Genomic DNA, 81,374 nt, shown 5'->3' with positions numbered 1-81,374 from the left:
ACGGCCCTGGGAAAAGCAGGGCAGTAGAAGATGGAGGAGTGAAACGACGACAGATTCACTGCATCGCTTTCTTCCGAACGTAAGATTTACCGAGCTGCGAAGCAGAGAAGGAAAATCCACAGTGAGGAAGCAAGTAGGGCAACCGAAGAGGTCTTAGAGCTAAGCGACGCAGCCGAACCATATGAGTGCTTCCGAACGTAAGATTTACCGAGCTGCGAAGCAGTGAAGGAAAATCCACAGTGAGGATTGATAGGAAGCCGCTGATTGCTTAAAGGCACACCTGAGGGTGTGTCTTTTTTTGTATATGGCTTCCTATCCTCCCAGGGGACCTGGTAAGCAGGGCAAGTTAAAGGTAATAAGAATTAAACGACGACAGATTCACTGCATCGCTTAGTTCATTATTTTTTAATTATATTATCAATTAATTGATAATATAATTAATGAAGGTCTAATTATAAATTTTAATAATTACTATTTATTACATATTCTATTCATGCATAGAATTATCACTTTTTTATATAGATCCCTATCTAGACTAGTAGATACGTGGTTTATAGCTATCTTTCTGATATTTAATAATATACCAAAATGTACCAAAAATTACTCGTTTTGATTATATTTCATATCACTTTCACTATGTTTTCACGAACTATCTATATACTAGCTATAGTTGATTGAGATCAACTAAGGAAATGGAGGTCTACTACTAATAACTTTTACCTGTCCCTTTTACAAATAATACAAACAACACAAAACAATACAACACATAAAACAACACTTAAATACACAACAATACTCTCCCTGTGTATAAACAAAACAATACATATACAAAACTCTCTAATTATATATACCATCTCCCGTATATATAAAGGTAAAAGTTAGGTAGACATAAGAGCCCTTGAAAGAGGGCTCTTTTCCTTTAATATTTCCTATTATTTATTGATTAATAAGCCTATATTTCTTGACATAGTATGTAATATTTGTTAAACTAATCAAGTATCAAGCAAAGCTTGATGAACATAGGGGTATAGCTCAATTGGTAGAGTAGCGGTCTCCAAAACCGTTGGTTGTGGGTTCAAGTCCTACTGCCCCTGCCAAATTTTGGATGGCGGTCTTCGGACCGCATGTCCATAAAATTACTCAAAAAATATTAAAAAATGCTTGCGTAGCCGCAATCATTATGTTAATATAAGTGAGTACCTTGTACATGACTCAGTAGCTCAGCTGGATAGAGCGTTTGACTACGAATCAAAAGGCCAGGGGTTCGAATCCCTTCTGGGTCACCAAATTAAAGCATCACAGTAATGTGGTGCTTTTTTTTTGCTTTTTATATGTATATAAAGGACCCTACATATTTATGTAGGGTCCTTTTATGAGTTAATAATCTTTATTTAATAAACTAAGTTTTATTATTTCGCATGTGGCTGATCTGATTCAGCTACTACGTTAACGACAATTTCTTGATCTGCAGAAATAAGATTCATAATGATGGGGATTGGCTGTTCGATGGCTTCAGCTATAGCCTTAATTTGTCGCATTGCAACAGGATGAGGTGTTGTTCCATCGCTTTGAAATAATTCTTCCAATTGAGTGATTTCTGCTTGACTTAGATTCGATTTGTTTGCGAATTCTTCGATCGTCATATTATGTTGCTCGCGATAGCTTTTAATGATTTCACCGATATACATACTCGCCTCCACTTGAATTATATTAATACATTTTTATTTTATGTGAAAGTTCGATAAAACTCAAGTTAGATTGAAATGATACTTCATATTATTGATACATAATGGTTTTATATTATAAGATAAACATACAATGATACTGATATATATGGAAATGAAAAGAGGTTTGCTATGAAGACGAATAGAAAACAACTTTTAATTGTTTATATATGTTTAGCATTAGGGGCTTGGAGTGCTAGCGCTGGCATCAGTTTTAGTCAATCAAATAGAGATACGAATCAAACGCGTCGAGATAATACGATAATACAGCATAAGTCTGAAAAAACTGTTGACGATTCTGACCAAGGCAGTCCTGTTATTGCATCGTATTACAAAGATGGCAAAAAAAAGAAGAAAAAGAGTACTGCTGCTGATGAGACTAAGCTTTCAGAGAAACAAAAAGCAACTAAAGAATTGAATGAACATTCTTGGGTAGAAGAAGCGGGAAAACATCCCTTACCGTATGCGGTTGTGGAAGGGAACGCGGTCAGTGAAGAAGAGTTAGCCCACTGGTGGAAGGTTTTTAATGATCCCGTATTGGATCAATTAATTGATTTGACCCTCAAAAATAATCGGCAGTTAGAGGTAGCTCGCTCTCGAGTTAGACAAGGGCGGTTACAGTTGGGTATTGCTGAAGCACAGCGATTACCTTGGCTAGATGCTTCCGGTTCATGGTCGGCTAATAGAGGTCAGGGTGAGTGGGATTCAGACCGAGAAGCGATAAAGAATTTACCTATATCTGATAAGATGACGAGAAATGTAGAAACCGGTAAATTGGGAATTGATGCGCGATGGGAAATTGATATATTCGGAAGACAAAAAGCAAAATCACGTGCTGCATCGAATTCGTTACAAGCATCACAGGCGGATTTATATTCCACCTGGGTATCTTTGAGCGCGGAAACCGCATTACAGTATATGTCGTTAAGAACTTTACAGGAGCAATTGCGCATAACAGAAGATGATGTGAAGCGTCAACAGGAAGCGTTGGAACTGATTAAGATAAATAATCAGTCTGGTATTATTAATGAATTACCTGTGCAACAGGCTACATATGCATTATCTCAGACTCAAGCGGAGATTCCTTCATTAAAGAAAAATATAGCTTCCACAATGGCTGCTCTTTCTATATTGACAGGAACAGTTCCAGGCGAGATTGACGGGTTATTGATGGAAAATACTTCATTACCTACGGTGAATCCACACATATTTATCGGCATACCGGCGGAAGCTTTACGACAACGGCCTGATATTCAGGCGGCGGAACGACGTATTGCGGCGCAACAACAGAAAACCAAGGCTGCAAAGGCTGATCTTAAACCTAGATTTTCACTAAATGGCAGTATAGGCTTGGAGTCGTTTTCATCGGGAGGTCTTATTTCGGCTATCGGTAAAATGATAGGAATAGGACCATCTATCACTATGCCTATTTTCAATGCCGGTGCTATTCGTAAGAATATAAAAGTACAAACGGAAAAGGAACAGGAATACTTGGCACTTTACGAAGAGACTGTTTTGAAAGCTGTAGGAGAGGTCCGAAATGCGGTAACGGATGCATCTCAGGATCATATTAAGTCTGAGGAATTGAAATCTGCTGTAGAATCTGCACAGCAAGCGGAATCTTTGGCGCAAACCAATTTTGACTCCGGTCTTAGCGATTACTTAAGTGTTCTTGATGCACAAAGAAATGTATTGTCTGCAAGGCGGCAATATATCATGAGTCGGGGGCAAGAGTTTGCTGATACCGTTCGTTTATTCAAATCCTTAGGCGGTGGTTGGGAAGCCATGGACATGGATCAGGAGGCAGAGGCGGACTCGCATGCTAAGAAATAGTGTGAGAAACGGGGAATGATTATGAAAGAGAAACTTGATGTCCTTAAAGGGTGGATGGCGAATAATAGAAAAAAGTGCGCAGGTATAATGATTGCCTTTCTAATAATTTTGGGTGGAGTAAGTTATTATGCTTATAATCAATACGAAGCGTACATTGCCTCTCATCATATTGTGTTGCAAGGCAATGTGAATCTGCGTGAAGTTAATGTTGCATTTCGGGGAAGTGACCGGATTGCCAGCCTTTTGGTGGATGAAGGTGCGGTGGTGAGCCAAGGGCAGATTTTAGGGTATTTACATTCTGATGAATTGAATCTTACTGTACAGCAGGCTAAGGCTACCATTGCAGCACAGGACGCTATAGTGGCCAAGTTGCAGGCCGGCAGTAGACCAGAAGAAATCGCTCAAGCATCGGCACGAGTTACATCTGCAGAAGCTGCGTTAGCTCAATCGAAACAGGAAGCAGAGAAGTTACAAAAATCCTATAATGCTTCAAATGGTAAGGCCGTTAGTCGACAGTCTGTAGATGATATACAGGCGAAGGTGAAAGTATCGGAAGCCAAATTAAACGAGGCTCAGCAAGCATACAATTTAGCTGTCGCAGGGCCAAGACAGGAAGATATAGCACAGGCCCAAGCCCAATTGGATGCGATGAAAAGCGAACTGGCCCGTCAGGAGTTCTTGTTGAACCAATCTGTATTAACGTCCCCGATAGACGGTGTTATAACGGCCCGATTATTACAGGTCGGTGATATGGCTTCACCGAATACACCTGTATTTAAATTGGCTGAGAATACTAAGAAATGGGTACGTGTATATGTGAACGAACGGGATTTAGGAAAAATTTATAACGGTATGGATGCGAATGTGACGACGGATACCAATAAGAATGAACCGATTCACGGTACAATCGGATATATATCCTCCGTAGCGGAATTTACACCTAAATCGGTAGAAACGAAGGATGTGCGTACTACACTTGTATATGAAGTGCGGGTATATGTAGATGATCCTGATAATCGTCTCCGTTTAGGAATGCCTGCCACTGTTTCCATTGATATATAGAGGTGTGCGGTGAATGATGTATATGCAATCGAAGCGTCACAATTATATAAAGAATTTCCCCTTGTCGGAGATGATCCTATAATAGCATTGGACCATTTGGATTTTAAAATTCGAAAAGGCTGTTTAACTGCGTTGGTCGGTCCAGATGGTGCGGGAAAAACGACTTTGATTCGTTTGATAGCTGGTTTATTGGATGCCACGGCTGGTTCTTTAGAGGTCCTCGGAATGGATGTGAAAGCACATTCACAGGCAGTTCAAGATAGACTCAGTTATATGCCTCAGAAATTTGGGCTTTATGAGGAATTATCCGTCAGTGAAAACATGAATCTCTATGCAGATTTACACGGTATTCCTTTGCATGTGAGAACGAAGCGGTTTGAAAAATTACTGCATATGACAGGGCTAGCCAAATTTACTAAGCGTCAAGCCGGTAAATTGTCAGGCGGTATGAAGCAAAAGCTTAGCCTAGCTTGTACATTGGTTCGTTCTCCGGAGCTATTACTGCTCGATGAGCCTACCGTAGGGGTCGATCCATTTTCAAGGCGGGAGTTATGGGAGATCTTAGAGTCGCTGGTATGTACAGATGGAATTAGCGTACTTGTTAGCACTGCATACTTAGATGAGGCGGAGCGTTGTAAAGATGTTTTCGTCCTCAATAAGGGGCGCTTTTTAGCAACCGGGACACCGCATGAGTTGACTCAAATATCTGAGGAACGATGCTTTCAGGTAAAGATTCCGAAGTCATTGAGCATGCGAAATGTACAGGCCGCATTGATGGATGACAGGAAATGCGTGGCGGATGCAGTTCCAGAGGCCGGTGCTGTGAGGTACATAAAAACAAAAGAAATGCTTTCGATTCCATGGCTTAATGAGTATGGTATGGAGGAAGAACCAGTTCAGAGCCGTTTGGAAGATACCTTTATGATGTTGTTAAAAGAGGATGAAATTGCCTCAAAACAAGGGGCTAAGCCTTTAGATAGTATCGATATGGATTTAGATGAAAGTGCGATAGAGAAAGAACGAAAGCATTTGTTGGCCCCCAATGAAATGGTTGAGCGTCCAGTAGAAATTTCCGTATCTCATTTGGTGAGGACATTCGGTGATTTTACGGCGGTGGCTAATACATCATTTACGGTGCAGCGCGGAGAAGTATTCGGGTTACTCGGACCAAACGGAGCAGGGAAGACGACGACATTTCGTATGTTGTGTGGATTATTGCCTGTAACGAGCGGGGATTTGCGCGTGGCCGGCATTGATGTCGTTAAATCCCGTACGGCGGCAAGAAGCAATTTCGGATATGTAGCGCAAAAGTTTTCTTTGTACGGTAATCTGTCTGTTATGGAAAACTTGAATTTTTTTGCCGGTGTGTACGGCCTTCACGGACAGAAGAAGCTTGATCGTATAGAAGCCGTTATCAGTGAGTTTCGTCTGAATGACGTGAGAGATATGATAGCCGGTGATTTGCCTGGTGGTTATAAACAGCGCTTGTCCATGGCGGCTGCCTTAATGCATGAGCCTAAAATTCTTTTTTTGGATGAGCCCACAAGTGGTATTGATCCTCTTACACGGCGTAATTTCTGGCGACAGATTACTTCTTTATCAAAGCGAGGAACAACGATTATTATTACGACTCATTTTATGGATGAATCGGAATATTGTGACCGTATTATGATTCAGGATGCAGGGAAACTCGTTGTACTGGGAACACCTGATGAAGTTAGACGGATTGCCGGCGATGAGAATTGTACTATGGATGAAGCGTTTATCTCCGTCATACTAAAAAAACGGGAACAGGAGGATAACGTATGAACGGATTTATAAGACGGTTTTCCTCATTGGTATACAAGGAGACCTTACAAGTATTGCGCGACCCTAGCACTATTTTGTTGGGTGTTGTGCTACCTATACTACTTATCATCCTCATCGGCTCAGGGGTTACTTTGGATGTTAAACACGTGCCGATAGCAGTGGTTATGGAACGGCAAGATTCTATGACCCAGAGTGTGTATGACTCCTTATACGGCTCTGAGTACTTTCAACCTATAGCGGTTCGCGATAGAAAAACGGCGGAATTATTAATGGAAAAACGAAAGGTAGATGCCATATTGGTGATTCCACAGGACTTTTCTGATCAAATTATGCGTGGACAAGGGAAAGTGCAGGGAATTTACTACGGTGTCGATACTTCGGTAGCGATGAGCATAGAAAGTTATGTAAACTCAGCTATTAATTTATGGGCCGTTAAGAATATTCCGTTTATGCTACGTGGTGGATATATAACAATGAACCATCGCATGTGGTTTAATGAAGCAAATACAAGTACCTGGTTTTTGATTCCTGGGCTCATCATGATTATCATGACGATTGTATCCGTCTTTCTTACGGCGGTTGTTATGGCTAGAGAATGGGAACGTGGTACTTTTGAGGCTTTATTCGTTACACCAGTTAAGCCTATTGAAATTATTTTGGCTAAGGTAGTGCCTTATTATGTATTGGCCATGTTGGGGCTGTTGTTTTGCCTCGGTGTTTCGTATTTCTTTTATGAAGTACCTATGCGTGGTTCCTTATGGATCATCTGCATCGTGTCCACATTGTATTTGATTGTTTCCTTAAATATGGGACTACTTATATCTGCGTTTACGAAGAAACAGTTCTTAGCTTGTCAAATGGCGTTACTTACCAGTTTTTTACCGGCGTTGATATTGACGGGGTTTTTATTTGATCCACATTCACAACCTGTGGTGATTCAATATATTTCACGGCTTTTACCTCCTACATATTTTTTAGAATTACTGAAATCATTGTTCCTAGGTGGAAATAACTGGTATTTGATTATTAAAAATAGTGCCGTATTATCGGGTTTTGCTATTTGCTTTACAATATTGACAATTTATATTACGCGGAAGAAGGTGGAATAATGAATTGGCGCCTGTATTGGAATCAAATTGTCTCCATCATATGGAAAGAGCTATTAGCCACCTTTAAAGATCCGAAAACTCGTATAATCTTACTGTTACCGGTTATTATTCAAGGGTTCCTCTTCGGTTACGCCGCAACCTATAATCTCAACAAGGTTCCCTATGTATTGATTGATGAAAGTCATACGCAGACCGCAGCTGCATTAGAATCGACTATTAATTCATCCGGTGTTTTTGAACTGTATCAATCTGCGAACTCTCCGGATATAATCGCACCACTAATAGACTCCAACAAGGTTATTATGGCGGTTATCATACCTCAGGATTTTGAAGAAAACTTAAAGCATAAACAACCTACATCTATTACTGTTATTGTAAATGGAACGAATACAATGACTTCAGGTCTTGTTGCAGCCTATATGGGGCAAATCATTTCTCAATTCAATCAGACTTGGTTAGGTGTTGATCATAAGGGAATCACGATTGAATCTCGTACCTGGTACAATGAAAATCAGCAGTCTTCCTGGACTTTCTTGACAGGTCTCGTTATATTGATCAGTATGACACAAGTTATCATGTTGGGGGGCTTATCTGTGGCGAGAGAACGAGAGCAGGGGACCTTTGATCAATTATTGGTGACGCCCGTATCATCTATGCAAATTTTGATTGCAAAGTCTATACCCCCTATGATAATAGGACTGTTTCAAAGTACTGTATTGTTATTAATAGCCATGTTTTGGTTTAAAGTTCCATTTCGGGGCAACATATTTCTTGTGTATGCCGTGTTGTTTACGTTTATAAGTAGTAGCATTGGATTGGGGTTATCTATTTCGGCTATTGCAAAAAATATGCAGCAAGTTCTCGTATATGTTTTTGTTTTTCTTTTTCCACTAGCATTATTGTCCGGATTAATCACACCTGTACATAACATGCCAAAAATATTGCAATATCTTACATATGGAAATCCTATGCGGTTTTCTGTTGATGCAATGCGCAGGATTTATTTAGAAGGTGCAGGATTGACGGATATTTGGTTTAATTTTATTCCTATGATTATCCTAATCATTATAAGCATGTCTATAGCAGGATGGCTATTTAGAAATCGCGTTGGATAAAGCTAATGATTAGATCGTTAAACTTTTTATATTTTGTTATAACAATACGGCAGACCTATATAGCATTTTTTTATTAATAAATATGCTACTGCCGTATTGACTAAATGAATGTAGACTGTTAGAATAAAAGCATAGAAAATATAATATTTGGGAATAGGTGCTGAAAAGCATAATAGAGAAGCTGGTTAAATGCCAGCACGGTCCCGCCACTGTATGGTCGAGCGAGTCTAAATTAAGTCACTGGGAAACTGGGAAGGCTAGATGAGCGATGACGCCGAGTCAGGAGAACTGCCTATTCAACATTCACCATTTGACCTACGAGAGATAGGGAGGAGAAGTTAATAGCTCCTTTTTACGTACCCGTAAAAAGGATTTTTTAGTTCTATTGAATCTAAATTGTATTATAGTTGATTTAGATTTTAGTTCTATACGACCTAAATGTCGTGCTATGGTCATGGTGGATTACCTTTTTGGTATTACCAGCATGACATATGTTATGACTGTTAATATATTTTATGGTAAATGTAGGGCATGCATTTATTCATCATCATCCTAAAAAAGAGGCTGACCCAGGGTTCTAGTAGTTCGGACTCTGGGTCAGTCTCTTTTTATTTTGCAAATATTAATTATCGGTAAGATCTTTTAGATAGAGGTCTGTAGCGTTAAGCTTTAGATGAAGTGTAAATAGATATAGAATCGTAGAATAATTAAGAGCTTTTAGATTTAGAATTTGCTTTGGGTTTACATAAATAGTAAGGTGTAATTAGATAGTTGTTTTTCTTGGAATCTATTTCTTGGAATCTATTTTTAGATGTATGAATTTTAAGTCATTTATAAAAAAATGATTGACGATGAATTCTATACATGATATTATTATTTCAGTTGAGACGCGGGAGTGGCGGAATTGGCAGACGCACCAGACTTAGGATCTGGCGCCTTACGGCGTGGGGGTTCAAGTCCCTTCTCCCGCACCAACTTTATTGCACCTTTAGAGGTGTATTTTTTTTTGCCCACTTATAATAATTAATATATTTTTGATTATTGTACTATGAGGGCATCATTTCTGTGAAATGAAAGTAAGAGTTAAAACTCTTGGTTTGTCTGATTTCTATCAAGGTAGATTTATAAAGAGCGATAAGTAAAAAGTATATTGTAAATATTCAGAGAGTACACTATCGAAAATGTTTATGGTAAATTTAAAATGCATTATTTGGTTGGGTAAGATTCTATAATTTTAGCAAAGTCGCCAACTTCAGGATTATCAAATGGTAATTGAGTTTCGACAGGTATTGATTCAGTAATTTTTTGACCAGGGAAAGATAAAGTAGTCCAAGATGACTCTTGTGTGATAACTTTAGTATTAATGCTTTTGTCAATTCGATCGCTTTTTACCGTACACATTTTAGGTTGTAGATGAATAACAACACCTGTACCTTTAACGATTTCTAAACGACCTAAATTTTCATTGGTATCTGGGTCAAAAAATTCAGAACCTAATGAATATATAAGAAAGCGCTGATTATCAGTTATACCATCAGTAGAGCCAACATTTAGAACTACTTTATCATTATCGTCAAGAGTTTGAATTACTTTGATTTGTTTAGTTATATTCATAAAAACCTCCCAAAAAGAATATTTATATTCAAGAGATATAGATATATCAAATTAATATAATTACTTTTTTGTTGTAAGTAATAGTTGCTTTGGAAATTAATTTATTTTGGAAATTTAGCATTTTGCATTAAAGATAAAGACCTTTCTGTTAGTGAGGGTCTAATGATTAAATTTTCTTTAGTCAATTTATGAGGGTCTTGATCAAACATATTGTATTTAGCTTGATATAAGCCCTTAGTATTTACAGAATCAATAATACCCCACGCAACTATAGTTTCTGTTTCATTAGAAAGCTCAGCAATAAGAAAATAACTGCCTTGAGATAGTACTGATTGAATATTAACTGTGAATACTAATTTTCCTTTTTCCGAACAATCGTGAATTGTAGCTTTAAAATTAGGATTTTGAATTGGTTTGGTTAATAAATATCTTTCGCGCATAAAACAGTAAAACATAAGTAATGTGATTGCTGACATAATAATAAGGAGATAGCTAGGAATAAATTCCTGAGGCTGAATTAACCAAATAATTCCAGAAAAAATAAATGCTAACAAAGCACTAATTCCAGGTTCATGGTCTTTAAAAAAGTCTTTCAACTAATCACCACCTTTATAAAGTGATTATACTATTAAAAAAATACAATTAAAATAGGAATAGAAAAGAAAAAATAATTAGAGAAATATGATAAGTATACTATGTTTGATTTTTACAATAGTAAAAAAGGAAATAAAGAACTTACAAGAACAAAAAATTTTATAGAAGTACTATTTAAGGAATATATAGCAATAGAGAGTATTATAGTATAAAAGAAAAAAGGATTCACATATTCAAGTTCAAATGGAATCCTTTAAGTATTAATATTTGAATCTAATTTATTTCAAAGTTGCTGATAAAGAAAGAACCGTAATTGGTTCATTTTCATCAACAAGAATAAATGGGAACGTTTGATTATTTTTTAAAAACGTAACATTTCTTAATGTTAATGGTAATTGCTCAAGCTGTTTCATATTAGCAATCGATTTTAAATCTAATTCAGAAAATATAGATAGTAAAAAATCTTGTGAATTTACTATATTTGCTAAGAATATGGTTAATGATGAACCGCTCAAACTAGGATCTATAGCATGTAAAATATCCATTGGGAAGAATGGTTCAAATTTATTAGGCTTACCTAAAAAGGCATCTGGAGGAATAGGAATACATGGTGTATTATCAAAATATGTAAGTGTATTGCATGATACCAATTCATTATTAATTTTGCACAAGAATTTAACATCATAGATTTCGTCAAGGGATAAAGCTTCAACTATAGCCGCTTCAAGTAGTTGTAGTTCTCTTATTGTTTTAGTCATATAATCACCTCCTTTCTAAAATGATTATATCAAAAGTGATTAGCAAATGAAATGAAGATGAAGGTTGTTAGGACATAACTATTTTTCTAGATTTATGTTTACTTGAAAACAATAACAAAGATATTTGAATTTATAGTATAGGAGTGTTAAAAGCTATACTAATATTAGATATTATTTCATATAAATAAGGATTCTGAAATTAAGAGTACACTAGAAAGTAAATCATTGAATGAGTAAAAATGAGAAAAAGCCAGTATAAAACTTTATGCAATAGGTATTGGGTATAAGTAAGATTGTATAAAAGAATAGAAATGTATCTTGTTAAGATATATTATTAAAAGTTTTAGGGCTTATAGCTGTTTATAATAAAAATTGTGGTATATGGTTATTGTAATTATAAAGAATCAAAAGTGTTAATAATAAATTAACTAGAGTGATAAGGTCAATTAATATTTCTGTATTTCGAAAATTGAAATAGATGAATCTTTGATATTTTTAAATATGTTATAATTAATAAGTTACAAGATTTAAATTAATACTATATGGTGCAGTATGGATAATACATTAACAAAACTGCTTTCACAGAACCCATCCTTTGTGGATGGGCTAAACGCATTTCAGCGTAAGGGAAAGTCAGTCATATATGGTCTTAGTGGATCTCAAAAAAGTTTTCTCTTAAGCCAATCTTTTTCTGCAGGTCTTAAAAAGCCTGTAGTCATCGTAGTCCATGATAAGGATCATAAGGAGATGTGGGAGCGAGATTTAGCCTTCTTCTGGCCTAATGTGCCAGTCCAATCATTTCCTATAACAGATCATGTAGACTTTACGACTGTAGCACGTAGTCTTGAAGATCAAGGTGCACAAATGCGAGCATTAGCATTATTAGCATGGCAAGAGCCGGCAGTAGTCATTGCCAATGCTGAAGAGGTTACACAATATGTTGTATCTCCCCATTATTTGAAGGGGCAATCGTTGCATTTTGCTTTGAATGATTCAATTGAACGTGATGTAGCCCTTGAACAGCTCGTAACAATTGGATATGAACGCGTAGACCAGGTGGAACAACGTGGTCATTTTGCCGTGCGTGGAGATATTTTGGATATTTATCCTGTAAATAGTGATCATCCGATTCGCATTGAGTTTTTTGGTGATGAAATCGATACATTGCGTTTCTTCTCTGTTGAGAATCAACGTTCTATTGAACAAATCGAATCCTATACGGTGACGCCTTTCTTTCTTGGTAAAAGTGATGCAGATAGTACTTTACTATCATATGTGAAAGAGGGCACTCTGATTTATGACGAGCCAGGTCGTATTCAAGAGGCGTTAAAGAAATTCTTAAAAGAAGATCCTACACATCGGAAAAATCATTGTGATTGGAATGAACTACAACGCACTGTAGATGCTACGAATCAAGTGGCTTTCACGTTTATGCAACAACGTTCTATTGGTCTCACTGGATTTAACCCTATTGGTATTCAAGGGAAGACGATGACGAGCTTTGAGCGTCAAATTCCCCTATTAACAGATGAAATTAAACAATGGCATCGTTTAAATCATCAAGTGGTACTAGTACTAAATAATCAGCAACGACGAGAAGGTATTGAGCGCGCCCTTGAAGGGGAGAATATTGCATTTATTCATAGTGATACATGGATAGCAAAGTCGAACACCGTCGTTATTTTAAAGGGCTTATTAACAGATGGTTTTGAATTGCCCAATAGCCATCTCGTGGTTGTCGTAGAAGGTAATATTTACGGACAGCAAAAGCGCAAGCTTCGTAATAAGCCTAAAAAGGGCCAAGAAATCAATTATTTTACAGATTTAACGCCTGGTGACTATGTAGTACATAATATGCATGGTATCGGCAAGTATATTGGTCTTAAAACAATTGAGACGGAAGGCATTCACCGCGATTATATTGAGATTGCTTATGCTGGAACGGACAAACTATTCTTACCAGCTAATAATTTAGATCAACTGCAAAAATATATTGGCAACGAAGGTGATGTGCCACGTATTAATAAGATGGGTGGCCGTGACTGGAGCAAGGTTGTTACAAAGGCAAAAAAATCTATTGATGATTTAGCAGATAAACTCGTTGAGATATATGCACAACGAGAAATCACAGAAGGTTTTGCATTCTTGCCAGACCAACCATGGCAGCAAGAGTTTGAAGATGCATTCCCCTATGAGGAAACGAAAGACCAATTACAGGCTACCGCAGAGATTAAAGAATCCATGGAAAGACCTGTTCCTATGGATCGCTTGCTCGCTGGTGATGTAGGCTTTGGTAAAACGGAAGTGGCTATGCGCGCCATTTTTAAGGCTGTTATGAGCGGAAAACAAGTGGCAGTACTTGTACCGACTACGGTTTTAGCACAGCAACATTTCCAAACCTTTTTAAATCGCTTTGCTCCATTTGGGGTAAAAGTAGATGTGCTTAATCGATTCCGAACTACATCAGAGAAAAAACAAATTCTTAAAGGCGTAGAGGATGGATCTATTGATATTCTCATTGGAACTCATTCATTACTTAATAAAAAGGTGGTATTCAAAGACTTAGGAATGCTCGTTGTAGATGAGGAGCAACGTTTTGGGGTAGCACAAAAAGAAAAGTGGAAAGAGTGGGCTAGCAATATCGATGTACTCACTTTGAGTGCTACACCGATTCCGCGGACTTTACATATGTCCCTTGTTGGCGTTCGAGAAATGTCTGTTATCAATACTCCGCCAGAGGAGCGATTGCCTGTTCAAACCTATGTGGTGGAATACGATATGAATCTCATAGCAGATGCTATCAAACGAGAACTTGCAAGAGGTGGACAGGTCTATTTCGTATATAACCGTGTCGCGTCCATTAATCACATGGGAGAACTATTAGAATCCGCATTGCCTGGCTTGCGTTATGCTATTGCTCATGGACAGATGACAGGCCGTCAAATTGAGGAGATTATGACCGATTTCTATGAAGGTCATTATGATGTACTCTTGTCCACGAGTATCATTGAAACTGGCTTAGATATTCCTAATGCCAATACTATCATCATTTATGATGCAGATCGCTTAGGTTTATCTCAACTATACCAAATGCGAGGTCGTGTAGGACGCTCTCGTAGACGTGCTTATGCATACTTCATGTATCGGCCAGATAAAATACTTTCAGAGGCGGCTGAAAAGCGTTTAAAAGCTATTGAAGAGTTCACAGAGCTCGGTGCAGGGTTCAAGTTGGCCATGCGAGATCTAGAAATTCGCGGTGCCGGCAATCTATTAGGTTCACAGCAACATGGCAATATCGCATCCGTGGGCTTTGGTATGTACGTGAGCATGTTAGAAGAGGCGATTGCAAAGGCCCAAAATAAAGAAGTTGAGCGAGATGTATCCATTGATCCAGCTATCGACTTAGAGGTAGATGCGTTTATTGATGATGCGTATATCAAAGATAGCGCTCGTAAGATTTCTGTATACCAACGATTGTTACATATTAAATCTAAAGAGCAACTCGACGATATGACGGATGAGCTCATTGATCGCTTCGGTACACCAACCGATCCAGTAGATCGTTTGTTGCGCATTGCTCAAATTAAAGAGCAAGCGCGCATACTGGGCATTAAAAGTATCGTCCGTAGAGATAAGCAGCTCACCATCCATTGGTATGACGATTCTAAAATGGCCGATTGGGACATGGGGGCTGTACGAGAAGATTTATGGAAAAAAATGAAGTTTATGGACACCAAGCCAGCCACATTATATGTGAATCTTAATGGCATGAAAGGTTCTGTTTTGACCATTACGGAAGCGGTGATAAAGGCTCTTAGCCACAAGTCACCGACTAAGGAGGGCCTATGAATCGATTTTTAAAAGGAGCCATGATTTTAACCTTAGCCGGTATTATCGTGAAGGTCATCGGTGCGTTTAGTAAGGTTCTTATTGCACGGATTTTAGGTGGTGAAGGAATTGGCCTATATATGATGGCCTATCCAATCTATCAAATTATCGTTAGTATTTCTGCTGCAGGTATTCCTGTAGCCATATCTATTATGATTGCAGAGAAACTTGCTAATGATGATATGCGAGGCGTACAACAAGTATTTTCCGTATCTTTAAGGGTACTCGCTATATTAGGGCTGGTATTTAGTTTGGCCTTATATGGTAGTGCGCAATGGCTCGTAGATAATCATATTATCACCGATCCACGTGCCTTAATTGCTATTCAGTTATTATCTCCAGCCATTTTTGTAGTGACCATCCTGAGCTGTTTTAGAGGGTATTTCCAAGGTTTCCAGTATATGGTGCCTACTGGTACGAGTCAAGTATTTGAACAAATCTTTCGCGTGTCTTCTATGGTAGGTTTGGCATACTACTTCATTGATCGTGGACTCCATTTGGCGGCAGGTGGTGCGACCTTTGCTACATTCCCAGGCGTATTGGCAGGGTTACTGGTATTAATTTATTTTTACTACCGACAACGCAATGTTCGAGAGAAGATGCTTTCACAACAGAATCCTAATGCTATTTGTGAAAGTAATGGCACCGTAGTTAAACGCTTGTTTAGCCTTGCTATACCTGTTTCTATGGCGAATATTATGCTTCCTATGGTATCACTCATTGATACATTTATCGTCCCAAAACGATTGATGGATATTGGATACTATCTCAATGAAGCAACCACACAATTTGGCTATTTAACGGGGATGGCAACATCTCTGATTGGGTTGCCAATCATTCTAACTACGTCCTTAGCCGCTAGTCTTGTGCCAGCCGTATCTGAGGCCCATACTCAAGGTGATGTACATCGCATCGTGAAACGAGCGGAAACGGCGATTAAAATTGCTAATATGTTTACGATTCCAGCCTGTATTGGTCTCTGTGTACTAGCTACGCCAATATCGCAATTAATATATGCAACACCCCACGCAGGGCCTGTTATTGCTGTTATTAGCTTGAGTATTGTGTTCCTCGGATGGCAGCAGGTTACTGCAGGTGTTTTGCAAGGGTTAGGAAGGACAGTAATTCCTATGGTGTCGATTTTTATCGGCTTATTAGTGAAGACATTCTTAGATTATGAATTGACAGGCAGTGTTGAGTTGGGCATTAATGGTGCCGCTTGGGCGACGAATTTAAACTTTGCTATTGCAGCGCTTATTAATTATATTTTTGTAAAAAGATATGTAGGTTCGGTACTCAACACATTAGAGTTATTAAAAATAATAGTATCTGCCATGGCCATGGGCGGTGCTACACAAGTCATCTATGTGAGCACTGTTGACTTATTAGGTAATGGTGGCGCTGTGGCTGCAGCAATTGTAGTGGCTATTTTTGTATATGGTTTATCGTTATGGCTTACTAAAGCTGTCGTAAAAGATGATATATACCATTTCCCAATCATAGGCAAGCGCTTACAAGCTCGACGCAATAGGGAGGAAGCAAAGCTATATGAAGAACAATATTGATATTCAACCTTTAGTCGATGTAGTGAAAACTTTGCGTGCACCAAATGGCTGTCCTTGGGATCAAAAGCAAACGCATGAATCTTTACGTCGCTATTTTATAGAGGAAACTTACGAAGTGGTAGATGCCATTGATAATAAAGATATGCCGAATCTTCGTGAAGAGTTAGGTGATGTATTATTGCAAGTTGTCTTTCACAGTCAATTGGCAGAGGAGGCTGGTTATTTTACACTTCAAGACGTAATTAATGATGTCGCTGAAAAAATGATTCGTCGTCATCCTCGTGTTTTTAGCCCAGAAAATAATGAAAAATCATACACTTGGGATGAATTAAAGGCACAAGAAAAGAAAAATATTCAAAATTCTGTATTGGATGGTGTATCGAAAAGTTTACCTGCTTTAATGGCGGCTTATAAGCTCCAAGAAAAGGCTGCAAAGCTAGGATTTGACTGGGATGAGCTTGATCCTGTTTGGGCTAAAGTTTCCGAAGAAATGGGGGAATTTAAGGAGGCTATTGACCAAAATGATAGAGAAAATATGGAAAAAGAAGCAGGAGATGTGCTTTTTTCCTTGATTAATCTATTCAGATGGTATAAAATAAGCGGTGAAAATGCACTAAATCGCACAAACACAAAGTTCCGACAGCGTTTTTTACATGTAGAAGCTTGTGTTAACCAAAGCGATCGCTCATGGGAAGACTTTTCATTAGCTGAGCTCGATGCTTTTTGGGAGGAGGCTAAAGTGCAGGAAAAGTAACCTAGAGGTTTATACACTTCTAAGGTATTGTAATTTTAAGGAGGTTCTGTCATGAACAAAACAGAATTAATCGCAAGTGTTGCACAAAAAACTGAATTAACTAAAAAAGATGCTGAAAAAGCAGTAAAAGCTGTATTTGACACAGTAGCTCAAGAATTGGCAGCTGGTGGCAAAGTACAAGTTATCGGCTTCGGTACTTTCGAAGTTCGTGAACGCGCAGCTCGTGAAGGCCGTAACCCACAAAACGGTAAAACTATCACAATTGCAGCTTCCAAATCCCCTGCATTCAAAGCTGGTAAAGGTTTGAAAGAACAAGTTAACGCTGCAAAAGCTAAAAAACGCAAAAAATAATCCATATTGGATGCGAAAGAGACCTTTCGAGGTCTCTTTTTTTTATCTATTTATGGTATAATGCACAGAGAAAGGGTGCATTATGAATAACGAAACATCAAGGAAGGTTCTCATCGTGTCTGCCTCAATCGGCACTGGACATATGCAAGCCGCAAGAGCCATAGAAGAATATTGGAAAGAAAAAGAGCCACAAGCATCGATTACCCATGTTGATTTTCTTGATACAGAAACTATGTCTGTAGAGCATTTAATTAAGGGTACCTATATCAAGATGATTGACGTATTCCCCATGCTCTATGATATGATTTATCGCGTATCGAAAGGGGAAAAACGAGGTACCATTATGCAAACTGCATTGTCGTACCTACTTAAAAGCCGCATGCTTAAACTAGTACAACAAGAAGAGCCAGATGTAATGGTCTTTACACATCCATTTCCTTGTGGGGCGGCATCGATTTTAAAACGTCAAGGTCATATAGATGTGCCACTAGTGGCTATTATGACAGATTTTAGTAGTCATCAGTTTTGGCTCTATCCACAGATTGATGTTTACTATGTTGCAACAGAATCTATGGTACCTGAAATGGTAGCTTCAGGTATCGATGAATCTCGTATTCATGTATCTGGCATTCCAGTGCGGCGATCTTTTTTTCGTGATGCTATTGAAGAGTATAGCTTAGAGGAACCTGTGAAAGTTCTTGTTATGGGTGGTGGCCTGGGTCTAGGCTCTCTTGAGACGGCTTTAAAACATCTAGATGAAGTAAATGGTATTGGTGAAATTACCGTTGTAGCCGGACAAAATACGTCTCTTTACGAATCGTTAGTTGTCCTTAGTGAATCTATGAAGACGAAGACCACCGTATATGGTTATACTACCAATATTTCTGAGCTCATGAAATCATCGTCTTTGCTCGTTACAAAACCTGGTGCATTGACCTGTATGGAGGCTGTTACAATCGGATTGCCAATGGTATTCTTTAATGCTATCCCAGGGCAGGAAGAGGCAAATGCAGAATTGTTAGAGCAACGGGGATGTGCTCGTTGGGCTCGCGATATTCACAACTTAGAAGATGTGGTAACTGCACTGTTAATTAATTCTCCGCGACTTCAACAAATGTCTGAACGTGCTCGCGAATGGCATGTGGATGGGGCTGCTGATATCGTAAATAGTCTCATTGAAATTTTAGATGCTAGTGCACAAGATGAGCTTGTGAAAGCTCAAGAGGCAATTAGCTAACCAATATAGAAAAAGCGATGACCTAAAGGGCCATCGCTTTTTTCTATTGATACTGTTCAATATGTTCTTTTCGAAGTTTTTGTAATGTAACTAAGAAAGCATCCGTACTTTCTGCACCATCCAATAGATCTTTTAATTGGTAAGAGTCATCAAGGGTAACACTCCATTGGAAGGAGTCGTTATCGTCGTACACATTGAATACGACTGGTGTCTCTAAGTCCTCTGGCATATAGCCGTCATCATCGGACACAGTTGCATACGTGCCATCCTCTAAGAGCTCAGTAAATAATGTGTCATACCCATCAATGTCGATAAGTTCAAAGTTGATACTTTCATAAAAGTCTAAAACCATATCCGTCGCCATGTGGACCTCCTCATGAATATATATGTTACGTTTATTCTACTGAGGGCGCCTGTTACTGTCAATGGTAATGTGTAGTATAATAAATAACAGAATTACAAAATAGGAGCGGAATATGAACGTTATTAGTTTACAGAACATAGAGAAATCATATGGCACAAGGCTACTGTTTAAAGAGGTGAGTATGACTTTTACCACGGAAAAACGATTAGGTCTTGTGGGCATCAACGGAACGGGTAAGTCTACATTTCTAAAAATATTAGCAGGACAAATGGAAGCTGATAAAGGCACCATTGAGCGTAATGGTAAGGCTAGCATTTATTACTTAGCGCAGACACCTGATTTTGATGCGGAAGCTACTTTGCTTGAGGCCGTTCTTGATGGAAATCATCCTCGGTTGCAAATGGTAAAAGTCTTTGAACGTATTAGTCGTGAGTATCGCCAAATGCAAGAGTCTGGTAAAGACGATGCTAAAATATCTCGCAACTATATGAATGCACTGGAGCAAATGGATCAGCAAGACGGGTGGCAAGTAGAGCAAGAGGCGCGCATTATTTTATCTAAATTGGGCTTTCCTGATGTGGAGCAAAAGGTAGCTATGTTATCAGGAGGGCAAAAGCGTCGTCTTGCATTGGGGCAAGCATTGCTATATCCATGTGATCTTTTATTACTAGATGAGCCGACTAACCATTTGGATGAAGATAGTATTGATTGGCTAGAGTCGTATTTGAGTGTACGTCAAGGAGGATTATTAATCAGTACCCATGATAGATATTTCCTCGATTCCGTATGTAATGGTATTTTAGAGCTATCAAATCGTCATATGTATCAATACGATGGCAATTATGAAGAATTTATTGCCTTGAAAGCTGATCGAGAGGCTCGTGAAGCTGCTACGGAAGAAAAACGACGTCAATTTTTAAAGCGGGAAATCGAATGGGTACGTCGTGGTGCTCTGGCAAGAACTACAAAACAAAAGGCTCGTCTTGACCGTTACGAAAAATTAAAGAATATGGAGAAAACCCGTCGTCCGGATCAAATGGATCCTATTGCGCTGAAGACACGTTTAGGAAAAACCATCTTTGATATTGAGCATTTAGAGTTTTATTTTGATGAACGTCCTATGATTAAGGACTTTACCTATCACGTGGTACGCCATGATCGTATCGGTATAGTAGGGCCCAATGGTGTTGGTAAGTCTACCTTTATGAATATCCTTGATGGCACCTACGAAGCGACGAGAGGTACTATTGGTAAAGGTGAGACCGTTCGTATTGCTCATTTTAAACAAGAGCTACCTGAATTTGATGAAGATATGCGCGTTCTCGATTATATTCGTGAGGACCACTCTTATATGGTGCTCGGTGATGGATCTACATTGAGCGCAGGACAAATCCTTGAGCGATTCCTTTTTACCCCAGAATTACATGGTGTACCGATTCGAAAACTCTCTGGCGGGGAACGTCGTCGTTTATACCTCTTAAAATTGTTGATGAGCGCCCCTAACGTATTATTGCTGGACGAACCGACGAATGATCTTGATATTCCAACATTGGAGGTATTAGAGGATTTCCTTGACTCCTTTAGTGGCGTCATCATCACCGTTTGCCATGATCGGTACTTCCTAGACCGCGTAGTGGATAAACTGTTTGTCTTTACAGGCGATGGGCATATTGAAATCGTTCATGGCTCGTATTCTGACTACAAAGATGCTCTTGATGAAAGTAGTGGCAGCAAGCGCCCATTCTATATGCCAAATGATAATATACCGGCTAATTCCAAAGCGGTACGAGCTGTAAAAGGTGGAGAGGCTGATAGCGATGACTCTGTTGATAATCAATCTAATAGGGTAGATACCCTTGGAAATGATAATGTTGTAGCTAGTGATGAAACAGATACTTTCAAAGAAATACCAAAGAAGGGTCTCAATAAAGCAGAAGAAGCGGAGTATGCCAAAATTATGGATGAATTGCCTAAGCTAGAACATTTAGTGAAGGGCCTCGATGTTATGATAAGCCAAGTGGCTACTGATTATGAAAAAATGCAGTCACTGATGGAGGAACGAGAAGAAACACAGACTCAAATAGATGTGCTCACTGAACGGTGGATGGAATTAGAGGAACGCCTATAACTCCTTTTATCATGCTATTTTTTAATATCTGTTATGCAAAGGAATTACGTGTAAGTTTATTGATAAAACTCACAATGTATAGTATAATTTCTACGATTAACGATAACAACGTTACCTAAGTAGGAGGAACTCATGAGTAAGTACCAATTTTTAGACCGTCGCGTGCCAATTGAAGACGGAAATATTGCATTAGTACAAGATTTAACTAAATGTAAAAACTGCTCCTTATGTCGTAAAGCTTGTGCTGTAGACATGGGTGTATTTGATTATTATGATTTAACAACAAATGGGGATCATCCAATTTGTATTCATTGTGGTCAATGTGCATCTATTTGCCCATTCGATTCCATTAATGAACGTTCTGAAATTGATGAAGTAAAAGCAGCTATTGCTGATCCTAATAAAATCGTCATTTTCCAAACTGCGCCTGCCGTACGTGTTGGTTTAGGCGAGGAATTTGGCCTTGAGGCTGGTACATTTGTAGAAGGTAAAATGGTAGCCGCTCTTCGTAAATTGGGTGGTGACTATATTCTTGATACAAACTTTGGTGCGGACATGACTATCATGGAAGAAGCATCTGAGTTATTAGAACGCGTTATTAATAGTGATGCAGTATTGCCTCAATTCACATCTTGTTGTCCTGCTTGGGTTAAGTTTGCGGAAACATTCTATCCAGAATTCTTGCCAAACCTATCTACGGCTAAGAGCCCGATTGCTATGCAAGCGCCTACACAAAAAACTTATTTTGCTGAAAAAATGGGCCTTGATGCAAAACAAATTGTTGCTGTTGCAGTAACACCATGTACAGCTAAGAAGTTTGAGATTCGTCGCGATGAAATGAATTCCTCTGCGGAATACTGGGATACACCAGAAATGCGCGATACAGACTACTGTATTACTACACGGGAACTTGCAAAATGGTTGCGCGCAGAAGAAATCAACTTTGATGATCTTGAAGATTCTGCTTTTGACCCATTGATGGGTGAAGCTTCTGGTGGTGGTATCATTTTCGGTAACACTGGTGGCGTTATGGAAGCGGCTATGCGTGCGGCTTACAAGATGGCGACAGGTGAAGATGCACCTCAAACATTGATTCCATTTGAAGCTATTCGCGGCATGGATGGTGCTCGCGAAGCAGACGTAGTGATTGGGGATAAAACATTACACGTAGCGGCAGTTCATGGTACAGGTAATTTGCGTAAGTTCATCGAACACATGCGTGCAGAAAATATCCATTATGACTTTATCGAAGTAATGGCTTGTCGTGGTGGCTGTATCGGTGGTGGTGGTCAACCACGCGTTAAATTACCGATGGCTGACAAAGCTCGTGAAGCTCGTATTGCTTCCTTGTATACTCGCGATGCAGAAGTAACTGTAAAAGCTGCTTGTGATAATCCAGATATCCAAAAATTGTATGCTGAGTTCTTTGATGGCAAACCTATGAGCCACAAAGCACATCACATGTTACATACTACCTTTGTAAATCGTTCTGAAGATTTAGGCCCTAATGGCGCTTGTACGCCTGCTACATGCCCTACATCCGTACCTAATTTGAAAAAGGCGGCAGAGGCGGCTAAAGCGGCAGCGGAAGCTAATAGCTAAGAGTTGATGGTTATTAGTTAATAAAAAACACAAAGATAGCTAAGAAATATATAGCAGATAGTTGATATGTTAGTCAGCTATCTGCTTTTTTCTACTTTATATAGTGGAAATATGGTTAATAAAAGCTTTCACAGATGTAGATTCTATATATGCCATATACGCATAGGGGTTAAAATATAGAGATTGGTAAATTGGTTTAGGAATTACTTGTAGTATGCTATAATTAAATTGTTATTATAGAAGCAATCAATACTGGTTCGGGAGGATCTTCATGGCTTTTAAATTAAAAGGAAAAGAAGAAAAATTTTTCAGTATTTTGGAAAAGCATGCTGCACTAACTTATGAAAGTGCGGAAATGATGGAACGCGTGTTTAAGGGGGATATCTCTAAGGAAGAGGCATTTCTTGAAATTGATACAAAGGAAAAAGCTGCCGATGAATTAGTAAATGAAACTGTAGAGCGTTTACGCAAAACATTTATCACTCCAATGGATCGTGAGGATATTCAGCTTTTGATTGACCAACTGGATACTACATTGGATAATATCAAAGAAATCATGGATAAAATGGTTATGTATCACGTTGGCAAACCAAGTGATGGTGCTATTCGCATGAGTGAAATTGTTGTTAAATGTGTTAAGCATATCAATAAATCCATTGGTTATATGGGTAGTCTTAAAAAGGATCATGTGAAGGTAGAGGGGCGTGTTCACCAAGTATTGAAACTTGAGTCTGAAGCGGATAATATCTATCATGAAGAAATGGCTAAGCTCTTTACAGAGTGTACAGATCCAATTGAAATTATCAAATGGAAGGAAATCCTTAGCGCTATGGAAGATGTAATTGATGGCTGCGAAGATTTGGTTGGTACATTCCGCCGGGTAGTATTGAAGTATGCTTGATGCCCATTATTTAGTATGGCTAGTTGTATTCTTAGCATTAGCCTTTGACTATATCAATGGCTTTCATGATACGGCGAATGCCATTGCCACATCCGTTTCTACACGAGCTATTGAGCCTAAAAAGGCAATTATGATGACCGCTGCTCTCAATTTTTTGGGTGCAATGGTTAGTACAGGTGTTGCAAAGACTATCGGTGGTGATATAGTAATGTCGCCATCTCTTATCGATAGTGGTATTATTTCTGCAGCCCTTATCGGTGCCATTACATGGAATCTTTTAACTTGGTATTGGGGAATCCCGAGTTCCTCATCCCATGCTTTGATTGGTGGTATCATCGGTGCTGTGGGCTGGTCTGTAGGATTTGATGCGTTGAATGAGGCGGGGATTTTAAAAATCTTTTTGTCTCTTATTTTATCTCCGATTGTAGCCATGATTGGTGGCTATATTGTGATGAAAGTATTGTTGCTTATTTTCGGTAGATTTTCTCCAATTGCTTTAAATGATCGATTTAGATCCATGCAAATTGTATCAGCTATTATGATGGCATTTTCTCATGGCTCTAATGATGCACAAAAAGCGATGGGGATAATCACATTAACCTTACTTAGCGGTGGTTTCATCGATACATTAGATGTACCGATTTGGGTAAAACTTTGTTGTGCTACTGCAATGGCTATGGGGACTGCTGTAGGCGGTTGGAAAATTATCTCTACAATGGGTACCAAGATTTTCAAACTAGAAACTATTAATGGGTTCGCTGCTGATTTAAACTCGGCGATTACTATTTTTACAGCTACATTCTTACATTTGCCTGTAAGTACTACACACGTAGTAAGTGGTTCTTTACTAGGTGTAGGCTCTTCTAAACGCATTAAAGCCGTTAACTGGGGCGTAGCAAGATCTATGGTTATGGCTTGGTTTGTAACGATTCCATTATCTGGCATCGTTGCCGCTATTGCTTATGAAGTAGGTCACTTACTATTTGGCTAATTCATATACTTTTTATTACAGTAAAAAAGACTGCAAACGCAGTCTTTTTTGTTTGTCAAAATATTCTTCCTATATTGTCATATTTATAAATAATTTGCTTTTCTATTTTAAAATTCTATTTATTATATATGTACGTGATAGTTTCTAAATAATCTAAAAATATAGAAATAAACTGATTTGTAAATACTATATTCTATAAAAGAGATTTATCTATATTTGGCAACATTAATGTTACAATTCAAGTTGAATAGGGGAAAATACTTATAAATATGTGTTTTGTTGATTATGCATTTTACTAATAAATGAAGTTTATTACTTGTTTATAGGCTGTTAAGAGGTTGTTTAAAGTGAATGGCTATTGCATACTTATGTATCGGAGGTTATACTATCGGTAGAAGGAGTTTTTCAAGTGAAAAGTGAGGTATGTATATGGCATGGGGTGGATCTAGACGCGGTGCCGGGCGCCCACGTAATCCTATTAAACGTATTGGTAGAACCTTTCGACTTAGTGATGAAGAGTTTCTTTCGCTAAAGCCATTGATCATGGCTATTAAGGCAAATAATGATAAACGATATAGGCAACAATATAGCCGAGAAGTATAAATAATCAGGCATTGTCACAGCATATACAATTTAATACATTTTAAATCTATTTTACAATAATTCATTATTTCTAAATCTTTCAACTACAACACATCTTTACTCTCTAAAACAATATGCTGTGTGCAATACAAGCAGTACGAAAAGGTCCCAATTCATTTGAATTGGGACCTTCTTCGTTATATATAATATACAATACATATTACATATTACTCTATATTTTGTTATATTAAATTAGTCTACTTTGATGCCGTGAATTTCTTCAGCTAAACGTTTTAGAGCATCAACGGTACGTACCCCAGGAGTGATTTCGGAAAGTTTTACACGAATGAAGTGACCTTCTTTAACGGCTGTGATGTCTTGAAGTTGAGGATTAGCCTTGATCTTTTCAATTTTTTGTTGGAAATCATCATCGTTGCGAATAGAATTGCCATAGTCAGCGATAATAATATAGTCAGGATTTTGCGCAATTACTGTTTCCCAAGAACCTTTAGCCCATGTTTTATCAACGCCTAAGCCGCTCATTACATTATCAGCACCGATAAGTTTTAAGATGTTAGTAGTATAACCCTCGAATGCTGTGAATGGTTGACCGTCTTCAGAGTCATAAATGAAAACGCGTTTACGAGGTAAGTCTTTTAGTTTATCCTGGATAGCTGCCAATGTTTTACGTTGACCTGCAACCCATTCTTCAGCTTTAGGTTTTACGCCGAAAATCTCACCCAATTTAATCATGTCGCTGAAGTTCGTTTCGAGGTCAGCTTTAGTAGATAACATGGATTCAGGGATCCAAATATTAACCTTTTGGGAAATCATTTTATCTGCAGGAATGGCTCGTTTGCTGAAAGAATCAGGCCATCCCGTAGTAAAGTCAGGCTTTACGGACATGAATACTTCATAGGAAGGCCATTTATCAGATAATACTTTTACTTTGTCGTAAGCCGCTTGTAAAGGTGGGTAGATTTCTTCTTCTTTGAAAGCGGTCCCAGCCATTTTGTCTTCAAGGCCTAATTGTAACATCATTTCCGTTGTTGCTTGGGACATGGACACTGCATGAGTTGGGGCAGATTTTACGGCAAAGTCTGTTTTTGTACCGTCAAATGTTTCACTCCATGTTACAGAGGTCCCGTTATCACCTGTAGTTTTTGTAGTATCAGAACCACAACCAGCAATAGCGAATGTAGCACATGTCATTGCGATTAATAATAATTTTTTTGACTTTCTTAAATTCTGAAACATAGTAAGTCCTTTCTTTACTAATTAATAATATAAATGATAGCGCCCTTCATCCCAAGAGGTTTTGAAAGGAACTTCAAAAATTGGTTCAAGAATTTCAGGTGTGAGTACCTCGGTAGGGGAACCTTCTTTTAGGATAGTTCCGTTGTTCATGATGATTATATGATCGCAATATTGAGCCGCTAGATTTAAGTCGTGAAGGACTACAATTGTAGTGCCTTTAAAAGCACGCAATTGCTTCATAAGTGCCACTTTATACTTCATATCTAAATGATTAGTAGGTTCATCTAAAAGAAGTATTTGAGGTTTCTGGGTTAAGGCTTTAGCAATGAATACGCGTTGCTTCTCACCACCTGATAAATGATGAATTTCTTCATTTGATAAATGGGTGATGCCTACTTCATTCATATAATGCTCTGCAATTTTAACATCCTCAGAACTATAGGTGCCAAAGTGTTGTTTGTACGGATACCGTCCCATGAGAACAATATCTTTTACGAGAAAATCATCGATCATAGCGTCTCTAGATTGTGTTAAGACTGCTACTAATTGAGCAAATTCGCGACCTTTATAAGACTCTAAAGGTTTTTCGTTTAATGTGATTTTGTTTTTTGATGGATGAAGTCGATATAGATGGCTAAGTAGCGTAGACTTACCACATCCATTTGGTCCAATTATGGCTGTTATTTTATTGGTAGGAAATGTTACAGAAATATTCTTTAACACTTCTTTGGTTTCATAAGAAAAAGACAGCTGATTAATTTGATACATAGTATCTCCTATAGATATGATATACACTAACCATTGTGTTTATAACGATTCATGATAATCCAAATGAAGAGTGGAGCCCCCAATAAAGATGTAAGCACACCAATAGGGATTTCTTCTGGACTGTAGAGTGCTCTCGATAATACGTCTGACCAGATCATAACGATGCTACCTATGAGTGCACTAAATAGTAATGTATGTTTATGTTTAGGTCCGCCTATAATCCGAGCAAGGTGAGGGATGATAAGGCCGATAAAGCCAACTACACCAACCTTTGATACTAGTGTGGCGATCACAACAGAGGATATGATAACGATGCTTAATTGTAACTGCTTAACGGAAAGGCCCATTTGTGCTGCTTCATGATTACCGAGTAGCAACACATCAAGGTCTTGATTGAACATATAGATATATAGCATAAATAAGATTACGATGATTGCTGTTAATGGTAAATCACCCCATTGTATGCCCGCAAAGCTGCCAAGTAGCCAAAACATGGCACTTCGCACTTGAGCTTCGTGTTTGGCTCCGTAAATAATCATCATCGTTAAGGCTGAGAATACACCAGTCATACCCATACCTATGAGGATAAGTTTTACGGGGCTGTTGCTTTTACCAACACATAAGAGGACTAATATAATTGAAAGTGCTGCGCCTAGGGCCGCAAAAATAGGCGTATTGTACTGACCTAAGAATGGTAGCCCACCCATGATAATAGCGAAAACGGCACCTGTGCTTGCGCCAGAAGAAACACCTAATACATAGGGATCTGCGAGGGCATTGCGTGTGACAGTTTGCATTAATAGACCTACAAGTGATAGACCTATACCTGTTAGAACAGAGTAAATAAGTCGTGGTAAGCGGATATCTGTAATAATCGTATTAGTCATAGATGCTGTAGCATTTACATCAATCATAGATAGAAGAGCTGAAATAATTTGGTCTAGAGAAATGAATTTAGCGCCAAACTGTAAAGCTGTTACTAATGAAATACAGAGGATTAGACAGAGTACAAATACTTTTACCGAAGTCTGCATAAAATCTCCTTATTCTATTTTTTATTTAGGTAGTTTAAGTCTTATCTAAGTATAGAGAATTTTCAATATATATACAATATTAATACCTGTATAGGTATTATACGTATAAGGGTTTATTAAATTATAAATAGCAAAATCTTATGTTAGCTTTATTCATTTTTATAAGTTCATTGTTATTTTGATATATGAAAAATTTATTATAATAGCTATAATAGAACTATATGTACAGAAGTACGTTTAGGAGGTGTTAGTTTGATACAAGATTTATTATCTGAGGATAATGTATCCTTTCATTATCCCGCTGAGACGTGGGAGGATGTTATTCGTCATGGTGGTCAACTGATGGTTGATGCGGGCTTTACGGATCCATCTTATACAGAGGCTATGGTTGAAGTAGTTCGCGAAATGGGCCCATATATCGTATTGGCTCCAGGTCTTGCTATGCCACATGCTCGCCCAGAACATGGTGCAAAGCGTGTAGGAACGGCTTTGGTGACATTGGAAAAACCATTGAATTTTGGCAGTCCTGATAATGACCCTGTATCTGTCGCATTATTTTTATGTGCTCCTAATAAAGATGAGCATATTCAATTGTTAACAGATATTGCTACTTTATTTGAGGCTGAAGAATTCTTAGATGCGGCCGTTGACTTTGAAAGTATCGATGATGTTCAAGCATTCCTGGCAGAGCATTTAGACGAGCAATAAACATTTATAAGGAGGCAAGTATGATTTCTGTATTAACTGTATGTGGTAATGGTATTGGTTCTAGCTTGATGTTAAAAATGAAAATTGAAGAAATTTGTGCTGAAAATGGTATCGATGCACAAGTCGAATCTATCGATTTTAACGCGGCTCAAGGTCGTAAGGCAGATCTCATCGTAACTGTAAAAGAGTTGGCTGAACAATTTGACGATAAAAATGTTGCTATTGTTCGTAGCTATATTAATAAAAAGAAGATTACAGAAGATGTTCTTGAAGCATTAAAACTAGCTGCTCAATAATATGTAACAATTATATAGGAGGTAGTGCCATGGAAATGGTATTAGAGTTCTTGCGTGATGTGCTGTCTCAACCGGCACTTTTGATTGGTATTATGTCATGTATAGGCTTGATCGCCTTGAAACGTCCGTTTCATAAAATAATGACGGGCACATTAAAACCTATTCTCGGGTATTTAATGTTAGCTGCAGGTGCGGGTGTTATCGTTAGCAATCTTGACCCTTTGGGGAAAATGATTGAACATGGATTCCATATTACTGGTGTAGTGCCAAATAATGAAGCTATTGTAGCTGTTGCACAAAAGGTACTTGGCGTTGAAACAATGTCTATTCTTGTTGTAGGCTTATTGATGAACTTATGTATTGCACGTTTCACCAAGTTTAAATATGTATTTTTAACAGGTCATCACAGCTTATTTATGGCATGCCTTATGTCTGCCGTACTTGGTACTGCAGGTTTATCTGGTATGGAACTCATACTTGTAGGTGGTTTCTTAATGGGGCATGGTCTGCCATTTCTCCAGCTATTGGTCAAAGTTATACATCCAAAGTGACAGATGGTGATGAAATTGCCATTGGCCATTTTGGTAGTTTAGGCTACTATTTATCGGCTTGGGTTGCTAAATATGTTGGTAAAGCTGAAGATAGTACAGAAGATATTGAAATACCAGAAAAATGGGGCTTTTTACGGGACTCAACATTATCTACCGCATTGACTATGATTGTATTCTACTTAATTGCAGCTTTTGCGGCTGGTTCCGAGTTTGTAGCCACTTTATCAGGTGATATGAGCCCATATTTATACGCTGTTATGAGTGCTATGAATTTTGCTGTTGGTGTAACAATCGTATATTCTGGTGTGCGTATGATCTTAGGTGATTTAATCCCTGCATTCCAAGGCATTGCTACAAAAATTATCCCTAATGCAATTCCAGCTGTAGATTGTGCCGTATTCTTCACCTATGCTCCAACTGCAGTGGTATTAGGCTTCCTTAGCTCCTTTATTGGTGGTATTATCGGTATGCTTATCCTTGGTGCTGTAGGTGGCGTATTAATCATTCCTGGTCTTGTGCCACACTTCTTCTGTGGTGCTACTGCAGGTATTTATGGCAATGCTACTGGTGGCCGTCGTGGTGCAGCAGTAGGCGCTTTCCTAAATGGTTTGGCTATTACATTCTTGCCAGCTTTGGCGTTGCCAGTTCTTGGTCAATTAGGCTTCCAAAATACAACCTTTGGTGATGCGGACTTTGCCGTAATGGGTCTAGTATTAGGTAATGCTTATGAATGGGTAGGTATGGCTGGTATCTATGGCATTGTAGCTATTGCCGCTTTAGTACTCATTGTTCCGAACTTTATTAAAACAAAGGGTAAAGTTATTAACTATGTAGAAGAGGATTAATGAAAACAACTGAGCAACATCGTAATGTAGTTGTTCGATATGTATTCCTGACTATTGGGGCCATAAGTTTTGCCCTTGGTACAGCAGGTATCGTACTACCACTATTGCCAACAGTTCCTTTTTATATGCTAACGTTATTTTGTTTGGCTCGTGGATCTGAACGACTCCATAAAATGTTTTTGGCGTCTAGTTTATATCAAAAGACTGTTGCTGCTTATGAACGCGATAAAGCGTTGACATTGCGGACAAAGTTGTCCATTCTCATATCCGTTAGTGCCATAATGACAATTGGTGCCTATTTTAGTCAAGATATGCCTATTGCTCTTATTGTTATGGGCATTATATGGGTCGCTCATATCATAGCACTAGCTTTTATTATAAAAACAAAAAAATAGGAATTTATATCCGTAGTTCTGAATATAGCCTCATGAATTAAATTCTTACAGTTTAATTCATGAGGCTTATTTTATAGTACCCAGCACAACTTCTAGCGATGATTGTAATTGTTTCATATTACTAAAATGAGCCAACTCATATTTTTGAAAGTAAAATGAATTATTACTATTTTGAAGTTGACAATGACTATCAATAAGTATACTATAATATAATATTATTAATTTATGTTTATAGTATTTGTGTATATGGTGATAGTATGAATCCACATAATCATGCGGCTTCACATGCTGGAACATCTATGTCAAGGTATACGGTGTTTGACGGTATCGATCTAATGTTTCTAGATGTGAAGCAAGAGACGATTCAATTTTATGCTAAATCACATACCAAGACGTTTGCTATAAATCACTGTGAAGAGGGGCGCATAGAGTGCAAGTTTTCATCTGGTGAGTATTTATATATGGGGCCTGGGGATATGTCGTTAGGTTGGCATATACGCGCTGATTATCAACATGAAAATTACTTTCCTACAAAATTATTTAAAGGAATTGTATTATTAGTAGATGTTGAAAAAGCTCAATCCGTATTAGATGCACTTGTTAGTGATTCTCGAATTGATTTGACTGAGTTGGCCAATCGGTTTTGTGAGCATTCTGATTTTGGTATGATGATGGAAGAAACGGAAACTGTTCGTCACATTTTTTCCAGTTTATATAATGTGCCAGATCAAATAAAAGAGCACTATTTTAAATTAAAAGTGATTGAAATCTTTTTATTATTATCTGTTATCTCTACAGCCAATCCTGAAAAGAGAAGTACCTATAGAAAGCAACAGGTAGATATTGTAAAAGCTGTAAGTGAATATGTATCGACACAGTTTATGAAGCGTATTACTATTGATTCCTTGTCTGAACAGTTTGATATTCCTACATCTACCCTGAAACGTTGCTTTAAAGGTGTATTTGGTACAACTATACATCAGTATCTAAAAGAATGTCGTATTAATGCGGCAAAGCGATTGCTTCAGGACTCAGATCAGTCTATTTTAGAAATCGCTAATGCGGTAGGGTATGAGAATGGTAGTAAGTTTACTAGTGCATTCAAAGAGGCTACTGGTGTAACGCCAAGTGCTTATCGTAAGGTCTAAATAATTTGGACCTTATATTATCCTAGCTAAAAATTTTTGTGCTTTATGCTAGGTTTGATAGCCTATGAAAATTAAATATTGTCCTAAACGTATATTTTTGGTCTATTCGGAGTAGATATGTATAATACACTTTGCTACTATTAAACCTGTAAATGATTTTCAATGTCATTTGGTTGTAGTGGTAAAGTGTATTTTTATATGCATAGTTAAATATATGTGTGGAGGAAATTTAATGAATAGGAGTTGGGTGCGGGCAAGGAGATATGTCATACTATCCTGTGCAGTAGCGTGCTGGTTGCAAATGCCGGTGGTTATGGCGGACAATGCGACTGTAACAACCGATGTGGTTCATGTTCGCGGTACATGGGCTGAAGAGCAGGCAAAACAAGAGTCTCAGCAGACGACGATTATCACGAAGAAGGATATTGTCAAAAAGCAGGCAAAATCCGTAGAAGATATTGTATTTTCCGAAACTGGCGTATCTAGAACCGTCGATTCGATGGGGCGCGTCGGCGTATCTATCCGTGGAGCGGATCCTCGTCATACCTTGATTCTTGTGGATGGACAGCCTGTGATGGGCGACCTTGCCAAATATCAAGGTGCTGGTGATGAATTACAGCGTCTCGGTACAGAAAATGTGGAACGTATAGAAATTATTCAAGGTGCGGCCAGTGCTAAATACGGATCCGACGCCATCGGTGGTGTTATCAATGTTATCACCAATAAACCACGTAAGACCGCTGGCCTTCAGTTTAATGCAGAAGGTCGTAGAACTAAAGGCGACGGTGATATCGTACCGTTTTCTAATTTCTTTATGCGCGCTGATTCTGGCTCATTAGGTAAGTTAAAAGTTAATATTCACGGTAGTAAACGTGATATTATGCCTATTTATGCTAGCGAGCAGCGTCGTATCAGCGCTATGACCAATGATGAAGACCACGGTTTTTTAAAGAATTCCCTACGATATTACGGTACAAATTCCAATATAGGATTGGCCGCTACGTATGATATTAATGATAAACAGTCTTTGGGAGTCCGTATTGATCGGTATAATGAAGACTTGGAACGATATGTAAAGCGCAGTACTTCTTATTTGGAACCTCAGGTTCATTACAAACGGGATTTAGACAGGAATAATCTCAATTTGACGTATACTGGTCAGGATAATAAGAGTTCGTGGAAAGCGGAATTGAATTATACGCGGACCAAAGAAGATGATGTAACATTAACCAGTGATTATGGGAACAGTACCTATGAAGGGAAAAATACATTAAACTATGTGGATAATGTAGATCATCGTCAATGGAGCGTAACTCTCGGGGCAGACACGCAAGTCAATAAGAAACATCTCTTGTCTTATGGCATTGGGTTTATACGGGAGACAGGCGAAGGTAGCAGACTTAAAAATGCGCCTCATACCTATAAACGGCATATCGATCCCTGGGATTACGATAAAAGTCTAGCGGTAAAAAACGGTGTTCCTTCATCCACAATTTATGACCATTCTTTCAGGAAAAACGACGCTGGTGTAGAGCAGTGGAATAAGGAGAAAGAATGGTATAACGGAGATAAAAGTAAGCCAAATACATTGCCAGAATTTACTTACGAAGAATATCTTCAATATTTGGATCCTCAGGCGGGAATTGATTCGGCGGCTGTAATGGGGCTTGTGGATGGCCCCGTGACGGAGCGTACGCTGAAAAAACGGAATCCTGAAGCTTATGCGCGATATCAGCAGTTTGCTAAACGTTTATTAGCGGAGAATAAAGAATTTATTGAAGACTATCATTTTAATAAGGAGGGCCGAAAAGATGAAAACGGTAAGTATTATCCAGCACTTTATGATGCCTATTTACCGAGCTTTTACTATGGCGCCGTACCGGATTTTGATTCTACGAAGTTGAAATTAAACGGAGCTTATTTTAAAGAAGAATATTTAAAACGCGTTAATCAACAGACCGCAGGACGTGCGGAGATCAAGAAACAGAATTTCTTTATTCAGGATACGTGGCAGGTTAATAAAAATACTACTTTATCACCAATTATAAGACTGGATCATAGTGATTTATTCGGCTCTAACTGGTCTTTTAATTTCGGCATGACTCACAATGTACATGGAAATGTACACCGCAGATTAAAGGCTAATGTGGGTACCAGTTATACGGAACCTGGTATGGGCGAGCTGTATTATAACTGGGAAATGTATGGCCCGAATATTACAAATGCCACAATCGGTGGCGGTGAAGCCCGATTAGGTTGGTATTGGGTCGGAAATCCGAACCTTAAACCAGAGAAATCCATGAATTTCGACCTCTCTTTGGAAGGGGAAAATAAAAATACCTATGGTAAAGTAACCGTATTCCACAATAATATTCGGAATTATATGTCGATTTACAATACGGGATATTTGATGGATTTTTATCCTCAATATGATGAATCTACCACATATGGAGCGGCGAAATTTGCGCATGCGCCGGATATGATTTACAGTTTCCGTAATATCGGCAAGGCCCAAATCACAGGGCTTCAATTTGAAGTGAAACAGACTTTGAATAAGCACTGGAAAGCCCGTTTGGGATATACGTATTTACGAGCGCTTAATAAGAGCGATAAAGATATGCCTCGTGAATTACTGGATAAACCTCGTCATAAAGTGGATATCGGTGTAGATTTTGAGGATAAGGCTAGCGGATGGAGCGGTAGCCTGTGGGGCGATTATTATATTCATATGCTGGATAGTAACTCCTTGTCTGGTGGCGGTAATTATATGGTATCTTATATTGATCCTAATAATTCCGATCGTTCCGTTATCAGATATAATTTGAATAATAGAAGAACCGCCGATATGTATGAACATAAAACTTACGGCATATGGAATTTGATGATTCAAAAGAAGATTGATAAGGATTCACGAATTTATTTTGGTATTGATAATCTCTTTAATCATCGTGATGATGATCGGGCTTTATCGGCTCGAGTATATCGTATCGGATTAAATATGAAATTCGGTTTCGGTTCAGGTGAAAGTAAAACGAAACTTACGAAGGAGCAGTTTGAATCGTTACCTCCGGTTATGCTGCAAGATTTTATTACGCGTCCTTTCGATACAGACAGGAAACGAGGTATGGAACTTGTAGGAGATTATCGTGTACGTAATGACAGTCATCTTGGATCCGATCGTCCTGCTACGCGAGTGACGACTACAAGTTACGTATCCGACGAGGCGGCAAAGAATCTGGCGGACCGCAAGGAACATGGCTTGAATCAACGTATACGTGTCGGTGTCGATGCTCGCATTAACGATAATACGAATGTACGTGTTGTAGGCAGTGCTTCTGGCCAAGCTGGTGTAGATAGCAGTCATGAAACAGAAGGCTCTAAAGGTTTTAATCATCAACGTCTCGAAGAACTAGATGTAACACATCACGGTTCTAAATGGGATCATAGTGTTGGTCGTATTACTGAATCTATGGGGGTTACAGGTTATTGGTTTAATAAAGAATATGACGGCCTTCGTAGTGTTTGGACGAATAAGAATACTCAAGTCCGTATCGGTGTGGGGACCTTTAAACATAGTACGGGAATTAGCGATAGTGCTTATACTCATGCTATTTATACCCATTTTAAACGGGTTCCAACGGTAGAGGAATTCTTAGGTGTTACTATGGATTCGGACGGTGCTAATAAGGAACTCATCGTACCAAATGCAGGGAATACTATTAATTTCTACCAGCAATTAAAAGCCTTGCGCGATAAGGAAGGCACCTTAGATGCGGAGGTAGGTACAGTAAAGAAGAAAATCGATGATATGACTTCCGATATCTGGTCTAAAGAATTTATTGACGGCATGTCCGCGGATCAACTGGCTCCATTAAAAGCGGAGCTGGCAAAGTTGGAAGCATCTTTACCGGATGTGGAAGCTCGTGTGGCGAAAGAACGAGAACCGTTGCGAGCTGCGCAGTTTGATGTGTTGCGTCGAATGCAGGAAATCGCGGTGAAAGCTTATGGTGCAGATGCGGCTAAACAGACTGTATCGATTAAGATGCCAGATGTGTCGGTAACTTATTCTTATAAATCGCGATACTATGATGAAGATGATGAACAATGGTATGAAGATGAACGTACTTTCACTCAGAAAATAGCACCGGGAACGATTGGGCTTGATAAGAAAAACCCATTGTTTGAAATGAAGTTGAGTGATACCTCTGTTCTTGCTAATGGCGGAAAACCGTTTATTTCAAATTGGTACAATCAGAATAAGGCGGCTATCGTAGAGGCGTATCGTGCCAAGGCGAAAGATATAGCAACCTATAGTTTCGGTAATAATCCGTATACGATGAAATTTGAAGATAATGCCTTTGACGGGCTGGATGAGTCTATTTATAAGGCAAATGTCGTTGATATTAACGACTCCGGCACATCCGGTCTTATTAACGTAAAAGGAAGTGCTTATTATCCTTCTATGATAGCTTCGTACTTTAATAGCTTGGCTCGAATGCTTGAAAAAGCGGACGGCAACAGTCGTTTGCCGAGAGAAGCGTTAGGAAAATATACAGGTGCTGTTATTCCTTCAATAGGTGTCGTATTGGAGCGGGATACAATTCCACCAATTGAAAAGGCTGCCTATGTTCAAGTTAAACATATGGTAACACCTCGACTTGGCTTAGCTGCATGGTACTTGCGCTCCTTTGGCGGTAGTGACTATCGCTTCTATACGGCGAATGGTAATGCTACAGAAGCGCATGAATTCAACAATATGGCTAATATTTTCGGTGTTGGAGCTAAGTATCAATTAAATCATAATGTAAGTATTTCCTTTGACTATGGACAAAACCGTAGTGACTTTGGTCGCTTCATGAATGGCAATACTCATTATGACCATAAGGCTGGATCTGCTCAATTCGATATCAAGGGTCGTGATATAGGTGGTGTACCTCATTTCTGGGCATTGCGCTTTGATATTGGTCGTGCCGATATGAATAAACCTGGCTCTTGGAATGCCTATGTGGACTATAAATACTTTGCTCATGGCTCCTTCTTCGGCGGCAATGGCACAGAGGCTGTACCTGACCGTTACTTGGATGGTATTAAGAGCTTTACCTTTGGTGGTGGCTATGTGCCAACTAAAGATCTTCTTTTACAAGCATTCTATACATTTGATGCTAAAGGGATTAATAAACGAGATACCTTATATGGATCTGAAAACTTTAAACTTGGGAATTATACTCGTTTCCAAATGACGTATAAATTCTAAAAATTATGTCCGATTTGTCCGAAACGTATATTTTTGGTCTATTCGGAGTAGATATGCAAGATACACTTTGCTAACATTAAAATGTGAATGATATTCAATGTCATTATATGTTAGTGAAGTGTATCTTTTTTAGTTTGTGTGTAAGATACAAGATATATGTTTAGTTATAAGTTTAGGAGGGCACAATGAACCGGTGGGGACATACAAAGCGTACCATAATCCTGTCTAGTGCAGTTGCCTTGTGGCTTAGCGCGCCTCTAGTGGTTTGGGCAGATAATGCGACTGTCACTACAGATGTTGTTCATGTGAAAGGCACATGGGCAGAAGAAGAAGCAAAATTGAACTCACAGCAAGTGCAAATCATTACCAAGAAAGAGATTGAAAAGAAACAGGCGAAGTCCGTCGAAGATATTATTTTTACACAAACAGGTGTATCTAGAACAGTTGATGCTATGGGACGTGTTGGCGTGTCCATTCGCGGTGCAGAAGCGCGTCACACTCTCATCCTCGTAGATGGTCAACCAGTGCTAGGTGATTTTGATAAGTACTCTGGTGCGGCAGATGAAGTACAACGTTTGGGCACAGAGAACGTAGAGAGAATTGAAGTTATTCAAGGTGCGGCTAGTGCTAAATACGGATCCGATGCAGTAGGTGGTGTAGTTAATATCATCACTAAAAAAGCACAAAAAAAACCATCCGTACAATTTAATGCTGAAGGCATGCGTCGTAAGAGCGATGGCGATGTGTTTCCGTTCCAAAACTTCTTCATTCGTGCCGATTCTGGTCAAATGGGCAAGTTAAAGGTTGGTTTGTCAGGTAGTAAACGAGATCTTATGCCTGTTCTAGCATCTGTTAAACGTCGTGCCTCTGGGATGGCCTTTGACTATGCAAAACATAACTTTAAGCCAAATGTACTTCGTTACTATGGTGATGCGGCAGATATCGGCCTTGTAGCGACCTATGAGGCAAATGATAAAAATAAGGTGGAATTGAGACTTAATCGGTACACGGAAGATCTTGTACGCGATGTTAAGCATTCCGACTCTGACTTAGAGCCACAACAACACTTCAAACGTACCGCAGATCGTAATACAGCTAACTTGCAATGGTCCTCTAGAGCTGGAAAGAGTGACTGGACGGTAGAAACTAATTACTCTCGTATTAAAGAAAATGACGTAGCCCTCATTAACTATACAGGTCGTTCCGCTTATGAAGGATCCAATGAGTTGCGTTATATCGATAACATCGATCATCGTCAATTAGATATTCGAGTCAATGCAAATACGCAAGTCAATAAAAATCATTTGCTAAGCTATGGTGTTAGCTATGCTCGTGAAGAAGGCTCTGGTAGTCGCTTAAAGAGCTCTCCTAATACAAGTACGATGTACATCGATCCTTGGGATTACGATAAAAGCTTGTTAGTAGACCGCCTTGATCGTCTCGTGCGACGTAAAGGCGATAACAGTGTTAAAGTTTACTCTCACATCCATGATTATAAATTCATTAATTCTGGTGGTGGCATGCCACAATGGGATATGGATTATGAATATTATGGTGCAGGGAATGATGCGCAAAAACCGGGGATTACATATGATGATTATGTGAATTACGGTCTATCGGAAAGCCGACTCAGTGAATGGTCAAGCACATCGCCGAATAATCAGCCCGTAACGGATGAATTCAAGAAGCGATATTATGCTTTGGAAAATCGGTTGAAATCGGAAAATCCTGAAATGGCAGCACATCGTGCAAATATTGTAGGCGACTATTTTAAATATGGTGAGTCTAACGATCCAGAAATGCGTAAGAAAGCGCCTAAGCTAAATGGTAAGGCTTTCTTGGAAGAGTACCGTAATCGCGACCAACGCTTGACTACTGGTAGTGGTACGATTCGTAAAATAAACGCTTATATTTCTGATACATGGCAAGTCAATAAGAATTTAACATTGTCTCCAATTGTGCGTTTTGATAATAGTAGCTTGTTTGGTTCTAACGTATCTGCATCCTTGGGTATGACATATAACGTTAAGGGTAATACACATCGCAGATTTAAAGCCAATGTAGGTACTGGTTATACAGAACCTGGTATGGGCGAATTGTGGTATAACTGGGAAATGTATGCTTCTAACCCTGTAGGGATTGGGGTAGCAAAACTCGGTTGGTATTGGGCTGGCAATCCTAATTTGAAACCAGAAAAATCAGTCAATTTCGACATGAGCTTGGAAGGTGAAAATAAAAATACATATGCACGCGTAGGTGTATTCCATAACCGTATTAAGAACTATATGTCTGTATACTTCACTGGTGATTTTATGGACTTCGCACCATATCTCAAAGGTGATGCGAAATACCAACGTGCACCGGATATGATTTATAGCTTTAAAAATATTGGTAAAGCTGAAATTACAGGGTTGCAAGCGGAAGTACAACAAAAATTCGGCAAATATTGGTCTGGTAAATTAGGTTATACATATTTACACGCCATCAACAAAAGCGATCCATCCATGCCACGTCAATTATTGGATAAACCAATGCACAAAGTTGATATTGGCATTACTTATGATAACCCTAAATCCGGTTGGAATGGCTCCATCTGGGGTGATTACTATATCAATATGCTTGATAGTAATACTCTTAATAATGGTGGTAACTACTGGCCAGATATCTTGTCTGGTGATGCAGGCGTTTATAAGAAACAAATGTATGAAAAGAAAACATTTGGCATTTGGAATGTAATGATTCAAAAACGTTTCAATAAAAATGCCATGATGTATTTCGGTATCAACAATATCTTTAACCATCGCGATGATGATCGTGCCACACAAGAACGCGTATACCGCATGGGTGTTAACCTTAAATTTGGTGGTGGCGATGGTAGTAAAACTACAGCCATCGGCAAAACTAAGAATGGTGCAAACGTTAATGCTACAGGTGCTAATATAGCTAATGGTGAAGTGGTAAATTCTGAATCTGGTGTACAAAATGTAGCTGATGTAGTTCGTTTAACTGACTTTATTCGTTCTGATTTTGATACTACTAAAGAACGTGGTATTACAATGGTTGGCGACTATAGAGCGCGTTGGATGGCACATGATGGTTCTAATAGACCGCAATCTCCATTTAGAGCAAACTCTGCCATCGGTTCTGCAAAAGCCAATATGTACGATGCTAATCGTCATAGTTTTGAACAACGCTTACGCCTTGGCTTTGATGCTCGACTCAATGAGTTCACAAACCTCAAGGTTATTGGCAGCATGAGTGGTATGAGTGGAGTAGATACAAGCTGGACAAAATCTGATTCCAAAGGTCTCAACCATCAACGACTTGATACAGTTGATCTTACAAGACGCGTTAAGAAATGGGACGTATCTGTAGGGCGTTTAACTGAGCCTATGGGCGCTAGTGGTTACTGGTTTGGTCAATCTTATGACGGCGTTCGTGCTGTTTGGAATGGCCATGATTCTCAAGTTCGTATTGGTGTTGGTACTTTCAAACATAGTACAGGTATCACTGATTCTGCATATACTCATGCAGTGCACAAAGTTATCTTTAGACCACCAACAGCAGCTGAATTGATTGGTATCAATCGCGATGATTATCCATACGATATTGAGAGTGCTACTAAAACCGGTTCTGATGGTGAGAAGAAGACCTCAACAGATCCGGCAGCTCCAGATAGTCCAACTGGTATTTATAACTCCACTTACAAAGGTAAGACAGATAGCCTCTATTTCTATCAACAGCTCAAAGACTTGCAAGCTGAATACGAAGCTTATAAAGAAAGCTTAGACTTAAGATGGAGTAATCCGAACCGTGATCAAGAAATTGAAAAGGCTAATGCTAAATTAGCTGAAACTCAGAAAAAACAAGCTCAAATTATGGGTCGATTACAAGATATTCTTACAAAAGCATATCCTACAGATATGGCAGGGACTAAATTCTCCCTTGATATCCCATCTGGTGGGTATGCAATGTATGAAATCACCAATAAGAAAACAGGGGAAAAACTGTATAAAACAGGCGACATTATGTATAACGTAAATTCCCCATTGTACCCTGAATCTATGAAAGAAAAGGCAAAAGGTCTTATCGTATCCTCTGATAATAAAGAAGCCTTGCTAAATCCTAAAGAGTATGTTGATAAACATGCAGCTGAGATTAATCAATCGATTACAGAAATTGCCAAATATAATGCAAAAGATAACTGGAGTAATTATAACAATAGTGGGCTTGACGAAGTTTGGGTGAAACAAGCTGATGGTACATTTAAGAGATCTTATGATTACTATGGTCAACCGTCAAGTGATTATGAATTCACTGGCTTCTTAGGTGCAAAGACTTACAAATACGATAGTGGTAAATACGTATTTAGTGATTATGATGCTAAAGATGCCATTTACAAAAAGAACTTCACCATGTCCTCTGGTGATTATGGCGAAGGTGGTTCTTACTATGGTTGGGGTATGCCTAATGCATTGTTTAACTATATGTATAATCTTGAAAAAGTTGTACATGACGCAGAGTCTGAAAATAAATTACCACGCGAAGCAATCGGTAAGGTCATTGGCAACTTGATCAGAACAGAAGGTGTAGTTCTTGAAAAAGATACTGTACCAGCCATCGATAAGGCCGCATTTATTCAATACAAGAAACAAATTGGTGCTCGTCTTGGTTTACAAGCTTGGTACTTACGTTCCTTTGGCGGTAAAACACATACATATTTAAATGCTAATGGAAACAGTAATGATGAATACAGCTTCTCCAATGTAGCTCATGTATTTGGTATCGGTGCTAAGTATCAACTTGGTACTAATGCAGCTGTTACGGTTGATTACGGTCAAAATCGTTCTAACTTAGGACGTTACCTCAATGGTAATACCGTATATCAACATGAACGTGGCACAGCAGACTTTACTCTAAAAGGTCATCAAATGGGCGGCACACCACACTTCTGGATGGCTCGTCTAGATATTGGGCGTGCTGATTTAGATGTTCCGAAATCTTGGAATGCGTTCATCGATTACAAATACTTTGAACATGGCTCCTTCTTCGGTGGTAATGGTACGGGTGCAGTACCTGATCGTTACTTAGATGGTGTTCGTAGCTTTACATTTGGTGCCGGCTATGTACCGCGCAAGGATTTGCTCCTTGAAGCATTCTATACATTTGATGCGAAGGGCACTAATAAACGAGACACTTTATATGGTAGTGAAAGCTTTAAGTTAGGCGATTATACAAGAATTCAAGGGACCTACAGGTTCTAATGTTCAGTCTGTAAACAGGCAGAAAGGTTACAAATATGGAAAATTTAAATTATGTCATTCACTTATTTCATAGTGGCGGGTATGTAATGTATCCATTGTTACTCTTGTCTTTCATGGTTATCGCTATAGCTGCAGAACGTGCTTTCTTCTATCGTAAGTATGCAGGCAAAACATTTGTTGTAACTCATGCAGTAAATGAATTCGCAAAACTACAACGTTGGGATGAAATCGATAAAGTAATTAAAGAGAACCCTTCTATTGCAAGTCGTATTGCAGAAGCAGGTTTAAAAAATGATTCTAGCGAAGAAGCAATGAAGACCGCTTTTGCTGATCAAATGGGGGTTGATGCAGTTGGTTTCCGAAAATATATGGACTACTTAAGTGCAACAGTTACAATTTCTCCATTATTGGGCTTGCTTGGTACAGTAACAGGTATGATTGGCTCTTTCAGTATCCTTGACTCCGGTGCGGGTGCATCTGCCATTACTGGTGGTGTAGGTGAGGCGCTTATCGCGACAGCATCTGGCTTATGTGTGGCCATAATGGCATTTATCGTTTACACAATTTTTAGTCATCGTTTGGACTCCATTATTAACCAAATTGAAAATATGTGTGTAAATATAGTTACAGCTAAACGAGAAGGGTGGAAATAGTTATGAACTTGCAAAGCTTTCGTATGAAAACTAAGCCGGAATTCATGATCATTCCAATGATTGATATCATTTTCTTCTTGTTGGTATTCTTCATGATGAACAGCTTGCAAACAGTGGCTCAAAAAGCCTTGTCTGTACAATTACCACAGGCTACTAGTGCTTCTGCACCAGCTCAATTACCAGTGGTTTTAACATTAGATGCGGAGGGTCATATTACGATTGATAACAAGCCAATGAGCATTGACGATGCTGAGGCAATGGTAAAACAACGTATCCAAGAAAACCCTAATGCTAGTGTTATCTTACAAGCCGATAAACGAGCGGCTCATGGTCAAGTAGTAGCGATTATGGACATGTTAAAACAATCTGGCGTTAAACGCTTAGCTATTGCAGCTGAACAGAAAGGATAACTATGGGACTAGGCATATCATGGAAAAAAGCAGCCATTATATCCGCCGTAGTTCATCTTATTGCTCTCTTTATTGCTGTAATCTTTTTTGTAGTGGTTCCAGCCATTCAAGAAATGGATACCTATGAAATCGACCTCACACAAAGTGTGCTCGATGATGGTGGCAGTGGACATGCTGGTGGTGGCGGAGGTAACAGAGCAGATCTGTTCCCAAAACCATTGTCAGCAGATGAAGTAGCGGCAAGAACAAAGGCTGTTGTAGCAAATGTTGAACCATCTACAGCAACAGATATTCCTGATGCAGTAGATGTGGCAGCTAAAGCAAGTGAAAATAAAGGCAATACATCCGGTGATAATTCCGCTGTTGGTGGCACAGGCCCTGGATCAGGTGGCGGTTCTGGTGGCGGTCATGGTACCGGTGAAGGTACTAGCGTTGGTGATGGTAGAGGCCATGGTACTGGTACAGGTGATGGTACCGGTGAAGGTGATGGTCATGGTACAGGTAAAGCAGCGTTCAATGTAGAGGGCTTTTATGCAGCTGTAGATAGCCAAAAACAAATTCCTTATGCGGCTATTAAGCGTAAAATGAACGTAGATGTTACAATTAATGTAATGGCTAAATTAGATACTAATGGTAATTTAATAGACGTATATCCAACTAGTGGTGGGGATGAAATATTTGTAGAAGCGGCTCTTGATGCAGTGCGACGAGCGACTCCGTATCCAAATGAAACAGGGGATATACAACCAGTAGAAGTTCCTGTACACTTTGTAGTACAGGCCGATGGCGAAGATGAAGAAGAATAAATATATCTAAGTAATAAAGGAGATAAATATGAAATCTATTATTTTATATTCTTCCCTTACGGGAAATACTAAAAGTGTAGCGGAAGCAATGGCTTCCGTTATGCCTGAAGGTACACCTTGCGTTCCTGTAAAAGATGCACCTGAAAATTTAGCTGATTATGATACAGTATTCGTAGGTTTCTGGGTGGATCGAGGCACAGCGAATAAAGAAGCGGCAAAATTGATTGAAACTTTAAAAAATCCTAATGTAGTATTCTTTGCTACATTAGGTATGTATGCTGATTCTGATCATGCGCGTGAAAGTATCGAAAAAGCATCTGAATTATTGCCTAACAAAGAAGCTCTTGTAGACGGCTTCGTATGCCAAGGTAAAATCGATCCTAAAGTAATCGAAATGATGTATAAAATGTTCCCCCCTGGATCTGCACATGGTCAAAGCCCAGAACGCGATGCGTTACATAAAGCGGCGGAAACTCATCCAGATGAACAAGACTTTGCAAATGCAAAAGAATTTACAAAATCTGTACTTGCAAAGTTGCAAGCCTAATTTCTGAAAGGGGATTGGAGTATGAGTTTAGCAAGTTTCTTTGAATCCATTCCGGAGAAACAACGCAATCTACAACTAGGTTTAGAATGCGATAATCCGATGAGTGGTGCATTTCCTCATAAACGTGTTGTACATGCAGGTCTCAATGGTACGCTCGTTTCTCCAAAAGAAACACAAGCCGTTTGGGATTCGTTAATGAATGGCACTCCTAAAAAGGGCGAAATGCAATGCGCTTACATTCATATTCCGTTTTGTAAGACAAAATGCACATATTGTGGCTTCTTCCAAAACGGTACGAGTCAAAGTGTTGAAGACCAATATATTGATGGTCTTATCAGTGAATTAAAGCTCGCTAGTGAGCGTTCGAGATTAAAAGATGGTTTGATCCATGCCGTATTTATCGGCGGTGGCACACCAACATCTTTATCACCTACAAATTCTGAAAGATTGCTCAAAGCAATTAAAGCGTACTTGCCGTTGGCAAACGATTATGAGCTTACCTTAGAAGGTCGTATTCACGATTTGATTCCTGAAAATCTTGAAGTTTGGATGGCAAACGGCGTCAATCGTATGTCCATTGGCGTGCAATCTTTCAATACAGAAGTACGTCAAATGGTAGGCCGTTTAGATACGAAAGAAACCGTATTAGAACGACTAGCTGCTTTGAAAGCTTATGGTCAATGTTCTGTTGTTATTGACTTGATCTATGGTTTACCTGGTCAAACTATGGAGGTGTGGGAACAAGATTTAGCAGATTTGGTAAGCTCTGGCGTAGATGGTGCGGACTTATATCAATTAAATGTATTTGATGGTAGTGATCTCAATAAAGACATTACAAACGGCAAAGTTCCAGCTGCAGCCACAACAGCGATGCAAGGGGATATGTTTGAATTTGGTCGTAAATACCTTGATGAACGTTCCTATCGTCGATTGAGTGCCGCTCACTGGAGTGCTAATAACCGTGAACGTAGCTTGTATAACACTTTAGCTAAATCGGGCGTTCCAATGTTCCCATTTGGTAGTGGTGCAGGTGGTAACGTCGACGGTTATGGGATGATGTTACATCGTGCATTAAAACCATACGAAGATATGGTTACCCGCGGTGAAAAACCATTTATGGCCCTTATGAAACAAAGTGATTTACAACCTATCGTAAACCGAGTAGTAAGTCAATTAGAACAAGGATTCCTCAATATTATGAGCTTAGTAAAAATGGATTCCAGATTAGATGAATTGAACTGGCTCTATAAATTATGGGAAAAACGAGGTCTTGTTGCCTATAATGGATTGCTTTATAAATTGACTGATGCAGGTGAATTCTGGACTGTAAACCTTACGCAAAGTACATTAGAAGCTGTTGAATATATCATGACTGGTAAGAATTCCTTCGCTATAGAAGCAGTAGCAGCACAAGATACAAAAACAACTTCTAAAGAAAATCCTAACCAAGAGGTACGTGGCATTGGCCAGGGTAAAGCCAATATCTCTGTACCAACTGACGAAGATTCCGAAGCACAACGTAAAGAGGCTCTTATTACTAAGGCTAAAGCTGAAATTGCTAAGAGCGGTGCTTCTGGCGAAGCAGCAGAACGAATGGTACAAGCTATGTACAATTTAAGTGCTGATGAGATTGAATATATGATGGAACGTATGATGTCTTAAACTGTTATGTTACACCTTAATTCTAACAACCTCTCCCAATAACCAACATATAATATACAAGACATATTACGTGACATATACGTGCTCTCTGTAGTACAAAGTAGCCCCAGACTGTAGTCTGGGGTTTACTTTTTATAGAGCGAAAGGTATTCTGTAGGTATAAGACTTAAATGACTTTAAAAAGCATAGCAATAGATGTATAGGAATAGATGTATAAGTCTATAAGGACAATAAAAATCTAATTGCTGTTAAAATCATAAAACAATAAGTGAGATAGTAAATCTATAAGATGTGAAGTGATATTGCTTGTATAGCTGATAAAAGGCTTAGGAGGTTAGTATGAGTACATGTCCTCAAAAAGAAATAGATATATTAGGTATTGGGGCTAGCACATTAGACCGCTTCATCGTTGTGGATCATTACCCAACGGGACGTGAGGTACAACAAGTTGTATCTTCTACCACCGATGGTGGAGGACCTGTAGCTACAGCATTAGCCGTTGCAGGTAAATATGGTGCACGTACGGCCATGATTGACAGTATCGGTGACGATATGGTGGGGCGTCATATTTTAGATGATTTCAAAAAATATAATGTTAATACTGATGCTATCCACATTGAAAAGGGGGAAAAGAGTGGCGTTGCTACAATCCTAGTAAAGCATAGCACTGGCGAGCGTGCCGTATTTTTTGAACGCTCTACTGCGCCAGAGCCAGTATTTTTAGATACTCATAAGCAATTAATTAAAGAAGCTTTCATTTTACATGTTAACGGACGGCATCGACAATTCATGTGTTCTGCCATGGCGTTAGCACAAAAGGCAGGTACTATTATCTCCCTCGATGGAGGTGCACAGCGCTACGATGAAGAGATGAAATCTATTACAGAGTCAAGTCATATTACTATTGTTGCTCGTGATTATGCTGAAAAATATACGGGCACTACTAATTTAGAAGAAGCTTGTCGTATCATTCATGACCGTGGTGCTCTTATTGCGGGGGTTACGGATGGCGCTAATGGTAGTTATTTTGTATGGCCTGATGGAACTTTCTATCGTTGTCAGGCATTCCCTCAAGAATATGTAGTTGATACAACGGGGGCCGGAGATAGTTTTCATGGTGCATTTCTTTCAAAGCTTGTTACATTATTGAGAGAGTTAGCCCCAGTAGAAGGGTTAAAGACCTCTACATATGGTATAGATTTATTACAATATTGTGGACATTCTGATCTAGAAAGGGCTGCTATTTTTGCGTCCGCTGTAGCAGCTTTAAATACGCAAGGGATTGGTGGCCGTAGCCCTTTACCAAGTTTACAAGTTGTACATAAATTAATGGGATTGGAGTAAATCAGTATGTGGCACGATATTTCCCATTCTCATGTACAACGGTACATGCAACAAAATCCCTATCGATTATTAGCGTTTAGCTTTCTAGGCGTCATGATTATAGGTACCATATTGCTTATGTTACCGATGGCGAGTGCTCAGGGGCAAACGACGGCTCTTGTAGATGCCGCTTTTACAGCCGTATCTTGTGTTTCGGTAACAGGGCTGGCCACTGTAGATACTTATTATCATTGGTCTTTATTTGGTAAGATTGTAATGGTTATCCTTATTCAGTTAGGTGGGTTAGGAATTGTATCTTTCACAACCATAATTGCTTTGCTTCTAGGTAAACGAGTAGGCCTTAAAAATCGTGTGCTTTTGTCCGAGGATGTCGGACAGGATGGTATGACTGGATTACTACATATTACGAAAAAGTTAACGCTTTATACCTTTGCTATTGAAATTGTAGGAGGCATAATCTATACGATTCAGCTATATCCTTATATTGGACAGGCTGCATTATATACAGGTATCATGCAAGCTATTTCCACCTTTTGTAACGCTGGATTTGTATTTTTTGATAATGATCTACCGTATGCCATGGTAGGGGACATATTATTTAATATCAATACGGCCGTGCTAATTGTGATCGGTGGTTTTGGCTATTTAGCGGCCTTTGACATATGGTCACACCGTAAGGTGAGACGATTTGTTGACTTAAAACTTCACACTAAGATTATGTTAGTAGGCACAGCGATTCTTATCTTATTAGGAACTATCATTTTTTTAGGTGTGGAATGGTCAAATCCAAAAACCTTTGGGTCATTACCGATTTGGAATAAAATAATGGCCTCTTTATTTCAAGCGATTACGCCGCGTACAGCGGGGATTGCAACGGTTGACTATAATGCATTACATCCAATTACCTTGTTTGTTACTATTATTCTCATGTTTATTGGTGCTGGCCCAAACTCTACCGGTGGAGGCGTTAAAATTAGCACCGTAGCAGTAACCATACTTGCATCGCGTACCTTGTTTAATAACCGTCCAGATACAGAGATTTTTGAACGTCGTATTTCATTAGTAACCGTGCTTAAAGCCAATGGGATTATATTTTTATCGCTTCTTCTCATTTTAATAGCCACATGTTATCTGGCTTGGGATGAGCCTTATGATTTTATTCGATTGCTATTTGAGGTTACGTCTGCCTTTGGGACTGTAGGCCTTACAACGGGAATTACGCCCGATTTATCTGAAAGCAGTAAATGGGTGCTGATGCTTGTTATGTTTACAGGTCGTGTGGGTGTTATGACCGTTATTGGTACATGGGCTCTTAGGACGTCACCAACGAAGCCAATTGGGTATGCAGAAGAGAATGTATTGTTGTAATTGAGTAGAATAGTTAGCCTATCAGGAGATATAGCATGAAATATAAAACAATAGCTGTCATTGGTCTTGGACAATTTGGTACGACCATCGCCAAGATGTTAGCCTCTATGAATCATGAGGTTTTGGGTGTAGATATTAATCCAGAAATTGTACAAAAGGTTTCCCCCTATGTCACACATGCTATCGTAGCAGATACTACTGATGAAGAGGCTATTAAAGCCTTAGCTTTGAGCCAATTTGATATAGTTATTGTTGCTATTGGGGATAATATCCAGGCAAATCTTATGACTTCGATGTTATTGAAAGAAATGAAAATGCCTCATGTGGTTTCGAAAGCTGAAAATGCACTCCAAGGTAAGATGCTCAAGAAGATGGGGGTAGATATGGTTATCTATCCAGAATACGATGTGGCACAACGATTAGCTCAATCGTTGACACGAGAACATGTAATGGATTACCTACAGCTATCTAAAAGTATTAGCCTTATTGAAGTAGATATGCCAAAATTTTTGGTAGGCACTTGCTTGAAAGATTCTAATCTGCGTGAGAAATATAATCTTAATGCTGTAGGAATCAGGCGTGGGGAGGATTTAGAAGTCCCTCCTAATCCGTTTACGATTCTTTCAGCAGAGGATAAACTATTAATCATAGGAAATAATTCTGATTTAGATGCATTAACAGTGTAGTAAGTATACGAAAGAGATATAAATATATCGAAAAAATATGATATAATAAGATAGAATTCAGTATAGGCCATACGTATTCGTATGGCCTTTTAATATAGAAATGAAGGTTATTATGACAGAGGAACAATATATAACGGCGCTGACCAATAACCCACATGGGATTCGAAATATTCCAAATCCTACAGAAGCTATGCAACTTACATGTGTGGGACAAAACGGCATGTTGTTACAATATATTAAAGAACCTACTCAAAAGGTTATTGAAACGGCGCTTTCACAAGCACCACGAGCTATACAATTCGTTGAAAATCCTACAGAAGAATTGTTAAAAGCCTTAGTGGAAAAAGATTGGGCGGTTTTAGAATATATCGACAATCCGTCTGATACATTAATTCAAAGTGCATTAGCTCAATCAGGCTGGGCTATTCGCTATATTGCAAACCCATCTGAAGAATTGCAATTAGAAGCGGTGAAGGCGAATTATGATGCCCTACAATATATTAATACTCCAAGTGAGGCGGTGCAGTTACAAGCCGTGCAAGAAAGTTACTTAGCCTTGCGCTACATTGATGAGCCTAGCGTAACTGTTCTAGAAGCAGCAGTAAAGCAAGATCCACAGGCAATGCGTCAGATTACAAACCTCACTAAGGACTTGGCCTTGCATCTATTTAAGGTAAGTGCGGCTATTGTCGGTTATATACCTAATACATTGGGTGTTACAGTAGACGAAATCAAAGCTATAATTGTAGATGCTATTTCCGGCGATACAGTTGATGAAGACTATATACGCGAGTTAATCAACAATAAAGCTATCGGTGGACGTCAATCTAAATGGCCCATCGATTTGTTGTCACTTATAGATGCTTATGGCACCAAAATAGTTAAGAAAATTGCAGTAGGCGAATATTTGAAATATTAGAACGGAGATACGATGAACTTTATAGATACAATGGCAAGCGTTGAATTAGTGCTTGCTGCAAATCAAGTGCCTTTGCTCGTTGGTGAGACTGGCATTGGTAAAACCTCTCTCGCAACGCGTGTTGCAGAGGCACACGACTGGGAATTAGTAACTATCGACGGAAACCTCTTAAAAGAAGGTGAAATCGGTGGTTTACCTACTGTAGAAACGGTGACTCATACGGATGGTCATGGCAATACACGAGATGTGAAAACTACAGTATACGCTGTGCATCATACATTGGAACATGTGGCACAAGCCGTAGATAAAGGGCGTCAAGTATTGTTGTTTATCGACGAAATTAACCGCGCAGAACATGCAGTTCAACAAGAGTTGATGAACCTTATTCTAAACCGTGAAATTAATGGCTTTTCTTTAAGTGATCAAGTGCGCATCATCGCCGCTATGAACCCTGAAGATTCCTTTGATTACCAAACCATCGATATGGATCCGGCACAACAAAATCGATTCGTATGGCTTTATATGAATGCTGATTATATGCAATGGATTGACTGGGCTATTGGTGCTGGTATTGAAGAAAAGGTTATTGAATTTATTTCTTCCTATCCAGAATATTTAAATCAACGTCACGAAGACGATATCGATGCCACACCTCGTTCCTTTGAACGCGTGTCCGGTCTATATAGAATTTATAAGAATCAAGAGGGCACAAGCTATAGTCGCGATATATTTATGAATGTTATCCGCGGTAACGTAGGTAAACTCATTGCGGAGGCTTTTGTAAACTTTATCGAGTCCGATCAAGAACCTCTTATTACCTTTGATGATGTATTAACAGCGGTTCAAAAACCAGGTGCTATTATGTCTATGGCTGAGCAGGTTAAAGGTGAAAGCCCAACTCGCCTTTATGTAGCAGCAAAAAATATGTTGCATCGTTTAAATCGCAATAGCAATGCGCAGGAAGTACATCACTTTGTGGAGTTTTTAACCTTGTATCCAGGGGATTTGCGCGTAGCGGTTATGAAAGATCTTCGTAACACGTATGAGCGCGTTTACGCTTATGCTATTGAAGATGACCTTTTTGTAGATATTTTCTTTGAAGCGCAAAAATAATTCTATGTGTATAGTTAACCAAATCAAAGCTATATATAGATAATCGACTTTAGTAAATTATTAATTATTATGCTAATTGATATATGGCATATGACATATATTAAATTTGTTTTCTAAAGAAAAGGAGGTGTAAATATGCAACGAAACTTAGATAAGGACGATATACGTGATGCATCGGATTTACTGACTCATATCGATGGCTGGGAAAAAACGGGTTCTTATGATGCGAAGGCTATCGAGGCTCTTGATCGATGGCATGCGAAACGAGAGCGCATACATCGCGAAGCAGAGGCTTTGTATACGCAAATATACGCATCTTATGAGGCCTATGTAGATAGCTATGAAGAACAACATCATAGTATGGCGCCTGAACGTATAGCGGCTGATCTTATGAACCATAATATGTCGGATAGCCATATAGGTACTATCGGTCGTGCTCTTGAAGACGTACAAGTGGAGGGGACAGACCTCTCTGTTATGCAGCAAGCCGTAATGACACCGGCCTATGAGCAACGGTTGTGGAATATATTGCATGATGTAAACAGCTTGCTTCTTGAAGAGGACCAATTCTTTGGTTACTTTTACTTACAAATGACTCATCGCATTCGCTTTGATATGGCCAGTGCTTTTGGTATTAATCTTAAACAGGGCGGCTATGTGTTATATGTAAATCCATTTATCTTGTTACGCCAATCGCCTGATGTGATGAAGGATGGTATTAAGCGTGAAGTTCTTCATATCATTTCTGCTCATTTGATGCGGGTAAAAGCACTGAGCCAAGGCTTTCACAAAACAGCAGTCCATATGGCTATGGATATGGTCGTAAACGATTACCTTGAACATGTAGACCGTGATGCGGTAACGGTAGCCAATGTAAATGCGCGCTTTGGTTTGTTATTAAAGCGTTTCCGTACCATTGAATATTATGCGAAGGCTATTGATAAGGTTATGAAAGAAAAACCAGACCTCTTCGTGCCTATTGATAACGCAGATACGGCGGTTGCTATGGAGTTTGACCCTCAAACCAGCCATGATATTTGGGATGCATCCGATTCTATTGATACAGATACGATGGACCAAATCACGGAGCGCTATATCAACGAAGCCTCAAAGGGAGATATGGAAGGCTATGTGAAAAGCCTTATCGATACATTCCAAAAGACACGTCGTGCCTTGCCTTGGTATTTCTACCTTAAAAAGCTAATGGGCAAGGTAGCGAGTGGATACAAAAAAACGACGATGCGTCGTAATCGTCGTCAACCTGAGCGTTTGGAGTTGTCTGGCACATTACGTCAACATAAGGCAAATGTATGGGTAGCTCTCGACATGAGTGGTAGTATAACTGATGTGGAGTTTACAAATGCTTTAGAGCAAGTGCTACAAATCGTGCATGCCTATAACCATCGTATTACTGTTGTAGAATGTGATAATGAAGTACGCCGCACCTATACGATGGAATCCGTGAAGGATGTGAAGCCGCGCCTCGATGTGCGTGGTGCTACAGCCTTTACTCCTGTATTCTCTCTGGCTAATCAAAACCGTGTAGATTTACTTGTATACTTTACAGATGGCAAAGGGGAAGAGCGACTACGAGAGACGCCAAGAGGCTATAAGGTGCTGTGGGTATTGACCGGTGAGAATCCACAATTATCTTTGCTTAATCCGTACGGCATGGTTCGTGAACTCGGTTATGTGGGGATTGATGAAACTCAGGATATTGATGAGTTTGTACGTATGGTTAATCGCGGTGGCTTTTCTATGGCTAATCAAGAGATTTAGTATATTAGGTCGCATGTTTTTTTATAGGTTTAATCTTGAACCAAAATGGTATACAAAAATGACGCAATCCAGCGGATTGCGTCATTTTTAGGTCTGTGGATCTTTTATTAGTTGTTAAGCTCAATAGAGGAGCCTGGATCGATAATGAGTGCTGTTTGGTTATATTTGCCTTCTACAAGACTTGTAAATACACCTGGTTCACGGTCGATAACAGGCCATGTTTTGTAGTGAATTGGAATGGAAATACGCGCTTTTACATAAGAGGCAGCAAGGGCTGCATCTTCAACTCCCATTGTGTAATTATCACCGATAGGAAGAAGTGCGTAATCGATTTCACCAAAGCGATTTAATAATTTCATATCGCTAAAGAGTGCTGTATCACCAGCGAAGTATAGGATATCTCCGTAGAAATCTACAATACAACCTGCAGCGTGACCGCCAGGGATGCCAGCGCCGTGGAAGGCAGGAACCATTCGAACAGAACCGAATTCAAAGTCGAACTTGCCACCTAAATGCATGGCGTGTGTACGACAACCGGCAGCTGCTGCTTTACCCGCTACCTCAGCAGTAGAGATAACGAGGGCGTCATTTGCTTTGGCAATAAAATCTGTGTCTCCATAGTGATCATCATGGCCATGACTGACAAAGATATATTGGCATTTGATATCTTCTTTTTTAGCGATATCCCATGTATTACCGGTCAAGAATGGGTCGAAAATCATGGATACATCGCCACGTGTGAGCATAAAGCAAGCGTGACCAAAATAAGTTAGTTTTGTTTTCATAGGAACACTTCCTTCCTTGTACATACAATTCTTAATTCTATTGTATAATATAATAAATGAAAATAAAACTATTGGTGATAATTTATACATAATTAGTAAGGATATATTATGGATTTAACACATTTTGATCAAGATGGAAATGCTTGGATGGTAGATGTATCAGATAAGGATATTACAACTCGTACTGCTGTGGCAGAAGGCTTTATTGCTATTAATGATGCAATTTATGAACGCATTGCGGCGGGAACAATAAAAAAAGGGGATGTTCTTAGTGTGGCTCAATTGGCAGCTATTATGGGGGCGAAACAGACGAGTAATCTCATTCCCCTTTGTCATCCGTTAGCATTAACTAAGGTTGAGGTGCATTGTACTCTTGTTGCTGGTGAAAGTCCAGCCTGTACGGATGCTACACATAATAGAGCTGTTAAAGTTCATGCTACCGTAAAAACGACAGGAAAGACAGGTGTTGAAATGGAGGCACTTACGGCGGTTCAAGTAGGACTTTTAACAGTCTACGATATGTGTAAAGCTATTGATAAGGGGATGATTATAGGCCCTACATATCTTGTAGAAAAAGAAGGCGGGAAAAGTGGACATTTTGTCCGTTCCTTTGTAGAATAATATAGATATAAAGAATAGGGGATTGAAAATGGAAATAGTACTTTATGAGCCTGAAATTCCAGGTAATACAGGAAATATAGCGCGTTTATGCGCCGCCAATCATATGACCTTACATCTCATCAAACCCCTTGGCTTTTCTATTGATGACAAGCACGTAAAACGGGCTGGCCTTGATTACTGGCACTTGGTAGATGTACAGGTACATGAAAATATTCAAGAATTATATGAGAAATATCCTGATCGTAGATATTTCTATGCCACTACTAAAGCAAAGCATACTCATTCTGAGGTGAAATATGAAATCGGTGATATGCTCGTTTTTGGGCCTGAAACAAGAGGGTTGCCTGAAAGTTTATTAGATGGTAAAGAGGATACATGCATTCGTATACCCATGGTAGATGAAGCACGTTCTCTGAACTTATCTAATGCGGTGGCGATTATAGCTTATGAAGGTATGCGTCAACTTGATTATCCAGATCTTAAGGCTGAAGGCAATTGGATTCAATCTAAATAAATAGACTTTCATAATTGAGAAATATATTATACGTATGTGTTAGAAGATCTACCAAATCTATATGACCGGTAGCGATTTTAACGGTGTTGTTTTGAGGAGGATATTATGAACTACGATAAAGCTCATGATTTAGCTCACGCAATGCGTGAATCTGAAGAGTACAAAGAGTTAATGGCTGCTCAGGAAGCAGTGAAAGCAGATGCAGTAGCAACGGGTTTGGTTCGCACATTTATGGCTCAACAAATGCAATGGGAATACGCTAAGTTGTCTGGTGCTCCAGAAGCGGATGAGTTGCAAAAGAAACAAGAGGAATTGATGCCTCAAATTCAAGAAAATGCTGCAGCGGCTGCTTATTTGCAAGCGCAAATGCGTTGGAGCCAGATTTCTAATGATATTTATAAAATCATTAGCGAACCAATCACTGAGGGGATGAAAGTGTTAGATCATGGCGAACAACAACCAAAACATTAAGGTATTACAAACAGCTTTATTAGAAAAATTACCATGTACACGTGTACGAGAGCAGGAGCTTCTTTGTCATCATACGACATTCAAAATTGGAGGACCTGCGGACTTATTTATTGAACCTACTACGATGGCAGAACTTAGTTTTACACTTCGTACCATTCACGAATTAGATGTGCCTGTAACTATTATTGGTTGTGGATCTAATATTTTAGTGAAAGACGGAGGTATCCGTGGCGCTGTCGTATCAGTTCGACATATGACCCAAATCATGGATTGTAACGAAAACACATTGTGCATCGGTTCCGGGTATATGTTAAAGGATGCTTCTGAATTTGCTTGGGAGAATAGTTTATCTGGTCTTGAATTTGCTATTGGTATTCCAGGCACACTTGGTGGTGCCGTATTTATGAATGCAGGTGCTTATGATGGGGAAATGAGCCATGTAGTTACTGCAGTGAGAGCCGTAGATTTCCAAGGAAATATTAAAGAGTATGATGGATCTCACTTGGACTTTGCTTATCGTCATAGTGTATTCCACGATAATCATGAAGTTATTGGGGAAGTCATTATGACACTCAAACCAGGCGACAAGGATGCCATCAAGGCACGTATGGATGAGTTAACAGAAAAACGTGAATCAAAGCAACCTTTGGAATATGCCAGTGCAGGTTCAACCTTTAAGCGCCCACCAGGGTACTTTGCAGGTACATTGATTGAACAAACAGGCCTAAAAGGGTTGTCTGTAGGTGATGCGCAAGTGTCCCACAAACATGCAGGCTTTGTCATCAATACAGGTAGTGCTAGTGCAAAGGACGTACTTGATTTGATTGCAGAAGTACAGCGTCGTGTGTACGATAGACATGGCGTACACCTTGAGCCCGAAGTACGTATGATTGGTGAAGACTAATATCAACTAAATACTAATATAAGATTTCTTATGTAACGTTACTCTTTTTAGGGATGATGGATTCATAAGAAATCTTTTTTTATGTCCATTATAAGCGTATGATATTTATATAGTTAGTCTATATTTGGGAGGCGATGATATGAATACTTTGTTGGCCCAAGAGATTCATGATAAAGCACTAGCATGTGGGTATGACGATTGTGGTATAGTACCTCTTGATGCACTTGATTTTTATAAAGAACGAATGATAAAGCGTTTAGAAGATGTACCTGAAAGTAAAAAGGTATATGCACATAGTAATGCCTTTTTAACATTGAAAGAAAACTATCCTTGGGCACAATCCATAGTGGTTTGTACTGAATATTTTGGTGATTATAAGTTTCCTGTATCTCTTCGAAACCGATATGCAAAAGGGTTGTTGTTATCTTTGTCAAATATTCCTCACAGTGATGAGTTTAAACGACGGCAATCTTTTGAAGTCTGGCTTGGTGAAAATGGAATACGATATATTGGCGGTGAAACGGCGAAACCTGCCGGAATTATTCCTTTACGGCCCGCTTCGGTAGCAGCTGGTTTAGGCATTTATCGAAAAAATAATTTTTTTTATGGACCTAAAGGTTCTAGCTATGAACTGGTAGGCTATTTAATTGATAAGTCCTGTAAGTATATTCAACAGTTAGAGATACCACCATGTCCGGATTCTTGTAATTTATGTCAGCAAGGGTGTAGGACAAAATCCTTATCTGCACCGTTTACTATGAATCCGTTAACATGTGTATCTTTTATTAATACATTCGGTGATGGTAAGTTACCGGATGGTGTCATAGACGATATGCTGGAGGCGTGGATATTAGGTTGTGATAACTGCCAGGATGCATGCCCTTTTAATGCAGACCATGACTGGAGCATAGGGCTGGATTATCCCGGACTTGATGAATTAGAGCCGTTGCTACAGCCAGAATATATTTTGAAAGCTTCTGATGAGGAGATTATAAAAAAGCTGATTCCTAAATTCTGTTTCCATTTAACAGATAAACAAATTCCGTTGTTGCGTAAATCTGCTAAGCGGGCGATAGCGCGTAAATAGGTTTTTGTCCTAAGATGAGTCAAAAGTATAATCGAATGTTGAAATTGCCATGATTAGAATAGGTGTACTATTTTGACTTTTTTCTATAGACTGCGTTATAATTAACTGTTGCCATTTTTGGAAAATATACCTACATAGCTACTTTTACAGAGGCTATGTGATATAGAATATACTGAAAGAATTAAAGGGAGGATCTTATGATTCGCGAAAATCTTCGTAATGTAGCGATTATCGCCCACGTTGACCATGGTAAAACTACTTTGGTGGACGCATTATTAAAACAAAGCCATGTGTTCCGTGAGAATGAAAAGGTAGCAGAACGGGTAATGGACTCCAACGATTTGGAACGTGAACGCGGTATTACTATTTTGTCTAAAAACACTGCTGTTATGCATGATGGCATCAAAATCAACATCGTTGATACTCCAGGCCATGCTGACTTCGGCGGCGAAGTGGAACGCGTACTTAACATGGTTGATGGCGTATTGCTTCTCGTAGATGCTTACGAAGGTCCAATGCCTCAAACTAAATACGTTTTGCGTAAAGCATTAGAGCAAAAATTGAAACCAATCGTAGTTATCAATAAAATCGACCGTCCTGACCAACGTGTTAAAGAGGTTGAGGATGAAGTCCTTGAATTGTTTATGGAGCTTGAAGCTGATGATGATCAACTCGACTTCCCTGTGGTTTACGCATCTGCTCGTTCCGGTGTGTCCAAAACCAACTGGGATGATGAAGCTGTAAACATGGAACCGTTGTTCAAAACATTGATTGATGAGATTCCGGCACCACAAGGTGATATGGAAGGCCCTCTTCAATTCATGGTAACTACACTTGATTACGATAACTTCATCGGTAAAATCGCCGTAGGTCGTATCGTTCGCGGTAAAATGAAAACTAATCAACAAGTGGCAATTATGAACGGTGAAAGCACTCGTAAAGCGAAAATCGGTCGTGTGTACACATACAATGGTTTGAATCGCGTTGAAACTGACGAAGCTGAAATGGGTGATATCATTGCCTTTGCAGGTATCGACGATATTAACATCGGCGAAACAGTAGCGGATGCTGAAAATCCTGAAGCATTACCATCCATCTCCATCGACGAACCAACATTGTCTATGGTGTTTTCCGTAAATAACTCTCCATTCGCAGGCCGCGAAGGTGAATTCGTTACATCCCGTCACTTGCGTGATCGTTTATTCCGTGAAGTAGAAACTAACGTTTCTATGAAAGTAGAAGAAACTGATTCTGCAGATGCGTTCAAAGTATCTGGTCGTGGCGAATTGCATTTGGCAGTATTGATTGAAACTATGCGTCGTGAAGGCTACGAATTACAAGTAGGTAAACCTCGTGTAATTTTCAAAACTATTAACGACCAATTGTGTGAACCGCTCGAAGCATTGACCATTGACGTACCTCAGGAATTTATGGGTACCGTAATGGAAAATCTCGGTCAACGTAAAGCTGAGTTGACTAATATGGTTGAATTGGCCGGTTATCTTCGTATGGAATTCGTAGTTCCGGCTCGTGGCTTGATCGGTTTCCGTGCACAATTTTTAACAGCTACAAAAGGTAATGGTATCATGAACCATGTATTCCATGGTTATGCACCATATAAAGGTGAAATTCCTTCCCGTACACGTGGTGCATTGGTAGCATTCGAAAATGGCGAAACTACTCCATATGGTTTGAACTCCGTTCAAGATCGTGGTACATTGTTCGTTGGTCCTAACCAAGACGTGTATGCAGGCCAAGTTATCGGTGAAAATACACGTGAACTTGATATGGATGTTAACCCATGTAAGAAAAAACATGTTACCAACATGCGTTCCAGTTCCTCTGATGAAGCGGTACGCTTGACTCCACCTCGTATCTTCTCTTTGGAACAAGCTCTTGAGTGGATCAACGATGATGAACTTGTTGAAGTAACACCTGAAAGCATTCGTATGCGTAAAACAATTCTTGATCGTAACGCACGTGCGAAAGCAGCGAAGAATAAAAAATAATATCTCATGCGGATATAATGGCGCTCCTTAAGGAGCGCCTTTTTTATCTAATCTATAAGTATTTATCTAACATATTCTTACAAGTCATATATTCATGAAAATAGGTGATAATTTTATCATTTATGATTATTGGGTATAAAAAAAAGTTAATATACTAAATACGCATAATAACTTGCTGATAGGGGTATTGGTATATACGAAATATTTGTAACGCTGTATAATAATAACAAGTTTATTGAAAAAGTTATTGATTATGGAGGTTCTTATGAATAAGAAAATCTTAGCTTCTTTATTTGCAGTAGGTTTAGCTGCAGGTTGTGTGTGCTCTTCCGTTGATGCGCATGGCGTATTCTTTGCTAACCGCTTAGATGAAAAAGCGCTAGTACTTGGCGAAGGCCCTGTTGATGATGCGTATAGCCCAGAAATGGTAAAAAGCATCATTGGTTTAGATAACAATGGCATGGTAATTCCTGTACAAGTTATTAAACATGAAAAAAATGTAGTAGTTGTACCAAATGATAAATTGGGTATTACAGTAACTGACTTTGACTATGGTTATTGGACAAAAGACAAAGATGGTAAAACTGTTCATAAACCAATCTCTGAAGTACCAGGTGCTCAAAAAAGTACACATGCCATTAAATATGACGTTCACTACTGGAATGCAGAAGCAAAACCTTTCAATAATAAAGATGCTTTCATTCAAATCATTCCATCTGTTAACCCATTAACTCTTAGAAAAGGTGATACATATGAAATCCAAGTCTTGAAAGACGGTAAACCATATGCAAATGCACCTCTTATTAAAGACGTAATTAATGATCTTACTAATGAAAGCCAAGCAGATGCTAATGGTAAAGCAACTGTTACTGTAAGTGCTAATGGCCTTAACGTAGTAGGCGTTGAAGTGGGCTTCCCAACTCAAACTAAAGGTGAGCAAAATAAATACTTCAGTGCATTGTCCTTCATCATCAATCCTGAATAATATAGGATATAACTATTTACTAAGTGTGTGAAATAAACAAGACCTCCTAAGTTGGACTTAGGGGGTCTTTTTATATTTTTAGGGTGTACGTATAAATGCGTTCTGTGAGAGCCTCGTATTAAGCGAGGTAAGAAAGAGAGATTTTTATGAAATTACAACGAAATGTATCGGCTGTGATGGCTGCGTTGGTATTAACTGGAATGACCTGCTCTGCATTTGCTACAGAAATTAATGCCACAAGTGATAAAGCGGAGGAACTGCTTGGCTTAACAATGGGGTCACCTGTACAAACACAACCGGAAGTCAAGCATATAGAGGATACCTTGACGGTTAATGTGCATGGTAAAAGCTTAACAGAAACAGGTAAAAGTAAGAATGTAACGGGCATCTATAATGGTTTTGGTTCACAATTGACTGTGGATAAGGATTTAGTTGTACGGTTAAAGAATGATGCACCAGCATCCAAAAGAGAGCTCGGACATTACTATATGAGCGCTGTGTATGCTGGTTACGGCGGTAAAGTGCCAAGACTCAGCAAGGACAATCCTGATAGAGATTATGGAGATACTAATATTCACGTCAAAGGCAATGTAGATATTGATGCTATCGGTGTCGGTTTACAAGCTAATCAACGTGGTCATATCATTGTTGAGGGTGGTGGACGTATCATAACTCATCCTTTAGAAACTTCTGATACTTACTCTGTGGTGGCAGAAGAGGGTAATGTATACGTTAATACAGGCTCTGACGGAAAACATCCAGGTTCTAAAGAATTGGTCGCTGTTGGGAATGTAGGGTTAATTAATAAGGATTATGGACGTGATCCAAATCATAACGAAACGCCAACGAATATAGCATTAGCTTTTACAACACCTAATTCTAAACTTACGGGTGCCGTACTAAATGAATATGCTGAAAGCAATAAGAACCCGCATAATTCTGGTGCTGACATTTACTTACAAAATGGAGGAACTTGGAATAATGAATGGATTGGTATGGAGCGTCCTACCCCTAAAAGAGAACGTCCATCTGGGGATAATGCAGCATATCTATACAAGGGCAGTAAGGTTCGCAATCTCGTAGGTGGATCAAGTCCATCGGCGGCCGGTATACTTCATCCTATTGATGCACGACCTATTACAATTCAAAATTATAGCGGCTATGTGAATGCTGTTTATAAGGCCGGTGTTCCAGCTAGTGAAAATGGAAAGGGGAATATCGTTGTTGAACATGCTGCAGATAATAGCCATATTACGTTGCAAGGCGATGGAGCTAACTTGACTAATGATGATAGCTACCGTAAGGAAATACAAGCCTTAGCCGATAAATTACAATATACTGGCAATGATAAGAAACTGAGTACAACTGTTCAAATCAATGAAGGTATTACTCGTCCAGGTGCTGTCGCAGAGCTTGGTGCAAATCATTTTGATTCACAGGGGCGCCTTGTTGTAAATGATACAACAAAGATTAATCGTGCTAGTGAATCATCATTGGTAAGTGGCACAAAATCTGCTCTTACATCGACCGCTATGGCATGGAAGAGTAATAGCAATGATTTACAACGCCGTTTAGGAGATCTTCGTTTAGCTAATACAAACCAAGGTGTATGGGCAAAAAATATAGGCGGTAAATCTAAAATCACAGATGGTGCTGATGCACACATGACGAATAATGGTGTACAAGTCGGCTACGATCATAAGGCTTCTAATGGTTGGATTTTCGGTGGCGCTATTGATTACAGTACTTCTAGTAATTCATACGCTAACGGCAGTGGTGATGGCAAACTTGGCGGCATCGCCGTATATGGCACAAAACAACATGATGATGGTCGTTATTTAGATATTATTGCACGTGGTAATAGATTATCCAATGATTATAAGCTCTACTCCGTAGGTGGACAACGTGTGAACGGTGATTACCATACATATGGCACATCCTTAAGCGCTGAATATGGTAAACGTATTAAGAAGGAAAATGGCTTCTACATCGATCCTAGTGTAGAATTTATTGTAGGCCGTTTGAATGGTGTATCCTATGATGCCTCTGTTGTCGGTGGTGGTTCTATGCATGTGAAAGCTGATGCTGTGAACTCTGCTGTAGGCAGACTTGGTATTGGCATTGGGAAAGAAACAGAAAAATCCAATATCTTCGCTAAATTAGCATTAGCGCATGAATTCTCTGGTAAGGCAAATACAACATATTCCGCACCAGGTAATCCAACAGTACAAACAACAGTAGATTTGAAGGATACATGGCTTGATGCTGAAATTGGTGGGTCTTGGAGTGTCCGTCCTAGTACATATCTATATGGTACATTCACCAAAAACTTTGGTGCTATCGTAGAAAATACATGGCGCATTGATGCTGGGATACGACATAACTTTTAATTGAACAATTAACAACCTCTGTAGCATATACTGTTACAGAGGTTATTTTAATTATCGTCTAAACTGACTTATTTTATATCAAAATGTCGATTAGTAAAAAATCACAATAAATCTTATTAGAACATAATAAAACATATTAAAACATAATAAAACATAATCTTTTGTATTGAGTGGTTAAATTTAGTATGATACTATATCAATATATGAAAGAGGTGGTTGTTATGGCAGTTGAACGTTGGGTATCAATGGATGAAATTTGTGAGCATATGGGTGTAAGTAGAGATACAATAAAAAAAATGATAAAATTACAGAACATGCCTGCTTATAAATTTGATAGAAAATGGAAGTTTAAAATAAGTGAAGTAGATACTTGGTTACATGAAACATATTGCTTAAATAGTAGGAATGAGGATAAGTAAATGTTAAAAACAATTGACTTATTTGCAGGCGCCGGAGGATTAAGCCTTGGATTTGAAATGACTGGAAAGTTTAAGGTATTAGCTGCGGCTGAAATTAATAAAAATGCACAAGCTACATATAAAAAAAATATTGTTGAAGGTAAACCTACATTTACAATGATTGAAGATATCAACGGATATGATTTTATGGAATTAAATGAAAAATTAGGTGGTATTGATGTAGTAATAGGTGGCCCCCCATGTCAAGGTTTTTCAAATGCTAATAGACAGAAAAATCATTTAATTAGTATGAATAATAGTTTAGTTAAAGAATTTTTTAGAGCTATAAAAGAAATCAAACCTAAAGCATTTGTAATGGAAAATGTGAGTATGCTTAGATCAGACACTCACCGATTTTATGAATCAATCAGTGATAATAAAGAGATAGATGCGCTAATTGAGGATGGATTTGATATTCCTAAAAGATTAGATTCTCTATTTATAACAAATGAAAAATTTGAGAACATTGATTATACAATGATTGATGATATATGCCTTAATAGATTTTTAATTCCAATTGAGATTTTTAAATTATTAAATATACTATATAAGAATTTATCGAATGAAAGAAGATTAGTGCGATTTTTGGAAAAAAATAGGTTGGGGTTAATTAGACGAATTACAACCTTTCTTGATGAAGAGATAGATGCTTCTATTAAATTTAGATTACAAGCTATTTGTGATTCATTAACTAACAATAATATTGAGAACAAATTAAACTCTATTGAGTATATTGTTAATCTTCAGAAAGTAATTCATACGATACAAGAGATAAAGAATAATGGATTGATAGGTAAATTTGAAATTAAGGGGGATTCTCATTTAATATTTAAGGTGAATTCATATTCTGTAATAGATTATATAAATGCTATTTTAGGTGGTGAATATAGTCAAATAGGTTCAACTGTTAATGCGGAATGGTTTGGGGTGCCTCAAACTCGTAGACGATATATAGTTATAGGTATTAGAAAGGATTTATATCCTAACATAAACCCATCACTTCCTGGAAATCCTGATACTCTAAATATAAATACTGTAGAAGATGCGATAATGGATTTAGTTTCTTATGAAGCTGGGTATGAAAAAGATTACAAAGAGATCCCTTATAACTCTGATGATATTCTAAGTGATTATGCTAATATGATGAGACAGGGGAGTGGAACCGTTAAAAACCATATAACTACAAAAACCTCTGAATTGGCATTGAAACGTTTTGAAGCAATTAAACCTGGTCAAAATTTTCATAGTCTTTCCGAAAATATGAAAAATACATATACAAAACCTGAAAGAACTCAAAATACAATTTATTTACGACTTAAATTAAATGAACCTTCAGGTACCGTTGTTAATGTAAGAAAATCTATGTGGATTCATCCTATTTTAAATCGAGGGCTAACAGTTAGAGAGGCTGCAAGACTTCAATCATTTCCTGATAAATTTGGATTTGTAGGAACTAAAGATTCACAATTTCAACAAGTAGGAAATGCAGTTCCTCCATTATTAGCGAAAGCTATAGCACAACAAATATTAAATTATATATTATAAAGTCAAAATAATATCCATCAAAATTAATAATATTTGATGGATATTATTTTTTATTTTTCAAATATATGGTAAATATTATTTATATATTTGAATATATAGAATATATATGTTATATTTTTAGTATAAGTTTCGTTAAAAAAGGATTGTCATAGAAATGAAAAAAGATAAGGAATCAAAAAGAGATAAATTTGTTAGATTAGCAGAGGCAAGAACTAATAAAATTATTGACATGTTACAGTTACTAGGAAATTGTTCAAATACAAGTACGTACAGTTACACACAATCAGATGTCGATAAAATCTTCAGTACTATAGAGTCAGAGGTGAGGGAGGTAAAAAAGAAATTTAATAAAACTGAAAGTAAGAAAGGTGCTCGTTTTTCTTTAGATTAAAGGGGGATTAATTGATGAATAAGATGACGGCAATACCTCAAAATTATAAGAATAATGTTGAATGGATTTTAGGTGCCTATGAAGATGCTGGTGTAACATTTCCCAATGGTTTTCAAAAGGATGCAATTCAAAATGCAGTTGGCGCAAGAAAAACAAATAAATGGAAGAATTGGTCTTGCAATATATCCGTTTGTAAAACTGATAAAGGCGAATTTGTTATAGTAGAAGACTCGGGGACTATGGGGTTAACTGGAGCGAATATTCCAGCTGAAGAGATTAATAAATTAATGGCAGCAGGTGAGACACTTGATTCAACACAACGTTTAGCACGGTTTACATCAATGTTTAACTCCGGCGGTAATGCTACAGGGGGAGGTTTGTTCGGGGCTGGAAAGAGTGTTTATTCAGTAGCTTCAGATACGTATACATATTATTTTGACTCATTAAGAGAAGATGGGTTATATGTTGCGAATATGAATAAGTGTGGACAGGTTCAATCTGTAGCACTTGAAAATGATGAAGCTAAAAATTTTATTTATGACTTTACTGGGCTTGTTCCAAAACAAAATGTAGGTACTCGTGTAATTATAGAATCTCCTAAAAAAGAATTAGTTGAATCTATATCAAATGGAGATATAGTTTCATATATTCAAGAATCTTGGTGGCTAATAATTAAGCGATTAGATGAGGGTGCTTCTATTTCTGTAAACGGGAAAATGGTTAAAGTGCCATCAGAACCTTTTAATGTTGAGCATATTTTTGAATTACAAAATTCTGAAAAATATATGGACGGTTATAGAGTAAAACATTTTGGATTATATGTTTCTGATACCAAAGATAGTATGTGGCATGGAATCTCTTACTATAGAAAAGGAATGAAGATTGGGGACGTCGATCTAAAGGATATCCCCGAGAAAATAAATAAAAAATTTTGGGGATATATTGAAGTTGATGAGGCGTGGGAAGATGGGCTCTCTGAAATCGAAGATAGAGTTCATTTTGGTGTCAGTAAAGGTAAAAAGAACTCTAAGTCATATCAAAATTTAAAAGCGTTTTGTAATCAAATGGTTCAATCTCTGCTAATTAAATGGGGGTATATTAAAAACCAAGAGTATGAAGATAAAAAGTTAAAAGATAACCTTACCAAAATTGCAGAAGAGTTACAGGATCTGTTTGGTAAATTAGGATATGAAAATTTAGGTATAGGACTTAAAAAACCTGATTTTGATGTACGTTGGCAAGATATCAAATATCCGGCTAAGGGGAGTGAGCAGGTTACCAGCGGTGACGAAATTAAATTTTCGATGAGAATTACAAGCTCATATACAATTGATAAAAAATTTGCTTATTCCTTATATGTATTAAGTCCTGATTCGGGTGAAATTATTTCATATATTGATAAAGATGAAATAATTATTAAACCTAGTGATGTCTTTAAAAAAGAATTTTCTCATGTTATAAATCCTGATAGTTCGCTACGATACTCCGAAAATAGAATTATATTATCTGTAAAGGTTATTGGTAGTGGTAAGGAAAAAAAGAAAGAGCTTCCATATTTTTATGATATTAATAAACTTGATAATACTAGAGAGTCAGTTAGTCTTTCTTTACATGAATGTACATTTCCTATAGAGGGTAGCCGTAGAGTAAATTTTGATGATTCAATTACAAATGTTTGTTATAGAATTGAGAATAAAAGAAATTATACATTGAATTATAAACTTAATATTAGTATTCACAATGTAATGGATAATGCTTCTAAGATTACTGATGTTGGTTCATTTTCTGGAATACTAAATCCATTCGAAGAAATTTTTACACCCTATATAGATCATATTACTTTTGCACGTAATGTTTATGAGAAATATTTAAATGAGGGAATGATACAATTAAGAGCTAGATTAATTGCTAATGAGGACGATGAACAGTTTGAAAAAGGTGATAAAATTACTTCATATAATCTAAATATTTATTTGAATATGGATGATAAGAATGGACAAAATGATGCATTTGAAGTTCAAAGTATCGATGCTCCTGAAAATTATAAACGTGCATGGAATCAGCCTGGTGCGAATCGAACAATATATTTAAATATAGGACATGCAGCTTATCATAATATGGAGGCATACCCTGATTTACAGATGGCATATCTTCGTGAGCAAATGTTAAAACAATATGTATTGCTATATTTATCTGAAGGTAGATATGATATGTTTGGTGATATAGATAATAATTTTTTAAACTTAGAACCTCAAGAGGCCGCAGAACAAGTTCTTGAAAAAATTGAAAAGATTTATCATAAAAGTCTAGAGTAGGTGTTGCAAATGGGACATATAGTTAGGTTGGTGGATGGGCATCTTGTATATGATGGATTACTGTCATCACAAGAGAAAGCTACTGTTGATGAGATTTTAGAAACACTCCAAAAAGAAATACCTATTATTGAAGAAGATTTATTTCAAGAATATGGTAAAAATGTATTATACAAATACAATTTAGGCCTATTTCTTGGTGAACTATTAGAACGATATAATATATCAGTAACAGATCGTCGAAGATTTTGGGATGAAATTAAAACTTTAGCTACTAAGGAAAATCGGAAAAGAAATGAAGGAGCTAAATCTGTAACAAGAAGTTTTTATCAACAATGTTATATCTTAGCACAGCAAGAAGTAGAGGCTGTTAAAAAGCTGAGCTGGCGTCAATGGCAAGATATTTTAGATCGAGTGGGGAATAGGGAAGACTCTCGTATATTTGAGTGGATAAAAAGTTTGGATGAAAAAATCCGAGAAGATGATTGGCGAGAGTTTGAAAAAGCATTGCATCTTTATTTAAAAGATAAAGATACAAGTGTATTTAGCCAATCTGAGCTATTTGAAATATATGATTCTATTATGCTTATGTGCAAAAAATGGAGACAACTCTTTAAAGTGTTCGAGGTTAGTCATCCAAAATCTGCAAAAATTAAAACTAAGGCAATGTGGGCAAAAAAATACTATAAATTATGCTTTAAGAAAAAAAAGGAAGAACGCTTGAGAACTATTACAGATGAAATTTGTGATATAGCATTTAAAGAACTTATGGAGTATTAATATATCTTATGAAATTTATATTGATACTGATGAAAAAAAGCTATGAAATTATAGATAATACTTGGCGTATTGATGCTGGGGTACGACATATTTTTTAATTAAATATTGCACTAATGGTCCTTATAGCGTATGCTGTAAGGACCATTAGTATGTAAGGAGTTAATTATGACTAAGATTTTATTCATTTGCCACGGCAATATTTGTCGTTCTACAATGGCAGAGTTCTATATGAAACATATCGTTAACATGACTGGTTTAAGTGATTCTATTCATATCGAGTCCGCTGGTACATCTCGTGAGGAGATAGGGAATGATACCCATTATGGGACTAAACAGAAATTAGATGAAATGGGTATCCCTTATACTCGTCGCAAGGCACGCCAAGTGACGATGGAGGATTATCACAACTTTGATTATCTCATTATCATGGCTGAAAATAACGGGCGGAACTTACGTCGTATCGTCGGTGATGATGTAGATTCCAAGGTGTATAAGGCGATGTTGTTCATTGGTGAAAGCCGTGATGTGAAGGATCCTTGGTATACGGGAAACTTTGATGAAACGTATGACGATGTGAGCCGTAGCTGTGATGCTCTATTAGCATTGATTAAAAAGAATATGTAATTAAAATAGCCTCTAATATTGGTTAATATAGGACTTAATATTAGGGGCTTCTTGGTATAAACCTAGTATTCATATGTACTTTATACTATCGAAGCATAGCGTAATATGGTATAATTTTTAGGTGTTCATGCGCCTATAGCTCAGGGGATAGAGCGCCGGTCTCCGGAACCGGGTGCGCAGGTTCGATTCCTGCTAGGCGCACCAATAGCAAAAGGCTTCTCAAGATTTTGAGAGGCCTTTTTTGTATGTGTCCCTAGTTTTAAACGAGAAATTTTGCGTGAATTGTGAAAGTATCTAATAAAGGTAGCTTCATACTCCTTATATAGTTGGAATGGTATAATGTCCTCAAAATTTGCATTGTTATTTGATGTAGATATGGAGAGGTTTTTATGCTTTCAACACTTTTATTTTTATTAACTGTATTCTTAGTTTACCTATTCATTAAACAATATAACTTGTTGCAAAACTTGTCTGGAGAAATCAGAGAGACTCGTACTAATATTATGGCTTTCTATGAGAAAAAGGTGTCTATTATAAATGAGTTTATTAACCTTGTAAATGAGCTAGATGGTTATGAAAAATTAACTTCCTTAAAATTGTCCAATACCTTTGTAGAAATGACTCGTGAAACATCTAAAGCGGTAGAAAATATTACTGCCTTAGTAAATCAATTTCCGGATTTGAAGGCCCATACTCAATATGCTGAATTCCAAGAATATCTTAGAGAAAATGACATATTAATCTCAAATAAGCGTGAAGTTTATAACTATCAAGTGAAACAATACAACAGTACTTTGGCACAAATTCCAATGGTATTTGCTGCATCATTATTGGGCTTTAAAGAAGCGCCGTTTTTTGAGCCAAATAGAGAAGGTGCGTTTTCTGAGTTCAGTGGTGCTGATTCTAAAGCTATTAAAGACCTAGCTAAAAAAGGTTGCAATAAATTAAAGGAAACTACTGAAAAAGTTAGTGAGACCTTACAAAAGAAAGAACAAGAGGCACAAGCTAAGAGAGAAGAACGCATTAGACAAGAGCGCGAAGCCGCTTCTAATAATGAAAAAGTAACGGCTGAAGAGAACACTGATCAAGAAGTACCAAAAGCTGAGGATACTTCTGAACCAGACGCATCAAAAACTGGTGATAGTTCTACAGTTGTAGAGAAGCAAGAAGAGAAATAGTTATATAGAATAGATGTATACAAGCAGGTAGAATTTAATTCTGTTAGCAATAAAAAATGAGAAATAAAAAACTCCACTTTTTTGAGTGGAGTTTTTCCGTATATGAAGTATGAACGTATTTTTGCTACTGAGCTAGTTTTAGATATGGATAATTCGTTTACTGATGTGAAATTATATATTCAATAATATCGAAATAACATAATAAATGTGATTTGGGTAACACATTTTGTTTTGAGAATGATGTACAATAAAAATAGCTATATGGAAATCTGAACATCCTAGCCGGAACACTAGGACATATAGGGGAGCGTTAAATTACATAGTGAATTTAACTAAGTGAAAATTACTTATATATGTATCTATAACTCATCCGTTTGAGGATGTAGCTATTTAGAGGGGATAATATGACAAATAAAATACAGGAGCTCACGGTCAACGAAACTTGGCGCGATGAGCAAGACGCATGGAACCATCGTTCCGAGTACTTTGTAGAAATGCACAATCGCGAGGATCGCAAGGCACAGGTCACTGATTTTTTAGCCTTCTTAAAGGATGAAAATTTATTACCTTCATCGAATGGTCGTACACTTGATGTAGGCTGTGGTGTTTGTGACTACGCACTTGGGTTAGCTCGGGAAGGCTATAAGGCGACTGGTATCGATTTATCTGATGGTATGATTCGCGGTGCTAAACAATTGGCAGAGTCAGAAGGTTTAGATCTTAGCTTATATATTGGACCTTGGTCTGATGAAACTCGTCGAGAATTAGGTTGGGATAAAAGCTTTGACTTGGCATATAGTATCTTCTGCCCGATTATGTTTGATGTAGAAAATATTCGCGCCATGCATGATGCAAGTAATGATAAATGCTTGTGGATTGCTTTCAGTGAACGGAGCGACGAAATGGTAGATATGTTATCTGAACATTTCTTTGGCCGTGATTCTTTCCCATGGGATGGCAAGATGAAAGAGTGTTTAGATGCTATCCATGAGATGGGGCATAATGTGAAAGTAACTTATAAAACAGTTCCTGAAACAGAGGTTATGTCTCTTGAAAAGGCAGTTAATTATTTTACCATGCGACTTCATAATAATGGATGGGGAGATATGGAAGACATGAAAGAAGAGATTAGAAATCTCATTGAGCCACTAGCTATTGATGGAGAAATCCATAATAAGACTGTTGATAAGGTGGCTTGGGTTTCATGGTCTGTGAAATAGGAGAGAAACATGACAGTTGATGAGAAACGTAAGTTAGAACTAAAAACTATGTACCAGATTATTGGCATCTATTGTCATAATAAGCACCACACTCCTAAAGGACAACTCTGTGAGGAGTGTCAAAAAGTTTGGCAATATGCTGAACATCGTATAGATGTATGTCCTCATATGGAAAGCAAGACCTTCTGCAGCGTATGTAAAACGCATTGCTATGCGCCTACGTATCGTGAAAAAATACGTGAAATCATGCGCTATGGTGGACCTAGAATGTTATTTATATCACCAATTCAAGTTATTCGCCATATGTATTTAGAGTGGAAGGATAGAAAAAGGAGTCGTACTTCTTATGAAAACTGATATGATTGTAAAGACAGGAATGTTTGTAGCATTGACGGTTTTACTATCTTATATATTTGCTATTCATACTACATTTATACATATTACCTTTGGATTTTTATCAACCGCTATATTTGGTATTCTTTATGGGCCTATGGCAGCAGGTATAATGGCTGCTATTGCCTGTTTTATAGGTATGTCTTTATTTGGACAAGGGGTATTCTTTCCCGGCTTTATCATATCTGAATTTCTTGTAGGCTATGTGTATGGGTATTTTTTACACGGACGTAATGTTACATTTAAACAATTACTTTTACCGGAGACGATTGTTACTGTATGTATACATCTGATATTAAATACAATATGGCTCACAATATTTTATAACAAAGCAGTATCTGCTATATTTATTGGACGTCTTATTAAAAATATCATTTGTTTCCCTTTAGAAATTGCATTGATTTTAATTGTGTATAAGGCAGTCAGTAAGTTTATGGTACAAAAAAAGCCATAATCTTACAGTATACTAAAATGCACCCCTAACATTAGATTATATGTTAGGGGTGCATTATTATTTGTAAATATAGCGTTTTACGCGAGTGCTTTGTCCAATACAGTTTTGATTAAAGATTTTGTTTGGGCATAGCTTTCACCAGGTTGCGCCTCGTATTGTTTGTCGAGGTCGAACCATAAGTTCGGATAGTATTCATATGGATGAGTTTTGAAGAGCTCATGAGCATCTTGATCTTCAACCCAGTTGATATGAATATCTGCGTATGCAGGATTTTCTGCAACGAGTTCATCGATAGCACGGAATGCATTAGCGCAATAAGGGCAACCGTTTAAATGGAAACCTAATATTTCTTTCATGATATTCAGTCCTTTCAAAATAGAATCTACATATATTTCTATAATTTGAGATTTTATACATATTCATGTACCACAACATATGGTACACTACTGAGTATAACATATCTATATAAGATATTCAATTTTTAGATATATCAGATGTGAATATTGAGAATTCGATATGCATGCATTATATAAATAAGGAGATACCTATGATTTCAGGCGCACAGTATCTGGTAAAAGCCCTTCAAGAGGAGCAGGTAGAGTTTTTGTTTAACTATCCTGGGGCGGCTACTATTGATATCATGGATGAATTATATAAACAAGATAAGGTAAAAGTGATTTTGCCGCGTCATGAGCAGGCATTGGCCCATGCGGCAGATGGATATGCTCGTAGTACCGGTAAAGTAGGGGTTTGTATGGTAACCTCTGGACCTGGTGCTACAAATCTTGTGACTGGTATTGCTACTGCTTATTCTGATAGTGTTCCTCTCGTTTGTATTACAGGCCAAGTTGACTTGGGTCTGATGGGCAATGATGCGTTCCAAGAAGTAGATACTGTTGGCATTGTACGCAATATCTGTAAATATGCTGTTACCGTTCGTGATCGTAAAGAGCTTGGCCGTATTTTGAAAGAAGCCTTTTATATTGCTCGCACAGGTCGACCAGGTCCTGTGGTTGTAGATATTCCTAAAAATATTCAAAAGGCTATGGGCTCTGATGAGTATCCTACTGAGGTTAATATTCGCGGTTACAAACCAAATACCACTGTTCACGTAGGTCAAGTCAAAAAAGCCTGTTCTATTATTAGTAAAGCTAAAAGGCCTCTATTCCTATTAGGCGGTGGGGTAAGCATTAGTGGTGCTAACGACCTTATGATGGAGTTGGTTAAAAAAACAGGGATTCCTGTAGTAACAACATTGATGGGGAAAGGTGCTATTGATAGCCGTCATCCATTGTATCTTGGTAATGTAGGGATTCATGGTGGCTATGCGCCTAATGTAGCCATAACTGATTGTGATGTGATGATTTCTATTGGTACGCGCTTTAATGATCGTATTACTGGTAAACTAAGTACCTTTGCACAAAATTGTAAGATTATCCATATTGATGTAGATGCGGCGTCTATTTCTAAAAATATTAAGGTTGATATTCCAATCGTAGCAGATGCTAAATTGGCTATCGAAAAAATCTTAGAATATATTGAACCTCACGATCTTGGCGACTGGCCAAAACAATTACAGCAACTTAAGGCAGAGCGCCCTGTCACTCAAGCTGACGAAGAGGGGTTAACACCTCAAACTGTTATCGAGTACATCAATCATCATTATGAACATCCTATCGTTACAACCGATGTGGGTCAAAATCAATTGTGGACTACCCAGTTCCTTGATGTAAAAGGTCAATATCAAATGTTGACGTCTGGTGGCTTAGGGACTATGGGCTATGGTTTCCCTGCTGCATTAGGTGCGCAAATGGGAAATCCAGATAAGCGTGTATTTGCCATCTGTGGTGATGGTGGCGTGCAAATGAATATCCAAGAGTTTGCCACTGCTATGCACTACCGCTTGCCTGTGACGCTAATTATTTTAAATAATGGTTTCCTCGGAAATGTACGCCAATGGCAACAATTATTCTACGACAAACGATATGCTTGTACAAATTTATTGATGGATGAAAGCTCTATTGTAACGCGTGATATTATTGATAATAATGAGTTTGAATATGTTCCAAACTTTGTACAATTGGCAGAAGCTTATGGTGCTAAAGCTATGCGAATCACTAAGGTAGAGGACATCGAAAAAGGATTCCAATTGGCGGATACTTTCAAAGATGGCCCTACATTACTTGAGTTTATCATTCCAACAGAACTCAATGTGTTGCCAATGGTACCAGCAGGTAAGTCTTTAAGTGATATGTTGTTGAAGGATAAAAAATAGGAGGGGCTATGGAAGTACATATGAAAAAACGCTGTATTTCAGCGTATGTAGAAAACCAAATCGGTGTACTAGCTAAGATTTCAGGCCTCTTCGCAGGCAAAAATTATAATCTTGATACATTGACTGTAGGGGAAACTGAAGATTCTACCATGTCTCGTATGACGATTGATCTTACTTGTGACGATTTGACATATGAACAAATCATTAAACAGCTTAATCGCAGTGTAGAGGTGATTAAGGTTATCGACTTTACTGACATGCGAATTACGAAAAAAGAATTACTATTTATCAAGGTCAATAGCTGTAAAGAAGCGGATAAACAAGAAATCTTCCGCATTGCCCAAACCTTTGATCTATTAGTTGTGGATTATAATCGTAAATCTGTACTAGTACAATGTGTAAAGACCGTATCTAAAAATAATGACATGATTGCCTTATTTAAAGATATGTTCGTCAATCGTATTGAAGTTGTACGCGGTGGTAGCGTAGCTATCGAAGCATTATCTACACCTGATAGATAAGGTGTGTACTCTAGCACTTTAAAAGCGATTTAGGTCTATTCAAATATATAATACATGTATTTGAATAGACCTATTTTTTGTGGCTTAAAGCGTGTACAACTTAATATGATATAATATGTATATCGAGCATTATTGATATAGAGACCTTGGTTGTATGCCAAAGTCTTTTTATATAGGAGGTACTATGAGCTTATTAGATGATATTTTAGCCCATAATCGAGAATATGTAGAAGATCAAAATACAGGTTATGTAGATACAGATACAAAGTGTAGTAAAATGCCTAGTCGTGAAATGGCAATTGTTACATGTATGGATACACGTCTTGTTAACTTCTTAGAAGATTCCATGGATATTGGGCGCGGTGAAGCGAAAATCGTAAAGACTGCAGGTAACTGTATTACAGGTCCCTTTGATGGCGTTGTGCGTAGTTTACTTGTTTGTATTTATGAGCTAGGTGTTAACGAAATCTTTATCATTGGTCATCACGAATGTGGTATGGCAAAAACTACGGCAAAAGATCTAACAGAAAAAATGTTGGCTCGTGGTATTGCACCAGAAGCGATTCATATGGTCCGTAAAGAAATGGAACGCTGGGCTGATGGCTTTACACATCCTGCTGAAAATGTAGAGGATACAGTAGACGAATTGCGTATGAATCCTTTGATTCCTAAAGATGTGCCTATTCACGGTCTTATCTTCCATCCTAGAACGGGTGAAATCGAAGTCATTGTTAATGGCTATACACAAATGAAACAATATTACGAAAAGAATTAGAATTATATGAACAAAAAAAGATTAATTATATCCGTGCTAGCCATTATTGCCTTGGTCTGTGTTACTATAGGTGGATATGTCCATAAGGATGCTATACAGAGTCGTATAGCTAGAACTGCTGCCGTTGTAAGTGGACAAGAAATTAAGCCACTCCTCGATTCTGAAAGTCGTTATATTAGGCAAATTGTAGCTCAAGATAATAGCACGAGTCGTACTATTATGTGGCAATCAGATAGCAGTGAAGCTGATGCGGTAATAGAGTATCGTCTTGTTGGATCCGATACGACTCAAACGATAAGAGCTACAGACAAAGCTTTTACCGATGATGGTAGTACTACCTATATCCATGAGGGTACATTAACTGGTTTGATGCCTAGTACTAAATACGAATATCGAGTTGGTTATGGTAGTGATCGCCGTAGTGATTGGTACTCTCTGGAAACGGCTGGCGCCAGTGTGTATGATGTTCTTATCTATCCAGATTCTCAGTCGGGGGATTATTCTCAGTGGGAAGAGATTGTAATGGACTCAGCACATCGTAACCCTAGGACCGCCTTGTATATTAGCATGGGTGACCTTGTAGATAATGGAGAGCAGGCCTATCAATGGCGTACTTGGTTAAATTCCATTAGACCGTTGAGTGCTAATGTGCCGTTAGCAACGACATTAGGTAATCACGAGATGTATACATTAGATTGGAAAATGCGCGAGCCTTATGCGTATTTGAATTACTTCGGAGTACCACCTAATGGGAATGAAACCTTTAATCGACGTTATTATTCCTATGATTTTGGCGATGTACATTACGTTGTATTAGATACGATGTTATATGAAAGTAATCATGAGGACAATCATGATACACATCATCCTGATCTATACGATGTACAAGTTCAATGGCTACGCCAAGATTTAGCTACAAATACTAAAAAGTGGACAGTAGTTCTCATGCATCGAGATCCATTCCGATATGCCTTTGATCGACCAGGTGCAAGTCGCGATGTAGGTTTTGATGATGAGGGCGTATTATTTATGCCTATCTTTGATGAGTTTAATGTAGACTTAGTTTTATCTGCTCATTTACATACATACCGCAACCGTGGCCATGTACGAAACTTTGATCGAGACCCATCTGGTCCACTATATATCCTTACAGGGATAGCTGGTGATGCACGACGTCCTAAGTAGAAGCAACATCCTCTAGATGTATATGTAGCGCCTCAGCCTGAAACGAATAATTATATGTCTATGACAGTGACACCGAATAAGCTGATTGTAAAATCATTTTTACCTGATGGTACTCAGCTCGACGAATCCGTCATTGAAAAATAAGAGAAAGACACCTTCTTTGGAAGGTGTCTTTTTTTGTCTATTTTTCTCTAATCAAAGGTAGCAAGAATCTATGAGTAAAATTGATTTACAATATAACAAATAAAAATACAGTAAATTTGTATAAATACTTGCTAATTATGGTAGGTAGTATTATAATACGTGTATAGATTATAAAAATACACAAAATATGTATAAAATATACATACAGTGTATAAAGGAGATAGAGTAATGAATGCATTACAAGATTTAATAAAAACTTATGCCTCCCAATATAAAGAACAAGTTGTGGAATGGCGCCGACATATTCATAGCCATCCAGAGTTATCTGGTGAAGAGAAACATACATCTTTATTTATTCAAAAGGTGCTTGGTGAACTAGGAATTCCCTTTGTAAACGATATTTCTGATTATGCTGTTATCGGTAAGATAGAAGGTGCTCATACAGGCCCTGTTATTGCATTGCGTGCCGATATGGATGCGTTACCCATACATGAAATAACAGGCGTGCCCTTTGCTTCACAAAATGAAGGTGTTATGCATGCGTGTGGTCATGATAGCCACATGGCAATTTTACTTGGTGCAGCGGCGATTCTACAATCTATTAAAAATCAATTACATGGGACCGTGAAACTCGTATTCCAACCTTCCGAAGAAGAAGCTTTATTCCCAGGTGCACAAGGCATTGTCGATAGCGGCATCCTCGACGATGTGGATGAGATATATGGACTTCATGTGTGGCCTCAATTGCCAGTGGGAACTGTAGGTCTTAAAAAAGGTAATCTCATGGCTGCATCCGATCACTTCCTCGTACACATTAAAGGGAAAGCTACTCATGGTGCAGAACCTCATAATGGGGTAGACGCAATTGTAGCAGCCGCAAACTGGATTGTAAATGTGGAATCCATGGTGGCTCGCGAAACGAATCCCATGGAAAATCTCGTGTGCACAATTGGAGTGATTAATGGTGGTGATCGATACAATGTGGGCTGTGGTGATGTGTATCTTGAAGGTACTTGTCGTACCTATGAACCAGAGAAACGTGATTATATTGAGCGACGTTTGGGTGAAAGCTTACAGGCCCTCGATGTGATGTTTAAAACGGAAAGCACTTTGGATTATAAGCGTGGCCATGGTGCTACCATCAACAATCCAGAGGCCATTGATTATGCCACATCTATTGTAGAGAAATATCTTGGTAAAGAAGCTGTGGTCCATCCTGAATTTCCGTCTATGGCAGCAGAGGACTTCTCCGCATATCTTCATAAAATAAAAGGTGCTTTTCTTTGGTTAGGTACTGGGTTTGAAGGCAATCCGGCCTTACATAATGAGGCTTTCACTATTGATGAAAGCATTCTGGAACCTGGTATAACAATGATGGCTGCTATTGCCGCCGAATTTTTACAAGAAAAGTAGTTAAATAAGTAGTTTGAAATAAGAGGTTATCATGAAAAGTTTACAACATACATCATTTAAAACAATGCTTCAATACACACCGGAAGAAATTAAATACTTCTTGGACTTAGCAGCAAAATTAAAAGCCGATAAAAAAGCGGGCAAAGAAATCAAAACATTAGTAGGTAAAAACTTTGCATTAATTTTTGAAAAAGACTCAACACGGACACGTTGTGCTTTTGAGGTGGGGGCTGCGGACCAAGGTGCTCATACAACATATCTTGGCCCTACAGGTTCCCAAATGAATAAAAAAGAATCCTTAAAAGATACAGCTCGTGTTCTAGGATCTATGTATGATGCTATCGAGTTTAGAGGTTTTGATCAAGCCGATGTAGATACATTAGCTGATTATTCTGGCGTACCTGTTTGGAATGGGCTTACCGATATGGATCATCCTACACAAACATTAGCAAATTTCTTAACCATACAAGAAAATATCGATAAAGCGTTGAATAAAATTTCCTTTGCTTATGTTGGACACGGTCAATCAAATATGTGCAATGCCTTGATGAGTGGTGCCGTTAAAATGGGGATGGATTTCAGACTCATTGGCCCTAAACAATACTGGCCGGCTGGTCCATTCTACGAAGAGTGCTTAAAAGTGGCTAAAGAAACGGGTGCTACTATTACTTGCACAGATGATGTAGCTGAAGGCGTTAAAGGCTTAGATGTTATTTACACTGGTGTGTGGGTAACGATGGGTGATACTTACGATATGTGGGAGGAACGTATCAATACCTTTAAACCATTCCAAGTAAATGGAGAAATGATGGCATTAACTGGCAATCCGAACACGAAGTTCTGCCACTGTTTACCTGCGTTCCACAACACAGAAACACAAGTAGGTAAAGATATTTATGAACGGTTTGGCATGAATGGCATTGAGGTGACCGAAGAGGTATTCGAAGGTTCAAACTCTTTAGCGTTTCAAGAAGCCGAAAATCGTCTCCACACGATTAAGGCAGTTATGGTTGCTACCTTTGGAGATTATCCATTGAAATAAATTCATCCTCCTAAATGGTGATGAATCGTATAGTTTGTTTCCTATTTATATTGGATAAAGGGCTATATAAATAGGTGTGAGTCACTAATAGGTGAGAAGTGAGGTTTATT

At 38.3% G+C, this 81,374-nt stretch carries 66 protein-coding genes, 4 tRNA genes, 2 pseudogenes and 1 riboswitch; of the genes and pseudogenes, 62 read left to right on the top strand and 10 right to left on the bottom strand.

Annotated elements, in window-relative coordinates:
* The first annotated feature begins 1,021 nt into the window (after nt 1-1,021).
* Together HMPREF0873_RS03905 and HMPREF0873_RS03900 are read left to right on the top strand one after the other, a co-directional pair.
* A tRNA-Trp gene (locus tag HMPREF0873_RS03905) sits at nt 1,022-1,097 on the top strand.
* Nucleotides 1,098-1,209: 112 nt separating this feature from the next.
* Nucleotides 1,210-1,286 (top strand) — tRNA-Arg (locus HMPREF0873_RS03900).
* A 123-nt stretch (nt 1,287-1,409) separates the two neighbouring features.
* Here HMPREF0873_RS03900 and HMPREF0873_RS03895 read toward each other — a convergent pair.
* Nucleotides 1,410-1,688 carry a helix-turn-helix domain-containing protein gene (locus tag HMPREF0873_RS03895; protein WP_038125512.1) on the bottom strand — a complete coding sequence of 93 codons (279 nt, stop codon included), beginning with the start codon at nt 1,686-1,688 and terminating at the stop codon, nt 1,410-1,412.
* Nucleotides 1,689-1,856: 168 nt separating this feature from the next.
* Between HMPREF0873_RS03895 and HMPREF0873_RS03890 the strand changes: the two genes are divergently transcribed.
* The 7 genes and pseudogenes from HMPREF0873_RS03890 to HMPREF0873_RS03865 all read left to right on the top strand — a co-directional run bounded on the left by HMPREF0873_RS03890 (nt 1,857) and on the right by HMPREF0873_RS03865 (nt 9,626).
* Nucleotides 1,857-3,557, top strand: coding sequence for an efflux transporter outer membrane subunit (locus HMPREF0873_RS03890; protein WP_038125511.1), 1,701 nt, complete (start codon nt 1,857-1,859; stop codon nt 3,555-3,557).
* Between the two features lie 54 nt (nt 3,558-3,611).
* A complete protein-coding gene (locus tag HMPREF0873_RS03885) occupies nt 3,612-4,619 on the top strand; it encodes an efflux RND transporter periplasmic adaptor subunit (RefSeq protein ID WP_232191998.1) in 1,008 nt (335 codons plus the stop codon).
* A gap of 111 nt (nt 4,620-4,730) precedes the next feature.
* Nucleotides 4,731-5,216, top strand: a pseudogene (locus HMPREF0873_RS10125) (ABC transporter ATP-binding protein); the annotation flags it as partial.
* 153 nt (nt 5,217-5,369) lie between these two features.
* Nucleotides 5,370-6,428, top strand: coding sequence for an ABC transporter ATP-binding protein (locus HMPREF0873_RS10120; protein WP_369759120.1), 1,059 nt, complete (start codon nt 5,370-5,372; stop codon nt 6,426-6,428).
* Entirely contained in the window at nt 6,425-7,537 is a 1,113-nt protein-coding gene (locus HMPREF0873_RS03875) for an ABC transporter permease (RefSeq protein WP_008714446.1), read from the top strand. The genes HMPREF0873_RS10120 and HMPREF0873_RS03875 overlap by 4 nt, the downstream gene beginning before the upstream one ends.
* Nucleotides 7,537-8,652: an ABC transporter permease gene (locus HMPREF0873_RS03870; protein ID WP_008714445.1), complete on the top strand. Its 1,116-nt coding sequence runs from the start codon at nt 7,537-7,539 to the stop codon at nt 8,650-8,652. Before HMPREF0873_RS03875 ends, HMPREF0873_RS03870 begins: the two co-directional genes overlap by 1 nt.
* A gap of 138 nt (nt 8,653-8,790) precedes the next feature.
* A riboswitch (cobalamin riboswitch) is annotated at nt 8,791-8,963 on the top strand.
* Nucleotides 8,964-9,541: 578 nt separating this feature from the next.
* A tRNA-Leu gene (locus HMPREF0873_RS03865) sits at nt 9,542-9,626 on the top strand.
* Between the two features lie 232 nt (nt 9,627-9,858).
* Here the strand turns inward: HMPREF0873_RS03865 and HMPREF0873_RS03860 are convergent.
* The 3 genes from HMPREF0873_RS03860 to HMPREF0873_RS03850 all read right to left on the bottom strand — a co-directional run bounded on the left by HMPREF0873_RS03860 (nt 9,859) and on the right by HMPREF0873_RS03850 (nt 11,618).
* Nucleotides 9,859-10,266, bottom strand: coding sequence for a hypothetical protein (locus HMPREF0873_RS03860; protein ID WP_008714444.1), 408 nt, complete (start codon nt 10,264-10,266; stop codon nt 9,859-9,861).
* 101 nt (nt 10,267-10,367) lie between these two features.
* On the bottom strand, nt 10,368-10,862 hold the full coding sequence (locus HMPREF0873_RS03855) for a hypothetical protein (protein ID WP_008714443.1): 495 nt from the start codon (nt 10,860-10,862) through the stop codon (nt 10,368-10,370).
* 276 nt (nt 10,863-11,138) lie between these two features.
* A complete protein-coding gene (locus HMPREF0873_RS03850; RefSeq protein WP_008714442.1) occupies nt 11,139-11,618 on the bottom strand; it encodes a hypothetical protein in 480 nt (159 codons plus the stop codon).
* Nucleotides 11,619-12,170: 552 nt separating this feature from the next.
* Between HMPREF0873_RS03850 and mfd the strand changes: the two genes are divergently transcribed.
* The 5 genes from mfd to HMPREF0873_RS03825 all read left to right on the top strand — a co-directional run bounded on the left by mfd (nt 12,171) and on the right by HMPREF0873_RS03825 (nt 19,413).
* Complete coding sequence (gene mfd, locus HMPREF0873_RS03845; RefSeq protein WP_008714441.1) at nt 12,171-15,467, top strand: transcription-repair coupling factor; 3,297 nt, start codon at nt 12,171-12,173, stop codon at nt 15,465-15,467.
* Nucleotides 15,464-17,071 (top strand): polysaccharide biosynthesis protein, encoded by a 1,608-nt coding sequence (locus HMPREF0873_RS03840; RefSeq protein WP_008714440.1) that lies wholly within the window; start codon nt 15,464-15,466, stop codon nt 17,069-17,071. Before mfd ends, HMPREF0873_RS03840 begins: the two co-directional genes overlap by 4 nt.
* Nucleotides 17,055-17,825 (top strand): nucleoside triphosphate pyrophosphohydrolase, encoded by a 771-nt coding sequence (gene mazG / locus HMPREF0873_RS03835; protein WP_008714439.1) that lies wholly within the window; start codon nt 17,055-17,057, stop codon nt 17,823-17,825. The genes HMPREF0873_RS03840 and mazG overlap by 17 nt, the downstream gene beginning before the upstream one ends.
* A 51-nt stretch (nt 17,826-17,876) precedes the next feature.
* On the top strand, nt 17,877-18,176 hold the full coding sequence (locus HMPREF0873_RS03830) for an HU family DNA-binding protein (protein ID WP_004696710.1): 300 nt from the start codon (nt 17,877-17,879) through the stop codon (nt 18,174-18,176).
* An 82-nt stretch (nt 18,177-18,258) separates the two neighbouring features.
* A complete protein-coding gene (locus HMPREF0873_RS03825; protein ID WP_008714438.1) occupies nt 18,259-19,413 on the top strand; it encodes a glycosyltransferase in 1,155 nt (384 codons plus the stop codon).
* Between the two features lie 43 nt (nt 19,414-19,456).
* Here HMPREF0873_RS03825 and HMPREF0873_RS03820 read toward each other — a convergent pair whose 3' ends face one another.
* Nucleotides 19,457-19,777: a hypothetical protein gene (locus tag HMPREF0873_RS03820; protein ID WP_008714437.1), complete on the bottom strand. Its 321-nt coding sequence runs from the start codon at nt 19,775-19,777 to the stop codon at nt 19,457-19,459.
* A 112-nt stretch (nt 19,778-19,889) separates the two neighbouring features.
* On the opposite strand from HMPREF0873_RS03820, the gene HMPREF0873_RS03815 reads away from it, so the two are divergent.
* The 5 genes from HMPREF0873_RS03815 (at nt 19,890) to HMPREF0873_RS10005 (ending at nt 26,002) form a co-directional block, all read left to right on the top strand.
* The gene (locus tag HMPREF0873_RS03815) at nt 19,890-21,905 is read left to right on the top strand and encodes an ABC-F family ATP-binding cassette domain-containing protein (protein WP_038125510.1); all 2,016 of its coding nucleotides are present in this window, start codon (nt 19,890-19,892) and stop codon (nt 21,903-21,905) included.
* A gap of 132 nt (nt 21,906-22,037) precedes the next feature.
* Nucleotides 22,038-23,507 (top strand): [FeFe] hydrogenase, group A, encoded by a 1,470-nt coding sequence (locus HMPREF0873_RS03810; RefSeq protein ID WP_008714435.1) that lies wholly within the window; start codon nt 22,038-22,040, stop codon nt 23,505-23,507.
* A 271-nt stretch (nt 23,508-23,778) separates the two neighbouring features.
* On the top strand, nt 23,779-24,408 hold the full coding sequence (locus HMPREF0873_RS03805) for a DUF47 domain-containing protein (protein WP_004697557.1): 630 nt from the start codon (nt 23,779-23,781) through the stop codon (nt 24,406-24,408).
* Entirely contained in the window at nt 24,401-25,399 is a 999-nt protein-coding gene (locus tag HMPREF0873_RS03800) for an inorganic phosphate transporter (RefSeq protein ID WP_008601598.1), read from the top strand. Before HMPREF0873_RS03805 ends, HMPREF0873_RS03800 begins: the two co-directional genes overlap by 8 nt.
* Nucleotides 25,400-25,828: 429 nt before the next feature.
* Nucleotides 25,829-26,002: a hypothetical protein gene (locus tag HMPREF0873_RS10005; RefSeq protein ID WP_004697552.1), complete on the top strand. Its 174-nt coding sequence runs from the start codon at nt 25,829-25,831 to the stop codon at nt 26,000-26,002.
* Nucleotides 26,003-26,233: 231 nt separating this feature from the next.
* On the opposite strand, the gene HMPREF0873_RS03795 is transcribed toward HMPREF0873_RS10005, so the two are convergent.
* From HMPREF0873_RS03795 to HMPREF0873_RS03785, 3 genes are read right to left on the bottom strand one after another with little or no spacing between them, the layout of a single operon-like run.
* The gene (locus tag HMPREF0873_RS03795; RefSeq protein ID WP_008714434.1) at nt 26,234-27,238 is read right to left on the bottom strand and encodes an ABC transporter substrate-binding protein; all 1,005 of its coding nucleotides are present in this window, start codon (nt 27,236-27,238) and stop codon (nt 26,234-26,236) included.
* Between the two features lie 21 nt (nt 27,239-27,259).
* Nucleotides 27,260-28,006 carry an ABC transporter ATP-binding protein gene (locus HMPREF0873_RS03790; protein ID WP_038125509.1) on the bottom strand — a complete coding sequence of 249 codons (747 nt, stop codon included), beginning with the start codon at nt 28,004-28,006 and terminating at the stop codon, nt 27,260-27,262.
* A 26-nt stretch (nt 28,007-28,032) separates the two neighbouring features.
* Nucleotides 28,033-29,040 (bottom strand): iron ABC transporter permease, encoded by a 1,008-nt coding sequence (locus HMPREF0873_RS03785; RefSeq protein ID WP_008714432.1) that lies wholly within the window; start codon nt 29,038-29,040, stop codon nt 28,033-28,035.
* A 252-nt stretch (nt 29,041-29,292) separates the two neighbouring features.
* Here HMPREF0873_RS03785 and HMPREF0873_RS03780 point away from each other — a divergent pair, with 252 nt between their 5' ends.
* The 18 genes and pseudogenes from HMPREF0873_RS03780 to HMPREF0873_RS03695 all read left to right on the top strand — a co-directional run bounded on the left by HMPREF0873_RS03780 (nt 29,293) and on the right by HMPREF0873_RS03695 (nt 54,788).
* Entirely contained in the window at nt 29,293-29,748 is a 456-nt protein-coding gene (locus tag HMPREF0873_RS03780; protein WP_038125508.1) for a PTS sugar transporter subunit IIA, read from the top strand.
* Between the two features lie 20 nt (nt 29,749-29,768).
* Nucleotides 29,769-30,044, top strand: coding sequence for a PTS sugar transporter subunit IIB (locus HMPREF0873_RS03775; RefSeq protein WP_024061110.1), 276 nt, complete (start codon nt 29,769-29,771; stop codon nt 30,042-30,044).
* A 29-nt stretch (nt 30,045-30,073) separates the two neighbouring features.
* Nucleotides 30,074-31,440: pseudogene (locus tag HMPREF0873_RS03770) on the top strand (PTS ascorbate transporter subunit IIC).
* Nucleotides 31,440-31,835, top strand: a complete 396-nt coding sequence (locus HMPREF0873_RS03765) for a YbaN family protein (protein WP_008714431.1) — start codon at nt 31,440-31,442, stop codon at nt 31,833-31,835. Before HMPREF0873_RS03770 ends, HMPREF0873_RS03765 begins: the two are co-directional and overlap by 1 nt.
* Before the next feature lie 257 nt (nt 31,836-32,092).
* Complete coding sequence (locus HMPREF0873_RS03760) at nt 32,093-32,983, top strand: helix-turn-helix transcriptional regulator (RefSeq protein WP_008714429.1); 891 nt, start codon at nt 32,093-32,095, stop codon at nt 32,981-32,983.
* Between the two features lie 232 nt (nt 32,984-33,215).
* Nucleotides 33,216-38,237, top strand: coding sequence for a TonB-dependent siderophore receptor (locus HMPREF0873_RS03755; RefSeq protein ID WP_038125506.1), 5,022 nt, complete (start codon nt 33,216-33,218; stop codon nt 38,235-38,237).
* A gap of 185 nt (nt 38,238-38,422) precedes the next feature.
* Nucleotides 38,423-43,501 carry a TonB-dependent siderophore receptor gene (locus HMPREF0873_RS03750; protein WP_008714424.1) on the top strand — a complete coding sequence of 1,693 codons (5,079 nt, stop codon included), beginning with the start codon at nt 38,423-38,425 and terminating at the stop codon, nt 43,499-43,501.
* A 35-nt stretch (nt 43,502-43,536) separates the two neighbouring features.
* On the top strand, nt 43,537-44,154 hold the full coding sequence (locus HMPREF0873_RS03745; RefSeq protein ID WP_004696674.1) for a MotA/TolQ/ExbB proton channel family protein: 618 nt from the start codon (nt 43,537-43,539) through the stop codon (nt 44,152-44,154).
* 2 nt (nt 44,155-44,156) lie between these two features.
* Nucleotides 44,157-44,564, top strand: coding sequence for a biopolymer transporter ExbD (locus tag HMPREF0873_RS03740; RefSeq protein WP_004698605.1), 408 nt, complete (start codon nt 44,157-44,159; stop codon nt 44,562-44,564).
* Nucleotides 44,565-44,566: 2 nt separating this feature from the next.
* Entirely contained in the window at nt 44,567-45,370 is an 804-nt protein-coding gene (locus tag HMPREF0873_RS03735; protein WP_008714423.1) for an energy transducer TonB, read from the top strand.
* 28 nt (nt 45,371-45,398) lie between these two features.
* The gene (locus HMPREF0873_RS03730; protein WP_008601576.1) at nt 45,399-45,917 is read left to right on the top strand and encodes a flavodoxin family protein; all 519 of its coding nucleotides are present in this window, start codon (nt 45,399-45,401) and stop codon (nt 45,915-45,917) included.
* Nucleotides 45,918-45,938: 21 nt separating this feature from the next.
* Nucleotides 45,939-47,579, top strand: a complete 1,641-nt coding sequence (hutW, locus tag HMPREF0873_RS03725; RefSeq protein ID WP_008714421.1) for a heme anaerobic degradation radical SAM methyltransferase ChuW/HutW — start codon at nt 45,939-45,941, stop codon at nt 47,577-47,579.
* A gap of 339 nt (nt 47,580-47,918) precedes the next feature.
* Entirely contained in the window at nt 47,919-48,923 is a 1,005-nt protein-coding gene (locus HMPREF0873_RS03720; RefSeq protein WP_008714419.1) for a carbohydrate kinase family protein, read from the top strand.
* Between the two features lie 6 nt (nt 48,924-48,929).
* Complete coding sequence (locus HMPREF0873_RS03715) at nt 48,930-50,291, top strand: TrkH family potassium uptake protein (RefSeq protein WP_008601570.1); 1,362 nt, start codon at nt 48,930-48,932, stop codon at nt 50,289-50,291.
* Between the two features lie 35 nt (nt 50,292-50,326).
* Nucleotides 50,327-50,977, top strand: a complete 651-nt coding sequence (locus HMPREF0873_RS03710) for a TrkA family potassium uptake protein (RefSeq protein WP_008714417.1) — start codon at nt 50,327-50,329, stop codon at nt 50,975-50,977.
* A gap of 112 nt (nt 50,978-51,089) precedes the next feature.
* Nucleotides 51,090-51,896 carry a hypothetical protein gene (locus HMPREF0873_RS03705; RefSeq protein ID WP_008714415.1) on the top strand — a complete coding sequence of 269 codons (807 nt, stop codon included), beginning with the start codon at nt 51,090-51,092 and terminating at the stop codon, nt 51,894-51,896.
* A 12-nt stretch (nt 51,897-51,908) separates the two neighbouring features.
* The gene (locus HMPREF0873_RS03700) at nt 51,909-53,009 is read left to right on the top strand and encodes an AAA family ATPase (RefSeq protein ID WP_008714414.1); all 1,101 of its coding nucleotides are present in this window, start codon (nt 51,909-51,911) and stop codon (nt 53,007-53,009) included.
* A 135-nt stretch (nt 53,010-53,144) separates the two neighbouring features.
* Nucleotides 53,145-54,788 carry a VWA-like domain-containing protein gene (locus HMPREF0873_RS03695; RefSeq protein WP_038125505.1) on the top strand — a complete coding sequence of 548 codons (1,644 nt, stop codon included), beginning with the start codon at nt 53,145-53,147 and terminating at the stop codon, nt 54,786-54,788.
* A gap of 107 nt (nt 54,789-54,895) precedes the next feature.
* Here HMPREF0873_RS03695 and HMPREF0873_RS03690 read toward each other — a convergent pair whose 3' ends face one another.
* Nucleotides 54,896-55,573 carry a metal-dependent hydrolase gene (locus HMPREF0873_RS03690; RefSeq protein WP_008714410.1) on the bottom strand — a complete coding sequence of 226 codons (678 nt, stop codon included), beginning with the start codon at nt 55,571-55,573 and terminating at the stop codon, nt 54,896-54,898.
* A gap of 108 nt (nt 55,574-55,681) precedes the next feature.
* Here HMPREF0873_RS03690 and moaC point away from each other — a divergent pair, with 108 nt between their 5' ends.
* From moaC to HMPREF0873_RS03595, 19 genes are all read left to right on the top strand, one after another.
* Nucleotides 55,682-56,194 (top strand): cyclic pyranopterin monophosphate synthase MoaC, encoded by a 513-nt coding sequence (moaC, locus tag HMPREF0873_RS03685; RefSeq protein ID WP_008714409.1) that lies wholly within the window; start codon nt 55,682-55,684, stop codon nt 56,192-56,194.
* 28 nt (nt 56,195-56,222) lie between these two features.
* Nucleotides 56,223-56,708, top strand: coding sequence for a tRNA (uridine(34)/cytosine(34)/5-carboxymethylaminomethyluridine(34)-2'-O)-methyltransferase TrmL (gene trmL / locus HMPREF0873_RS03680; RefSeq protein WP_004696651.1), 486 nt, complete (start codon nt 56,223-56,225; stop codon nt 56,706-56,708).
* Nucleotides 56,709-56,813: 105 nt separating this feature from the next.
* Nucleotides 56,814-57,179, top strand: a complete 366-nt coding sequence (locus tag HMPREF0873_RS03675; protein WP_008714407.1) for a YlbF family regulator — start codon at nt 56,814-56,816, stop codon at nt 57,177-57,179.
* Nucleotides 57,154-58,083 (top strand): UDP-N-acetylmuramate dehydrogenase, encoded by a 930-nt coding sequence (gene murB, locus HMPREF0873_RS03670; protein ID WP_008714405.1) that lies wholly within the window; start codon nt 57,154-57,156, stop codon nt 58,081-58,083. The genes HMPREF0873_RS03675 and murB overlap by 26 nt, the downstream gene beginning before the upstream one ends.
* Nucleotides 58,084-58,222: 139 nt before the next feature.
* On the top strand, nt 58,223-59,170 hold the full coding sequence (locus HMPREF0873_RS03665) for an epoxyqueuosine reductase (RefSeq protein ID WP_038125504.1): 948 nt from the start codon (nt 58,223-58,225) through the stop codon (nt 59,168-59,170).
* A 197-nt stretch (nt 59,171-59,367) separates the two neighbouring features.
* Nucleotides 59,368-61,179 (top strand): translational GTPase TypA, encoded by a 1,812-nt coding sequence (typA, locus tag HMPREF0873_RS03660; RefSeq protein ID WP_004696644.1) that lies wholly within the window; start codon nt 59,368-59,370, stop codon nt 61,177-61,179.
* A 265-nt stretch (nt 61,180-61,444) separates the two neighbouring features.
* Nucleotides 61,445-62,164: a DUF4198 domain-containing protein gene (locus HMPREF0873_RS03655; RefSeq protein WP_004696641.1), complete on the top strand. Its 720-nt coding sequence runs from the start codon at nt 61,445-61,447 to the stop codon at nt 62,162-62,164.
* Between the two features lie 146 nt (nt 62,165-62,310).
* Nucleotides 62,311-64,554, top strand: a complete 2,244-nt coding sequence (locus tag HMPREF0873_RS03650; protein ID WP_008714401.1) for an autotransporter outer membrane beta-barrel domain-containing protein — start codon at nt 62,311-62,313, stop codon at nt 64,552-64,554.
* Nucleotides 64,555-64,775: 221 nt separating this feature from the next.
* Entirely contained in the window at nt 64,776-64,973 is a 198-nt protein-coding gene (locus HMPREF0873_RS03645) for an excisionase family DNA-binding protein (protein WP_008714400.1), read from the top strand.
* Nucleotides 64,974-66,557 (top strand): DNA cytosine methyltransferase, encoded by a 1,584-nt coding sequence (locus HMPREF0873_RS03640; RefSeq protein WP_008714397.1) that lies wholly within the window; start codon nt 64,974-64,976, stop codon nt 66,555-66,557.
* Nucleotides 66,558-66,711: 154 nt separating this feature from the next.
* The gene (locus HMPREF0873_RS03635) at nt 66,712-66,948 is read left to right on the top strand and encodes a hypothetical protein (RefSeq protein WP_008714395.1); all 237 of its coding nucleotides are present in this window, start codon (nt 66,712-66,714) and stop codon (nt 66,946-66,948) included.
* Between the two features lie 14 nt (nt 66,949-66,962).
* Nucleotides 66,963-69,263: a hypothetical protein gene (locus tag HMPREF0873_RS03630; protein WP_008714394.1), complete on the top strand. Its 2,301-nt coding sequence runs from the start codon at nt 66,963-66,965 to the stop codon at nt 69,261-69,263.
* Nucleotides 69,264-69,272: 9 nt separating this feature from the next.
* On the top strand, nt 69,273-70,040 hold the full coding sequence (locus tag HMPREF0873_RS03625; protein ID WP_038125503.1) for a hypothetical protein: 768 nt from the start codon (nt 69,273-69,275) through the stop codon (nt 70,038-70,040).
* Between the two features lie 165 nt (nt 70,041-70,205).
* Nucleotides 70,206-70,664: a low molecular weight protein-tyrosine-phosphatase gene (locus tag HMPREF0873_RS03620; protein ID WP_008714389.1), complete on the top strand. Its 459-nt coding sequence runs from the start codon at nt 70,206-70,208 to the stop codon at nt 70,662-70,664.
* A 129-nt stretch (nt 70,665-70,793) separates the two neighbouring features.
* Nucleotides 70,794-70,868: transfer RNA gene (locus tag HMPREF0873_RS03615), tRNA-Arg, on the top strand.
* Nucleotides 70,869-71,053: 185 nt separating this feature from the next.
* On the top strand, nt 71,054-71,842 hold the full coding sequence (locus HMPREF0873_RS03610; protein ID WP_008714387.1) for a LemA family protein: 789 nt from the start codon (nt 71,054-71,056) through the stop codon (nt 71,840-71,842).
* A 404-nt stretch (nt 71,843-72,246) separates the two neighbouring features.
* Nucleotides 72,247-73,062 (top strand): class I SAM-dependent methyltransferase, encoded by an 816-nt coding sequence (locus HMPREF0873_RS03605; protein WP_008714386.1) that lies wholly within the window; start codon nt 72,247-72,249, stop codon nt 73,060-73,062.
* 9 nt (nt 73,063-73,071) lie between these two features.
* A complete protein-coding gene (locus HMPREF0873_RS03600) occupies nt 73,072-73,419 on the top strand; it encodes a nitrous oxide-stimulated promoter family protein (protein WP_004696632.1) in 348 nt (115 codons plus the stop codon).
* Complete coding sequence (locus HMPREF0873_RS03595; protein WP_004696629.1) at nt 73,409-73,909, top strand: folate family ECF transporter S component; 501 nt, start codon at nt 73,409-73,411, stop codon at nt 73,907-73,909. The genes HMPREF0873_RS03600 and HMPREF0873_RS03595 overlap by 11 nt, the downstream gene beginning before the upstream one ends.
* Nucleotides 73,910-73,986: 77 nt before the next feature.
* Here the strand turns inward: HMPREF0873_RS03595 and HMPREF0873_RS03590 are convergent, their stop codons facing one another.
* A complete protein-coding gene (locus HMPREF0873_RS03590) occupies nt 73,987-74,265 on the bottom strand; it encodes a hypothetical protein (RefSeq protein ID WP_004696628.1) in 279 nt (92 codons plus the stop codon).
* Nucleotides 74,266-74,456: 191 nt separating this feature from the next.
* Here HMPREF0873_RS03590 and ilvB point away from each other — a divergent pair, with 191 nt between their 5' ends.
* From ilvB to argF, 6 genes are all read left to right on the top strand, one after another.
* Nucleotides 74,457-76,184, top strand: a complete 1,728-nt coding sequence (ilvB, locus tag HMPREF0873_RS03585) for a biosynthetic-type acetolactate synthase large subunit (RefSeq protein WP_008714382.1) — start codon at nt 74,457-74,459, stop codon at nt 76,182-76,184.
* 8 nt (nt 76,185-76,192) lie between these two features.
* Complete coding sequence (gene ilvN, locus HMPREF0873_RS03580; RefSeq protein WP_004698541.1) at nt 76,193-76,705, top strand: acetolactate synthase small subunit; 513 nt, start codon at nt 76,193-76,195, stop codon at nt 76,703-76,705.
* 184 nt (nt 76,706-76,889) lie between these two features.
* Nucleotides 76,890-77,480 carry a carbonic anhydrase gene (locus tag HMPREF0873_RS03575; RefSeq protein ID WP_012864653.1) on the top strand — a complete coding sequence of 197 codons (591 nt, stop codon included), beginning with the start codon at nt 76,890-76,892 and terminating at the stop codon, nt 77,478-77,480.
* A 6-nt stretch (nt 77,481-77,486) separates the two neighbouring features.
* Nucleotides 77,487-78,665, top strand: a complete 1,179-nt coding sequence (locus HMPREF0873_RS03570; RefSeq protein WP_232191996.1) for a metallophosphoesterase family protein — start codon at nt 77,487-77,489, stop codon at nt 78,663-78,665.
* Nucleotides 78,666-79,037: 372 nt separating this feature from the next.
* Nucleotides 79,038-80,222, top strand: coding sequence for a M20 family metallopeptidase (locus HMPREF0873_RS03565; protein WP_008714378.1), 1,185 nt, complete (start codon nt 79,038-79,040; stop codon nt 80,220-80,222).
* A 31-nt stretch (nt 80,223-80,253) separates the two neighbouring features.
* Nucleotides 80,254-81,264 carry an ornithine carbamoyltransferase gene (gene argF / locus HMPREF0873_RS03560; protein ID WP_008714376.1) on the top strand — a complete coding sequence of 337 codons (1,011 nt, stop codon included), beginning with the start codon at nt 80,254-80,256 and terminating at the stop codon, nt 81,262-81,264.
* Nucleotides 81,265-81,374: the final 110 nt, after the last annotated feature.

Origin of the sequence: Veillonella sp. 3_1_44, from assembly GCF_000163715.1 — a bacterium.
Classification (GTDB): Bacteria; Bacillota; Negativicutes; order Veillonellales; family Veillonellaceae; genus Veillonella; species Veillonella parvula_A.
This window is presented reverse-complemented; position numbering and strand designations above follow the sequence as displayed.

What these genes read in the sequence shown, in the direction of transcription:
- HMPREF0873_RS03895 (WP_038125512.1), bottom strand. Translation starts at nt 1,688, where the DNA reads ATGTATATCGGTGAAATCATTAAAAGCTATCGCGAGCAACATAATATG.
- HMPREF0873_RS03890 (WP_038125511.1), top strand. Translation starts at nt 1,857, where the DNA reads ATGAAGACGAATAGAAAACAACTTTTAATTGTTTATATATGTTTAGCA.
- HMPREF0873_RS03885 (WP_232191998.1), top strand. Translation starts at nt 3,612, where the DNA reads ATGGCGAATAATAGAAAAAAGTGCGCAGGTATAATGATTGCCTTTCTA.
- HMPREF0873_RS10120 (WP_369759120.1), top strand. Translation starts at nt 5,370, where the DNA reads ATGCGAAATGTACAGGCCGCATTGATGGATGACAGGAAATGCGTGGCG.
- HMPREF0873_RS03875 (WP_008714446.1), top strand. Translation starts at nt 6,425, where the DNA reads ATGAACGGATTTATAAGACGGTTTTCCTCATTGGTATACAAGGAGACC.
- HMPREF0873_RS03870 (WP_008714445.1), top strand. Translation starts at nt 7,537, where the DNA reads ATGAATTGGCGCCTGTATTGGAATCAAATTGTCTCCATCATATGGAAA.
- HMPREF0873_RS03860 (WP_008714444.1), bottom strand. Translation starts at nt 10,266, where the DNA reads ATGAATATAACTAAACAAATCAAAGTAATTCAAACTCTTGACGATAAT.
- HMPREF0873_RS03850 (WP_008714442.1), bottom strand. Translation starts at nt 11,618, where the DNA reads ATGACTAAAACAATAAGAGAACTACAACTACTTGAAGCGGCTATAGTT.
- mfd (WP_008714441.1), top strand. Translation starts at nt 12,171, where the DNA reads ATGGATAATACATTAACAAAACTGCTTTCACAGAACCCATCCTTTGTG.
- HMPREF0873_RS03840 (WP_008714440.1), top strand. Translation starts at nt 15,464, where the DNA reads ATGAATCGATTTTTAAAAGGAGCCATGATTTTAACCTTAGCCGGTATT.
- mazG (WP_008714439.1), top strand. Translation starts at nt 17,055, where the DNA reads ATGAAGAACAATATTGATATTCAACCTTTAGTCGATGTAGTGAAAACT.
- HMPREF0873_RS03830 (WP_004696710.1), top strand. Translation starts at nt 17,877, where the DNA reads ATGAACAAAACAGAATTAATCGCAAGTGTTGCACAAAAAACTGAATTA.
- HMPREF0873_RS03825 (WP_008714438.1), top strand. Translation starts at nt 18,259, where the DNA reads ATGAATAACGAAACATCAAGGAAGGTTCTCATCGTGTCTGCCTCAATC.
- HMPREF0873_RS03820 (WP_008714437.1), bottom strand. Translation starts at nt 19,777, where the DNA reads ATGGCGACGGATATGGTTTTAGACTTTTATGAAAGTATCAACTTTGAA.
- HMPREF0873_RS03815 (WP_038125510.1), top strand. Translation starts at nt 19,890, where the DNA reads ATGAACGTTATTAGTTTACAGAACATAGAGAAATCATATGGCACAAGG.
- HMPREF0873_RS03810 (WP_008714435.1), top strand. Translation starts at nt 22,038, where the DNA reads ATGAGTAAGTACCAATTTTTAGACCGTCGCGTGCCAATTGAAGACGGA.
- HMPREF0873_RS03805 (WP_004697557.1), top strand. Translation starts at nt 23,779, where the DNA reads ATGGCTTTTAAATTAAAAGGAAAAGAAGAAAAATTTTTCAGTATTTTG.
- HMPREF0873_RS03800 (WP_008601598.1), top strand. Translation starts at nt 24,401, where the DNA reads ATGCTTGATGCCCATTATTTAGTATGGCTAGTTGTATTCTTAGCATTA.
- HMPREF0873_RS10005 (WP_004697552.1), top strand. Translation starts at nt 25,829, where the DNA reads ATGGCATGGGGTGGATCTAGACGCGGTGCCGGGCGCCCACGTAATCCT.
- HMPREF0873_RS03795 (WP_008714434.1), bottom strand. Translation starts at nt 27,238, where the DNA reads ATGTTTCAGAATTTAAGAAAGTCAAAAAAATTATTATTAATCGCAATG.
- HMPREF0873_RS03790 (WP_038125509.1), bottom strand. Translation starts at nt 28,006, where the DNA reads ATGTATCAAATTAATCAGCTGTCTTTTTCTTATGAAACCAAAGAAGTG.
- HMPREF0873_RS03785 (WP_008714432.1), bottom strand. Translation starts at nt 29,040, where the DNA reads ATGCAGACTTCGGTAAAAGTATTTGTACTCTGTCTAATCCTCTGTATT.
- HMPREF0873_RS03775 (WP_024061110.1), top strand. Translation starts at nt 29,769, where the DNA reads ATGATTTCTGTATTAACTGTATGTGGTAATGGTATTGGTTCTAGCTTG.
- HMPREF0873_RS03765 (WP_008714431.1), top strand. Translation starts at nt 31,440, where the DNA reads ATGAAAACAACTGAGCAACATCGTAATGTAGTTGTTCGATATGTATTC.
- HMPREF0873_RS03760 (WP_008714429.1), top strand. Translation starts at nt 32,093, where the DNA reads ATGAATCCACATAATCATGCGGCTTCACATGCTGGAACATCTATGTCA.
- HMPREF0873_RS03755 (WP_038125506.1), top strand. Translation starts at nt 33,216, where the DNA reads ATGAATAGGAGTTGGGTGCGGGCAAGGAGATATGTCATACTATCCTGT.
- HMPREF0873_RS03750 (WP_008714424.1), top strand. Translation starts at nt 38,423, where the DNA reads ATGAACCGGTGGGGACATACAAAGCGTACCATAATCCTGTCTAGTGCA.
- HMPREF0873_RS03745 (WP_004696674.1), top strand. Translation starts at nt 43,537, where the DNA reads ATGGAAAATTTAAATTATGTCATTCACTTATTTCATAGTGGCGGGTAT.
- HMPREF0873_RS03740 (WP_004698605.1), top strand. Translation starts at nt 44,157, where the DNA reads ATGAACTTGCAAAGCTTTCGTATGAAAACTAAGCCGGAATTCATGATC.
- HMPREF0873_RS03735 (WP_008714423.1), top strand. Translation starts at nt 44,567, where the DNA reads ATGGGACTAGGCATATCATGGAAAAAAGCAGCCATTATATCCGCCGTA.
- HMPREF0873_RS03730 (WP_008601576.1), top strand. Translation starts at nt 45,399, where the DNA reads ATGAAATCTATTATTTTATATTCTTCCCTTACGGGAAATACTAAAAGT.
- hutW (WP_008714421.1), top strand. Translation starts at nt 45,939, where the DNA reads ATGAGTTTAGCAAGTTTCTTTGAATCCATTCCGGAGAAACAACGCAAT.
- HMPREF0873_RS03720 (WP_008714419.1), top strand. Translation starts at nt 47,919, where the DNA reads ATGAGTACATGTCCTCAAAAAGAAATAGATATATTAGGTATTGGGGCT.
- HMPREF0873_RS03715 (WP_008601570.1), top strand. Translation starts at nt 48,930, where the DNA reads ATGTGGCACGATATTTCCCATTCTCATGTACAACGGTACATGCAACAA.
- HMPREF0873_RS03710 (WP_008714417.1), top strand. Translation starts at nt 50,327, where the DNA reads ATGAAATATAAAACAATAGCTGTCATTGGTCTTGGACAATTTGGTACG.
- HMPREF0873_RS03705 (WP_008714415.1), top strand. Translation starts at nt 51,090, where the DNA reads ATGACAGAGGAACAATATATAACGGCGCTGACCAATAACCCACATGGG.
- HMPREF0873_RS03700 (WP_008714414.1), top strand. Translation starts at nt 51,909, where the DNA reads ATGAACTTTATAGATACAATGGCAAGCGTTGAATTAGTGCTTGCTGCA.
- HMPREF0873_RS03695 (WP_038125505.1), top strand. Translation starts at nt 53,145, where the DNA reads ATGCAACGAAACTTAGATAAGGACGATATACGTGATGCATCGGATTTA.
- HMPREF0873_RS03690 (WP_008714410.1), bottom strand. Translation starts at nt 55,573, where the DNA reads ATGAAAACAAAACTAACTTATTTTGGTCACGCTTGCTTTATGCTCACA.
- moaC (WP_008714409.1), top strand. Translation starts at nt 55,682, where the DNA reads ATGGATTTAACACATTTTGATCAAGATGGAAATGCTTGGATGGTAGAT.
- trmL (WP_004696651.1), top strand. Translation starts at nt 56,223, where the DNA reads ATGGAAATAGTACTTTATGAGCCTGAAATTCCAGGTAATACAGGAAAT.
- HMPREF0873_RS03675 (WP_008714407.1), top strand. Translation starts at nt 56,814, where the DNA reads ATGAACTACGATAAAGCTCATGATTTAGCTCACGCAATGCGTGAATCT.
- murB (WP_008714405.1), top strand. Translation starts at nt 57,154, where the DNA reads ATGGCGAACAACAACCAAAACATTAAGGTATTACAAACAGCTTTATTA.
- HMPREF0873_RS03665 (WP_038125504.1), top strand. Translation starts at nt 58,223, where the DNA reads ATGAATACTTTGTTGGCCCAAGAGATTCATGATAAAGCACTAGCATGT.
- typA (WP_004696644.1), top strand. Translation starts at nt 59,368, where the DNA reads ATGATTCGCGAAAATCTTCGTAATGTAGCGATTATCGCCCACGTTGAC.
- HMPREF0873_RS03655 (WP_004696641.1), top strand. Translation starts at nt 61,445, where the DNA reads ATGAATAAGAAAATCTTAGCTTCTTTATTTGCAGTAGGTTTAGCTGCA.
- HMPREF0873_RS03650 (WP_008714401.1), top strand. Translation starts at nt 62,311, where the DNA reads ATGAAATTACAACGAAATGTATCGGCTGTGATGGCTGCGTTGGTATTA.
- HMPREF0873_RS03645 (WP_008714400.1), top strand. Translation starts at nt 64,776, where the DNA reads ATGGCAGTTGAACGTTGGGTATCAATGGATGAAATTTGTGAGCATATG.
- HMPREF0873_RS03640 (WP_008714397.1), top strand. Translation starts at nt 64,974, where the DNA reads ATGTTAAAAACAATTGACTTATTTGCAGGCGCCGGAGGATTAAGCCTT.
- HMPREF0873_RS03635 (WP_008714395.1), top strand. Translation starts at nt 66,712, where the DNA reads ATGAAAAAAGATAAGGAATCAAAAAGAGATAAATTTGTTAGATTAGCA.
- HMPREF0873_RS03630 (WP_008714394.1), top strand. Translation starts at nt 66,963, where the DNA reads ATGAATAAGATGACGGCAATACCTCAAAATTATAAGAATAATGTTGAA.
- HMPREF0873_RS03625 (WP_038125503.1), top strand. Translation starts at nt 69,273, where the DNA reads ATGGGACATATAGTTAGGTTGGTGGATGGGCATCTTGTATATGATGGA.
- HMPREF0873_RS03620 (WP_008714389.1), top strand. Translation starts at nt 70,206, where the DNA reads ATGACTAAGATTTTATTCATTTGCCACGGCAATATTTGTCGTTCTACA.
- HMPREF0873_RS03610 (WP_008714387.1), top strand. Translation starts at nt 71,054, where the DNA reads ATGCTTTCAACACTTTTATTTTTATTAACTGTATTCTTAGTTTACCTA.
- HMPREF0873_RS03605 (WP_008714386.1), top strand. Translation starts at nt 72,247, where the DNA reads ATGACAAATAAAATACAGGAGCTCACGGTCAACGAAACTTGGCGCGAT.
- HMPREF0873_RS03600 (WP_004696632.1), top strand. Translation starts at nt 73,072, where the DNA reads ATGACAGTTGATGAGAAACGTAAGTTAGAACTAAAAACTATGTACCAG.
- HMPREF0873_RS03595 (WP_004696629.1), top strand. Translation starts at nt 73,409, where the DNA reads ATGAAAACTGATATGATTGTAAAGACAGGAATGTTTGTAGCATTGACG.
- HMPREF0873_RS03590 (WP_004696628.1), bottom strand. Translation starts at nt 74,265, where the DNA reads ATGAAAGAAATATTAGGTTTCCATTTAAACGGTTGCCCTTATTGCGCT.
- ilvB (WP_008714382.1), top strand. Translation starts at nt 74,457, where the DNA reads ATGATTTCAGGCGCACAGTATCTGGTAAAAGCCCTTCAAGAGGAGCAG.
- ilvN (WP_004698541.1), top strand. Translation starts at nt 76,193, where the DNA reads ATGGAAGTACATATGAAAAAACGCTGTATTTCAGCGTATGTAGAAAAC.
- HMPREF0873_RS03575 (WP_012864653.1), top strand. Translation starts at nt 76,890, where the DNA reads ATGAGCTTATTAGATGATATTTTAGCCCATAATCGAGAATATGTAGAA.
- HMPREF0873_RS03570 (WP_232191996.1), top strand. Translation starts at nt 77,487, where the DNA reads ATGAACAAAAAAAGATTAATTATATCCGTGCTAGCCATTATTGCCTTG.
- HMPREF0873_RS03565 (WP_008714378.1), top strand. Translation starts at nt 79,038, where the DNA reads ATGAATGCATTACAAGATTTAATAAAAACTTATGCCTCCCAATATAAA.
- argF (WP_008714376.1), top strand. Translation starts at nt 80,254, where the DNA reads ATGAAAAGTTTACAACATACATCATTTAAAACAATGCTTCAATACACA.